This is a genomic window from Streptomyces tirandamycinicus, assembly GCF_003097515.1.
Taxonomy (GTDB): Bacteria; Actinomycetota; Actinomycetes; order Streptomycetales; family Streptomycetaceae; genus Streptomyces; species Streptomyces tirandamycinicus.
In genome coordinates this window covers 1145189-1258973 of sequence record NZ_CP029188.1, presented here as the reverse complement: position 1 = coordinate 1258973, position 113785 = coordinate 1145189, and the positions used below count along the sequence as shown (strand labels likewise).

The 113785-nt window shown below is 73.2% G+C and carries 102 protein-coding genes, 1 tRNA gene, 3 pseudogenes and 1 riboswitch (2 of these 107 cut by a window edge); of the genes and pseudogenes, 49 read left to right on the top strand and 57 right to left on the bottom strand.

Annotated features, from left to right (window positions below; genetic code table 11):
• On the bottom strand, window positions 1-413 hold the 5' portion of the coding sequence (locus tag DDW44_RS05515; RefSeq protein WP_108905710.1) for a GbsR/MarR family transcriptional regulator. The gene continues 94 nt to the left of window position 1, outside the view; the window shows 413 of its 507 coding nt (coding positions 1-413); it begins with the start codon at window positions 411-413; its stop codon lies beyond the left edge, outside the window.
• 119 nt (window positions 414-532) lie between these two features.
• On the opposite strand from DDW44_RS05515, the gene DDW44_RS05510 reads away from it, so the two are divergent.
• Together DDW44_RS05510 and DDW44_RS05505 are read left to right on the top strand one after the other, a co-directional pair.
• Window positions 533-1591 (top strand): ABC transporter ATP-binding protein, encoded by a 1059-nt coding sequence (locus DDW44_RS05510; protein ID WP_108905709.1) that lies wholly within the window; start codon window positions 533-535, stop codon window positions 1589-1591.
• Window positions 1588-3231, top strand: coding sequence for an ABC transporter permease (locus DDW44_RS05505; protein ID WP_108905708.1), 1644 nt, complete (start codon window positions 1588-1590; stop codon window positions 3229-3231). Before DDW44_RS05510 ends, DDW44_RS05505 begins: the two co-directional genes overlap by 4 nt.
• A 319-nt stretch (window positions 3232-3550) precedes the next feature.
• Here DDW44_RS05505 and DDW44_RS05500 read toward each other — a convergent pair whose 3' ends face one another.
• Window positions 3551-4759: a cytochrome P450 gene (locus tag DDW44_RS05500; protein WP_108905707.1), complete on the bottom strand. Its 1209-nt coding sequence runs from the start codon at window positions 4757-4759 to the stop codon at window positions 3551-3553.
• Between the two features lie 301 nt (window positions 4760-5060).
• Here DDW44_RS05500 and DDW44_RS05495 point away from each other — a divergent pair, with 301 nt between their 5' ends.
• Both DDW44_RS05495 and DDW44_RS05490 read left to right on the top strand, forming a co-directional pair.
• Window positions 5061-6326 (top strand): SLC13 family permease, encoded by a 1266-nt coding sequence (locus DDW44_RS05495; RefSeq protein WP_108908733.1) that lies wholly within the window; start codon window positions 5061-5063, stop codon window positions 6324-6326.
• A 5-nt stretch (window positions 6327-6331) separates the two neighbouring features.
• Window positions 6332-7075: a universal stress protein gene (locus DDW44_RS05490; protein ID WP_108905706.1), complete on the top strand. Its 744-nt coding sequence runs from the start codon at window positions 6332-6334 to the stop codon at window positions 7073-7075.
• 29 nt (window positions 7076-7104) lie between these two features.
• Here DDW44_RS05490 and DDW44_RS05485 read toward each other — a convergent pair whose 3' ends face one another.
• The 16 genes from DDW44_RS05485 to DDW44_RS05405 all read right to left on the bottom strand — a co-directional run bounded on the left by DDW44_RS05485 (window position 7105) and on the right by DDW44_RS05405 (window position 23991).
• Window positions 7105-7764 carry a response regulator gene (locus DDW44_RS05485; protein WP_017947872.1) on the bottom strand — a complete coding sequence of 220 codons (660 nt, stop codon included), beginning with the start codon at window positions 7762-7764 and terminating at the stop codon, window positions 7105-7107.
• Window positions 7761-9167, bottom strand: a complete 1407-nt coding sequence (locus DDW44_RS05480) for a sensor histidine kinase (RefSeq protein ID WP_108905705.1) — start codon at window positions 9165-9167, stop codon at window positions 7761-7763. The genes DDW44_RS05485 and DDW44_RS05480 overlap by 4 nt, the downstream gene beginning before the upstream one ends.
• 212 nt (window positions 9168-9379) lie before the next feature.
• Window positions 9380-10228 (bottom strand): NmrA family NAD(P)-binding protein, encoded by an 849-nt coding sequence (locus DDW44_RS05475; protein ID WP_108905704.1) that lies wholly within the window; start codon window positions 10226-10228, stop codon window positions 9380-9382.
• Between the two features lie 296 nt (window positions 10229-10524).
• Window positions 10525-11409, bottom strand: coding sequence for an alpha/beta hydrolase (locus tag DDW44_RS05470; protein ID WP_108905703.1), 885 nt, complete (start codon window positions 11407-11409; stop codon window positions 10525-10527).
• Window positions 11410-11486: 77 nt separating this feature from the next.
• The gene (kynU, locus tag DDW44_RS05465) at window positions 11487-12704 is read right to left on the bottom strand and encodes a kynureninase (RefSeq protein ID WP_108905702.1); all 1218 of its coding nucleotides are present in this window, start codon (window positions 12702-12704) and stop codon (window positions 11487-11489) included.
• The gene (gene kynA / locus DDW44_RS05460) at window positions 12697-13542 is read right to left on the bottom strand and encodes a tryptophan 2,3-dioxygenase (RefSeq protein WP_018891985.1); all 846 of its coding nucleotides are present in this window, start codon (window positions 13540-13542) and stop codon (window positions 12697-12699) included. The genes kynU and kynA overlap by 8 nt, the downstream gene beginning before the upstream one ends.
• Before the next feature lie 182 nt (window positions 13543-13724).
• Complete coding sequence (locus DDW44_RS05455; RefSeq protein ID WP_017947878.1) at window positions 13725-14138, bottom strand: DUF3151 domain-containing protein; 414 nt, start codon at window positions 14136-14138, stop codon at window positions 13725-13727.
• 138 nt (window positions 14139-14276) lie between these two features.
• Window positions 14277-15788, bottom strand: coding sequence for an MFS transporter (locus DDW44_RS05450; RefSeq protein ID WP_108905701.1), 1512 nt, complete (start codon window positions 15786-15788; stop codon window positions 14277-14279).
• A gap of 107 nt (window positions 15789-15895) precedes the next feature.
• Window positions 15896-17113 (bottom strand): MalY/PatB family protein, encoded by a 1218-nt coding sequence (locus DDW44_RS05445; RefSeq protein WP_279634797.1) that lies wholly within the window; start codon window positions 17111-17113, stop codon window positions 15896-15898.
• A 97-nt stretch (window positions 17114-17210) separates the two neighbouring features.
• Complete coding sequence (gene fbaA, locus DDW44_RS05435) at window positions 17211-18233, bottom strand: class II fructose-bisphosphate aldolase (RefSeq protein WP_017947881.1); 1023 nt, start codon at window positions 18231-18233, stop codon at window positions 17211-17213.
• Window positions 18234-18409: 176 nt separating this feature from the next.
• On the bottom strand, window positions 18410-18949 hold the full coding sequence (pyrE, locus tag DDW44_RS05430) for an orotate phosphoribosyltransferase (protein ID WP_017947882.1): 540 nt from the start codon (window positions 18947-18949) through the stop codon (window positions 18410-18412).
• Between the two features lie 151 nt (window positions 18950-19100).
• A complete protein-coding gene (locus DDW44_RS05425) occupies window positions 19101-19901 on the bottom strand; it encodes an aldose epimerase family protein (protein WP_018891988.1) in 801 nt (266 codons plus the stop codon).
• A gap of 66 nt (window positions 19902-19967) precedes the next feature.
• Window positions 19968-21080: an SRPBCC domain-containing protein gene (locus DDW44_RS05420; RefSeq protein WP_108905698.1), complete on the bottom strand. Its 1113-nt coding sequence runs from the start codon at window positions 21078-21080 to the stop codon at window positions 19968-19970.
• A 70-nt stretch (window positions 21081-21150) separates the two neighbouring features.
• Entirely contained in the window at window positions 21151-22683 is a 1533-nt protein-coding gene (locus DDW44_RS05415; RefSeq protein WP_208647938.1) for a polyamine aminopropyltransferase, read from the bottom strand.
• Window positions 22684-22763: 80 nt separating this feature from the next.
• A complete protein-coding gene (locus tag DDW44_RS05410) occupies window positions 22764-23282 on the bottom strand; it encodes a DUF2617 family protein (RefSeq protein ID WP_018891991.1) in 519 nt (172 codons plus the stop codon).
• A 487-nt stretch (window positions 23283-23769) separates the two neighbouring features.
• Entirely contained in the window at window positions 23770-23991 is a 222-nt protein-coding gene (locus DDW44_RS05405) for a hypothetical protein (RefSeq protein WP_108905696.1), read from the bottom strand.
• Between the two features lie 122 nt (window positions 23992-24113).
• Between DDW44_RS05405 and DDW44_RS05400 the strand changes: the two genes are divergently transcribed.
• Window positions 24114-25310: a pyridoxal phosphate-dependent aminotransferase gene (locus tag DDW44_RS05400; RefSeq protein ID WP_108905695.1), complete on the top strand. Its 1197-nt coding sequence runs from the start codon at window positions 24114-24116 to the stop codon at window positions 25308-25310.
• A 328-nt stretch (window positions 25311-25638) separates the two neighbouring features.
• Here the strand turns inward: DDW44_RS05400 and DDW44_RS05390 are convergent, their stop codons facing one another.
• The gene (locus DDW44_RS05390; RefSeq protein WP_108905694.1) at window positions 25639-25902 is read right to left on the bottom strand and encodes a type II toxin-antitoxin system RelE family toxin; all 264 of its coding nucleotides are present in this window, start codon (window positions 25900-25902) and stop codon (window positions 25639-25641) included.
• The gene (locus tag DDW44_RS05385) at window positions 25895-26164 is read right to left on the bottom strand and encodes a type II toxin-antitoxin system Phd/YefM family antitoxin (RefSeq protein ID WP_108905693.1); all 270 of its coding nucleotides are present in this window, start codon (window positions 26162-26164) and stop codon (window positions 25895-25897) included. Before DDW44_RS05385 ends, DDW44_RS05390 begins: the two co-directional genes overlap by 8 nt.
• A gap of 110 nt (window positions 26165-26274) precedes the next feature.
• On the opposite strand from DDW44_RS05385, the pseudogene DDW44_RS32590 reads away from it, so the two are divergent.
• Window positions 26275-26699 (top strand): annotated as a pseudogene (locus tag DDW44_RS32590) (aminotransferase class I/II-fold pyridoxal phosphate-dependent enzyme); the annotation flags it as partial.
• A gap of 294 nt (window positions 26700-26993) precedes the next feature.
• Here DDW44_RS32590 and DDW44_RS05375 read toward each other — a convergent pair.
• On the bottom strand, window positions 26994-27548 hold the full coding sequence (locus DDW44_RS05375) for a Uma2 family endonuclease (RefSeq protein ID WP_108905692.1): 555 nt from the start codon (window positions 27546-27548) through the stop codon (window positions 26994-26996).
• Between the two features lie 331 nt (window positions 27549-27879).
• On the opposite strand from DDW44_RS05375, the gene DDW44_RS05370 reads away from it, so the two are divergent.
• Window positions 27880-29007, top strand: coding sequence for a hypothetical protein (locus DDW44_RS05370; RefSeq protein WP_018891998.1), 1128 nt, complete (start codon window positions 27880-27882; stop codon window positions 29005-29007).
• A 76-nt stretch (window positions 29008-29083) separates the two neighbouring features.
• On the opposite strand, the gene DDW44_RS05365 is transcribed toward DDW44_RS05370, so the two are convergent.
• The gene (locus DDW44_RS05365; RefSeq protein WP_017947892.1) at window positions 29084-29629 is read right to left on the bottom strand and encodes a type III secretion system chaperone family protein; all 546 of its coding nucleotides are present in this window, start codon (window positions 29627-29629) and stop codon (window positions 29084-29086) included.
• Window positions 29630-29707: 78 nt separating this feature from the next.
• On the bottom strand, window positions 29708-32299 hold the full coding sequence (clpB, locus tag DDW44_RS05360) for an ATP-dependent chaperone ClpB (protein WP_108905691.1): 2592 nt from the start codon (window positions 32297-32299) through the stop codon (window positions 29708-29710).
• A 150-nt stretch (window positions 32300-32449) separates the two neighbouring features.
• On the opposite strand from clpB, the gene DDW44_RS31965 reads away from it, so the two are divergent.
• Window positions 32450-32863 (top strand): pyridoxamine 5'-phosphate oxidase family protein, encoded by a 414-nt coding sequence (locus DDW44_RS31965; RefSeq protein ID WP_166802864.1) that lies wholly within the window; start codon window positions 32450-32452, stop codon window positions 32861-32863.
• 115 nt (window positions 32864-32978) lie between these two features.
• On the opposite strand, the gene DDW44_RS05350 is transcribed toward DDW44_RS31965, so the two are convergent.
• Window positions 32979-33299, bottom strand: a complete 321-nt coding sequence (locus tag DDW44_RS05350; RefSeq protein ID WP_017947895.1) for a Rieske (2Fe-2S) protein — start codon at window positions 33297-33299, stop codon at window positions 32979-32981.
• 297 nt (window positions 33300-33596) lie between these two features.
• Between DDW44_RS05350 and DDW44_RS05345 the strand changes: the two genes are divergently transcribed.
• Window positions 33597-34583, top strand: a complete 987-nt coding sequence (locus DDW44_RS05345; RefSeq protein WP_411354572.1) for a helix-turn-helix transcriptional regulator — start codon at window positions 33597-33599, stop codon at window positions 34581-34583.
• A 304-nt stretch (window positions 34584-34887) separates the two neighbouring features.
• Here DDW44_RS05345 and DDW44_RS05340 read toward each other — a convergent pair whose 3' ends face one another.
• From DDW44_RS05340 to dnaK, 4 genes are read right to left on the bottom strand one after another with little or no spacing between them, the layout of a single operon-like run.
• Window positions 34888-35349 (bottom strand): heat shock protein transcriptional repressor HspR, encoded by a 462-nt coding sequence (locus tag DDW44_RS05340; protein WP_017947897.1) that lies wholly within the window; start codon window positions 35347-35349, stop codon window positions 34888-34890.
• Window positions 35350-35353: 4 nt separating this feature from the next.
• The gene (gene dnaJ, locus DDW44_RS05335) at window positions 35354-36535 is read right to left on the bottom strand and encodes a molecular chaperone DnaJ (RefSeq protein ID WP_108905690.1); all 1182 of its coding nucleotides are present in this window, start codon (window positions 36533-36535) and stop codon (window positions 35354-35356) included.
• A 33-nt stretch (window positions 36536-36568) separates the two neighbouring features.
• On the bottom strand, window positions 36569-37234 hold the full coding sequence (gene grpE, locus DDW44_RS05330) for a nucleotide exchange factor GrpE (RefSeq protein WP_017947899.1): 666 nt from the start codon (window positions 37232-37234) through the stop codon (window positions 36569-36571).
• Entirely contained in the window at window positions 37231-39084 is a 1854-nt protein-coding gene (gene dnaK, locus DDW44_RS05325) for a molecular chaperone DnaK (protein ID WP_017947900.1), read from the bottom strand. Before dnaK ends, grpE begins: the two co-directional genes overlap by 4 nt.
• A 284-nt stretch (window positions 39085-39368) precedes the next feature.
• Here dnaK and DDW44_RS05320 point away from each other — a divergent pair, with 284 nt between their 5' ends.
• The 3 genes from DDW44_RS05320 (at window position 39369) to DDW44_RS05310 (ending at window position 43751) form a co-directional block, all read left to right on the top strand.
• Window positions 39369-40052 carry a sugar transferase gene (locus DDW44_RS05320; RefSeq protein ID WP_108905689.1) on the top strand — a complete coding sequence of 228 codons (684 nt, stop codon included), beginning with the start codon at window positions 39369-39371 and terminating at the stop codon, window positions 40050-40052.
• Between the two features lie 83 nt (window positions 40053-40135).
• Window positions 40136-42439, top strand: a complete 2304-nt coding sequence (locus tag DDW44_RS05315) for a (Fe-S)-binding protein (RefSeq protein ID WP_108905688.1) — start codon at window positions 40136-40138, stop codon at window positions 42437-42439.
• 349 nt (window positions 42440-42788) lie between these two features.
• Window positions 42789-43751 carry a Yip1 family protein gene (locus DDW44_RS05310; protein WP_108905687.1) on the top strand — a complete coding sequence of 321 codons (963 nt, stop codon included), beginning with the start codon at window positions 42789-42791 and terminating at the stop codon, window positions 43749-43751.
• 145 nt (window positions 43752-43896) lie between these two features.
• Here DDW44_RS05310 and DDW44_RS05305 read toward each other — a convergent pair whose 3' ends face one another.
• The 4 genes and pseudogenes from DDW44_RS05305 to DDW44_RS05290 form a co-directional block, all read right to left on the bottom strand.
• Window positions 43897-44715 carry an SAM-dependent methyltransferase gene (locus DDW44_RS05305; RefSeq protein ID WP_108905686.1) on the bottom strand — a complete coding sequence of 273 codons (819 nt, stop codon included), beginning with the start codon at window positions 44713-44715 and terminating at the stop codon, window positions 43897-43899.
• Between the two features lie 225 nt (window positions 44716-44940).
• A pseudogene (locus DDW44_RS05300) lies at window positions 44941-45458 on the bottom strand (phosphoribosyltransferase).
• A gap of 13 nt (window positions 45459-45471) precedes the next feature.
• Window positions 45472-46047: a dCTP deaminase gene (gene dcd, locus DDW44_RS05295; RefSeq protein ID WP_017948066.1), complete on the bottom strand. Its 576-nt coding sequence runs from the start codon at window positions 46045-46047 to the stop codon at window positions 45472-45474.
• Window positions 46048-46310: 263 nt separating this feature from the next.
• Window positions 46311-46520, bottom strand: a complete 210-nt coding sequence (locus DDW44_RS05290; protein WP_018892005.1) for a hypothetical protein — start codon at window positions 46518-46520, stop codon at window positions 46311-46313.
• Between the two features lie 380 nt (window positions 46521-46900).
• Here DDW44_RS05290 and DDW44_RS05285 point away from each other — a divergent pair.
• The 4 genes from DDW44_RS05285 (at window position 46901) to DDW44_RS05265 (ending at window position 49752) form a co-directional block, all read left to right on the top strand.
• Window positions 46901-46974 (top strand) — tRNA-Gly (locus DDW44_RS05285).
• A 544-nt stretch (window positions 46975-47518) separates the two neighbouring features.
• Complete coding sequence (locus DDW44_RS05275; RefSeq protein WP_108905685.1) at window positions 47519-48031, top strand: hypothetical protein; 513 nt, start codon at window positions 47519-47521, stop codon at window positions 48029-48031.
• 230 nt (window positions 48032-48261) lie between these two features.
• Complete coding sequence (locus DDW44_RS05270; protein ID WP_108905684.1) at window positions 48262-48798, top strand: hypothetical protein; 537 nt, start codon at window positions 48262-48264, stop codon at window positions 48796-48798.
• A gap of 60 nt (window positions 48799-48858) precedes the next feature.
• Window positions 48859-49752 carry a fimbrial biogenesis chaperone gene (locus DDW44_RS05265; RefSeq protein ID WP_134407513.1) on the top strand — a complete coding sequence of 298 codons (894 nt, stop codon included), beginning with the start codon at window positions 48859-48861 and terminating at the stop codon, window positions 49750-49752.
• A gap of 118 nt (window positions 49753-49870) precedes the next feature.
• Here DDW44_RS05265 and DDW44_RS05260 read toward each other — a convergent pair whose 3' ends face one another.
• Window positions 49871-50203: a carboxymuconolactone decarboxylase family protein gene (locus DDW44_RS05260; RefSeq protein WP_108905682.1), complete on the bottom strand. Its 333-nt coding sequence runs from the start codon at window positions 50201-50203 to the stop codon at window positions 49871-49873.
• A gap of 628 nt (window positions 50204-50831) precedes the next feature.
• Here DDW44_RS05260 and DDW44_RS05255 point away from each other — a divergent pair.
• Complete coding sequence (locus DDW44_RS05255) at window positions 50832-51821, top strand: serine hydrolase (RefSeq protein ID WP_108905681.1); 990 nt, start codon at window positions 50832-50834, stop codon at window positions 51819-51821.
• 34 nt (window positions 51822-51855) lie between these two features.
• Here the strand turns inward: DDW44_RS05255 and DDW44_RS05250 are convergent, their stop codons facing one another.
• Window positions 51856-52761 (bottom strand): histidine phosphatase family protein, encoded by a 906-nt coding sequence (locus tag DDW44_RS05250; protein ID WP_244223964.1) that lies wholly within the window; start codon window positions 52759-52761, stop codon window positions 51856-51858.
• A 53-nt stretch (window positions 52762-52814) separates the two neighbouring features.
• Window positions 52815-53021, bottom strand: coding sequence for a hypothetical protein (locus DDW44_RS05245; protein WP_027734361.1), 207 nt, complete (start codon window positions 53019-53021; stop codon window positions 52815-52817).
• Window positions 53022-53845: 824 nt separating this feature from the next.
• Between DDW44_RS05245 and DDW44_RS05235 the strand changes: the two genes are divergently transcribed.
• Complete coding sequence (locus tag DDW44_RS05235; RefSeq protein WP_108905679.1) at window positions 53846-55486, top strand: alkaline phosphatase family protein; 1641 nt, start codon at window positions 53846-53848, stop codon at window positions 55484-55486.
• Between the two features lie 792 nt (window positions 55487-56278).
• Here the strand turns inward: DDW44_RS05235 and DDW44_RS05230 are convergent.
• On the bottom strand, window positions 56279-57070 hold the full coding sequence (locus tag DDW44_RS05230) for a CDP-alcohol phosphatidyltransferase family protein (RefSeq protein WP_108905678.1): 792 nt from the start codon (window positions 57068-57070) through the stop codon (window positions 56279-56281).
• Between the two features lie 115 nt (window positions 57071-57185).
• Here DDW44_RS05230 and DDW44_RS05225 point away from each other — a divergent pair, with 115 nt between their 5' ends.
• From DDW44_RS05225 to DDW44_RS05200, 5 genes and pseudogenes are all read left to right on the top strand, one after another.
• A complete protein-coding gene (locus tag DDW44_RS05225) occupies window positions 57186-58166 on the top strand; it encodes a zinc-dependent alcohol dehydrogenase (protein WP_108905677.1) in 981 nt (326 codons plus the stop codon).
• 364 nt (window positions 58167-58530) lie between these two features.
• Entirely contained in the window at window positions 58531-58929 is a 399-nt protein-coding gene (locus DDW44_RS05215; protein ID WP_017948077.1) for a 6-pyruvoyl trahydropterin synthase family protein, read from the top strand.
• Entirely contained in the window at window positions 58926-60119 is a 1194-nt protein-coding gene (locus DDW44_RS05210; RefSeq protein WP_108905675.1) for a glycosyltransferase family 4 protein, read from the top strand. Before DDW44_RS05215 ends, DDW44_RS05210 begins: the two co-directional genes overlap by 4 nt.
• Complete coding sequence (locus DDW44_RS05205; RefSeq protein WP_108905674.1) at window positions 60116-61063, top strand: methyltransferase domain-containing protein; 948 nt, start codon at window positions 60116-60118, stop codon at window positions 61061-61063. The genes DDW44_RS05210 and DDW44_RS05205 overlap by 4 nt, the downstream gene beginning before the upstream one ends.
• Window positions 61064-61575: 512 nt before the next feature.
• Window positions 61576-62490, top strand: a pseudogene (locus DDW44_RS05200) (lysylphosphatidylglycerol synthase transmembrane domain-containing protein); the annotation flags it as partial.
• On the opposite strand, the gene DDW44_RS32580 reads toward DDW44_RS05200, so the two are convergent.
• Both DDW44_RS32580 and DDW44_RS05190 read right to left on the bottom strand, forming a co-directional pair.
• A complete protein-coding gene (locus tag DDW44_RS32580) occupies window positions 62422-63339 on the bottom strand; it encodes a RibD family protein (RefSeq protein ID WP_108908731.1) in 918 nt (305 codons plus the stop codon). The pseudogene DDW44_RS05200 and the gene DDW44_RS32580 sit on opposite strands and share 69 nt — an antisense overlap.
• Window positions 63336-64175 carry a creatininase family protein gene (locus tag DDW44_RS05190; RefSeq protein WP_108905673.1) on the bottom strand — a complete coding sequence of 280 codons (840 nt, stop codon included), beginning with the start codon at window positions 64173-64175 and terminating at the stop codon, window positions 63336-63338. Before DDW44_RS05190 ends, DDW44_RS32580 begins: the two co-directional genes overlap by 4 nt.
• Before the next feature lie 137 nt (window positions 64176-64312).
• On the opposite strand from DDW44_RS05190, the gene ribA reads away from it, so the two are divergent.
• The 8 genes from ribA (at window position 64313) to DDW44_RS05150 (ending at window position 71292) form a co-directional block, all read left to right on the top strand.
• On the top strand, window positions 64313-64984 hold the full coding sequence (gene ribA, locus DDW44_RS05185) for a GTP cyclohydrolase II (RefSeq protein ID WP_026281807.1): 672 nt from the start codon (window positions 64313-64315) through the stop codon (window positions 64982-64984).
• A 207-nt stretch (window positions 64985-65191) separates the two neighbouring features.
• Entirely contained in the window at window positions 65192-65548 is a 357-nt protein-coding gene (locus DDW44_RS05180; RefSeq protein WP_027734371.1) for an ArsR/SmtB family transcription factor, read from the top strand.
• Entirely contained in the window at window positions 65545-65802 is a 258-nt protein-coding gene (locus tag DDW44_RS05175; protein WP_017948084.1) for a hypothetical protein, read from the top strand. The genes DDW44_RS05180 and DDW44_RS05175 overlap by 4 nt, the downstream gene beginning before the upstream one ends.
• 857 nt (window positions 65803-66659) lie before the next feature.
• Window positions 66660-67625, top strand: coding sequence for a PstS family phosphate ABC transporter substrate-binding protein (locus DDW44_RS05170; protein ID WP_017948085.1), 966 nt, complete (start codon window positions 66660-66662; stop codon window positions 67623-67625).
• Entirely contained in the window at window positions 67622-68572 is a 951-nt protein-coding gene (gene pstC / locus DDW44_RS05165; protein WP_017948086.1) for a phosphate ABC transporter permease subunit PstC, read from the top strand. Before DDW44_RS05170 ends, pstC begins: the two co-directional genes overlap by 4 nt.
• A complete protein-coding gene (pstA, locus tag DDW44_RS05160; RefSeq protein ID WP_017948087.1) occupies window positions 68569-69468 on the top strand; it encodes a phosphate ABC transporter permease PstA in 900 nt (299 codons plus the stop codon). Before pstC ends, pstA begins: the two co-directional genes overlap by 4 nt.
• Before the next feature lie 37 nt (window positions 69469-69505).
• Window positions 69506-70357, top strand: a complete 852-nt coding sequence (gene pstB, locus DDW44_RS05155) for a phosphate ABC transporter ATP-binding protein PstB (RefSeq protein ID WP_017948088.1) — start codon at window positions 69506-69508, stop codon at window positions 70355-70357.
• A 164-nt stretch (window positions 70358-70521) separates the two neighbouring features.
• Entirely contained in the window at window positions 70522-71292 is a 771-nt protein-coding gene (locus tag DDW44_RS05150) for a DUF72 domain-containing protein (protein ID WP_108905672.1), read from the top strand.
• 170 nt (window positions 71293-71462) lie between these two features.
• Here DDW44_RS05150 and DDW44_RS05145 read toward each other — a convergent pair whose 3' ends face one another.
• Window positions 71463-72785, bottom strand: coding sequence for a phytase (locus tag DDW44_RS05145; protein ID WP_108905671.1), 1323 nt, complete (start codon window positions 72783-72785; stop codon window positions 71463-71465).
• A gap of 333 nt (window positions 72786-73118) precedes the next feature.
• Here DDW44_RS05145 and DDW44_RS05140 point away from each other — a divergent pair, with 333 nt between their 5' ends.
• The 3 genes from DDW44_RS05140 (at window position 73119) to DDW44_RS05130 (ending at window position 75975) form a co-directional block, all read left to right on the top strand.
• On the top strand, window positions 73119-73670 hold the full coding sequence (locus DDW44_RS05140; RefSeq protein WP_108905670.1) for a DoxX family protein: 552 nt from the start codon (window positions 73119-73121) through the stop codon (window positions 73668-73670).
• 309 nt (window positions 73671-73979) lie between these two features.
• The gene (locus DDW44_RS05135) at window positions 73980-75140 is read left to right on the top strand and encodes a magnesium and cobalt transport protein CorA (protein WP_017948092.1); all 1161 of its coding nucleotides are present in this window, start codon (window positions 73980-73982) and stop codon (window positions 75138-75140) included.
• A 94-nt stretch (window positions 75141-75234) separates the two neighbouring features.
• Window positions 75235-75975 (top strand): PP2C family protein-serine/threonine phosphatase, encoded by a 741-nt coding sequence (locus DDW44_RS05130; RefSeq protein ID WP_108905669.1) that lies wholly within the window; start codon window positions 75235-75237, stop codon window positions 75973-75975.
• Between the two features lie 131 nt (window positions 75976-76106).
• Here DDW44_RS05130 and DDW44_RS32355 read toward each other — a convergent pair whose 3' ends face one another.
• Together DDW44_RS32355 and DDW44_RS05120 are read right to left on the bottom strand one after the other, a co-directional pair.
• On the bottom strand, window positions 76107-76613 hold the full coding sequence (locus DDW44_RS32355; RefSeq protein ID WP_208647937.1) for a hypothetical protein: 507 nt from the start codon (window positions 76611-76613) through the stop codon (window positions 76107-76109).
• 306 nt (window positions 76614-76919) lie between these two features.
• Window positions 76920-77333 (bottom strand): STAS domain-containing protein, encoded by a 414-nt coding sequence (locus DDW44_RS05120; protein WP_108905668.1) that lies wholly within the window; start codon window positions 77331-77333, stop codon window positions 76920-76922.
• Between the two features lie 381 nt (window positions 77334-77714).
• On the opposite strand from DDW44_RS05120, the gene DDW44_RS05115 reads away from it, so the two are divergent.
• The 4 genes from DDW44_RS05115 (at window position 77715) to DDW44_RS05100 (ending at window position 81598) form a co-directional block, all read left to right on the top strand.
• Window positions 77715-78056 (top strand): hypothetical protein, encoded by a 342-nt coding sequence (locus DDW44_RS05115; RefSeq protein WP_108905667.1) that lies wholly within the window; start codon window positions 77715-77717, stop codon window positions 78054-78056.
• A gap of 149 nt (window positions 78057-78205) precedes the next feature.
• Complete coding sequence (locus tag DDW44_RS05110; protein ID WP_108905666.1) at window positions 78206-78988, top strand: hypothetical protein; 783 nt, start codon at window positions 78206-78208, stop codon at window positions 78986-78988.
• Window positions 78989-79112: 124 nt separating this feature from the next.
• Window positions 79113-80234, top strand: a complete 1122-nt coding sequence (locus tag DDW44_RS05105) for a sulfite oxidase (RefSeq protein ID WP_018890797.1) — start codon at window positions 79113-79115, stop codon at window positions 80232-80234.
• Window positions 80235-80314: 80 nt separating this feature from the next.
• Window positions 80315-81598 (top strand): phosphoribosyltransferase family protein, encoded by a 1284-nt coding sequence (locus DDW44_RS05100; RefSeq protein WP_108905665.1) that lies wholly within the window; start codon window positions 80315-80317, stop codon window positions 81596-81598.
• A gap of 271 nt (window positions 81599-81869) precedes the next feature.
• Here the strand turns inward: DDW44_RS05100 and DDW44_RS05095 are convergent, their stop codons facing one another.
• The 6 genes from DDW44_RS05095 to DDW44_RS05070 form a co-directional block, all read right to left on the bottom strand.
• Entirely contained in the window at window positions 81870-83060 is a 1191-nt protein-coding gene (locus DDW44_RS05095) for a thiolase family protein (protein WP_017948100.1), read from the bottom strand.
• 569 nt (window positions 83061-83629) lie between these two features.
• On the bottom strand, window positions 83630-84175 hold the full coding sequence (locus tag DDW44_RS05090) for a vitamin K epoxide reductase family protein (protein WP_240800767.1): 546 nt from the start codon (window positions 84173-84175) through the stop codon (window positions 83630-83632).
• Between the two features lie 595 nt (window positions 84176-84770).
• Window positions 84771-85274, bottom strand: coding sequence for a DUF5949 family protein (locus DDW44_RS05085; RefSeq protein ID WP_026165319.1), 504 nt, complete (start codon window positions 85272-85274; stop codon window positions 84771-84773).
• 263 nt (window positions 85275-85537) lie between these two features.
• On the bottom strand, window positions 85538-85825 hold the full coding sequence (locus DDW44_RS05080) for a hypothetical protein (RefSeq protein WP_108905664.1): 288 nt from the start codon (window positions 85823-85825) through the stop codon (window positions 85538-85540).
• A 515-nt stretch (window positions 85826-86340) separates the two neighbouring features.
• A complete protein-coding gene (locus tag DDW44_RS05075; protein ID WP_108905663.1) occupies window positions 86341-86580 on the bottom strand; it encodes a chaplin in 240 nt (79 codons plus the stop codon).
• A gap of 166 nt (window positions 86581-86746) precedes the next feature.
• Window positions 86747-86986: a chaplin gene (locus tag DDW44_RS05070; RefSeq protein WP_017948105.1), complete on the bottom strand. Its 240-nt coding sequence runs from the start codon at window positions 86984-86986 to the stop codon at window positions 86747-86749.
• Between the two features lie 436 nt (window positions 86987-87422).
• Between DDW44_RS05070 and DDW44_RS05065 the strand changes: the two genes are divergently transcribed.
• Window positions 87423-88520 carry a glycosyltransferase family 4 protein gene (locus DDW44_RS05065; RefSeq protein WP_108908730.1) on the top strand — a complete coding sequence of 366 codons (1098 nt, stop codon included), beginning with the start codon at window positions 87423-87425 and terminating at the stop codon, window positions 88518-88520.
• 348 nt (window positions 88521-88868) lie between these two features.
• Here DDW44_RS05065 and DDW44_RS32350 read toward each other — a convergent pair whose 3' ends face one another.
• From DDW44_RS32350 to DDW44_RS05050, 3 genes are all read right to left on the bottom strand, one after another.
• The gene (locus tag DDW44_RS32350) at window positions 88869-89723 is read right to left on the bottom strand and encodes a chaplin (RefSeq protein ID WP_208647936.1); all 855 of its coding nucleotides are present in this window, start codon (window positions 89721-89723) and stop codon (window positions 88869-88871) included.
• Window positions 89724-89833: 110 nt separating this feature from the next.
• Window positions 89834-90067, bottom strand: a complete 234-nt coding sequence (locus DDW44_RS05055; protein ID WP_108905661.1) for a chaplin — start codon at window positions 90065-90067, stop codon at window positions 89834-89836.
• 181 nt (window positions 90068-90248) lie between these two features.
• A complete protein-coding gene (locus DDW44_RS05050) occupies window positions 90249-90659 on the bottom strand; it encodes a rodlin (protein ID WP_108908729.1) in 411 nt (136 codons plus the stop codon).
• A gap of 339 nt (window positions 90660-90998) precedes the next feature.
• Between DDW44_RS05050 and DDW44_RS05040 the strand changes: the two genes are divergently transcribed.
• Window positions 90999-91409: a rodlin gene (locus DDW44_RS05040; RefSeq protein ID WP_206307380.1), complete on the top strand. Its 411-nt coding sequence runs from the start codon at window positions 90999-91001 to the stop codon at window positions 91407-91409.
• A 621-nt stretch (window positions 91410-92030) separates the two neighbouring features.
• A complete protein-coding gene (locus DDW44_RS05030; RefSeq protein WP_108905658.1) occupies window positions 92031-92441 on the top strand; it encodes a rodlin in 411 nt (136 codons plus the stop codon).
• Between the two features lie 165 nt (window positions 92442-92606).
• Here DDW44_RS05030 and DDW44_RS05025 read toward each other — a convergent pair whose 3' ends face one another.
• The 3 genes from DDW44_RS05025 to cobN all read right to left on the bottom strand — a co-directional run bounded on the left by DDW44_RS05025 (window position 92607) and on the right by cobN (window position 98233).
• Window positions 92607-93770, bottom strand: coding sequence for a methyltransferase (locus DDW44_RS05025; protein ID WP_108905657.1), 1164 nt, complete (start codon window positions 93768-93770; stop codon window positions 92607-92609).
• Between the two features lie 12 nt (window positions 93771-93782).
• Complete coding sequence (locus tag DDW44_RS05020; protein WP_026281804.1) at window positions 93783-94367, bottom strand: DM13 domain-containing protein; 585 nt, start codon at window positions 94365-94367, stop codon at window positions 93783-93785.
• 257 nt (window positions 94368-94624) lie between these two features.
• Window positions 94625-98233 carry a cobaltochelatase subunit CobN gene (cobN, locus tag DDW44_RS05015; protein ID WP_108905656.1) on the bottom strand — a complete coding sequence of 1203 codons (3609 nt, stop codon included), beginning with the start codon at window positions 98231-98233 and terminating at the stop codon, window positions 94625-94627.
• A 55-nt stretch (window positions 98234-98288) separates the two neighbouring features.
• Window positions 98289-98367, bottom strand: a riboswitch (cobalamin riboswitch).
• A gap of 92 nt (window positions 98368-98459) precedes the next feature.
• Between cobN and DDW44_RS05010 the strand changes: the two genes are divergently transcribed.
• From DDW44_RS05010 to DDW44_RS04995, 4 genes are all read left to right on the top strand, one after another.
• The gene (locus tag DDW44_RS05010; RefSeq protein WP_244223963.1) at window positions 98460-99995 is read left to right on the top strand and encodes a hypothetical protein; all 1536 of its coding nucleotides are present in this window, start codon (window positions 98460-98462) and stop codon (window positions 99993-99995) included.
• On the top strand, window positions 99992-100633 hold the full coding sequence (locus tag DDW44_RS05005) for a precorrin-8X methylmutase (protein WP_108905655.1): 642 nt from the start codon (window positions 99992-99994) through the stop codon (window positions 100631-100633). The genes DDW44_RS05010 and DDW44_RS05005 overlap by 4 nt, the downstream gene beginning before the upstream one ends.
• The gene (locus DDW44_RS05000; protein WP_108905654.1) at window positions 100630-102183 is read left to right on the top strand and encodes a precorrin-2 C(20)-methyltransferase; all 1554 of its coding nucleotides are present in this window, start codon (window positions 100630-100632) and stop codon (window positions 102181-102183) included. Before DDW44_RS05005 ends, DDW44_RS05000 begins: the two co-directional genes overlap by 4 nt.
• A 324-nt stretch (window positions 102184-102507) precedes the next feature.
• A complete protein-coding gene (locus DDW44_RS04995) occupies window positions 102508-103251 on the top strand; it encodes a cobalt-precorrin-6A reductase (protein WP_027734396.1) in 744 nt (247 codons plus the stop codon).
• Window positions 103252-103323: 72 nt separating this feature from the next.
• On the opposite strand, the gene cobM is transcribed toward DDW44_RS04995, so the two are convergent.
• On the bottom strand, window positions 103324-104073 hold the full coding sequence (gene cobM / locus DDW44_RS04990) for a precorrin-4 C(11)-methyltransferase (RefSeq protein ID WP_018890778.1): 750 nt from the start codon (window positions 104071-104073) through the stop codon (window positions 103324-103326).
• Window positions 104070-105314 carry a precorrin-6y C5,15-methyltransferase (decarboxylating) subunit CbiE gene (gene cbiE, locus DDW44_RS04985; RefSeq protein WP_108905653.1) on the bottom strand — a complete coding sequence of 415 codons (1245 nt, stop codon included), beginning with the start codon at window positions 105312-105314 and terminating at the stop codon, window positions 104070-104072. The genes cobM and cbiE overlap by 4 nt, the downstream gene beginning before the upstream one ends.
• Window positions 105315-105489: 175 nt before the next feature.
• Here cbiE and DDW44_RS33640 point away from each other — a divergent pair, with 175 nt between their 5' ends.
• The 4 genes from DDW44_RS33640 to DDW44_RS04970 all read left to right on the top strand — a co-directional run bounded on the left by DDW44_RS33640 (window position 105490) and on the right by DDW44_RS04970 (window position 111845).
• Window positions 105490-105744, top strand: a complete 255-nt coding sequence (locus DDW44_RS33640; RefSeq protein WP_483027303.1) for a cation:proton antiporter regulatory subunit — start codon at window positions 105490-105492, stop codon at window positions 105742-105744.
• Between the two features lie 2 nt (window positions 105745-105746).
• Window positions 105747-106988 carry a cation:proton antiporter gene (locus tag DDW44_RS04980; protein WP_108905652.1) on the top strand — a complete coding sequence of 414 codons (1242 nt, stop codon included), beginning with the start codon at window positions 105747-105749 and terminating at the stop codon, window positions 106986-106988.
• Window positions 106989-107244: 256 nt separating this feature from the next.
• On the top strand, window positions 107245-107802 hold the full coding sequence (locus DDW44_RS04975) for a Uma2 family endonuclease (RefSeq protein ID WP_108905651.1): 558 nt from the start codon (window positions 107245-107247) through the stop codon (window positions 107800-107802).
• A 338-nt stretch (window positions 107803-108140) separates the two neighbouring features.
• Window positions 108141-111845 carry an AAA family ATPase gene (locus DDW44_RS04970; RefSeq protein WP_108905650.1) on the top strand — a complete coding sequence of 1235 codons (3705 nt, stop codon included), beginning with the start codon at window positions 108141-108143 and terminating at the stop codon, window positions 111843-111845.
• A gap of 247 nt (window positions 111846-112092) precedes the next feature.
• On the opposite strand, the gene DDW44_RS04965 is transcribed toward DDW44_RS04970, so the two are convergent.
• The gene (locus tag DDW44_RS04965) at window positions 112093-113169 is read right to left on the bottom strand and encodes a MerR family transcriptional regulator (RefSeq protein WP_018890773.1); all 1077 of its coding nucleotides are present in this window, start codon (window positions 113167-113169) and stop codon (window positions 112093-112095) included.
• A gap of 202 nt (window positions 113170-113371) precedes the next feature.
• Window positions 113372-113785: the 3' end of an ABC transporter permease gene (locus DDW44_RS04960; protein ID WP_017948125.1), read on the bottom strand. Its footprint extends 441 nt past the window's final position; only the last 414 of its 855 coding nucleotides appear in the window; its start codon lies beyond the right edge, outside the window — the gene reads right to left on this strand; it ends in the stop codon at window positions 113372-113374.

The window sequence follows — 113785 nt, the reverse complement described above, 5'->3', positions numbered from 1 at the left end:
TCCGCCAGCCGGCGACCCGCCGGGGTGTCGGCGCCGAGGCTCTCCACGCCCTCGCGCAGCGAGTCCGACCAGCGCTTCAGCAGCACGTCACGGCTGGTGAACGCCTCGTACCACTGGTTGCTGTGGATCCGGTAGCGCTCACGCCGCGAACCGGGCTCGCGCTCCCGCGACACCAGGTGCTGCTGCGAGAGATAGCGCACGGCGCCGGACACCGCCGCGGGGCTGACCTGCAACTGCTCACCGAGCTCGGCGGAGGTCATGGCGCCCGAGTCGGAGGACATCAGCGCGGCGAAGACCCGGGCGGGCATCCGCGTCATTCCGGCCTCGACGAGCTGGGCCGCGAAGCGCTCCACGAAAAGCGAGACGGCATCCGTGTCCCCGGGCTTCTCGGGCTTCTCGGGCTTCTCGGTCATCGGCGCTTCTCGGTCATCGGCGTCATCCTCGGATCATCTCCCCTGCTCAGCAACCCCGTTCCGAGTTTATACGCTTCCTTAACTTCACAAGTTTATGAACATAGCGTACGTTCTGAACCATGACGAAGGCCATCAGTGCCGCCGTACTGCACAAGTCGTTCGGTCGGGCACCCGCGCTGGACGGCCTCGACCTCGCGGTCGAGGCCGGCGAGGTCCACGGCTTCCTCGGGCCCAACGGCGCCGGGAAGTCCACCACCATCCGCATCCTGCTGGGACTGCTGCGCGCCGACTCCGGCGCCGCCCGGCTGCTGGGCATGGACCCGTGGCGGGACGCCGTCGAGCTGCACCGGCGGACCGCGTACGTCCCCGGTGACGTGACACTCTGGCGCAACCTCTCCGGTGGCGAGGTCATCGACCTCTACGGACGGCTGCGCGGCGGACTCGACCGGGCGCGCCGGAACCGGCTGACCGAGCGGTTCGAACTCGACCCCACCAAGAAGGGGCGCACGTACTCCAAGGGCAACCGGCAGAAGGTGGCCCTGGTCGCCGCGTTCGCCTCGGACGCCGACGTGCTGATCCTCGACGAGCCGACGAGCGGGCTCGACCCGCTGATGGAGGAGGTCTTCCGGAACTGCGTCGCCGAGGAGCGCGACCGCGGCCGGACGGTCCTGCTCTCCAGCCATGTGCTCAGCGAGGTGGAGGCGCTGTGCGACCGGGTCAGCATCATCCGCAGGGGCCGGACGGTGGAGAGTGGTTCGCTCGCCGACCTGCGCCATCTCACCCGCACCAGCGTGAGCGCCGATCTGGCGGGCGCACCCGACGGGCTAGCGCGGCTGCCCGGCGTCCACGACCTCGACATCCAGGGCCCGGCGGCCGCCTCCGAGGGCGCCGGGTGCCGGGTCCGGTTCCAGGTCGACACGGACAAGCTGGACGCGGCGCTGCGGTCGCTCACCGAGGCCGGTGTGCGGTCGCTGACCTGCACCCCGCCCACGCTGGAGGAGCTGTTCCTCCGGCACTACGAGGACCGCGTACCCGGGGGCGCGGGGCCCGGCGGAGCGGGCGACCGCGACGGACGCGACCGACGCGACGGCGACGGGCGGGACAGGCGCGACGGGCGCGACGGACACGACGGACACGACGGACACGACGGCCGTACCGAAGGGGCGATGACGCGATGACCGCCGTCGCCGGAACCCGTACGGCGTACGCGACGCGCGGCGCCCGCCGCCCGCTCGCCGGCACCGGCACCCTGCTCCGGCTGGCACTGCGCCGGGACCGGATCGTGCTGCCCGTCTGGATGCTGGTGATCACCGTCATGGTGGTCAGCGGCGCCGGCTCGCTGCAGACGCTGTACGACTCCCCGGAGGAGAGGACCCGGCTCGCCGCGTCGATGGCCGCCAACAGCTCGCTGCGCAGCCTCTACGGCCCGGTGTTCGGCGACAGCACCGGGGCGCTGGTCGCCTGGCGGTTCGGGACGTTCGCGGCCGTGCTGGCCGCGGTGATGAGCCTCGTCGTGGTGGTGCGGCACACCCGCGAGGAGGAGGAGACGGGCCGTCAGGAAATGCTCTCCTCCGCGATGGTGGGCCGACGCGCCCCTCTGACGGCCGCCCTGCTGACCGCCGGACTCGCCAACGCGACGGTCGCCCTGCTGATCACGGCGGGGCTGTCCGGTCTGGGACCGGCCGGAGCGCTCGCCCTCGGCCTCGCGGTCGGCGGCACCGGCATGCTGTTCGCCACCGCGGCGGCGGTCGTCGCCCAGCTCACCGAGAGCGCCCGGCTCGCCAAGGGAGCGACGGCGGCCGTGCTCGGCCTCGCGTTCGTCCTGCGGGCCGCCGGCGACGCGGGCACGGCCGGCGACCCGGCCCGGGGCGGCCTCGGCGGCGAATCCTCCCTGCTGACCTGGCTGTCCCCGGTGGGCTGGGCCGAGTACGTCCGGGCCTACGCGGGCGAACGCTGGTGGGTGCTGCTGCTGACCCTCGGCGCGGCGTGCGCGCTGGGCGCCGCCGCGTACGCCCTGGCCGGGCGCCGGGACATCGGCAGGGGCTTCCTGGCCGCCCGGCAGGGCCCCGCCGAGGGCCGCATCGCGACCGCGGCGGGGCTCGCGTGGCGGCTCCAGCGGGCCACCCTGTCCGGCTGGGCGGCCGGCTTCCTGCTGGCCGGGACCGTCTTCGGGGGCATGGCCGACGGGGCGGCGGACCTGGTCGGCGACAACGAGCGGGCCAGGGAGGTCTTCGAGCGGATGGGCGGGCAGACGGCGCTCACCGACGCCTTCCTCGCCGCCATGATCGGCATGTTCGGGCTGGTCGCCGCCCTGTACGCGGTGGGATCCGTGCTGCGCATGCACGGCGAGGAGACCTCCCAGCGCGCCGAGCCGGTCCTCGCGAACGCGGTCGGCAGGATCTCCTGGGCCGCCGGGCATCTGGCCGTCGCCTTCGGCGGTGCCGTACTGATCATGCTGCTCGCCGGGGCGGGACTGGCACTCGGCCACGGCGGGGACCTGCCCGCGCTCACGGGCGCCGCGCTGGTCCAGGTCCCCGCCGTGTGGACGATCGCGGGCGTGGCGCTGCTGCTGTACGGCACGGCCCCCGCGGTCGCGACGGCCGGCTGGGCCGTGGCGGGGCTGTGCCTCGCACTCGGGTGGGTCGGCCCGGCGCTCGACGTGCCCCGGGCCGTCCTGGACCTCTCCCCGTTCGGCCATCTGCCGAAGGTGCCCGGACCGCCGATGGACTGGCCGCCGGTGCTGGTCCTCATGGCGCTGGCGGTGGCCCTGACGGCCGCGGGCCTGGCGGCCTTCCGCCGCCGGGACCTGCGGATCTGACGGACCGCGGATCCGACGGACTCCGCGTCCGACGGGCTCCGCGTCCGACGGGCCCCGGATCCGACGCGCTGCGGATCGACGGCCTCCGCATCCGACGCGCTGCGGATCCGGCGGACCGGTCCGACAGCCGCGGGCCGGAAGCCCCGCTGCCCGGAGAACGAGCGCCTGGGCCGCCGCTCTGCGGTGGCTGCACCGCCCCTGGCTCGCAGCGGTGGCCGCCGTCGCCGGGCTCGCCCTCGGTGTCTGGGTGCTGACCGGCTGGTGGGTCCCGTACGAGCGACCGGAGTTCGTCCACTGAGACCGCCCGCGCGGGCCCGCCTCACAGCTCCACGCGCAGCTCCCGCAGCCCCCTGATCACATAGCCCGGCTTCCACTCCGGCTCCGCCGCGAGCCGCATCGTCGGCGCCTGCCGCAGCAGTTCTCCGAAGGATGCGGCCAGTTCGACCCTGGCGAGCGGGGCGCCCAGGCAGTAGTGCACACCGGCACCGAAGGTGATGTGCGGGTTGTCGGCACGGCCGAGGTCGAGTTCGCCGGGGCGCTCGAAGCGGGCCGGGTCGCGGTTGGCCGAGCCGAAGAGCAGCGCCAGCTCCGAGCCGCGCGGGACGACCGTGCCGCCGATCTCGATGTCGTCGAGCACCCAGCGCTCGAACATCTGCAGCGGGGTGTCGTACCGCATCAGCTCCTCCACCGCCGTGGACAGCAGCGAGTGGTCGGCCCGCAGCCTCGCCAGCTCCGCCGGATGGCGGAACAGCGTCCACCAGCCGTTCGCGGTGGTGTTCACGGTCGCCTCGTGTCCCGCGTTCAGCAGCAGCACACAGGTGGACACCATCTCCTGCTCGCTGAGCGTCTCCCCCTCGTCGTGCGCGGAGATCAGCGCCGACACCAGGTCCCCGCCCGGCCGGGCCCGGCGCTCGGCGATCAACTCGCGCAGATACGCGGAGAACTCCACCGAGGCCCGGACCGCCCTGGCCGCGGTCTCCTCGGACGGGTTCAGCTCGAACATCCCGCAGATGTCCGCCGACCAGGGCCGCAGCGACCCGCGGTCGGACTCCGGTATCCCGAGCATCTCCGCGATGACCGCGACCGGCAGCGGCTCGGCGACCTCGGCGAGCAGATCCCCGCCGCCGTTCTTCACCAGAGCGCGCACCAGCCCGGCGGCCAGCCGGCGCACGGTCGGCTCCAGGGCCTGCACGGTCCGCGGAGTGAACGCCTTGGTCACCAGCCGCCGGATCCGCGTGTGGTCCGGCGCCTCGAGGTCGAGCAGCCCGTTGTCGTTCAGCGTGTGGAAGGGCTCGTGCCCCGGCGGCGGGGGTGTCCGGCCGAACTCCTCGTGGGTGAACCGGTGCAGATACGTACGGCCGAGACGGCGGTCCCGCAGCAGGGCGGACACATCGGCGTAATGCGGCACGAGCCACTGCCGCGTGGGCTCGAACCAGTGCACCCGTCCCCGCTCGCGGAGTTCCGCGTACGCGGGATACGGGTCCGCGGTGAAGGCGGGTGACCAGGGAGCGAACACGGGAGCATCCATACGCGGACGCTAGCCGTCCGCGGCGCGGCGCGGGAGGGGCCGCGTTGGTTCGACGAGAGACGTCACCGTGCGTACCGTACCGACCACAACGGGCCACCATCCCGCCGTACGACCACGCCCACCACCCCTCCATCCCGGCGGCAACGGGCCGCCATCACCCCTCCATCCCGGAGGGAACAGGCCGCCACCACCCCGCCGTGACCACCACGGCCACCAACCCCGCCGTACGGCCACGGCCACCACCCCCACCGTCCAGGAGGCACCGGGCCTCACCCGCACACCCGTCCCGGAGGCACCGATCCTGTCCACCCCCCTCGCCGAGGCACTGTCCGTCCTCCTGCTGCTCCTGGTGCTCTTCTGCGCGGTCGTCAGGCCCTTCGGCGTGCCGGAGGCCACCGTGGCCGTACCCGCGGCCGCGGTGCTGATCGCCACCGGCGCGATCTCCGCGGAACACGCGGCCGAGGAGGCCGCCCGGCTCGGCCCGGTGATCGGCTTCCTGGCCGCGGTACTGGTACTGGCCCGGCTCTGCGACGACGAGGGGCTGTTCCGCGCCTGCGGTGCCTGGATGGCACGGCGGTCGGCGGGACGGCCCAAACGGCTGCTTGCGTCCGTCTTCGGGCTCGCCTCGGTGATCACCGCGGTGCTCAGCCTGGACGCCACGATCGTGCTGCTCACCCCGGTCGTCTTCGCGACCGCCGCCCGCATGGGTGTCCGGCCGAAGCCCCACGTCTACGCCTGCACCCATCTGTCGAACACCGCCTCGCTGCTGCTGCCCGTGTCCAACCTGACGAACCTGCTGGCGTTCTCGGCCAGCGGTCTGAGCTTCACCCGGTTCGCCGGCCTGATGGCCCTGCCGTGGCTGGTGGCGATCGCCGTCGAGTACGTCGTCCTCCGCCGGTTCTTCGCCGCGGACCTGAGCACCGGCACCGGAGCCGACACGTCCGGCGGAACCGTCGCGCTGCCGGTGTTCGCGCTCGCCACCGTGGGCTGCACACTGGCCGGATTCGTCGCCGCCTCCGCGCTGGGCCTGGAGCCCGCCTGGGCGGCCGCCGCGGGAGCCCTCGTCCTCGGCGTCCACGCGGCCGTCCGCCGGCGCACCACCGTGCGCGGCATCGTCGGCGCCGCCTCCCTGCCGTTCCTGGCGTTCGTCCTCGGGCTCGGCATCGTGGTCCGGGCGGTCGTCGACAACGGGCTCGCCGATCTCCTCGGACAGGTGGTGCCGTCCGGCACCTCCCTGCCCGCACTGCTGGCGCTCGCGGGCCTGGCCGCGCTGCTCGCCAACCTGATCAACAATCTGCCCGCGGTGCTGGTGCTGCTCCCCCTGGCCGTGCCCGCGGGGCCCGGAGCGGTGCTGGCCGTCCTGCTGGGCGTGAACATCGGCCCCAACCTGACCTACGCGGGCTCGCTGGCCACGCTGCTGTGGCGCCGGATCGTGCACCAGCACGAACACGAGGTGGACCTCGCGGAGTTCACCCGACTCGGTCTGCTCACCGTGCCGGCCGCCCTCGTGCTGTCCGTCATGGCACTGTGGGCGTCACTGCTCGTGCTCCAAGGCCCGGGAGGCTGATTCCCATGCCCGTGATCGTCTGGATCGCCGAGGGCACCTGGCCCGCGTGTGTCGACGCCGCGCGCGCCCGTACGGCCGAGGACGAGGACGTCACCCTGCTGCACGTCGGCGAACCGGTGTCGGCGGGCATCGCCCGCGGGGCGTTCGCCGGCCTGCTGGGGCGGGGGCGCCGGGAGGACGATCCGGGGGACCGGGTGGAGGGCCTCGGCGCCGACTCGGCCGCACGGCTGCTCGCCCTGGCGGCCGAGCGCTTCGGCCGGCCGTGCACGCGACGCGAGCGCTCGGGCCGGGCGGAGCGGGAGGTCGTCGCCGCGGCCGAGAACGCCGATCTGCTCGTCCTCGCCAGGGACGGGGACCGGGGGCACCTGGGGCCGCGCAGTCTGGGCCCGGCCGCGCGGTTCGTCGTGGACCACGCCCCCTGCCCCGTACTGCTGGTATGGCCGGAGCCGGCGCCGGACCTGGCAAGCCTGCCGCCGGAACCGCCACCGCACGAGCCCGCACCGCCGCCGCACGAGCCCGCACCACCGCGGCAAGAGCCGGGACCGCCGCCCCCGCCGGGGACACCACCGCGGCCACCGAAACCACCACCCCGCCCTCAGGAACCGCCGCCGCACGAGCCCGCACCGCAGCCCCCGCCGGACGCGCCACCGCCCCCGCCGGACGCACCGCCACGCCCGCCGGACGCTCCACCGCCCCCGCCGGAGGCACCACCGCGGCCGCCGGAACCACCGCCGCACACGCCCCGCTGAACGACGCGTTCGTCCCGGCGCGGACGTGCTCAGCCCGGCGTGACCAGCCGCGCCTCGTAGGCGAACACCGCCGCCTGCGTCCGGTCCCGCAACCCCAGTTTCACCAGGATCCGGCTGACATGGGTCTTGATCGTGGACTCGGCGACGACGAGCTGAGCGGCGATCTCCGCGTTCGACAGACCCTGCGCGATCAGGACCAGGACCTCCGTCTCGCGTTCGGTCAGATCACCGATCCGGGTCAGGGCGGGCGTCCTGGGCGCCGCCGAGATCCGGGAGAACTCCGTGATCAGCCTGCGGGTAACGGTGGGCGCCAGCAGCGCCTCGCCGGCCGCCACGACCCGCACCCCGTCCGCGAGCCGGCGGGCGGAGGCGTCCTTCAGCAGGAAGCCCGAGGCACCGGCGCGCAGCGCCTGGTACACGTACTCGTCCAGGTCGAAGGTCGTCAGCACCAGCACCTTCGCCTCGCCGTCGGCGGCGACGATCTCGCGGGTGGCCTCGATGCCGTTGAGCTCGGGCATGCGGATGTCCATGAGGACCACGTCGGGGCGCAGCGCGTCGACCTGTGCGACCGCCTCGCGGCCGTTGACCGCCTCGCCGATCACCTCGATGCCGGGCATGGCGTTCAGCAGGACCGAGAAGCCCTCGCGGACCATGGCCTGGTCGTCCGCGATGAGGACGCGGATGGTCATACGGTCTCGTCCTTCGCCACGGGGAGGAACACGGCGACCTCGTAGCCGCCGTCCTCCGTCGGACCGGTCGTCATCTCCCCGTTCAGCATGGAGACGCGCTCCCGCATGCCCGTGAGGCCGTGACCGGATCCGTCGGACAGGGGCGAGCGGAGCCCTCGCTCCCCGGTGGCGGCCGGGTGGTGGGCCGGCTTCCGCAGTCCGCGGGCGGGGCCGTTGACGATGCGGACGCCGAGTCCGCCGAGGACGTACGCCACCTCGACCTTCGCGGACGCGCCCGGCGCATGGCGCAGCGCGTTGCTCAGGGCCTCCTGGGTGATGCGGTACGCCGAGAGCTCGACGCCCGGGGGGAGCTGCCGGACCGCTCCGGTGATCGCGAGACCGACCTCCAGGCCGGCGTCCCGGACGTTCCCGAGCAGCCCGTCGAGATCGGCGAGGGTCGGCTGGGGAGCGTCGGGGGCCTCGTAGTCCTCCGCCCGTACGACACCGAGCACACGGCGCAGTTCGGTGAGGGCGGCCACGGCGTTCTCCCGGATGGTCGCGAACGCCTGCGCCAGCTCGGGCGGCGGGTCCTGCACCCGGTAGGGCGCGGCCTCCGCCTGGATGGCGACCACCGACATGTGGTGGGCGACCACGTCGTGCAGCTCGCGGGCGATCGTGGTGCGCTCCTCCAGCAGGGTGCGCCGGTCGCGCTCGACGGCCGTGACGCTCTGCTGGGCGGCGACCTCGCGTTCCGCGTCCCGGCGCACCTGCGCCAGCGCCACGACGAGCAGGGCGACGGCGGAGACGAACAGCAGCGCGGTGGTGTCGCCGGGGTACCCGCCACCGAGGACGGCGGCCGCGAACAGACCGTACGCCCCCGTCAGCAGCCACATCCAGAAGGCGGTCCGCGGCCGGGTCCGCGCCGCGACGACGGTGAGGACCGTGAGGTGGGCGGCGACGGTGGCCGGCGCCCACGGCCCCCCGCCCCCGAAACCGCCGAGGACCGCGAGGAACGGCGCGGAGGCGAGCGAGGCCCAGAAGGCCAGCACCGGACGGACCAGTGTCATCAGCACCGTGACCGCGGGCGCCGCCGCGAAGACGAGGGTGACGGGGCCGAGGGCCCCGGAGTACACGGAGGCGCCGATGAGCAGCACCAGCAGGGCGCCGCCCGCGACGACCGCGTGCGGGGTCCAGACCGCGTACCTGCGGACGGCCGCGGGCAGCCGCCGGATCACCGGTCCGTCGTACGCCATCGGGGCCAGCGGCCGGTACGCGAAGGCGTCGTGGAAGAGGTCCCGGCGCAGACCCGCGAGCGCGCCCATGGCCAGGCGGAACTCGGGACTTCGGCTGTCGGCTCCGGGGCGCGGTATGCGCTGCGTGGTCGGGGCGGTCGGGGTGGTGGGCGTGTCGGTCACGTCGGCCAAGGTACGGCCTGGCACGGACGCGGTCGTCACCTGTGATGCGGATCCCTCCGCGTCCGTCCCAGGTACTACCCGGGTCCTCCCGGGGCGGGTACGGCCCCGGGAGCGGGTACCTCCCGGGGCCGGCCTGGTCCTCCCGGGTCGGCCCTGCTCCTCCCGGGTGCTCCTCCCGGGTCCGCCCGGGTCCGCCCAGGTGGTCCCTGGCCCCTCCCGGTTCAGGCCCGGAACGCCGCCGCGTGCTCGGCGGCCCATGCGGCGAACGTCCGCGCCGGGCGGCCGGTGACCCGCCGCACGGTGTCGACGACGGTCCGGCCTTCGGGCGGGGTGTTCCCGTACACGTCGAGCAGGAAGTCGATCAGGTCCTGCGCCAGACCGGCGGCCCGCCACCGGGCGGCCGCCTCGTCCGGGGTGAGCTCCGTGAGGACGATGTCCCTGCCCCGGGCCTGCACGAGCGCGTCCACCTTGTCCCGCAGGCTCAGCACCTCGGGCCCCGTGATCAGGTACGTCTGCCCGCCGTGGCCGTCCTCGGTGAGGGCGACCGCGCCGACCGCGCCGATGTCGGCCTCGTGGACCATGGCGCTGAGCCGGTCCGTGAACGGCTCGCCGACCTGGTCCTCGGTGCGGATCGCCTCGGCCCACTCCAGTGCGTTCGCCATGAACTCCACCGGCATCAGCACCGTCCAGGCGAGGCCGCTCTTCCGCACGGCGTCCTCGAGCGGGGTGTCACCGCCGCCGTTCAGCACGGTGATCCGCCGCACCCCGGCCTCACGGGCGAGTGCCACGATCTCCGGCCCGGTCTCCAGCGGGGCCATGTACTCCCCGCCGAAGGTGATGAGGTGCAGTCCGGTGACGCCCTCCAGCGCCGGGGCCAGGCCGGCCGGATCCGTGAGGTCGCCGCGGACCGCCTCGGCGCCCGCGGGCAGCGACGCCCGGGCCCGGCCGGGGTCACGGGTCAGGGCACGGACCGTGTGCCCGCGATCCAGCAACTCGGCGACGACATGGCGCCCGACCGTGCCCGTGGCGCCGGTGACGAGGATCTTCTGGGGGTGCGTGGGGTTCGTCATGGGCACACCGTAGGAGGGCTTGCGGACACCTTCTGTCCGCATCTCTGGCCCCATCTCTGGCCGCATCTCTAGCCGCATCTCTGTCGGCATCTCTGGCCGCATCTCTTCCGTGTAGGGCACCCGCCGGCGGCCCCCACCGTGCACGGCACCCGACAGCCGTTCCCCGGGTCCAGCCCCGCCGCCCTCGGGCCTCCGTTCCGGCCCTCCGGTCCCGCCCTCGGGTCCCGCCCTCCACCCCGGCACGCCGCTCCGGCCCACCTGAACGGCCACCTGCACGGCCACCTGAACGGAGCCCGTCACCAGGCGAGTTGGGCGATCTCCTCCGCCACCACCGCGCAGGCGTCCGCCGACGGATCGATCAGCGGGAAGTGACCGACGTCCCCGAGCAGGGTGAGCCCGACGGTCTCGCCCGCCTTCGCGGCCGCGTCGACGAAGGACTCGGCGACGGCCTGCGGCACCACGGTGTCCTCGCGCCCCTGGACGACGGCCGTGGCGATCCCGGTGGGCAGCAGCGCGGCCGGGTCCGCGCATCCCATGCGCGCCTCGGACTCCGCCCGCCCGCCGAGGAACTGGTGCACCGCGCCGCCGCACACGTCCAGCTCGGCCGCCCGGCCCAGGTCGGCGATCGGCGCCAGCGCGACGACACCCCGCAACTCCGGGGCGGCCGGGAGCCGCCAGGGCGAGCCCACCGGCAGTACGTGCCGGGCGGCCGCCCACAGGGCGAGGTGCCCGCCCGCGGAATGGCCGGTGAGGACCGTGCGCCGCGGGTCCGCCTGCGGCAGCGCGACGCGGGCCAGTCCGGCCAGCGCGTCCATCGCGGCGGCGATGTCGTCGAACGTCTCCGGCCAGCGCCCGGCGACCGGCCCGCCGCCGCCCTCCTCGCCGCGCGGCTGGGGCAGCGACGCGCCCCTGCGGTACTCGACGTTCGCCACGGCGAAGCCGCGCCGCGCCAGGAAGTCCGCGAACGGGGTGATGTGCCGCCGGTCGTACGGCGCCCGCCACGCCCCTCCGTGCAGCACCACCACGAGCGGCGCCGTGTCCCGGCCGTCCCGCGGCGCGTAGAAGTCGACGACCTGGTCCGAGTGTTCGCCGTAGGCCGCCGAGGCGTCCGGGGCGACGGCCGGATGCGACAGGGCCGAAGCCTCCTCGGCGGCGTCACGAGCGGCGGCGGGGTCCGGCATGCTGCTCCAACCTTTCGGTGAGGGGGCCGAGTCGGCCTGGCCAGCCGGGACGGTACCAGGCCGCCGGCCCCCGGTGATCAGCCGCTCGGTGGGGAGTTCACTCCGGCCAGCACGTCGGCGAGGACCCGTGCCGCGCGCTCGGTGTCCGCGAAGCCGACGTACAGCGGGGTGAAGCCGAACCGCAGCACGTCCGGGCGGCGCAGGTCGCCGACCACACCGCGGGCGATCAGCGCCTCCATGACCGCCGGTGCGTCGGGGCAGGCCAGCGCCACCTGGCTGCCCCGCTCGGCGTGCGCGGCCGGGGTGAGCGAGACGACTCTGCCGCGCGGCACATACGCCTCCACGCACTCGAGGAAGAAGTCGGTGAGGGCGAGGCTCTTGGCCCGTACCGCCTCCACCGTGACCCCGTCCCACACGTCGAGTGCCGCCTCCAGCGCCAGCATGGAGAGGATGTCGGGCGTGCCGACCCGGCCGCGCACCGCGCCCTCGGCCGGCCGGTAGCCGCGGGTCATCCCGAACGGGTCGGCGTGCGAGTTCCAGCCGGGCAGCGGCGAGTCGAAGCGGCCCTGGTGGCGCTCGGCGACGTACAGGTACGCGGGCGAACCGGGACCGCCGTTGAGGTACTTGTACGTGCAGCCGACCGCGAGGTCCACCCCGTGCTCGTCGAGGCCCACGGGCAGCGCGCCCGCGCTGTGGCAGAGGTCCCAGACGGCGAGAGCGCCCTGCGCGTGCAGCGCCGCGGTGATCCCCGGCAGGTCGTGCAGGCGGCCGGTGCGGTAGTCGACGTGGTTGACGAGTGCCGCGGCGGTGCGCGGGCCCACCGCGTCGGACACGTCGGCGGGGTCGACGACGACCGTCCGGTGGCCGGTCAGCCGGGCCGCCGACTCGGCGATGTACCCGTCGGTGGGGAAGGTCGTGGCGTCGACGAGGATCTCGTCCCGGTCGGCCGGCGCCATCCGCACCGCCGCGACCACGGCCTTGAAGACGTTCACGCTGGTGGAGTCGCCGACGACGACCTGCCCGGGGGCGGCGCCGACGAGTGGGGCTATCCGCTCGCCGATCCGCTCCGGCGCCGTCCACCAGCCGCTCTCGTCCCAGGAGCGGATGCGCAGTTCGCCCCACTGCCTGCCGACGACGTCGGCCATCCGGTCCTGGACGTGGCGCGGCAGGGCGCCGAGCGAGTTCCCGTCCAGGTAGACCGTGCTGTCGTCGAGCGCGAACAGCTCCCGCCGCTTGGCCAGTTCGTCCGCCGCGTCCCGTTCCGCGGCCCGTTCCCTCAGGCGCGTCTCAGACATGGCTGCGCGCCGTCCACAGCTCGGGGAAGACGTTCTTGGCCGCCCGCTTCTCCAGCCAGGCGACGCCCGCGGAGCCGCCGGTGCCGGCCTTGGCGCCCATGGCGCGCCGGGTGGCGACGAGGTGGTCGTTGCGCCAGCGCCACACCAGTTCGCCGACGTCGGTCAGCGCCTCGCCGAGGCGGACGAGCTCGGCGTCCTGGTCCTCGTTCGCGTAGACCTCCGCCCACACCCGCTCGACCTCGGGCGACGGCTCGTAGCGCTGCGACAGGTCGCGGTCGAGGACGGACGGGGGAACGGGCAGCCCGCGGCGGGCGAGCAGACGGAGCACCTCGTCGTAGAGGCTCGGCTCGTGGAGGGCCTTCTCCAGCTCGGCGTGGACGCGCGGGGCGCCGCGGTGCGGCACCAGCATGGACGCGGACTTCTCACCGAGCAGGAACTCCATCCGCCGGTACATCGCGGACTGGAAGCCGGAGCCCTCGCCGAGGGCGGCGCGGTACGCGTTGAACTGCACGGGGGTGAGCTGCGAGAGCGGCCGCCAGGAGGCGTTCAGCGCGTCCAGCTCCCGCACGGAGCGCTTCAGCGCGTCCATCGCGACGGGCACCTCGTCACGGCGCAGGGCCCGGGAGGCGGTCTCCCACTCGTGGACGATGACGGTGAACCACAGCTCCATCACCTGGGTGGTCACCAGGAACACCATCTCCCCGGGATCGTCGGAGAGGGGGTGCTGGAGGTGGGTGAGGACGTCTGCCTGGACGTAGTCCTCGTACGGGGTCGTGCCCGCGAAGTCGAGGTTCGGGGTGACCGAACCCGCTCCGGAGGCATCGGGAAATTGCGACATTCGCCGTCTCCTGACACATGTGTCCGGGTAGCGGTCCGCTCCTTCCGTTGCTGGTCTCGGAGCCCCGGTCCCCTCGCGCATCATAAGCACGGGCCCCACCGGTGACGCGAGGGGGCGGGCGCCCGCCGGGGCACCCGCCCGCTCCCACCGCGTCCGGACCGGCGGGGACGCTCGCGTCGCCGTCAGCCGAGGGTGTCGGCCGCCGTCTCGGACGAGTCGCGCAGGAACGCGCTGCAGCGGTCGTACTCGTCCTGCTCGCCGATCGCCTGCGCGGCGCGGGCGAGAGCGTGCAGGGCACGCAGGAAGCCGCGATTGGGCTCGTGCTCCCACGGCACCGGGCCGTGGCCCTTCCAGCCACTGCGGCGCAGCGCGTCGAGTCCCCGGTGGTACCCCGTACGCGCGTACGCGTACGACTCGACGACCCGTCCGGCCTCGAAGGCGTCGTCGGCGAGCTGGGCCCAGGCGAGCGAGGAGGTCGGGTACTTCGCGGCGACATCGGCGGGAGCCGTGCCGCTCGCGAGCAGCTCCCGCGGCTCGGGGTCGTCGGGCAGATGGGTGGGGGGTGGTCCCCCCAGCAGATTCTCGTGGATGGCCATGGCTTCAGTGTCACAGGTCGCCCGCCCTTCCGCCGAGCCGGTGCCGGTGATCGCGGGGGTGACCGCGCCGGCCCCGCCGAGCCGTGCCGGATGCCGGATCGGTTCGCGGGGGCGGGGCGGGCGGCGGGTTTCCCCGCCTCAGCCGGAGGGCCCGTCCGAGGGCTCCCCCGGCGCCTCCGGCGTCCCCGGCCGGCCCGGTTCCCGTCCACGCCGCGGTTCCCGTCCACGCCGCGGTTCCAGCGGCGGCGCGCCGACGCCGCAGTGCACCTTGCAGGTGGCGGGGCAGTGCCAGTCCGCCGGCCGCCGCACCATCGCCCAGGCCAGCACCGCGCCCACCACCAGGATCAGCGCGCACAGGGGCATCGCCCGGGCGAAGGCCGCCGCGAACCGATCCGGCATCCGGTACGCCTCCGGCCCCATCCCGGCCAGCATCGGCAGCGCGGCCACCGCGAGCAGCCCCGCCGCGCGGGCCGCCGCGTTGTTGACGCCGCTGGCGATCCCGGCCCGCGCCGTGTCCACGGACGCCAGCACGGTCGCGGTCAGCGGGGCCACCAGGGTCACCATGCCCAGGCCCAGCACCAGCAGCGCGGGCAGCACATCGGCGGGGTACGAGGCGTCTGCGCCGACCCGGAGCATCAGCAGCATCCCGGCCGCGCTCAGCAGCGGCCCCACCGTGAGCGGGATGCGCGGGCCGATCCGCTCGCCCAGCTGCCCGGACCTCGCGGACAGCAGCAGCATCAGCACGGTGGTGGGCAGCAGGGCGGTGCCCGCGGCGAGAGCCGAGTAGCCCGAGACGACCTGGAGTTGCAGCGCGGTGAGGAAGAAGAACCCGCTGAACCCCGCGTACACGCACACCGTCACCAGATTGACCGCGGTGAACAGCCGGGACCGGAAGATCGACACCGGCAGCATGGCGTTCTTCCGGCGGCGCTCCAGCCGGATGAACGCGGCACCCGTCAGGACGCCCACGACGCCGCTCCACCACGAGCCGTCGATCAGCGCGTACGTCACCAGTGCGAGGCTCAGTGCCCCCAGCACCGCGCCCAGCACGTCGAACCGGCCGTGCGCCGCGGGGTCGCGCGACTCGGGCACATGGCGCAGCGCGACGGGCACGCAGAGCGCGGCCAGCGGCACGTTCAGCAGGAAGATCCACCGCCAGCCCGGGCCGTCCACCAGCCACCCGCCGAGGAACGGTCCGGCCGCCGCGCCGACCCCGCCGAACCCGGACCACAGCCCCACGGCCCTGGCCCGGTCGTCCCGGTGGAAACTCGCCTGGATCAGCGCGAGCGACCCCGGGGTGAGCAGTGCCCCGCCGATGCCCTGCAGCGCGCGGGCGGCGATCAGGACATGGGCGTTCGGCGCCAGTCCGCAGGCCAGCGACGCGACCGCGAACCACAGCACACCGACGACGAACACCCGCCGGCGCCCGTACCGGTCCCCCAGCGCCCCGCCCAGCAGGATCAGCCCGGCGAGGGTCACCATGTACGCGTTGACCGTCCACTGCAGCTCGGCGAGGTCGGCGTCGAGGTCCTCACCGATGTGGGGGAGGGCGACGTTGACGACGGTGGAGTCGAGCAGCGCCATGCTGGACCCGAGAACGGTCGTCAGGACGATCCAGCGCCCGGTGACCGACGCGAGCCTGATGTCCATGGGGCGAATCATCCCGCCCCACGGTGCCCGTGGCGACCCGGGCGGGTCACGGTCACCGCCCGCCCGGGCCATGCCGCCCGGGCCTGCCCCGGACGGGCGGGGAATCTTCAGGACAGCCTGGTCAGGGCCCGCACCAGCGCGTCGGCGCCCGCCTCGGCCTTGGAACGAGGGCAGCCCAGATTGAGGCGCACGAAGCCCTCCGCCCCGTACACCGTGCCCGGCATGATCGCGACGCGTTCCCGCTCGACCAGCTCCCGCTGCAGCGCCTCGTCGTCCACCCGCAGCGCCCGGAGGTCGATCCACGCCAGATACCCGGCCTGCGGCGGCTCCCAGCCGAGGTCCGGGAAGGCCGACCGCAGCCGCTCCTCCAGCATCGCCAGATTCCCCGCCACATAGGCGCGGGCGGCGTCCAGCCAGCCGGCGCCGTGCCGGTAGGCGGCGACATGGGCCGTCAGCGACAGCACGGCCGGGGAGCCGAGCCCCTCACCCGTCTCCATCCGCCGGATGAACGCCGCACGCTCCCCGGGATCGCCGATGATGCCGTACGAACCGTTCAGGGCGGGGAAGTTGAACGCCTTCGACGCCGAGGCGACCACGGCCCACCGGCCCCCGTCGTCCGCGAAGCCCGTCCACGGCAGATGCCGGTGCCCGTCGTGCACGAAGTCCGCATGGATCTCGTCCGAGATCACGGCGACCCCGTGCTCCCCCGCCAGCCGGGCGAACCCCTTCAGCTCGTCCTCGGTCCACACCCGTCCGGTGGGGTTGTGGGGCGAACAGAGGATCAGCACCTTCGCGTCGGGCCGGGCGAGCTCCCGCTCCAGACCCTCCTCGTCGCCCACCGCGACGGGCCGGAGCCGCCGTCCGAGCCCGGTCACCGTTCTGCGGAAGCCGTCGTATGTGGGGGCGTGGACGACGACCCCTTCCCCGGGCCGCGTCCACATCCGCAGCAGCTGCGACAGCTGGCTGAGCACCGAAGGCCCGTACACGATCCGCTCCGGATCGAGCCCGGTGCCGTGCCGCCGGGCGAACCAGTCGCATATCGCCTCGCGGAACGGGCCGAGCCGCCAGTCGGTGTAGCCGAACACCCCGTGTGCCAGGCGCTCGCGCAGCGCGTCCAGCACCGGCGGCGGTGAGGCGAAGTCCATGTCGGAGATGGTGAAGGGCAGCAGTCCCGCGGCGCCGAACCGGTCGGCGACGCCGTCCCACTGCACGCTGGCGGTACCACGCCGGTCGAGTGGGGTGTCGAAGTCGTACGGGGTCCGGTGCTTCCGGTGCGGCTGGTGCGGCTGGTGCGGCTGGTGCGACTGGTGCGGCTGGTGCTTCAACGGCCGATCCTTCCGGACAGGACGAAGGCCCGGCACCGTTCGCCGGTGCCGGGCCTCACGTCGGACTGCATCTCGTCCCGCTTACTTCATCTGCCGCCTACTTCATCTTGTTGCCGGCGGCGCGCAGCACCTGGCAGGCCTCGAGGACACGCTTGGACATGCCGGCCTCGGCGGCCTTGCCCCAGGTGCGCGGGTCGTAGGTCTTCTTGGAACCGACCTCGCCGTCGACCTTCAGCACACCGTCGTAGTTCTTGAACATGTGGTCCGCGACGGGGCGGGTGAAGGCGTACTGGGTGTCGGTGTCGAGGTTCATCTTGACGACGCCGTTCTCCAGCGCGACCGCGATCTCCTCGGCCGTGGAGCCGGAGCCGCCGTGGAACACGAAGTCGAACGGCTCGGACGTGCCGTACTTGGCCGCGACGCCCTCCTGGAGCTCCTTGAGCAGCTCCGGGCGGAGCACGACGTTGCCCGGCTTGTAGACGCCGTGGACGTTGCCGAAGGACGCGGCGAGCAGGTAGCGGCCCTTGTCGCCCAGGCCCAGCGCCTCGGCGGTGCGGATGGCGTCCTCGACGGTGGTGTACAGCTCGTCGTTGATCTCGTGCGTGACGCCGTCCTCCTCGCCGCCGGTCGGGGTGATCTCGACCTCGAGGATGATCTTGGCGGCGACCGCGCGGGCCAGCAGCTCCTGCGCGACGGCCAGGTTGTCGGCGAGGGTCTCGGCGGAGCCGTCCCACATGTGCGACTGGAAGAGCGGGTTCTTGCCCTGGGCGACCCGCTGCTCGGAGACGGCCAGCAGCGGGCGGACGTAGCCGTCCAGCTTGTCCTTCGGGCAGTGGTCGGTGTGCAGGGCGATGTTGACCGGGTACTTGTCGGCCACGATGTGCGCGAACTCGGCGAGGGCGACGGCGCCGGTCACCATGTCCTTGTTGTACTGGCCACCCAGGTACTCCGCACCACCGGTGGAGATCTGGACGATGCCGTCGCTCTCGGCCTCCGCGAAGCCGCGCAGCGCAGCGTGCAGGGTCTGGGACGAGGTGACGTTGATGGCCGGGTAGGCGAACTTGCCTGCCTTCGCCCGGTCGAGCATCTCGTTGTAGACCTCGGGGGTTGCGATGGGCATCTGTCCGCTCCTTGTGATGTGCGGTTTGCGTTGCTTGGCACCCTGACCTGGGGGCGACGTCATCGTCGCACCTATCTTTCCAGACGCCCATGGCGGCTCGGAGAGCAAGGGGCGGGACGTTTCACGTGAAACGCCCACCCCTTGCGGAAAGCGCAGGTCAGATCCGGCCGTCCGAATCAGTCGAGACCGAGGTCCGACAGTTCGAATCCGGTCAGATAGGGCAGCCCCGCCTCGGCGATCGCCCCGGCGGCGCCGCGGTCCACGATCGTGGCCACGGCGACGACCTCCCCGCCGGCCTCGCGGACGGCCTCGACGGCGGTGAGGGGGGAACCGCCGGTCGTGGAGGTGTCCTCGACCACCAGGCAGCGGCGGCCCTTGACGTCCGCGCCCTCGATACGCCGCTGCATTCCGTGCGTCTTCTGGGCCTTCCGTACGACGAAGGCGTCCAGACGCCCGCCGCGGGCGGCGGAGGCATGCAGCATCGCGGACGCGACGGGGTCGGCTCCCAGCGTCAGGCCGCCGACGCAGTCGAAGTCCAGGTCCCGGGTCAGATCCAGCATGACCTGGCCGACCATCGGCGCCGCCTCGCCGTCCAGCGTGATCCGGCGAAGGTCGATGTAGTAGTCGGCCTCACGCCCCGAGGAGAGGGTCACCCTGCCGTGCACCACGGCCTTGTCCTTGATCTGCTGGAGCAGCTCAGCACGTACGTCAGTCATGGTCACGAGCTTAGGGCGTGTGGCGAGAGTCCCGCCCGGCCGGGAACGTCCGCGCGGACTGCCCCGTGGCCATTCGGGCCCGGGAGGTGCCCCCGACCGGCTGCGCCGGCCAGGTCCCTACACCGGTCATTTCCCTACGCCGGCCACGTCCCTACACCGGACGTCGCCATGACCAGGTCGTCGAGATCTCGAGCGGGTCGATGGGCGTGACCAGGCGAGGATGCGTGTTGAGACCGTTCGGCGGGCCGGATTGCGGCTCGACGCAGACCGCCTCCTCCTGCTCGTCGTAGACGACCACCCACTCGGTGCGGCTCTTCACCGTCAGCTCCAGGTGCTCCGGCCAGGTGAGGGTGACGTCGACGCCGTCCTCCATGCCGAAGCAGTCGTCCCAGGGGCCGGGCGTCGGCCCGATCCGCCGGCCGGTGGGCAGGTAATCGGGCCCGCGCTCCTCCTGCCAGTCGGGGATGAAGTCGAGCCGGGCGCCCTTGCCGTCGGGAAAGGCATGGCGCAGGAACCACGGGTGCCAGCCCGCCTGGGCGGGAAAGGAGTCGCCGTACGTCTCGACGCCCAGCTGGAGCGTCAGCGAGTCCTCGGTCAGCTCGAACGTCTGGGTGACGAGCCCGGTGTACGGCCAGGGTTCGCCGAGTTCGTAGGTGAAGACGGCCTCGGTGGGACCGGTGCGGGCGGTGCGCCACGCGGTGTCCCGGCCGGTGCCGTGGATGGCGTGCGGCGGGTCGTTGACCGGCAGCCGGTGCTCCACCCCGCCGTTGCGGAAGCGGGCGTTCCCGGTGCGGCCGCACCAGGGAACCATCGGGAAGCAGCCATATCGCTCGCCCTGTCGCAGCAGCTCGGTACCCGCGACGCGCAAGCTGCTGATCCGGCAGCCGTTGCCCGGAGTGACCGTCAACTCGGCGTCGCCGGCGGTGAGCCGGACGTTCTCTTCGCTACTCACACCCCGACCCTACTGTCGGCCGGCCCGGTGTGCCCTGCTCGTCTAGGCCGCTTGAGGGGCCGTCGGCTACCTGCGACGGCGCAATGCCCGTCCCACCACCACGGCGGAGGCGATGGCGAGCGCGGCGGCGGGGGCGACCCAGCGCAGGGTGCTACCGGCCGAGGCGGGCTGGGGCGCGGGTACGGGGGCGTACCGGCCGCGCGGCGGCGCGTGGTCGACCTCCTCCGCACTGCGGCCGATCATCGTCCGGCGGGCGTGGGCCGCTTCAGCGGGCGGTTCGTCGTCCTCGCCGAGCACCTCGTCCGCCAACGGGTCCAGTGACGACGGAGGCACGTCCGCCTCGAACAGGGACGCGCTCTGGTCCTCTTCGCCGTCCGGCCCGTCCTCGGGTGTGCCGCCCACACCGGCCGAGGGCGCCGAGGGGCCGGAACTCGATGCGGGGGGCTCGTCCCCGGCCGGGGCCTCCGGCCGTCCGGGGGAACCGCCGGAACGCCCGGAACCGCCGGAACCGCCCGGAGCAACGCCGTCGTCAGCGCTCTCGGCGGTCGAACCCTCGGCGGTCGACCCCTCGGCAGATGCTCCCCCTGCGGTCGCGCCCTCGTCCCCGCCCCCTGCGGTGGCGCCCTCGTCCCCGCCCTCGCCCGTGGCGCCCTCGGTGGATACCCCGTCGGTGGCTGCCCTCTCGGCGGTCGCGTCCGCCCCGCCTCCCTCAGCCTCCGCACCGGCGCCGGCGGCCGCCTCGCGCTCCTCGTCCTGCGCCGCGGTGGCCAGGGACGCGGCGAACCGGTCGAGCAGTCGGGTGGCGGACTGCTCGGCGGCGTCGGGAGCCGCCTCGGCGAGGCGGCCGTCCGCATGGGCCGATCCGGTGAAGGAGAGCGTGGTACCGCCCTCGGTCTCGGTGAGCAGGACGGTCAGCGCCACTTTGGCCGAGCCGTGGCCCCGGGCCTCCGTGCCCTCCCCCTCGGCCGTGAAGCCGCCGTCCCGTTCGGTGATGCGGAGCGCGCCCCGGTAGGTGATCGTGTGACCGCCCACCCGGACCTTCAGCCGGCCCGCGAGCGGGCCCGCCGACGCGTCGGCGTCCCGCTGGAGCCCCGGGACGCACCGGGCGACCCGCGCGGGGTCGGCCAGAGTCCGCCGAAGCCTGTCTGCCGGTACCGGAACGAACACCTCATGCTCCATGGAAGCCGAGCCTACTCAGCCTCGGCCCGGCGGGAGACCTTCTGCGCGGAACCCGCACGCCTCACGGCGCTCACTCGGCGTACCGCGGGCGCAGCAGCGTCGACGGCGGCACCCCCCGCGGCCGCTGCTCCTCGACGCCGAGCACCCCGGGTCCCGGGTCCGGCGGGGTGCCCATGGCGGCGGGGACCGCGAGGACGAAGCCGCGGTCGGGGCGGCCCGGAGCGCGGTAGGGCCGGGTGGCGAACCCGGCCGCCCGGATGGTGGACTCGACCGTCCAGTAGGCGTGCGGGCGCGTCCCGACCGGTCCGGCGTGCACGACGAGCCGTCCGCCGTCCGCGAGGACCCCGGCGGCGAGCCCGTAGAACTCCTGCGAGTACAGCTTGGCGCTCGGCGTGACGCCCGGGTCGGGCAGGTCCGCGACGACCACGTCGTACCCGTGGCGGGGTGCGGACGTGCCCCGCAGCCAGCGGAACGCGTCCGCGTACACGACCCTCAGCCGCGGATCCCGGTACACATGCCCGTTCAGCGCGGCCAGTGCGGGATCCGTGCGCGCCAGCCGCACCATCCCCGGGTCGAGTTCGACCACCGTGACCGAGCGCACCCCCGGGTGGCGGAGCACCTCGCGCGCCGCCAGCCCGTCGCCGCCGCCGAGGACCAGCACGTGCGCGTGCGGGCCCTGGCGCAGCGCGGGACGCACCAGGGCCCGGTGGTGCCGGTCCTCGTCCCCTCCGCTCATCTGCAGCCGGCCGTCCAGGAACAGATCGACCGGCCCGTCCTCCGCACCGGTCAGGACGACCTCCTGCACCCCGGTGTGCACGGCCACCCGCACCGGTTCGCCGTACACCGCACGCCGCGCCGCCGCCTCGAAGTCGCCGACCAGCGCCGTCGCGGTGGTCAGCACCGCCAGGACCGTCAGATTCGCCCCGAGCAGCCACCACCGCGACCGCGGCGACAGGTCCCGCCGGAACAGCCACAGCACCAGAGCCCCGCCCGCCACGGCGTTCACCGCGCCCGTGAGCAGGGCACCGGTCAGCTGGCCGAGCCAGGGCAGCAGCAGGAAGGGGAAGGCCAGACCGCCGACGAGCGCACCCACGTAGTCCGCGGCGAAGAGGTCCGCGACCGTCCCCGCGGCGTCCTCCTCGCCCCGCCCGCCGCGCCGGGACGCCCGCTGGATCAGGCTCATCAGCAGCGGGATCTCGGCGCCGATCAGCACCCCGATCGCGAGCGAGAAGGCCACCAGGGCGTACCGCGCCTCACCGAGCCAGGCGAACGCCGCGTACAGCACCAGGGCCGAGCAGCCGCCGATCAGCGCGAGCGCCGCCTCCACCAGTCCGAAGCCGACGGCGGCATGGCAGCGCAGCCGCTTGGCGAGCAGCGAGCCGATGCCCATCGCGAAGACCATGACGGAGAGCACGACGGACGCCTGGGTGACGGAGTCACCGATCAGATAGGAGGCGAGGGCGACCAGTTCGAGCTCGTACACCAGGCCGCAGGCGGCGCAGACGAAGACCACCAGGAGGACGAGGAACCGGCCCGCGTCCGGCCGGACGGGCGGCGGCCGCACCCCGCCCCGCACCGGTGCTGACACAGGCTGGTCGATCATGCCGTAACGCTACGTCACATCAACGTCCCGAAGCGTCACCCACACGGGTGCAACTGCCCCGAAATGCCGTGGCCGTGGGCTCAGCGCTGGACGGGCAGCCGTGCGCCGACATGGGTGCGGGTGACGACCAACTGGCCCTCCTGGGGGTACGCGTGCCAGGTCCGCCAGCGCATCTGGCCGTCGACCTGCTGGGCGACCATCGCCGTGAAGGCGTGCGGCGAACCGGGGAACGTGCCGGCCAGCCCGTGCGGATGGTCCGCCACCAGCGCCAGCAGCTCCTGCGCCCGCCCCGCGAACGACCGCTCGGACAGCGTCTCCACCCGCGCGGCGAACTCGTACTCCCAGTCCCCGAGCCGCCGGGCCACGCCCAGCGGCAGCGGGGTGCTGCGGCCGGGCATGCACGCCACCGTCTCGGAGCAGGTGCCGCGCTCCCCTTCGAGCAGCACCTGGTGGGAGGCGCCCAGAAGTCTCAACTGCAGCTTGGCACCCGGCAGTTCCAGATCGAGCTCGGCGAGCGCGGGCAGCGGCTCCCGCCCCAGCGCCCAGGCCAGATCGGCCGCGCGGGTGTCGGTGTAGGAGGTCTTCAGGGTCGTGAGCATGGGTCGGCTCCGCAATACACGCGTGACGGGTGGACCGGGGCGCCCCGGGGGCAGCACAGGGAGGGTGGGGGATCTGCCGACTCGGGTCCACAGACGGTCCGAGGGCTGGATGTTCTCAACAGCGAGGGAATCATGAAGTGCGCGGCGTCCACAGCGCTTTTACCCAACTTGACGTGCATTACATCCCCTGGGGGGCCTTACGGTTCAACTGTTCAACGGAAACCCACCAGGGAAGTGCACAACTGCGGCGGATTAGTGCATCGGCCGTCAACAGGAAGGCGCCCGGCGGAAGTTCGATCCGCCCGGGCGCCCCCGGTCCCGGCGGCCCGGCGGCCCGTGTCAGCCGCCCCCGCCGTCGCGCATGCGCCGGTCAGCCGCCGCCGTCGCGCATACGCCCGTCACCGGCCACCGCCGTCAGGCACGCCCGTCGGCTGCCGACACCGGCGTCGCGCACCCACCCGTCAGCTGCCGCCACCGCACCCGCCCGTCAGCTGCCGCCACCGCAGCCGCCACCGCACGACGACCCTCCTCCGCCGCAGGACGAACTCCCACCACAGGAGACCCCCGCGCCGGAGGAGGAACCGCTGTGTCCGCCCGCCCACCAGCTGCCGCCGCGGCGGCGCCGGCGGCGCAAGCGCCCGCCTCCGGCCACGGCCAGCACGAGCCCGACGGCCACGATCGCCCCTATGCCGATCACGATCTCGATCATTGACCCCACCTGCTTTCGTCCCCCGAAGCGAGGCTGCTTCCGGCTGCCTGGGAGATGCCCGGGGCCCTCCCGGCCCAAAGCGGACTTGAGCTAGTCCAGAGGTTGCGCGCAGGATGGCCGGCATGACAGCTCCAGGACGCACACCGGGCCCCCGGCCGCTGCTCAACCGCCGCCTCGCCGAGTTCGGAACGACGATCTTCGCCGAGATGTCCGCGCTGGCCGTGCGCACCGGCTCCATCAACCTCGGCCAGGGCTTCCCGGACACGGACGGCCCCGAGGAGGTGCGGGAGGCGGCGGTGCGGGCGCTGCGGGACGGCCGCGGCAACCAGTACCCGCCCGGCCCGGGCGTGCCCGAGCTGCGCACCGCGATCGCCGCCCATCAGCGCGACCGCTACGGCCTCGGGTACGACCCCGACACCGAGGTGCTGGTCACGGCCGGTGCCACCGAGGCCATCGCGGCATCGCTGCTCGCCCTCGTCGAGCCCGGCGACGAGGTCGTCGCCCTGGAGCCGTACTACGACTCGTACGCCGCCTGCATCGCCATGGCGGGCGGCACCCGCGTACCCGTCACGCTCCGGCCCCGGGAGGGCGCCTACGTCCTGGACCTGGACGAACTCCGCGACGCCGTCACCGACCGCACCCGCGTCATCCTGCTGAACACCCCGCACAACCCGACCGGCATGGTCCTCGGCCGCGAGGAGCTGGCGGCCGTCGCGGAGCTGGCCGCCGAGCGCGATCTGCTGGTCGTCACCGACGAGGTGTACGAGCACCTGGTCTTCGACGGCGAGCACACGCCGATCGCGACCCTCCCCGGGATGCGCGAGCGCACCGTGACCATCGGCTCGGCCGGCAAGACGTTCTCGTTCACCGGCTGGAAGGTCGGCTGGGTCACGAGTACCGCAGAACTCGTCACCGCCGTACGCTCCGCGAAGCAGTACCTGACGTACGTGGCCTCCGGCCCCTTCCAGTACGCGGTCGCGGAGGCCCTGCGCCTGCCGGACAGCTACTTCGAGGAGTTCCGCGCCGATATGCGGGGCAAGAGGGAGCTGCTCGCGGACGGTCTGGAGCAAGCGGGCTTCAAGGTGTTCCGGCCGGCAGGCACCTACTTCGTCACCACCGACATCCGCCCCCTCGGTGAGAGCGACGGCTTCGCCTTCTGCCGCGCCCTCCCCGAGCGGGCGGGTGTCGTCGCCATCCCGAACGCGGTCTTCTACGACCACAAGGAGACGGGGGCACCCTACGTCCGGTTCGCGTTCTGCAAGCGCGTCGACGTACTGGCCGACGCGACGAAACGGCTCTACAAGGCATTCGCGCGCTGACCACCGCCGGTGGCTACTACTCGGTGTCCTTCGGGTGCCCCGGAAAGGCATACACCAGGATCACAGTCGAGGTGTCCGGGCTGACCAAGTAGCGGACCCAGCCGCCGCTGGTGATCTCGTACTCCCATTGCTCCAGCTCGGAGCCCTTCCATTCCCTGGTGGCGTGCCTGCCGCGAAGCTGATGCCGGCGGTTCCAGTCGGCCCGCGACACCGGGTCGGTGCGAAGGCAGCGATGCGCGTTCGGCGTTGATGCGCTCGGTTGCCCGCCACGAGACGATCGCTCGGTGGTGCCTTTGACGGGGTGGCGACCAGCAGGAAAACGGAGTGCTCAGGTGTCGTAGACGGTGGAGCGATGCCCGACGTGGACGACCCATACCACCAGCTCGCCGTTGTCGATCGTGTAGAGCACGCGATAGTCGCCCACCCGTAGGCGGCGCCGGTCGGGCTGGGAGACGAGCGCCGTGGTGTCGAACCCCATCGGGTCGCTCTCCAGCTCAGTCAGCTTGGCCAGAATACGGAGGGCCACGCCTCGCGGGATCTTGCGGAGTTCGGCCTGAGCCTCGGGTCGGAAGACGGTGCGGTACTCACTCACTGCGCGCCAGCGTCTCCCTCATGATGTCCTCGATCGGGATGCCGGGTGTCGGGCTGGTCATGCGCTCGTCGATGATCCGGTTGATCTCGCGCTCTTCCCACTCCTGGTACTTGCGCAGCACCTCGATGGACACCACGGCGGCGACCTGCTTGCCGCGCCGGGTGATGACGGTAGGCACGTCGTCCCGGTCGGCCCGCTCCACGACCTCGGCCAGGTGTGCCCGGACATCACGAATGGACTCTATGGGCATGGGTTGCGTCATGCGCCCAAGGGTACCGAGTGTCCCATGTGTACACAACCCGTCACTGTCGCTCGGGGGTGTAGCCCTATGGGCCCGCATGCGAATGAGTGCGTGAAAGAGCGGTGACCCGGGTGACCGCCGCAGCGCCGCTGGTCGCGGCCGTCCGCTCGGCCAAGCAGTTCCTCACCTACGTCTCGTCGGGCCCGTTCCAGTACGCGGTCGCCGAGGCGCCGGCCCTGCCGCACGCGTACTTCGACCGGCTCCGCGAGGACCTGAGAGCCGAGCGCGACCTGCTGAGCTCGGGACCTCGCGGCCGCCGGCTTCGAGGTCTACCGGCCCGCCGGAACGTACTTCGTCACCACCGACATCCGCCCGCTCGGAGAGCCGGACGGCTTCGCCTTCTGCCGCGCCCGGAACGCTGCGGCGTCGTGGCCATCCCAACGCCGTCTTCTACGACCACCGGGAGGCAGGGGCACCCTTCGTGCGGTTCGCCTTCTGCAAGCGGACCGACGTCCTGGAGGAGGCCGTCTCCCGACTCAAGGGGCTGGACACCTGAGCCGAAGACGTACCGGCGATTGTTCCGGCCACAGGGCCTGGTTGCTCCGAGCCGCCGAGCACCCGCACTCGACTGCCGCCTGGTCGGCCGCGTCACCTGTCCGCAGCACTCCTCGCCGTGCCGCGCTGCCGTCGCACCGCGGCGGCGACTCGGCCGAGGACGAGCGGCCCGCCGGCTCAGGCCAGTACGTGGGCGGTCACCCACGCCGACCACGGCGAGTCGCGCCCGACCCGGAACGACCACCTTCGACGACGGGGGCGGTGCCAAGGGCACCGCCGCACCGGGAGTCCCTCGTCAACGGGCGTCCGCCTCGGGCTCCGGACGCGGAAGCTCGTCGAGGTCGAGGGTGAAGGTGCGGCCGTCGGCCAGCGGGATGGGGAGCTTGCCCGTGCCGTACTTGTGGGTGTGCGCCGCGATGTAACCGGTGCCGGTCGGCTGAGTGTGGAGGACGACTTCCTGGGCGTAGGGGTCCACCACCAGGTAGATCGGGATGCCGTAGCGGCCGTACTTCGCGGTGCAGTCGTCGTAGTCCTTGCGTGCGGAGGAGGTCGAAACGACCTCGGAGATCAGCAGGACGTCCTCGAAGCCGTAGCGCCTGCCCTCCCGGCGGGCGTCCTCGCGGAGGATCGCCAGATCGGGGGCGGAGTTCTCGTCTGCGGGGAAGTCGATGTAGACGTCGGAGACGGTCTTCGCATGGCGTCCGAGGGACACGATCGTGTCGTACTGCATCGACTTGATCGTGCTGGAGTGCTCGAAGCTCCGCGGAGTCATGATCAGCTTTCCGTCGGCTCCGAACAGGACCGTGTATCCCTTGGGGAACTCGGTGTGCACGAGCGCGTCGACGCTCATGGGCGGCTCCTTCCCAGGTGTGGTCAGAATACGGCGGACAGCGCCCTGCCACCGAGCCCGGCGGTGCGGCTGCGAGCCCGGTCCGGACGGCCGGCTTCGTCACGCCGACACGCCGTCACGTCGTCACGCCGTCACGCCGTCACGCCGTCACGCCGTCAACGCCGACACGCGCGCCCCGGTGCGCCCGCGGGTCGATCCACCCGGGCGGCTGCCCAGCGGTCGCGCACCGCGCGCGCACCGCCGAAGGTCGGGGTGACGGCACACGCGCGCACGGAGGTGCCCCCTGTTCGCCGAGACCTTCGACAAGGCCGCGTCCGCCGACGGCCGGGCCGTGTCCCGCCCGCGTGCGGCGCTTCACCGGGCGGCGCCCGCCCTGGGGCTGTTCGCGGCCGCACGGCTGACCGGCATGGCCGTGGTGGCCCTGTGGGCCTGGCACATCGGCCGCTCGCCACGGGCACTGCTCGCCACCTCGTGGGACTCCAAGTGGTACGTCGGCATCGCCACGCAGGGCTACGGGCGCACGGTGTACTGGCCGGACGGGGCCGTCCAGTCCGATCTCGCGTTCTTCCCGCTCTACCCGGGGCTGATCCGCTCCGTCATGTCCGTACTGCCGGTCACGGGCGGCACCGCGGGGCTCGCGCTGTCGTGGGCCGCCGCGGGCGCGGCGGCGTGGGGCATCTACGCGGTCGTCGAGCGGCTCCACGGCCGCAGGCTCGCGACGCTCGTCGTTCTGCTGTGGGGGCTGCTGCCGCACGCGGTCGTCCTGTCCATGGCCTACACCGAGCCGCTGCTGACGGCGTTCGCGGCCTGGTCGCTGTACGCGCTGGTGTCCGGACGCTGGCTGTGGGCTGGAGCGCTGGCCGCCCTCGCCGGGCTGACCCGGCCCAACGGGATCGCGGTCGCCGCGGCCGTCTGCGCGGTGGCCGGCTGCGAGCTGTGGAGACGGAGGGGCACCAAGGGCGGCCGGGCGCCCGTCTGGGCCGCCGCGGCGCTGGCGCCCGCCGGCTGGCTGGGCTACGTGCTGTGGGTCGGGGTGCGCAAGGGCGACGTGCCGGGCGGCTACTTCGCCGTGCAGAGCGGCTGGACCTCGCGGTTCGACCTGGGCCTCGGGTCACTGAAGGTGATCCGGGGCATGGTGACCGCCCCGACGTTCTTCGGGTTCCCCATGGCCCTGCTGATCGCCGGGGCCGGGGTGCTGCTCTTCGCCCTCTTCCTGCTGGACCGGCCGCCCCTCGCGCTGCTGGTCTACACCGGGGTGCTGGTGCTCATCACGGTCGGCGGCTCGGGCTTCTTCGAGTCCAAGCCTCGTTTCCTGCTGCCGGCGTTCCCGCTGCTGCTGCCGCTGGCGGCCGCGCTGGCGAAAGCCCGGCCAGCGGCGGCGGTCACGGTGATCGCCGCCCTGGCCGGGCTGTCGTTGTGCTACGGGACGTACCTGACCGTCGCCCCGACGGCGCTGTGAGCCCCTGCGGGGCACTCCGCGCCGCGGCACCCCAGGCGCCTCGGGCGTGTCAGGTGCCTCAGACGCTTCGGGAGCCTCAGGCGTCGGCGTCGGGCTTCTCGTCGGCCGGTTCCCCGGCCGGGGCGAGGCCGAGCTGCTCCACCAGCCACTTGTCGAACTCGATGGCCGCGCGCACCCAGCTGACCGTCGACGAGACGAAGTGCTCCAGGCTGACGCCGGTGCCGATCAGCATCTGCGCCTCGCCGATGAGGCGGACGGTCGTGGGCTGCCCCTCCTCCTCGTGGGTGTGCGTGTAGACCTTCGGCCACAGGGTGCGGCGGTTCCAGTCGTCGACGGCGTCGAGGACGCGGGCCTTGTCCTCCAGCTCGTGGGGACGGTCGTAGAACGTCCGCACCGAGAAGACCTGCTGCTCGTCCTCGCCGCGGAACATGAAGTACGTGCGGAACTCCTCCCACGGCGCCGCGAGGTCACCCTCGTCGTCGACGACGTACTTCAGCTCCATCTGGTCGAGGAGCTGCTTGACCAGGTCCTGGTCGGGGACGACCGGGCCCGCCGGTCCTGACGCAGCCTGGGGCTGGGGCTGTCCCCCGAAGTTCGGAATCGAGGACGGGTCGATGCTCACCGGGTGTTTCCCTTCGTACGGATGCGGCCATCCTCCCCCATCCCGGGCGGGGGCCCGCAACCCCCACCCGGGCGTGGCTCACCGCGCCGGTCCCACCACCAGGCCGCCGTCGGCCCGGTCGACCCGGACCGTGTCGCCGTCCTTCACCTCACCGGCGAGGATCTCCTTGGCGAGCCGGTCCCCGATCGCCGTCTGGACCAGCCGGCGCAGCGGCCGGGCCCCGTAGGCGGGGTCGTTGCCCTCGTCGGCCAGCCACTGGAGGGCCTGCGGGGTGACGTCCAGGGTGAGCCGGCGCTCGGCGAGCCGCTCGGCGAGCCGGGCGATCTGGAGCCCGGCGATGCGCTCCAGTTCCTCCTTGTCCAGGGCCGAGAAGACGACGAGATCGTCCAGCCGGTTGAGGAACTCCGGCTTGAACGAGGCCCGCACCACCTCCAGGACCTGCTGCTTCTTCTCCTCGGCACTGGTCAGCGGCTCCACCAGGTACTGGCTGCCGAGGTTGGAGGTCAGGATCAGGATGGTGTTGCGGAAGTCCACCGTCCGGCCCTGCCCGTCGGTCAGCCGCCCGTCGTCGAGGACCTGGAGCAGGATGTCGAAGACCTCGGGGTGGGCCTTCTCCACCTCGTCGAGCAGCACCACGCTGTACGGGCGGCGGCGGACCGCCTCGGTGAGCTGGCCGCCCTCCTCGTAACCGACGTACCCGGGCGGCGCCCCGACGAGCCGCGCCACGCTGTGCTTCTCGCCGTACTCGGACATGTCGATGCGGACCATCGCCCGCTCGTCGTCGAAGAGGAAGTCCGCCAGGGCCTTCGCGAGTTCGGTCTTGCCGACACCGGTCGGGCCGAGGAAGAGGAACGAGCCCGTGGGCCGGTCGGGATCGGCGACTCCGGCGCGCGAGCGGCGCACGGCGTCGGACACGGCCGCCACGGCCTCGGTCTGGCCGATCAGCCGCCTGCCCAGTTCCTCCTCCATCCGCAGGAGCTTCCGGGTCTCCCCCTCCAGCAGCCGCCCGGCCGGGATGCCGGTCCAGGAGGCGACGACGTCGGCGATGTCGTCCGGGCCGACCTCCTCCTTGACCATGGTGTCCTTGGCGGCCTCCTGCCGGGCCTCGGCCTCGCTGGCGGCCTCCAGCTCCCGCTCCAGCGTCGGGATCTCCCCGTACAGCAGCTTGGACGCGGTGTCGAAGTCGCCGTCGCGCTGGGCCCGCTCGGCCTGGCCGCGGAGTTCGTCGAGCTTCTCCTTGAGCTCGCCCACGCGGTTGAGGGACTGCTTCTCCTTCTCCCAGCGCGCGGTGAGCCCGCGCAGCTCCTCCTCCCTGTCCGCGAGGTCCCGGCGCAGCTTCTCCAGCCGCTGGACGCTCGCCTCGTCGGTCTCCTTGGACAGCGCGAGCTCCTCCATGCGCAGCCGGTCGACGGAGCGCTGCAGCTCGTCGATCTCGACCGGGGAGGAGTCGATCTCCATGCGCAGCCGGGAGGCGGACTCGTCGACGAGGTCGATGGCCTTGTCGGGCAGGAAGCGGGAGGTGATGTACCGGTCGGAGAGCGTCGCGGCGGCCACCAGGGCGCTGTCCGCGATCTGCACCTTGTGGTGCGCCTCGTAGCGTCCCTTGAGGCCGCGGAGGATGGCGATGGTGTCCTCGACGGTGGGCTCGGCGACCAGCACCTGCTGGAAGCGGCGCTCCAGCGCCGGGTCCTTCTCGATCCGCTCGCGGTACTCGTCGAGGGTCGTGGCCCCGACCATACGCAGCTCACCCCGGGCGAGCATGGGCTTCAGCATGTTGCCCGCGTCCATGGCGGAGTCGCCGCCGGCGCCCGCTCCCACGACGGTGTGCAGCTCGTCGATGAAGGTGATGATCCGGCCCTCGCTCTCCTTGATCTCGGAGAGGACGGTCTTGAGGCGCTCCTCGAACTCGCCCCGGTACTTGGCCCCGGCGACCATGGCGCCGAGGTCGAGGGCGACCAGCCGCTTGTCGCGGAGGGACTCCGGGACGTCGCCCTTCACGATGCGCTGGGCGAGGCCCTCCACGACGGCGGTCTTGCCGACGCCGGGCTCGCCGATCAGCACGGGGTTGTTCTTGGTGCGGCGGGACAGCACCTGGACGACGCGGCGGATCTCCTGGTCGCGGCCGATGACCGGGTCGAGCCGGCCCTCCCTGGCCGCGGCCGTGAGGTCGGTGCCGAACTTCTCCAGGGCCTTGTACCGGCCCTCGGGGTCGGGCGTGGTCACCCGGCGCCCTCCTCGTGCCTTCTCGAACGCCTCCTGCAGCTTCTTCGCCGTGGCGCCCTCCTGGGACAGCACCTCGGCGGCCCGCCCACCCTTGGCGGCGACGCCGATGAGGAGGTGCTCGGTGGAGAGGTACTCGTCCCCGAGCTCCCTGGCACGCCGTTCGGCGTCGGCGATCACGGCGAGCAGCTCGCGGTTGGGCTGCGGCGGCGCCACGGTCGAGCCCGTCACGCTGGGCAGGTCGGCGAGGACCCGCTCCGCGCCGGACCGCACGGCGGCCTGGTCGGCGTCGGCGGCCGCCAGCAGATCGGTGATGTTCTCGTTGTCCTGGCCCGCGAGCAGCGCCAGCAGCAGATGCGCGGGGGTCAGGTCGGCGTGCCCCTCGGACACGGCCCGGGTGGTCGCTGCGCTCAGCGCGTCCCGGCTCCTGTTGGTCAGCTCGGCGTCCACGTGCGGCTTCTCCTCCTCGCGTCGGCTCTCCCCATGGCTATGACTCTTCCAAGGTACACAAAGTTGAGCCTATTCCGCTCAAGTACGGCCCGCGGAAGTCCGTCCTCCCCGGATTCGTCGACGCGTACTCCCCCGGGTAGGTTCCGGGACATGGCCATCGACCCCAGGCACCCGCACGAGTCCTTCCTCGGCTTCTGGCGCGAGTACCACCTGTGCACACTCACCACGCCCCGGCCCGACGGCACACCGCACGTCGTGGCGGTGGGCGTCACATACGACCCGGAGGGCGGCGGGACGGGCATCGCCCGGGTGATCACCAACAAGCGCAGCCGCAAGGTCGCCAACGTCCTGGCCGCGGGGCCCGAGGGCGCCGCGGTCGCGGTCTGCCAGGTGGACAAGGGGCGGTGGGCGACGCTCGAGGGGCGCGCCACGGTCCGCACGGACCCGGAGGTCGTCGCCGACGCGGTCGCCCGCTACGCGGAGCGCTACGGCCGCACGCCGTCGCCGAATCCGGACCGGGTGGTCATCGAGATCGCGCTGACCCGCGCGATGGGCCGCGCCTGAGGGGGCCGCGCCCGGTGCCCGGGCGCAGCACAGCGGCGCCATCGTGTTTCAGGTCCACGATGGCGCCGCTGTGTGGGGGAAGCACCTGAGCGATCTTGAACGACGGGGGAACCGCTCAGGCACTGCGGGGGGTGGCGGTGGTGGTCTCCGGTTCGACCAGCTGGTGGTCGCGCTGGTCGAGATTGACGAAGATCATGCCGTACCGGATGGCACAGCGGACGGGGCGTGGGGCCCCACGGGGCCGGCGAAGGCACCGGTAGGCGCGGACGTCCTCGTCGTCCTCGCGGGCGACGACGATCGGTTCCCCGAAGAGAGTGACCATCAGCGAGTCGCCACGGTGGGGGATTGCCGTGACGAGATCGATGAAGTGCCACCCGGATCGGTATGCGGTCGCCATCTCCCGCCGGAAGACGCGATCATCCGGGGGCATGCTCATACGTCCGCGTCCGCCGGCGCGCTCTCCCAAGTGGGTTCGCCCGGGGCCGAGGCCACCGTCGCGGTCACCGTCGTGGGCGCCGACTCCCACGTCGGCTCACCGCTCGCCGCGAGACCTCCGAGAGCAGCCGCAACGGCTATAGCGCACAGTGCACGAACCATCCTGGTCATGGCCGATCTCCACCTCTTTAATCACTACCTCCTCCCCCGCGATTAAGACGATGGCCCACTCCGAACGCCTTCACCAGCGAGGCCAGGCATCATGTTCCTGTAATTCAGGACCCTGAGGGGGGTGCAAATGCAGGCGAAACAGGGCAATGGGGGAGATAAGCACAGTCACGACGAGCTGTGCGAGGCCGGGAAAAAGCTGTATGCGTCCGCTCTGCGCAGTGGCCGCATAGCGCGGTCGGAGGTGACCGACGCACCGTGCCTCATGGACCTGGGCATGCTGCGCCCCGACCCCGACGACACGGAGTGGCTCCGTCCGGTGCCACCGTCCATCGCCCTGCACCAGTTGATGCATCCCATCGAGCGGGAGATCCAGGAGCGGAGACGGCTCACCATCTCACTCGCGGAGTCGTTCGAGCCGTTCATGGCGCTGAACGCACACGATCCCTCCACGACCGACGCCATCACCGTGCTCGAGGGGCTGAACCTGATCAACGCGACGCTGGACCGTGTCATCGCCGAGTGCCAGGAGGAGCTGCTGACGGTGCAGCCCGGCAGCGGCCGCCGGCCCGCGACCCTCCAGGAGGGGCTGCGGCGCGTCTCGATGCTCGTGGACCGGGGCGTCTCGATGCGCACGCTGTACCAGCACACGGCACGCCACCACCCGGCCACCATGGCCTACGTGGAACGGGTGGCCCCCTACGGCTCGGAGGTCCGCACCCTCGAGGAGATCATCGACCGGCTCATCGTGGTCGACCGCAAGGTGGCCTTCATCCCGGCGCGCAGCGACCGCAGGGTCGCCCTGGAGCTGCGCCACGAGGGTCTGGTGCAGTATCTCGTCGGGGTCTTCGAGCAGTTCTGGCTCCACGGCGTCCCCTGGGACGACCAGATCGTCTCCTACGCCCCCGAACTGGACGGCATCAGCGGAGTCCAGCGCTCCATCGCCAAACTGCTCGTCGAGGGACACGTGGACGAGGCGATAGCCCGGCGCCTCGGGATGAACGTCCGCACCTGCCGGGCCCATATCGCCAAGCTGGCCTCCGCCCTCGGCAGCGGCTCACGCGCCCAGCTCGGCTACCTCATCGCCCGCTCCGGGATCCTGGAGCACGATCACTGACCAGGGGCCGGTCCCGCGGGCACGCCACAAGTCAGCCGCGGGTGTGCCGCGGGTGTGCCCCCGCCGTCCGCCGACGGGCACCGCCTGAAACCGGCGAGCCCTGATGAACCTGATGAACCTGATGAACCCCGACAAGCACCGGCGAGCACCGGCGAGCACCGCCGAACCCTGACGAGCACCGACGGCCACTCACGAACCCCGGCAGGCACCGGCAGGCACCGGCGGACCGCGGCGAGGGGGCCGGGAGGTGCGCACCTCCCGGCCCCCTCGCCGCGGTCCGTCGTGCCGTCGGCCCGGCGGGAGCTCAGCCGTCCCGCTTCGGCCGCCACACCACCAACGCGCCCGTCTGCTGCACGTCCTGGTAGGGCACCAGGTCGCGCCGGTACGACGCGTGCACCTGGGCCTCGCGCTGCTGCATCGCCAGTGCGGCGCCCTCGACCGCCGCGGACAGCTCCGCGACCTTCGCCTGCAGGGCCGCCACCTGGTTCTCCAGCTCGATGATGCGCTTGATGCCGGCCAGGTTGATGCCCTCGTCCTGGGACAGGGACTGGACCTGGCGGAGCAGTTCGATGTCCCGGGCCGAGTAGCGCCGGCCGCGCCCCGCCGTGCGGTCCGGGGAGACCAGGCCGAGGCGGTCGTACTGCCGGAGGGTCTGCGGGTGCAGTCCGGAGAGCTGGGCCGCCACCGAGATGACGTACACCGGGGTCTCCTCGGTCAGCTCGTAGGCCCTGCCACCGAATCCGGGCTGTCGACGTCGGCCGTCCATCGCGTCATGCTCCCTTCGCAGCCTGGAACAGTTCTGCCCGCGGGTCGTGGCCCTCAGTCGCCTTGCGGTACGCCTCCAGTGCCTCGCGGGCCTCGTCGCCGAGTTCCACGGGCACCGCGACCTCCACGGTGACGAGCAGATCGCCCCGGGTGCCGTCCTTGCGCACGGCGCCCTTGCCGCGGGCCCGCATCGTACGCCCGTTCGGCGTGCCCGCGGGCAGTTTCAGGGTGACCGGAGGCCCGCCGAGCGTGGGCACCCGCACCTCGCCGCCGAGCGCGGCCTCCGCGAAGGAGACCGGCACCGTGACGGTGAGATTGTCGCCCTTGCGCCCGAAGACCGGGTGCTCACCGACGTGGACCACCACGTACAGATCGCCGGCCGGGCCGCCGCGCTCGCCCGGTGCGCCCTTGCCGCGCAGCCGGATCCGCTGCCCGTCGCTCACCCCGGCGGGGATGCGGACCTGCATGGTCCGGGACGACTTGGCGCGGCCGCTGCCGTGGCAGACCTCGCAGGGGTTCTCGGCGATCAGCCCGCGGCCCTTGCAGTCCACGCACGGGTCGGTCAGCGAGAAGGACCCGCTGCCGCCGCGCGAGACCTGGCCGGTGCCGACGCAGGTCGGGCACACCCGGGGCGTGCCGTTCTTGTCGCCGGTGCCCGAACAGGCCTTGCAGGGCTGCTGGCTGGACATCCGCAGCGGGACCGTGGCCCCGTCCACCGCCTCGGTGAAGCTGAGCGTCACCTCGGACTCGACGTCCTGGCCGCGGCGCGGCTGGGTGCGGGCGCCGGCGCCGGCGCCGCGGTTGAACAGGCCGCCGAAGACGTCCCCGAGTCCGCCGCCGAAGCCGCCGGCACCGCCGGCACCGCCCGGGGCCTGGGCGCCCCCGAAGAGGTCGCCCAGGTCGAAGTTGAACGTTCCTCCGGCTCCGGGACCGGCCCGGAACCCACCGTTGCCGAAGAGCGCCCGCGCCTCGTCGTACTCCTTGCGCCGCTTGGGGTCGCCGAGTACGTCGTTGGCCTCGGAGATCTCCTTGAAGCGCTCCTCGGCCTTCGCGTCGCCCTTGTTGGCGTCCGGGTGGTTCTCGCGCGCGAGCTTCCGGTACGCCTTCTTGATCTCCGCGTCGGTGGCGTCCTTGGGGACGCCGAGAACCTTGTAGTAGTCCTTCTCGACGAAGTCCTTCGTGCTCATCGACGTCCCTCCTTCCGGTACCCGCCGTCCGCGTCAGCCCTCGTCCGGGCCACCGCTCTCCTCGTCCGTCGCCGGCTCCGCCGCCTGCTCCTTGGGCTGGGCCCCCGGCTGCGGCTCGGCCACCGCGACCCGCGCGGGCCGGATGGTCCGCTCCCCGATCCGGTAGCCCGGCTGCAGGATCGCCACGCAGGTCGTCTCGGTGACGTCCGGCGCGTAGCTGTGCATCAGGGCCTCGTGGACCGTCGGGTCGAAGGGCTCGCCCTCCTTGCCGAACTGCTGCAGCCCCATCTTGGCGGCGACGGTCTCCAGCGATTCGGCCACCGACTTGAAGCCGCCGACCAGTTCGCCGTGCTCACGGGCCCGGCCGATGTCGTCGAGGACGGGCAGGAGCTCGGTCAGGAGCTGCGCGACCGCGATCTCCTTGACCGTGATCCGGTCCCGCTCCACCCGGCGACGGTAGTTCTGGTACTCGGCCTGCAGCCGCTGCAGGTCCATCGTGCGCTCGTTCAGCGCGGTCCGGACCTGGTCGAGCTGGGCGGTCAGGCCCGCGTCGGCGGCCGTGCGGGCCGTCTGTGCTGCGTCCCCGGCCTGGGCCGCCCCCTCCTCCGCGGAGGGGGCGGCGGCCTGCGCCGCGTCATCGGGAGTGGCGCCGGAGGGGACGTCGGGCTTCTCCTCGAAACCCGGGGTCTCCTCCGTCATCGGGCAGCGCCACCCTTCTGGTCCTTCTCGTCGTCGACGATCTCGGCGTCGACGACGTCGTCGTCGGCCTTCGCCTGGGAGGCCCCGGCGTCCCCGCCGCCCGCGGCCTGCTGGGCCTGGGCGTCGGCGTACATGGCCTGGCCGAGCTTCTGGGAGACGGCCGCGACCTTCTCGGTGGCGGTGCGGATCTCCGTGGTGTCCTCGCCCTTCAGCTTCTCCTTGAGCTCGGTCACCGCCGTCTCGACCTCGGTCTTGACGTCACCGGGGACCTTGTCCTCGTTGTCCTTGAGGAACTTCTCGGTCTGGTAGACGAGCTGCTCGGCCTGGTTCCGGGTCTCGGCGGCCTCGCGGCGGCGGTGGTCCTCCTCCGCGTACTGCTCGGCCTCCTGGCGCATCCGGTCGACCTCGTCCTTCGGCAGCGAGGAGCCGCCGGTGACGGTCATCTTCTGCTCCTTGCCCGTGCCCAGGTCCTTGGCGGTCACGTGCATGATGCCGTTGGCGTCGATGTCGAAGGAGACCTCGATCTGCGGGACGCCGCGCGGGGCCGGCGGCAGGCCGGTCAGCTCGAACATGCCCAGCTTCTTGTTGTACGCCGCGATCTCGCGCTCGCCCTGGTACACCTGGATCTGCACGGACGGCTGGTTGTCCTCGGCCGTGGTGAAGATCTCGGAGCGCTTCGTCGGGATCGTGGTGTTGCGCTCGATGAGCTTGGTCATGATGCCGCCCTTGGTCTCGATGCCGAGGGACAGCGGGGTCACGTCGAGCAGCAGGACGTCCTTGACCTCGCCCTTGAGGACACCGGCCTGGAGGGTGGCGCCGATCGCCACGACCTCGTCGGGGTTCACGCCCTTGTTGGCCTCCTTGCCGCCGGTCAGCTCCTTGACGAGCTCGGCGACGGCCGGCATACGGGTCGAGCCGCCGACCAGGACCACGTGGTCGATCTCGGAGAGCTGGATGCCCGCGTCCTTGATCACGTTGTGGAACGGGGTCTTGCAGCGCTCCAGCAGGTCCGCGGTCAGCTGCTGGAACTGGGCGCGCGTGAGCTTCTCGTCCAGGTGCAGCGGGCCCTCGGCGGACGCCGTGATGTAGGGCAGGTTGATCGTCGTCTCGGTGGAGGACGACAGCTCGATCTTCGCCTTCTCCGCGGCCTCGCGGAGACGCTGGAGAGCCATCTTGTCCTTGGACAGGTCGACGCCGTGGCCGCCCGCGAACTGCTTCACCAGGTAGTCGACGACGCGCTGGTCCCAGTCGTCGCCGCCGAGGTGGTTGTCGCCGTTGGTGGCCTTGACCTCGACGACGCCGTCACCGATCTCCAGCAGCGAGACGTCGAAGGTGCCGCCGCCGAGGTCGAAGACGAGGATCGTCTGGTCGTCCTTGTCGAGGCCGTACGCCAGCGCGGCGGCGGTCGGCTCGTTGACGATGCGCAGGACGTTCAGACCCGCGATCTCACCGGCCTCCTTGGTGGCCTGGCGCTCGGAGTCGTTGAAGTAGGCGGGGACGGTGATGACGGCGTCCGTGACCTTCTCGCCCAGGTACGACTCGGCGTCCCGCTTCAGCTTCTGCAGGATGAACGCGGAGATCTGCTGCGGGTTGAAGTTCTTCCCGTCCAGCTCGATCGACCAGTCGGTGCCCATGTGACGCTTCACCGAGCGGATCGTCCGGTCCACGTTGGTCACTGCCTGACGCTTCGCGACCTCGCCGACGAGCACCTCACCGTTCTTGGCGAAGGCGACGACGGACGGCGTGGTCCTGGCGCCCTCGGCGTTGGTGATGACGGTGGGCTCACCGCCCTCCAGAACGCTGACGACGGAGTTAGTCGTGCCCAGGTCGATGCCGACCGCACGTGCCATTTCGATTCCTCCAGAGGACTTGAGTGGAACTGGCTCAAGGATGCCTCACCCGCCCCAGGGCGTCAACAGAGCTGAGTCGAGCCGACTCAACTATGGTGCGTCCGCCTTCCTACTGCCCGCCCGGCGCGGCCTGCATGCACCCCCGCACCCACCGTGCCATCGTTCTGCAAAGCACGCGAAAGGTTCATAGACGCGTCCGAGTGGACAGAAACCCTCCGGTATCGACCGAGAAGCGACAGAACGGCCAGGTGAGTGCCTTGCGCCCCGTGCAACCGGCACGACCGGTGGGACCGGCGAGATCGCGGCCCTCGTGGCGCTCGTGGCCGTCGCGGTCCTCGTGGCCGTCGCGGTCCTCGTGGCCGTCGCGGCCGGCGGCGGGATCGAGGGGGCCGGCGGGGCCGGCGGTATCCAGGCCGTCGGCGGCGTCGGCGGCGTCGGCGAGAACCCCGGACCCCAAGCGCCTCCTCGACCTGACCCTCGGCACGCTGCTGCTGGCCCTCGCCGCACCGCTGCTGACCGCCGCGGCCTGCGCCCTCGCCCTGCGGCGCCCGCCCGGCGGGATCGTCGCGCGGGAGCTGAGGACGGGGCTGCACGGGTACCCCTTCACCGTCCGCTCGCTGCGCACCCGCCGCTGGCGACTGGACCTGCTCTCCCGGCTGCCCCATGTCGTCTCGGGCACGATGTCCCTGGTCGGCCCGGCGGCCCTGGCCCCGGAGGACCCCCGCGCCGCAGCCCCCTGGCGGCAGAGCGTCCGGCCGGGTCTCACCGGCCCCGCCCAGCTGCGCAGGCGTTCCACCCTCCCCTGGGACGAACCGGAGCTTCTCGACCAGCACTATGTGGAGCACCATTGGATCGGGCTGGATCTGGCCGTCCTCGCGCGCACGCTCCCGGCCCTGCTCCCGCCCCGCACTCAGGGTCACCTGAGCGACGCAGATCACCGCCCACCTGGCTACAGTGCGACGGAATAACTGGGTACGCTCGGCACGGACTGCATAAGTTACCGCTTAGTAAGTGCCGATTCCCCACCCGCGCAGGCCCGAGGAGCCCTCCCATGCAACTCGCCGCGATCATCGTGTCGCTGGTCCTGACCGTGGTCGGCGTTGCGCTCATCGCCCGAGCCGTCGCGCAGATCTACCGGTTCGTCACGCTCGGCCAGCCCGTGCCCGCCGGCAGCCGTACCGACAACCCCAAGGCCCGCTCGGTCACCCTGGTCAAGGAGTTCCTCGGCCACACCCGGATGAACCGCTGGGGGATCGTGGGCTTCGCCCACTGGTTCGTCGCGATCGGCTTCCTGACGCTGCCGCCGACGCTCGCCCAGGCCTACGGCCAGCTGTTCGTGGCCGACTGGACGCTGCCGGTGCTGGGCGGCTTCCTGCCGTTCGAGATGTACATCGAGTTCATCGGCCTGATGACCGTCGTCGGCATCCTCGTGCTGATCGCGATCCGGCTGCTCAACCTGCCCTCCCGCGCGGGCCGCAAGTCGCGCTTCGCCGGCTCCAAGGCCTGGCAGGCGTACTTCGTCGAGTACGTCATCCTCACCATCGGCCTCGCGATCCTCGTCCTGCGCGGACTGGAGGGCGCGATCCACCACGTGGACCACTACGAGGCCGCGTACTTCGTCTCGTACCCGCTGGTCCTGGCCTTCGACGGGCTGAGCGTCCCGACGCTGCAGACGCTGATCTACCTCTTCGCCATGATCAAGATCGGCACGTCGCTGATCTGGATGATCACGGTGTCGCTGAACACCAACATGGGTGTGGCCTGGCACCGCTTCCTCGGCTTCCCGAACATCTGGTTCAAGCGCAACGCCACCGGCGAGACCGCGCTGGGCGCCCTGCAGCCGATGACCTCGGGCGGCGAGCCGATCGACTTCGAGGACCCGGGCGAGGACGACGTCTTCGGCGTCTCCCAGGTCGAGCAGTTCTCCTGGAAGGGCATCCTCGACTTCTCCACCTGCACCGAGTGCGGCCGCTGCCAGTCGCAGTGCCCCGCCTGGAACACCGGCAAGCCGCTCTCCCCGAAGCTGCTGATCATGTCGCTGCGCGACCACGCGCACGCCAAGGCCCCGTACCTGCTGGCCGGCGGCGGCAAGACCATGGAGGGCGAGGAGAAGGCCTCCGAGGAGCAGCTGAAGGACGTCCCGGCCGCCGCGCTGGCCGAGGCCGAGCGCCCGCTGATCGGCACCGCCGACGAGAACGGCGTCATCGACCCGGACGTGCTGTGGTCCTGCACCACCTGCGGTGCGTGCGTGGAGCAGTGCCCGGTCGACATCGAGCACATCGACCACATCGTCGACATGCGCCGCTACCAGGTGATGATCGAGTCCTCGTTCCCGTCCGAGGCGGGCACGATGCTCAAGAACCTGGAGAAGAAGGGCAACCCCTGGGGCCTGGCCAAGAAGCAGCGCGTCGAGTGGACCAAGGAGGTCGACTTCGAGGTCCCGATCGTCGGCAAGGACGTCGAGGACCTCACCGAGGTCGACTACCTCTACTGGGTCGGCTGCGCCGGCGCCCTGGAGGACCGGGCCAAGAAGACCACCAAGGCCTTCGCGGAGCTGCTGCACATGGCGGGCGTCAAGTTCGCGATCATGGGCGGGGACGAGAAGTGCACCGGCGACTCCGCCCGCCGCCTCGGCAACGAGCCCCTGTTCCAGCAGCTCGGCCAGGAGAACGTGGCCATGCTGAACATGGCCTTCGGCGAGTCCCTGGACGAGGACGGTGAGGCGGACGAGTCCACGCGGAAGCCGAAGGCCTCGAAGAAGATCGTCGCCACCTGCCCGCACTGCTTCAACACCATCGCCAACGAGTACCCGCAGCTCGGCGGCGAGTTCGAGGTCATCCACCACACCCAGCTGCTCCAGCACCTCATCGACGAGGGCAGGCTGGTCCCGGTGACCCCGGTCGAGGGCCTGATCACCTACCACGACCCCTGCTACCTGGGCCGGCACAACAAGGTCTACACGCCCCCGCGCGAGATCATGGACAAGGTGCCCGGCCTGCGCCAGCAGGAGATGCACCGCCACAAGGAACGCGGCTTCTGCTGCGGCGCCGGCGGCGCCCGGATGTGGATGGAGGAGCGGATCGGCAAGCGCATCAACACCGAGCGCGTCGACGAGGCCCTGTCCCTCAACCCGGACATCGTCTCCACCGCCTGCCCGTTCTGCCTGGTCATGCTCTCCGACTCGGTCAACGGCAAGAAGGGCGAGGGCAAGGCCAAGGAGTCCCTCCAGGTCGTCGACGTGGCCCAGCTGCTGCTGGACTCGGTGAAGACCCCGGTGGAGCCGGACGACGGCGGTGACGCGGACGACTCGGCACCGGCGGACTCGCCGGACCCGGAACCGCAACCCGTGAAGTAGCCGTCTGCACGGGTGAGCCGGGAAGCGGCCGGATCTGCCTCGGGGGCAGGACCGGCCGCTTCTGCCGTTCCCGGCGGGCTGCCGTTCCCGTCAGGCTGCCGTTCCCGGCGTCAGCCGTTCGCGGCGTCAGTCGTTCCCGCGCCCCCGGCGGCCGTGAGGGCTCACCGCCGGAGCGGTCCCGGGCCGCGGGGCCGCCTCGCCCCCCGGCCGGGGAGGTGCAGAACCGCGGAGAGCCCCGGGCACTCGAAGCCCCGGGCACCCTTAGGGGATGTCACAGCTCGGCCGCAAAGGTCCCCCGGTTACCCGGCCCCGGACACCGGACACAGCCGGACCGGGTACGTTCGAATGCGTGGCTGGATTCAGGATCGGACGCGGCCGGGACAACAACCGCACCCCGCAACAACAACCGCAGCAGGCGCCCCCTCCGCCGTACGGACAGCCGTACGGCCCCGGAGGCGGCCAGGCGTCGCCCTCGTACCCCCCGCAGCAGCAGTGGCCCCGCAACACGGGCGGTGGCCAGGGCGGACACGGCGGGCAGGGCTACGGGCACGGACACGGGCACGGACACGGACGCCAGGCGCAGCACGGCGAGCCCGAGTACTTCGGTGACCCGTACCAGCAGGGCCGGCAGCCGGGCGGTCACCACGGCGGCGGGCACGGAGCCGACCCGTACGCCGACAACCCCGGGCACACCCGGGCCTTCAGCATCGGCGAGGACCCCTACGGCGACGGCTCCACGTACCACGCCGGCGCCGCACCCGTCCCGTCCGGCCCGCGCCTGCACTGGAAGCAACTGCTCAGCGGCATCGTGCTGCGCCCCGGCCCGACCTTCCTCCAGATGCGGGACCACCCGGTCTGGGGCCCGGCGCTGAGCGTCACGTTCCTCTACGGCCTGCTCGCGATCTTCGGATTCGACCAGACGCGCGAGGAGGCGATCGGCGCGCCGTTCGCGACCGTCCTCACGTCCGTCGTCGTCACCGGCGTCGGCTTCGTCCTCGGCGGTCTGGTCCTCGGCGCGGTCACCCACACCCTGGCCCGGCAACTCGGCGGCGACGGGGCGTGGCAGCCGACGGTGGGCCTGTCCATGCTGATCATGTCCCTCACGGACGCGCCGAGACTGCTCGTCGCCCTCTTCCTGGGCGGCGAGAACTCCCTGGTGCAGATGGTCGGCTGGGTCACCTGGCTGGCGGCGGCGGCGCTGTTCACGTCCATGGTGAGCAAGTCGCACGACCTGCCGTGGCCGAAGGCGCTCGGAGCCTCGGCGCTGCAGCTGATCGCGCTGCTCGCGATCATCAAGCTGGGCACGATCTGACCGGCCCTCCGGCTGCGGACGCCGGACCGCAGGACGCGGCCACCGGTCCGCAGGATGCTCACGGCCCCCGCCGCGCACGGCGGGGGCCGCAGTACCGTCCGGATCGCCGGGACCTCGCGAACGGTCCCGGGCACGGCCGGGAGGGTCAGGGCTTGCGCCCCACCCCGCCGTAGGCGTCCACGTCCGCCGGCTCGCCCTGTGCGCCGTCGGCGTCCGGACGCCACCGGGTGACCTGGACGATGCCGGGGTCCACCAGGTCCAGGCCCTCGAAGAACCCGGCGATCCCCTCGACGGCGCGTACGTGGTACGGGACGGCACCGCTGGCGTTGTACGCCTCCGACGCGGCGATCATGCCCGCGCTCGTGGCGGTGCTGTCGCTGACCACCAGGAAGCTGCCGGACGGCAGACCGGCCATCAGCCGTGAGACGATCCCGCGCGCCCGGTCGTAGTCCGACACATGGCCGAGGGTGTTGAGGATCACCAGGGCGACGGGCTCGGTGAGGTCCAGGGACTTGGCGGCCGCCTCCAGGACGGCGTCCGGCTCGTACATGTCGGCGTCGACGTAGGCCGTCGCACCCTCGGGGGTGCTGGTGAGCAGGGCGCGGGCGTGGGTGAGGACCAGCGGGTCGTTGTCGACGTAGACGATCCGCGCGTCAGGGGCCACCCGCTGGGCCACCTCGTGGGTGTTGTCGGCGGTCGGCAGACCGGTACCGACGTCGAGGAACTGCCGGACGCCCTGCTCCCCCGCGAGATGGCGCACCGCGCGTCCGAGGAAGTGGCGGCTGGTGCGCGCCACGTCGACGAGCCCGGGGAAGATCTCCTTGATCTGCTCCCCGATCTCGCGGTCGATCTCGTAGTGGTCCTTGCCGCCGACGAAGTAGTTCCAGAACCGTGCGGAGTGCGGCTTGCTCGTGTCGATCCGCGCCCGGATCTCGGCACTGGCCGCTTGTGCGTCATCGGACACGGGGGCGCCCTCTCTGCGTGGGTCGGCTGACTGGCCACCAGGGTAGACGACGGCACGGTGGGCGCGGCCCCGCGGCCGGACACCAACTCGGGCTTCCCGTAACGGACTTCGCCGATCTACGGTGGCGCGCGCACGGCGGGGTGCCGGGCGGTACCCCCGTGCCCCGCGCGCCGGGCCCCGTGCGCGCTGCGGCCGGGCGCCGTGTGCCCGCGTCCTCCCGGAGGGCTACGGAGTGCCCGCCGGGGGCGTGCGGTGGCCCTTCGGCCCGCGCACCGGAGGCAGGGCGCTCCACGGGAAGTCGATCCAGTCGTCCGTGCGCTTCCACACGTACTCGCACTTCACCAGCGACTGCGACTTCTCGTAGACGACGGCGGACCGCTGGACCGCACCTCGGCCACATGGTCCACGCAGAAGTCGTGGACGAGCTTCAGGGTCTTGCCGGTGTCCGCGACGTCGTCGGCGATCAGGACCTTCTTGTCGGAGAAGTCGATGACGTTCGGGACCGGCGCGAGCATCACCGGCATCTCGAGGGTCGTGCCGACGCCGGTGTAGAACTCCACGTTGACGAGGTGGATGTTCTTGCAGTCCAGCGCGTACGCCAGCCCGCCCGCGACGAAGACACCGCCGCGCGCGATGGACAGGACGACGTCGGGCTCGAAACCGTCGTCGGCGATCGTCTGCGCGAGCTCGCGGATCGCGACGCCGAACGTCTCGTAGCTGAGGTTCTCGCGTATCTCACTCATCGCGCACCGGCCCTCACACCTGCGTGCGGTGGAAGTTCATGAACGACCGCGAGGCCGTGGGCCCCCGCTGCCCCTGGTAGCGGGATCCGTACTTCTCGGAACCGTACGAGTGCTCCGCCGGCGAGCTCAGCCGGAACATGCACAGCTGCCCGATCTTCATACCCGGCCACAGCTTGATGGGCAGGGTGGCGAGGTTCGACAGCTCCAGCGTGACGTGTCCGGAGAACCCGGGGTCGATGAAACCGGCCGTGGAGTGGGTGACCAGGCCGAGCCGGCCGAGGGAGCTCTTGCCCTCCAGGCGGGAGGCGATGTCGTCGGGCAGCGTGATGACCTCGTACGTCGACGCCAGCACGAACTCGCCGGGATGCAGGATGAACGCCTCGTCGCCCTCCGGCTCGACCAGCCGCGTCAGGTCCGCCTGCTCGACGGCGGGGTCGATATGGGGGTAGCGGTGGTTCTCGAACACCCGGAAGAAGCGGTCGAGACGCACGTCGATGCTCGAGGGCTGCACCATCGAATCGTCGAACGGGGCGATGCGCACCCGTCCCGCGTCGATCTCGGCCCGGATGTCCTTGTCTGAGAGAAGCACGCCCCGAGGATACGCAGAGCGCGCGGGCCCGCCCCAATCGGGCGGATCCCACGCGCCCCGCCCCTCGCGCCGCTCTCTGCCTCTACGCGCTCGGCTTCTCTGCTTCCCTGCTTCTCTGCTTCCCCGCTTCCCCGCTTCCCCGCTTCTCTACTCTCTGCGGTGCGCGCCCCGGCCTCCCCCACGGCCGCGGAGGGATCGCCACGCCCACCCCGGCCGGGCACGGCCCTGCGCCGGGCACCCGCACGGAACCCGGCGCTCGCCCGTCAGCTCTTCTGCAGCGCCACGGGGACGGCCTGCCGCAGCCGCGCGCACCGGGGACAGCGGATGAGCCGTCCGGGCCCGATCCGTCCGGCACCGAGCTGCTGCATCGGGAACGACGAGGTGGTGAAGACGTGCCCCTCGGCACAGCGGACGACGGTGCGAGCGAGTGAACCGCCCTGATCCCTCGAGTCCTTGGAGTCCATCGGCTGCATCAAGTCCCTTCCCCAACAAGCATGGACGAGACCGCCACATTAGGGGATCAACAGGACAGCACTCCACGTGGCACTCCGCTGCAAATGTACGCCCCGCCTCTCCATGCCGCAGCCACTCCGGGCACTCCACGAACACCCCGCGACCCACTACCACGGACGCCCGCTCCGGCTTCCGCGCGGCCGGGCTTCGCCGGGCCGCCGTCGAGGCGCCGCGGGCCGTACCCATTCGCGACGCCGGCCTGACGGACCGGTGCCGGAAGCCCTGCGACGACCCCGGCCGGACTGCCGGACATGCACGAAGGACCCCCGGCGCGATACACCGGGGGCCCTCTATGAGGTACAGTGTGCAACGCTGCGGCATTGATCAACGAAGCCGCTACGCGGGTGTAGTTTAATGGTAGAACATGAGCTTCCCAAGCTCAGAGCGCGGGTTCGATTCCCGTCACCCGCTCCAGACAGAAGCCCCAGGCCACCGGCCCGGGGCTTTGTTGTCGTCTGGACCTGTCCAAGCGTCCCGTGCCACCGCACTAGAAGGCTGATCACGGCCCTTCTGGCGGGCGGCCCGCGCGAGCTTGTCGAGGCCGCCCGCGACCTCCGGCTGACGCTCAGGATCAGAGTGCTGGTAGATCAGCACGGCTCGCGGCCGACATCGAGGACCCGACTCCTGACCGTCGACAGGGACGACGTCCGCGAGGAATCTCTGAAGCACTCGGTGTCCGTCGCGGTGCCGCGGTCCGCGACGATGGCCGACTCCTCGCGATCCGCCGGGCCGAAGTAGGCGGAATGACGGCGAGTCGGCTTCTGGCTCTCCGGCGCCGCGTTTTCCACCCGACGCCGCACCAGAAGGTGCACCAGCAGAGGCCTCGGCAGACGCGGCGCCGTCGTGTCCTTCTGGCACCGGAGGCGTTGACCTCTGCGTCGTCGTCGCCGACCGGCCGGGACGGCCGGGAGCGTGAGGGTAGGAGGCTGCGCTGAGTCCCCTGAGTTGGCCTGACGCGGTGGAGAAGGCACTCGGTGTGGTGCTCACCACCGGAGGACTGATGGTGGTGGTGTCCGGCGGGGCCGCGACCGCAGAGTCGTCACACGCACCACATACCGGAACATCGGCGGCGTTGCGGCAGCAACCGATCACCATGTCCGATCTCACCCCCGGCTTCACTCTCGCCGGGTCGCCCAACCAGGTGGTGTTCCGCGAGGGAGCCGTGACCCTGACGGTGCGCACACCCGATCCGGACGGTTACAGCGTCAGCGTGCGTGCCGACAGCGCCGCCATGAGGCCCGCCCGCGGTGGCAACCCGGACCGGATCCCGGTGGACCGACTCGCCGTGAGGAAGACGGGAACGGCGACGTTTCAGCCGCTGAGCAGCAGCTCCGCCGTCACCGTCCACGCTCAGGACACACGTTCCGCTCCGCGGGGCGACAACCTCAGCACCGACTACCGCGTGAGCATCCCGTTCGTGCGGTCCGACACCTACCGCGTCATCCTGACGTACACGGCCACCACGCGGTGACGCCGCGATCGGCACGGCCTCCCGGGTGACGGGTCACCGAGTGACCCCGCGAATGGGCGCGGTCCGTCAGCCTCAACACCCAGGGGGAACAGAGTCCACCGAAGGCACCGCCCACGGCTCCAGGTGGGTGAAACGCGCGGGACCCGACCGCTCCTTCGCCGGCCACCCAGTGCTGAAATGTCTTAATCACGGTAGAAGACGACGGTGAGGCCGAAACAGGTGGTTGAGCGATGACGCAGCGGTGGATCCGCCTCAGTGCCAGGCCCCTGGTTGGAGCCGTCCTCCTCGCCGCCAGCGGCCTGGTCGCCGCCGCGGCCGGCAACCGGACCGCACACGCGGACGAGGCGAGCGACACCGTGCAGGCGAACGTGAGTGTCGCCTCCGCGATCTCGCTGACCGTACACACCGATGCGTTCACCCTCAGCGGTCCGCCCAACACCACGGTCACCGAACTCAACGCCATCTCCTTCTCGGTCACCACGAACAACGCCGGCGGCTACACGGTCGGCGGGCGCTCCACGGAGGCCGCTCTGCAGCCGCAGGATCCGGCGAACCCCGACGTGATCCCGATCTCCAGGCTCGAGTTCCGTCCGAGCGGCGAGACACTGTGGGTACCCATGACGACGACCCACCAGGTCACCCGGAACGTGGACGGCCCCTCGGCCCCCGGGGGAGACGACTTCTCCACCGACTTCCGCGTGCACATCCCGAACGTGCGCTCGGACTCGTACCGCACCACCCTCGTCTACACCGCCGCCACCAAGTAGATGGTCTCACTGGTCGCCCTCAGGCGAGGGACGCGTCGATCCCGGCGCCTTGTGGCCGGCGTGCTGGCCATCGCCCTGATTCCCCTGCCGGCCGCCGCCTCCGAGCCCAGCCGGGCCGCGCCACGGGCCGACGAGCCCATCTCCCTCACCGTGTGGCCGGCTCGCACCGTGCTTCCCTCCACCGCCCGGCGCCATCACCGCATCGTCCACGTGGTGAACGGCACTTCGTCCCCCCAGCGCATCGACACGGAGCGAGCCGAGTTCGATCAAACCACCGACGGGCGGATCGACTTCCACCCGCCGGGACCCGTCTCGGCGGCCTCCTGGATCGCCGTCAGTCCGTCGTCGTTCCGTCTGGGGCCCCGGGAAACCAAGGAGGTCCGGGTCGATGTCACGGTCCCCGAGCGGCCGGAACCGGGCGAGCGGTACGTCGGGGTCCTGTTCAAGACGCAGCCGCAGCCCGCACCGGGGAACGTCCAGGTGGCCGGTGCGCTGGCCAGCCAGTTCCTGATCAACGTACCCGGCAGAGCCACCCACAGGATCGTCGCGAAGGGGATCCGGGCACCGCGCGTCGCATTCTGGGGGCCCGTCCGGCTGACCCTCCCCATCCGCAACGCCGGTAATGTGCATCGCAGTTACACCGGGTCCCAGCGCATCGTCGCCGAGGTGGGCAACGACCGACTGGCCTTCCCCGAGTTCACAGTCCTGGGCAACTCCCGGCGGACCGTGACGGCCCAGTGGCCCGACCCTCCGCTGTTCTGCTTCTGCACGGCATCGGTGACTCTGGCGACAGGCAACGGAACGTCGGTCACGAGGACTGCTCGGATCGTCGTCATTCCGCTGCCGCAGATGATCGGCCTGCTCGCCGCGGCCCTCGGCCTGTTCCTGCTCACCCGCAAAGGAGTGCGCTATCAGCGCGCTCTCCTGGCAGCCGCCCGCCAGGGAAGGCGCTGAGAGGAGACGCTTGCGCGCCGCCCCGGAGCGACAGCGGCGGAAGCCCACATCACTTCTGGTCCGCCTTCATAGGGGGAAGGCCGGGCGCGACCGGGGAGCGGGAGCCCGGGCTGTGCCTCTACGCCTCGGCCTGGGCCGCGGCGGCGGCCTCGGCGACGGCGATCTCGATGCTGAGCGCCTTGGCGATGTTCCCGGCGGCCGTCATGACGCGTGCCGTGCCCACGATGGGAGCGATGGCGACCAGTACGTCCTGCAGTTGCTCGGCGGTCATACCGGCCTGAAGAGCGGGGTCGATATGGGCGACGTAGGAGATCGGTGGAGCGTCCGACGCGGCGAGCGCGGCGATGCGGGTGAGCATGAACATGTCCGGCGTCAGTCCGCACCGCTCGATCGAGTCGACCGTCATCGCGGCGAGGGTGTCCAGTACCGGGGTCTCGGATGCAGTGGCCATGGCGGGTCGTCTCCTGACGGTGTCGTGGCGAGGATCGAATCGGCCGGTCACAAGCGCGGCCGGACTCCGCGTGCTTCGTACGCAGCCCCTGCTCGACCGTAAATCGGTTTCCCGCGGACCGCTCGTCGGGGGAGCGGCCGGGGGCAGGCCGGGGGCAGACCGGGGAATCCTCCGGGTGGACGTGGGGCGGAGACTGGCGCGGGACGGACGCCCGGGGCGGGTCGCGGGAGAGGCCGCGCTCGGCGCCAGCCGGTGCGCCCGGCGCCCCACGGGGGCTCCGGCGGCCTGCACCCGTGTCGGGGGGCCCGCGCCCCGCAGCCATGCCCACGTGGCCAGCGGCGGCGCACCGGGGCGCAGCGTCCTGCGATGGGGGCCGAGCGCCCGGCGTCCCACCGGGGCGCCGGTCTGTGGCCGGGTTCCGTTTCGTCCCCTGTTCGGGCGCCCGGGGAAGGCGTCGTACACCAATTGGCCGGTCCGGCGGGCATGGCTCGGTACTCGCTTGTAGCGTCAGCCCACAAACGGCGATCCATGGGATGTTCCGACCGGTACCGGACGGCTCCCCGAGAGTGCCGGGCGACGGTGGCGGCGCCGTGTCCACCACCGCGGACGGGCGCGGAGAGGAGGAGCGTTGGCACGCGGCAAGGTCACATCGCTGGCCGTGTTCGGGGTTGTTGTCCTCGCGGTCGCCCTCAACCCCGTGATCCCGCTCGTCCCGAAGGGCGGCTCCCCGCACGCTCCCAGGGCGGAGCACGCGGCACAGCGGTTCAAGGGCCGGATCGTCGAATGCACCTCCGGCAGGCCCGGACTGGCGGACACACTGGTCCGGCACATGGTGAAGTCGCTCGACAAGAGGTCGAGTCGGGTCTCGATCGCGCTCTACGACCGTACGTCCCGCACCTCGTGCACCTACCGCGCCGATGTGCACTACGACTCAGCCAGCACCGTCAAGCCCATCGTCCTCGGCGCCTTGCTCCTGGCCAGGGGCACCGACCTGTCCGGGAAGGAGCGGTCCCTGGCCAGGGAGATGATCGTGAACTCGGACAACGACGCGACCTACGCCCTGTGGGACCTGCTCGGGAAGGAAAGGATCCAGGACTTCCTGGACGAGGCGGGGCTGGAGGACACGAACCTGAACGCCGCCGGCTTCATGGGGCTGACGCAGATCACCGCACGCGAGCAGGTGAAGCTGCTTCAACTGCTCACGGGGGCCGACGGGTCCGTGCTCGGCTCCGCGGAACGCGCCTACATCCTGCGTCTGATGCGCGAGGTGGAGGACGACCAGCGCTGGGGGACGCCGGCGGGCGCTCCGTCCGACGCCGTCGTCCAGGTCAAGAACGGATGGCTGCAGCGGTCCGAGAAAGGGGTCAGGAACTCCTGGGACCGCGGGGACTGGAAGGTCCACAGCATGAGCGCGATCACCGGGCGTTCCTACGACTACGGGCTCGTGGTGATGACCGAGAACAACAGGGTGCCCGAGGGTGCCTCACCCGAAGTGGGATACGGCTACGGCATGGAGACGATCGAGCAGGTGGCCCGGGCTGTTCACCGCGATCTGTACCCGGCGGAGGCGGCCGGGGTCCACCGGGCGTCGCGGCCGGTGGTGAGCGGCGCCCGATAGGCACGGGCCGGGGAAGCGGCCGGCGGCCGCGGCTTCAGGACCGACCGGGCACGGGCCGGTGTCTGGCGGGCGGCAGCCTCCGCGGCCGGGTGGGTCCCGCGGCCGCGGCGACGTGGCGGTGCGGCCGCGGGACCCACCCGGCCGCGCCCACGTCGGTCCGGTCGGCACCCGGACGCGTACTGGTGACGATCCTGCGCCGTGCGGCACGGGCGGCACTCCTCGCCTCCGTCGCCCGTGCGGCCCCGACGTGCCGGACGACGGCGGGGACGTCCGCCACTCCGGAGACAGCCCAGGCACCCGGGCCGGGAGGGCAGTGGACGGGAACGCGGTCGGGGAACCGTTCGGGGACACGGCCGGTGACACGGTCGGGGCGGACGGCCCGGCTGCCGTCGCGCACCGGGGACGAGATCGTGCACAGTGCGGGGGCGTCGAGGTGCCAGAAGGCCCGGGCCGGTGCCGAGAGGACGTGCACGAGCAGGGCCCGTACGACCGTCTCCTCGGCGATCACCAGGGCGCGGCCGGTGTCCGCGGGGAGGCCGTCCAGCCAGTCGGCGGTACGTCGGCACAGCCTGCGTACGGACTCACCGCCGTGCGGCGTGGCGTCCGGGTCCCGGAGCCAGACCGAGTAGCCGTCGGGATCGGCGGCCGCGACCTCCTCGACGGTACGGCCGCGCCAGGCGCCGTAGTCGATGTCGCGCAGCAGGGGCTCGACCTCGGGTTCCAGGCCGAGGGCGGCGGCGACGGTCGCGCACCGCGCCGACGGCGCCCGCAGGGAGGGCAGGTACGGAGGCAGGGACGCCCTGGCGGCGCCCGCGTCCCGCAGGACGCGCTCACTCGGGAGCCCGTCGCCGAGCACCGTGTTCCGCATGCCCCGGATGCCGTCCCCGGCGGTCTCGCGGCCCCCCGCGGCCGCGCAGAGGAACGTCAGGCGGACCGTCATGACGACCGACCTCCTTCCGGGTCCGGCGGACCGCGCCGGACCCCTGCCGCCGGTCAGCTGACCAGCGGGTGCGGGTGGCCGGGCGCGGCAGGTACGCGAACGGCCGGGACGTGGCCCGCGCGGGCCGAGGACGTGCCGTGGACCACGCGGGGGCGGACGAGGACCATCCCGAGGAACCGGTCCGCCGGCGGCACGTGCGTACGGGAGCCGTCCACCGCGGCTGCGGCGGGCGGCACGGCCTGCTGTGCGTCGGGCCTCATGTGCTCCAGCGTCGGCCACGGCCGCCGGGGCGGACCATCCGGCAGATGTCCGGACCACCCCCGCCGACTGGCCGGTGGGAGGCGGCGCAGGGGCGGCGTGGACGCGGTGGGGCGAAGGCGGCGCAGGGGCGCCGTGGACGCGGCCGAGGGTTGCTCCGGACCCGGCCATCGCGATGCGATGTCGCCCGCAGGCAGCCCGGCGCTTGAACTGATCACGTCGACGGGCCGTACAGGTAGTCGCGGGCATGGCGGCCTCTGTCGTCATGCCGATCAACGGCCCCGCGCGGAAGGACCTTCGGGTGGCGCTCTGGACACGTTCTGGCCGGCTGCCGGCCCAGGCCGCGGCTCCGGCCGCGGAGACCCCGACGGACGGTGACACGAGCGGTGGTACGAGCAGTGGCACGGACGCCGTCGACCGGCTCGCGCCCGACGGGTCCCGGGAAGGCCCCCGGGAGGACCGCCCGGGCGGCGGCGCTGGGGCGGAGAAGACCGGGCACCGGTCGAGCACCGTTCACGACGTAGGTCAGGAGGAGGGTCAGGAGCCAGGGCAGGAACAAGGGCAGGAGCCAGGACTGGGGGAAAGCCGGCAGGAAGGGCGGGGGGAGGGTCAAGACCAGGGCCGGCGCACCGTTCGGGACGCAGACCGGGACGCAGACCGGGACGCAGACCGGGGCACCGCTCGGGACGCCGCGAGTGAGGGCGGCGCGCACGGCACCCGGGCCGACGGCGCCCTGGACGCGTGCGCCCGCCCCGACGGTGAAGACGGCCGTGCCGCGGCCTCCGAACCCGGCACTCGGCGGGGCCGGCATCCGGCCCTGGCGTGCGTGCTCCGCCATGGCGCCACCGCCCTGGCCGCCGTGGTCGTCCTCGCCGCGCTGCTTCTGCCGACCAAGCTCGGGCATCTCACGGCACCCGTGTTCCTGCGCATCCCGGTGGAGGCGATCTGCGGCGTCGCCGTACTGCTGCTCCTGGGGCCGGGCGGGCCCGGCCGGGTGAGGGGCGCCGTGCCGGCGCTCGCGGGTGCGGGTCTGGGCCTGCTGGTCGTGCTCAAGCTGCTCGACCTGGGGTTCGACTCCGTCTACAAGCGGCCCTTCGACCTCGTGCTCGACTGGATCCTGCTGGACTACGGCCAGTCGTTCCTCCAGGACTCCATCGGCCCGGCGGGCGCGATGGGCGTCGTGGCCGGAGCCCTCGTCCTCGTCGTCCTGCTGATCGCTCTCATGACCTGGGCGTCCGTTCGGCTGAACCGCGTCCTGGCACGTCACAGCGCCGCGGCCGTGGGAGCCACGCTCGTGGTCGGGACCGTGTGGGTCGTGTGTGCCGCGCTGGGTGTGCGGAACACGGCCGTGCCCGTCGCCGCCGGCAGTTCGGCCGAGTTCCTCCAGGACCGGGTGCAGCAGGTGCGCGCCGGGCTGCGGGACAAGGAGGAGTTCGCCCGGGAGGCCGCCGACGACGACTACGCCGACCTGCCGGCCGACCGGCTGCTCACCGGACTGCGCGGCAAGGACGTGATCTTCGCCTTCATCGAGAGCTACGGGCGCAGCGCGATCCAGGACCCGGAGATCGCGCCGCAGGTCTCCGCGCTGCTCGCGGACGCCGACCGCCGGCTGCGCGACGGCGGCTGGTCCTCCCGAAGCGGGTTCCTCACCTCCCCGACGTACGGCGGCGGGAGCTGGCTGGCGCACTCCACCTTCAACTCGGGCCTGTGGATCAAGAACCAGCAGCGGTACCGCACCCTCACCTCCGGCGACCGGATGACGCTCACCGGTGCCTTCCGGAAGACGGGGGCCTGGCGCACGGTCGGCATCATGCCCGGCGTCACCCGGTCCTGGCCGGAGGGGAAGTTCTACGGCCTCGACCACGTCTACGACTCACGCAGCATGGGCTACAAGGGGCCGAAGTTCAGCTGGACTCCGGTACCGGACCAGTACAGCCTGTCCGCGTTCGAGCGCCTGGAGCACGGGAAGCCGGGACGCGGGCCGATGATGGCGAAGATCGTCCTCGCGTCGAGCCACAACCCGTGGGCGCCGATTCCGAGGACGCTCGGCTGGGACGAGATCGGCGACGGGTCCGTCTACGACTCGGTGGAGAAGGAGGGCGAGGACCCCGAGGAGGTGTGGAAGGACCCGTCGCGGGTCCGCACGGAGTACCGGCGTTCCATCGAGTACTCGCTGACGACCCTCATCTCGTACGTGGAGAGGTACGGCGACGAGGACACCGTGCTCGTGTTCCTCGGCGACCACCAGCCGGTGTCCACGGTCACGGAGGACAGACTCGGCCGGGACGTGCCCGTCACGATCCTCGCCCGCGATCCGGCCGTGCTGGACCGGATCTCCGGCTGGGGCTGGCACCCGGGCCTGAAGCCCGGTCCGGACGCCCCGGTCTGGCCCATGGACGCCTTCCGCGACCGGTTCCTGTTGGCGTACGGGGATCGGCCGGGGGCGGCGTCGGCGACGGGGGGCTGAGGACGCGCCGGTGCGGGCCCGGAAGCCCGCCAGGGCCCGGCGCCTCGCCGCGCGGAGGCCGGTCGAACCGGTCAGACCCGGCGCCTCACCGCGCGGAAGCCCGCTCGGGCCGGGTGACTCACAGCGCGGAAGCGCGCTCGGGCCCGGCGCCTCACTGCGTGGAAGTACGTGAATGCGTGACCCCGCCCCGGATGTCCACCGGGGCCGGACTACCCGTCCCCGGCCCGGAGGCCCCCGCCCCCCGCCCGCCGATGCGGTGGGCACCGAGCCGACCCGGGGCGGTCACGTCCGGTGACCCGTGGCCGGCACGGGCGCCCGTCCCGTCCGGACACCCACACCCCATACCGCCGACGCCGTGGGTCACTCGGCGCAGGCGCCCTCCGTACCAGCGGGAACGCGGGCGGCCCGGTCCGTGCGGCCGGTCGTCACCCGGCGTGCCTGGCGGGCGGTACGCCGGACGGCCGACGCGCGCGCGACCCGCGACCCCCCCCCACGGCGCGCACAGGCGCGCCCGTGCCGGGCGCCGAGCACACGTCCACGCCACAGGTGCACGCCACACGTCACACCACACACGCGCGCCGGGCGCACCCGCGGAGGGTGCCCGGGGTCAACCGGCGTCAATCGCCCCGGCGGGGAAGGCACCCCGGCCGTTCCCGGACGCCGTCGGTCCACGGCATCCGGCCCCGGAGACCGTCGGTCCACGGCATCCGGCCCCGGCCGGGGTCCCCGCCACACCGGCCGGGGCCCGGTGGCCGGCCCCCCGCGCCCGCCACCCCTCACCCGGCCGGCGGGTCAGACCCGCTCGTCCGCCCGCCCCCGTACCACCGCCGAGCGGTGCCGGAAAGTACCCGTGGCCGGGGCGCCGCCGCGGGCCCCGACGTACCACAGGCCCCTGATGTCGCGGCCGAAGGACCAGACCAGGGCCGCCAGTGCGGCGAGGACGAGCAGCCGGGCGGCGACGGGCGGCAGAAGGCCGGTGGCGGCGGCGAGCAGCACCACGCCCTGGAGCGCGGCCACGGTCTTGCGGGCGGTACTCGGCGGCAGCGGGCCGTTCAGCCACGGCAGGGTCCGCGCCGCGGCGACGAACACGTACCGCATCGCGCCGATCGCCAGCACCCAGGGACCCTGGGAGAGGGCCACATGGACGCTGAGCACCAGGATGAGGAACGCGTCGGCCTCCATGTCGAAGCGCGCGCCGAGCGCGGACTCCGTCCCGGTGCGCCGGGCGACCTGGCCGTCGACGGCGTCGAGGACCAGCGCCACCGCGGTCAGCGCGACCAGCGCGGTGGTCCGGGGCCCGCTGGCGAACGACTCCGCCACCAGCGCGGTCACCCCGCCGACGAGGGTCGTCCTGAGCAGCGTGACCGTGTTCGCGGGCCCGAACGGCCTCGGCGGCCACGACCGGTGCAGAGCCCGCGTCAGCAGCGTCCACACCCCGACCGTGAACACCGCGCCCGCCAGCCATCCGGCGGCGCCCAGTCCGGTCGCCGCGTCCAGCAGGACCAGCAGGACGGCCAGCCCGCCCGCACCCGCCGCCGTCTCCGGACGCAGCAGCCGAGCCTCGTAGGTGCCGATCAGGGCCACCGCGGTACCACCCTCCGGATGTGTGACAGAGTCGACGAGTGCCGCGTACGGTGTGCGCGGTCTCATGATTTTCAGAACGTAAACCGTCGCGGGAGTGTTCAGCGGGAGGTCGCGGATGGAGCGCGTCGCACGCGCCTTCTGGCTCAATTCCCCAGGTCAGGGCGAGATTCGGAATGTTCGGCTGGCGGAGCCCGACGAGGGCGACGTGGTCGTGCGCAGCCTCTGCTCCGGAGTGAGCCGCGGCACGGAGAGCCTCGTCTTCCGCGGCGGGGTGCCGGAGAGCCAGTACACGGCGATGCGGGCGCCGTTCCAGGAGGGCGAGTTCCCCGGCCCGGTCAAGTACGGCTATCTCAGCGTCGGTGTCGTCGAGGAGGGACCGGCGGACCTCCTCGGCCGGACGGTGTTCTGCCTCCATCCGCACCAGAGCCGTTACGTCGTTCCGGCGAGCGCGGTCACCCCGGTGCCGGACACGGTGCCCGCCGGACGGGCGGTGCTGGCGGGGACGGTGGAGACCGCGGTCAACGCCCTGTGGGACGCCGCTCCCCTGCTGGGCGACCGGATCGCGGTCGTCGGCGCCGGAATGGTCGGCGGCTCGGTCGCCGCCCTGCTCGCCCGGTATCCGGGCGTGCGGGTGCAGTTGGTCGACGCGGACCCGGCACGGGCCGCGCTGGCCGAGGCGCTCGGCGTCGATTTCGCGCTCCCGGAGAACGCCCTCGGCGGCTGCGACCTCGCCGTCCACGCCAGCGCGACCGAGGCCGGCCTGACCCGCTCGCTGGAACTGCTCGCGCCGGAGGGCACGGTGCTGGAGCTGAGTTGGTACGGCGACCGCCGGATCAGTGTGCCGCTGGGCGAGGCCTTCCACTCCGGGCGGCTGGTCCTGCGCGGCAGCCAGGTGGGGCGGGTGGCGGAGGCCCGTCGTTCGCGCCGCAGCTACGCCGACCGGCTCGCGCTCTCCCTCGAACTGCTCGCCGACCCCGTGTTCGACGCGCTGATCACCGGCGAGTGCGCCTTCGAGGAACTGCCGTCGGTGATGTCCCGGATCGCCGCGGGTGAACTCCCGGGCCTGTGCCACCGGGTGCTGTACGACGCCTCGTAGGCCCGGGCCGCGTCGCCACGTCTCCGTCCCGCCACGTCGCCGCGCCACCGTCCCGCCACATCGCCGCGCCACCGTCCCGCCACATCGCCGCGCCACCGTCCCGCCACGTGGCCGTGCCACCGCCCCCCGACCACGCCCGGACCGCACCCCAACCGAGCCCGCATCCCGTCCAGACCGCACCCCAACCGAGCCCGCATCCGACCCGGACCGCACCCCAACCGAGCCCGCATCCCGCCCGGACCACACCCCAACCGAGCCCGGATCGGAACGACCTGCGCCTTTGAACGCGCAGTACTCTCCGGCCGTACTGATGGACACGGCCGCCCGCCGGCGGCCGAGCCGTACGACCGGGAGGTCACCGCCCTTGTTCAGCGTCACCGTCCGTGAGCACCTGATGATCGCTCACAGCTTCCAGGGCGAGGTCTTCGGGCCCGCACAGCGTCTGCACGGAGCGACGTACCTCGTGGACGCCTCCTTCCGCCGCGCCGAGCTGGACGCCGACAACCTCGTCGTCGACATCGGTCTCGCCACCGCCGAACTGGGCGGCGTGGTGGGCGAGTTCAACTACCGCAATCTGGACGAGCTGCCCGAGTTCGCCGGGACCAACACGTCCACGGAGTTCCTGGCCAAGGTCATCGCCGACCGGCTCGCGGACCGGGTGCACGCGGGGGCGCTCGGCGAGGGCGCGCGCGGGCTGTCCGGCATCTCGGTCACGCTGCACGAGTCGCACATCGCGTGGGCGAGTTACGAGCGGGATCTGTGAGAGCGGACGCCGTGGGTCTGCGTCCCCAGCACGTCACCGCCGCCGAAGAACCCCAGCGCACCGTCCGGTTCGTCATGCCGGGGGGCGTGGACGACCCGGCCGCGCCGAGCGGCGGCAACGTCTACGACCGGCGGATGTGCCGCGAACTCCCCAGGATCGGCTGGCAGGTCGACGAGCACGCCGTCCCCGGCAGGTGGCCGCGGCCCGGCGCCGGGCCGCGGGCCGAACTGGCCCGGGTGCTGCGCGAGTCGCCCGACGGCAGCCTGGTCCTCCTCGACGGGCTCGTCGCCTGCGGGGTCCCCGACGTCGTCCTCCCCGAGGCCGGACGGCTGCGGCTGGCGGTACTGGTGCATCTGCCGCTGGGCGACGAGACGGGTCTCGCCCCGGACGTGGCCGCCGAGCTGGACGCCGCGGAACGCACGACGCTGCGCTCCGCGGCGGCGGTCGTGGCGCCCGGCGCGTGGGCGGCGCGTCGGCTCGTGGAGCACCACGGGCTCGACCCACACCGGGTCCACACCGCCGCCCCCGGCGCGGACGTCGCGCCGCTGGCTCCCGGGACCGCGACCGGCGCACCCGCCCTCCCGGGGCCGGATGCCGGTCGGGACGGCGGTGCTCCGCGGCTGCTCTGCGTGGCCTCCGTGACACCGCGCAAGGGGCAGCACCTCCTGGTCGAGGCGCTGGCGTCGGTCGCCGGACTGCCGTGGACGTGCGAACTCGTCGGCGGGACCGGCCACGACCCCGCCTATGTCACCCGGCTCCGGGAGCTGATCGCCGGGCACGGCCTGGGCGACCGGGTGCACCTCACCGGCCCCCGGTCGGGGCCCGAACTGAACGCGAGCTACGCGGCCGCGGACCTCCTCGTGCTCGCCTCGCGCACGGAGACGTACGGGATGGTCGCCACCGAGGCCCTCGCGCGCGGGGTCCCCGTGCTGGCGACGGCCGCCGGCGGGCTTCCGGAAGCCGTGGGGCAGGCACCCGACGGCAGTGTGCCCGGCACGCTCGTGCCGCCGGGGGACCCGGCGGCATTCGCCGCGGCGCTGCGCCGCTGGCTCACCGAGCCCGGCGAGCGGCACCGCTCCAAGACGGCCGCGCGACGGCGGCGTACCGCACTGGCCGGCTGGGAGACGACCTCCCGGAACCTGGCCAGGGCACTGGAACAGCTCCGGCAGAATCCCCTGGAGGCCGTGTGAGTACGACCGATGTCGCGCGATTCGCGCCGGAGTGGCTGGCGCTGCGGGAGGCCGCCGACGCCGCGGCCCGCGCACCCGAACTGCTGGAGCCGCTGCGGCTCCACCTGCCCGGCACGGCTCCGGCGGACCGGCACGGGCCGGCCGCCCCGCTGGTGATCCGGGACCTCGGCTGCGGCACCGGTTCGATGGGCCGCTGGCTGGCGCCCCGGCTCGACGGCCGCCAGCACTGGATCCTGCACGACCACGACCCCCGGCTGCTCGAACTGGCCTCCGCCCGGCTGCCCCGTACGGCCGCGGACGGCAGCCCCGTCACCGTCGCGACGGAACGCGGGGACGTCTCCCGGCTGACGGCGGAACGACTCCGGGGCACCTCGCTGGTGACGGCGTCCGCGCTGCTGGACCTGCTCACCCGGGAGGAACTGGACGGACTGGTCGCGGCCTGCGCCGGGGCCGGCTGCCCGGCGCTGCTGGCGCTGTCGGTGGTGGGGCGGGTGGACCTCGCCCCGTCCGACCCGATGGACGACGAGATCACCGACGCCTTCAACGCGCATCAGCGCCGCGAGGAGCACGGCCGCCGGCTGCTCGGGCCGGACGCGGTCGCGGCGGCCTCCGTCGCCTTCGCCCGCCGGGGCATGACCGTGCGGGTGCAGACCAGCCCGTGGCGCCTGGGCGCCTGGACGGGGACGCCCACCGGGGCCGCCGCGGACCCGGGAACCCCGGGCGGTGACGGCGATGCGCCGGCCGGGCGGTTGTCGCGGCGGCTGACGGCGGAGTGGCTGCGGGGCTGGGTCGGCGCGGCGCGCGAGCAGCGGCCCGACCTCGCCACCCGGTCCGGCGCCTATCTGCGGCGCCGGCTGGAGGCGTGCGAGGCGGGGGAGTTGCGTGTGGTGGTGCACCACAGCGATGTACTGGCGCTGCCCCGGCGAGACGGCGGCACCCCGTGAACGGGCGCCACCCCGTGAACGGGCGCCACCCCGTGAACGGGCGCAACTCCGTGAACGGGCGCAACTCCGTGGACGGCCTCCAGCCCGTGAAGGGGCGTCACCCGCGGTTCGGGCAGCACCCGGCGACATGGCGTCGACACCTCGGGTTCGGACGGCACCTCGCGAACGTGTGGCGCCCGGCGCTCGGGCAGTACGGCCCGACCGGGGGGTATCCCCTGACCACGGGGCATCCCCTGACCGGGGGACACCATCCGACCGGAGGACAACGCCCGGCCGGAGGGGCATCGCCTGGCCGGGGAACACCGTCCGACCGGAGGGCACCGCGTGACCGGGGGCACCGCCGGAGCGGGCTCCCGGCGATCGGGTTCCCGGCGATCGGGTTCCCGGCGATCGGGTTCCCGGCGATCGGGTTCCCGGCGATCGGGTTCCCGGCGATCGGGTTCCCGGCGATCGGGCGCGTCCTGGCGGCCGCGCGGCGCCCCGCGGCCGGGGCGGCCCGGAGGCGTCTCGGCATGCTCGCCGGGGCGGCGCTGGTCGCGGCGACGCTGTGGTGGCAGGGCACCGGAGCGTTCGTCGACGGCATACGCGGCATCGACGCGCCCACGCTGCTGGCCGCTCTGGGCATCGGGCTGTTCACCACGGTGCTGAGCGCATGGCGCTGGTGCCTGGTGGCGCGGGCGCTGGACATCCGGCTCGCGCTCGCCCCGGCCGTCGCCGACTACTACCGCTCCCTGTTCCTGAACGCCGCACTGCCCGGCGGGGTGGCCGGAGATGTGCACCGGGCCGTGCGGCACGGGCGGAGTGCCGGCGCGGTGGGCCGCGGGGTGCGCGCGGTCGTCCTCGAACGGGTGGCGGGGCAGGCGGTCCTGGTGGCCGTCGGTGCCGTTCTGCTGGTGGCGCACCCGTCCGCGCCGGCGGCCCGGGCCGCCGGCGCCCTCCGGGACGTCGTCGTGACGCCCGGCGCGGCCGCGGTTCTCGCGGGCGCCGCGGCCCTGGTGACCGTGGTCGCCGTGCGGCGCCGCGGCAGGCCCGCCGCCTCGCGGTGGGGCCGCGCGGTCCGCGGCACCCTGGCCGAGGTACGGGTGGCGTACCTCGGCCGGCGCCACGGCCCCGGGGTGCTGGTCTCGTCCGTCGCGGTGCTGGCGGGGCATCTCGGGATGTTCCTCCTCGCCGCCCGGGCCGCCGGATCGACGGCCGCCGCGGCCGAGTTGCTGCCGCTGATGGTCCTGGCGCTGCTCGCGATGGCGCTGCCGCTGAACGTGGGCGGCTGGGGACCCCGGGAGGGCGTCACGGCCTGGGCTTTCGGAGCCGCGGGCCTGGGCAGTGCCCAGGGGCTGAGCACTGCCGTGGCCTACGGGCTACTGGCCTTCGCCGCCGCCCTTCCCGGTGCCGCCGTGCTCGCCGTCCAGTGGCTCGCCGGACCGCGCCGCACGCAGGTCGAGTTCGAAGAGGGTGTCCTCGCCGAGGAAGGCGCGGCGCACGGGCGGCCTGAGCGCGTCCCGCATCACGTCGGGTCCGGGGAACGCGAGACCCGGCACCCCGTCGCCGATCAGCACCGGCGCCACGGTGACGTACAGCCGGTCCAGGGCGCCCTCGTGCAGGAAGCGGGACACCGTCACCCCGCCGCCCTCGACGAGCACCCGGCCGAGTCCCCGGCGCGCGAGCTCGTGCACCAGCCGGCGGGGGGCGAACGCGGCGGTGTCGGGCAGGACCAGTACGTCCACGCCGGCGGCGGCCGAACCGTCCGCGAGGTCCCGCCCGGGCCCGCTGCCCGCGCCGACCACCCACAGGGTGGGGGCCGCGCCGTCGGTGAACAGCCCCCGTGTCGGCGGGACCCGGCCGTGCGGGTCGAGGACCACCCGCACCGGGTGCGGGCCGGGGCAGGCCCGGACCGTCAGCCGCGGGTCGTCGGCGACGGCGGTCCCGGCGCCGACGACCACCGCGTCGGAGAGCGCCCGAAGCCGGTGCAGGTGTTCGCGGTCCTCGGGGCCGGTGACGTAGTCGGCATCGCCCTTGCGGGTCGCGATGAACCCGTCGAGGCTCTGGCCGAGTTGGGCGAAGGTGAAGCGGGGGCCGGCCAGGCAGAGCGGCAGATAGCGCTCGGCGAGGAGGTCCGCCCCGGCGGAGGCACCGTCCCTCCACCGGTAGCGCCCGTGCCCGTCGCGGCGCAGTCCGGCGGCCTCGGCCTGCGCCCCGGTCCGTATGGCCAGCAGTCGCTCCCAGGCGCCCCGCGCGTCGAGCGCGCCGGCCGGCCGGCCGGTGGGAAGGCCGTTCATCGGGCCCCCTCCCCGGCCGGGCCGGCGGAACGTTCCGGCACCAGCAACGAGAAGTACCCGCCGAAGGAGCCGGTGAGAGAGGCGAGCAATTCCTTACCCTTCTCGGCCGACGCCAGGGAAGGCCGGCCGACCACACCGGTGTCCGTGTAGGGGCGCAGACCGACGGTGAGCAAATGCTCCCGGTCGTCGGCGAGGAAATCGGAGGTCATATGACCGGGGCGTACGAGTTCGGGACAGTCGTGCAGAAGAATAGAGGTCTCCACTTCACCCGCGTGCATATCACTGTGCGACGGTGTCTCCACGCCGGCGCGTTCGCGCGCGGCACCCCAGTCGGCCGATCCCGGGAAAAGCGCCATACGGGTACCGGTACCGAGGGATTCCTGAACCACGTTGCGCAGCACATAGTTTCCGCCGTGCCCGTTGACCAGTACGAGATTCCGGACGCCGGAACGGCGGAGCGATTCGGCGATGTCCCGCACCACGGCACAGAGCGTCGTGGCGGAAATGCTGACGGTCCCCGGCCAGGCGGAGTGCTCGTGCGAACAGGAGAACGTCAGCGGCGGCAACCGGTGGACCGGGTACGCGGCGGCGACCTCCCGGGCGATCGCGCACGCGATCAACGTGTCGGTGGCCAGGGGGAGATACGGGCCGTGCTGCTCGAAGCTGCCGATCGGCAGGATCGCGACGTCCGCCCGCCGCACACCCGCGTCGCCGGTCGTGTCCCACGGCAGCGGTCCCGGCTCCGGCGGCCTCGGCCCTGGTTCCGGCGGCCCTTCCTGCAGAAGCCCTTCCTGCAGCAGCCCTTCCTGCAGCGGCCTTTCCTGCGGGTCGGTCATGTTCCCGCCCCTTTCCTTCCGTGCACTTTCCGCGTTCCATGAGATGCCGCCGATCTGAACCGGTCTCAAAAACCATTCAGTCGAGATCTCCACACCGAAGACAACTCCCGCCAGAGGCTACCCGATAGGATCCGGCCATGACAGACAGCGATGGCACTCTCCGCATGAACGCTCGCGTCAAGAACACCGAGCGCATGGCAACAGTCCAACTGTCCACCACTTATGGTGTTTTCCGCGCCATCGGCTACCTGGATCGCATTCGCGGTGACGAGCAAATCGCGCTGGCATACGGCGACATCACGGGAGAGGACGTACTCGCCCGGCTGCATTCGGAGTGCCTGACCGGCGACGCGTTCGGATCGCGCCACTGCGAGTGCGGCGACCAGCTGTCCGCGGCGCTGCGCGCGATCGTCAGCGAGGGCCGCGGCGTTCTCGTGTACCTCCAGGGCCACGAGGGACGAGGTATCGGCCTGCTCGCCAAACTTCAGGCGATGCAGCTCCAGGCGGAGGGAATGGACACCGTCGAGGCGAATCTCGCGCTCGGCCTCCCCGTCGACTCCCGCGACTACGGAGTCGCGGCGGACATGCTGCACGATCTCGGCGTCAGGTCGGTACGGCTGATGTCGAACAACCCGCTCAAGCGGGAGGCGCTGCTGCGGCACGGCATCGAGGTGAGCGAGCAGGTCCCGCTGCTGACGCAGCCCCGCGAGGAGAACATCGTCTATCTGCGGGCCAAGCGGGAGCGCATGGGCCATCTGCTCCCCCACCTCGACCGCCCCCTGCTGGACCGCACGGCGGACCAGTCCTGACCGGGGACCGCCCGGCGGGCCGCGTCCCGTACCCCGAAAGGCCCCTGGAATCCGCCGGAGCGTCGGATTCCAGGGGCCTTCCCGTCGCCCCGACCCCGAGGCGTCCCTGAGATCTCCCCCGTTCACCCCTGAGACGTGTCAGTTCCCTTTGACAGGCGCACCCGAGGGTGTCAGCTTTGACTGACAGGTAGCCGCGAAGGGAGCGTGATGACCGGAGGCACGGCCCCGCACCCGACCGGGGACGAGTTGCTGCGGATCCTCGCGGCCCTCGGCAATCCGCACCGGCTGCGGATCGTCGCGGCTCTCGTCGAGGGCGGCCGCGACTACGTCAGCAGTCTCGCCAGGGAGCTGGGCATCGGACGGCCTCTGCTGCACATGCACCTGCAGCGACTGGAGGCCGCCGGGCTCGTCATCGGCTCACTCGAGCACGCGGCGGACGGAAAGGCCGTGAAGTACTTCGAGGTCACCCCGTTCGCCGTCGCACTGACCCCGGAAGCGGTCGTACGAGCGGCCGCGACGATCACCCAGGAGGAGAAGGAGACCGTGAAGGAGACGGCGAAATGAACTCAACGGACTGGGCCGGAGCGATCGGCGCCGCCGGCGTCTTCCTCTTCCTGGTGGTCGCCGTGCGGCAGGTCGCCGCGACCTGGCGGGCCAGGATGCTCGCGACCCGGGAGGACCAGTACAAGCGGCTGGCGGCCAAGTACGCCGAGTTGCTGGAGGACAACGTCGAGCTGCACCGGCGCACGCTGGAGGAACTGACGGTGGCCCGCGCCTCGATCGCCTCGATGGAGAAGATGATGCGCTCCGTCGAGTAGCGCGGCCCGGCCGGCACGGCGCCGTCGGGGCGAGCGGCACCGCACGGACGCCACCGAGAGGGAAGGCGCCGCACGGACGGACGGGCGTCGCCGCACCGACGGACGGGCGTCGCCGCAAGGACGCCACGGGGACGGACGCCGCACGGACGGTGCCACCGGGAGCGACGGCCTCCGGCCGTACCCGGGCAGCACCCATCCGCGGAGCCACGGCACCTCGTGGCTCCGCGGCAGGACGGCGAACCCACGGCGTCCCACCGGACCCTTCCCCGGCCGCACGCCCCCTGCTCCGCCCCGGCCCGTACGGCCCGGCGCCCGCCGCCTCTTCCGGGGAGCCCGTTGCCGGACGGACCGGCCCGGACGATCCGACCCCGACCCCGGCCCGCACGGCCCCGCCCCGGCCCACCCCGACAAGCGAACGAGCGAACGCAGGGAGCGCCCGCGCGCCGCACCGGCTTCCGGTCGGCCCCGGACCGCGCCGCCGGTGCACCACGGCACCCCCGCCGGATCCCGCCGGTCTCCGTTCCGGACCCCGCCGGTCTCCGTTCCGGGCCCCACCGGCCACCGGCCGCCCGCCGCCCCCTGCGGCCCCGGGCCGGCCCGTGCGGCCACCCTCGCCGACAGCCGTCTCCCGTCCTCCGCGATCACCTCCGCGTTCGCCCTCCCGCACCGGGCGGGAACCCCCGCCGCCCTCCCTCCCGCACCGGACGGGATCACCCCTCGCCCGCCGTCGGCCTCGTCAGTCGCGTGAACCTCTGTTCGTTCGTAACCTTATGGGGTACTTTGTCGCTTCTGGCGGCCGTTGGACGGGCTCCGGCACGGACGACCGGCGAGTGCGCAGACGAGGATCGAGAGCTGACGTGAACATCCCCCGTTCCCCGCGCCGGGCCGCGGCACGCGCGCTCCTGGCCGCCGCCGTCGTGGTGGCCGCGGGCGCGTGCGGCGGCGCCGACGCCGGTTCCGGCGACGGGGTCTCCGGCACGATCAAGGTGGACGGCTCCAGCACGGTGGCCCCGCTGTCCACGGCGGCCGCCCAGCTCTTCCAGCAGCACAACCCCGGCGTACGGATCACGGTCGGCACATCCGGCACCGGCGGCGGCTTCGAGAAGTTCTGCAACGGCGAGACCGACATCGCCGACGCCTCACGGCAGATCACCGCCGAGGAGCAGGCCCACTGCGCGGAGAAGGGCGTGACGTACGAGGAGTTGCGGATCGCCAACGACGGCCTGGCCGTCGTCGTGAGCAAGGACAACGACTTCGCCGACTGCCTCACCGTCGAGCAGCTGCGCAGGATCTGGGAGCCCGGCTCCCGGATCGACAACTGGAACCAGGTCGACCCGGCCTTCCCGGACGTCGAACTGGAGCTGTTCGGTCCCGGCACCGACTCCGGCACCTTCGACTACTTCACCCAGGCCGTCAACGGCAAGGAGGGCCGGTCCCGCACCGACTACTCCCCGAGCGAGGACGACAACGTCACCGTGCAGGGCGTCTCCGGCTCGAAGGGCGGCATGGGCTACTTCGGCCTGTCGTACTACGAGGAGAACCGGGACAAGCTGCGGCTCCTCGAGATCGACGGCGGGAACGGCTGCGTCGCGCCGACGCAGACCACCGTCCAGAACGGCACCTACCGGCCCCTGTCGCGGCCCCTCCTCATCTATCCGAGCGCCGCCGCTCTCGACCGGAGGGAGGTCGAGGAGTTCGTCGAGTACTACGTCGACAACAACGCCGACATCGCCAGGGCCGCCCAGTTCGTCCCGCTCAGCCCCGGCCAGGAGGCCGAACTGCGGCAGGACCTGACGAGACTGCGCCAGGAGCACACGGCATGACCCCGCGGACACGGCGTCGACGGGCCGCTCCCGGCAGCCCCGGCTTCCTGAGGCGCTCGCAGTCGCGCTGGGGCGAGCGGGCGGTCAGGGTCCTGCTGGTGGCCGCCGCGCTCGTCTCGGTACTGACCACCGTCGGTATCGTCGTCGCGCTGATCCCGCCGGTGGTGGACTTCTTCGGCAAGGTGGACTTCGGGAAGTTCATCACCGGCACCGACTGGTCCCCGCTGTTCGAACCGCCGCAGTTCGGCGTCCTGCCGCTGGTGACGGCCACGCTGGTGGTCACGGTCATCGCACTGCTCGTGGCCGTCCCGCTCGGCCTCGGCGCGGCCGTGTACCTCAGCGAGTACGCAAGTCACCGGGTCCGCGGCATCTTCAAGCCCGTACTGGAGGTCCTCGCCGGCATCCCGACCGTCGTCTACGGCTTCTTCGCACTCCGGGCCATCACCCCGCTCCTCCAGCGGTACTGGCCGGGCGGCGACCCACCCCAGGTCTTCAACGCCCTCTCGGCCGGCTTCGTCATGGGCATCATGATCATCCCGACGATCGCGTCGCTGGCCGAGGACTCCATGGCCGCCGTGCCCCGCTCGCTGCGCGACGGCGCCTACGCCCTGGGCTCCTCGCGCATGCAGGTCTCCACCAGGGTCGTGTTCCCGGCGGCCCTCTCCGGCATCGTCGCCGCCGTCGTCCTCGGGGTCTCCCGCGCCATCGGGGAGACGATGATCGTGGCCATCGCGGCCGGCGGCCGCCCGAACCTCACCTTCAACCCGCTCGAGGGCATGCAGACGATGACCGCGTTCATCGCCGCGGCCGGCATCGGCGACCTGCCCACCGGCTCCACGGGCTACCAGACGATCTTCGCCGTGGGCCTGCTGCTCTTCGCCATCACCCTGGTGATGAACCTGATCAGCATCCGCCTGGTGCGCCGCTACCGCGAGGTGTACGAATGATCCCCACCGCGGTCACCGCCGACCCGCCCGAGGCCCCCCGCCTCAAGGGGCGGCGCACACCGCTGCGCGAGCAGTTCTTCCGGCTCAGCCTGTGGGCCTCGCTCGCCATCGGGGTGCTCTTCCTGGTGGGCCTGCTCACCTACGTGGTGGTCGAGGGCTGGCCCCGGCTGAACTCGAAGCTGTGGACCAACTTCCCGGACATCATCGACCCGTCGAACGCCGGCGCCCAGTCGGCGATCACGGGCACGATCTGGGTCATCTCCTTCACCGCCCTGTACTGCCTGCCGACCGGGGTGCTCACCGCGATCTACCTGGAGGAGTACGCCGACCGCGACCGGTGGTGGAACCGGGCGGTCGAGATCAACATCCAGAACCTGGCGGCCGTCCCCTCCATCGTCTACGGAATCCTCGGCCTGGGCGTGATCTCCCGCGGACTGGGCTTCGGCCAGACCGTGCTCACCGCGTCCCTCACGCTGTCCCTGCTGGTACTGCCCATCGTGATCATCTCCTCCAGGGAGGCGATCCGGGCAGTGCCCCAGTCCATCCGCCAGGCCTCCCTCTCGCTGGGCGCCACCCGGTGGCAGACCATCTGGCGCCAGGTGCTGCCCGCCGCCGTGCCCGGCATGGCGACCGGCTCGATCCTCGCGCTGTCCCGCGCGATCGGGGAGGCCGCGCCGCTGCTGCTGCTCGGCGGACTGACCTTCATCACGTTCAACCCGACCGGTGTGCAGAGCCAGTTCACGGTGCTGCCGATCCAGATCTTCAACTGGATCAGCCAGTCCCGCGCCGAGTTCACCGCGCTCGCGTCCGCCGCGATCGTCGTCCTGCTGGTGATCCTGCTGGTGATGAACTCGCTGGCGATCTGGCTGCGCAACCACTTCACCCACCGCTGGTGACCGCCGTGCCACCGAAGACCCCGTACGAGGAAGCGCCATGAACCCCCCTCCCGGCCACGGACCCGGCGGCACCCCTCCGCCCCGGCCCGCCCACCTCGCAGCCCCGCCGCCGTCCGAGACGGTCTTCGAGGTGGGCGGCCTGTCCGTGTTCTACGGCGACCACGAGGCCGTGCGCGACGTCAACATGAACATCGGGGCCCGCCAGATCACGGCGATGATCGGCCCCTCGGGCTGCGGCAAGTCCACCGTTCTGCGCTGCTTCAACCGGATGAACGACCTGCTGCCGGACGCCCGCGTGGTCGGCAAGGTCCGTTACCACAACGAGGACCTCTACAGCCGGGACGTCGACCCCATCGAGGTACGCCGCCGCATCGGCATGGTCTTCCAGAAGCCCAACCCGTTCCCCAAGTCCATCTACGACAACATCGCCTACGGCCCCCGGGTCGGCGGCTTCAAAGGGAACCTGGACGACCTCGTCGAGGAGACCCTGACCCACGCGGCACTGTGGGACGAGGTCAAGGACAAGCTCAAGACCTCGGCACTGGCGCTCTCGGGCGGGCAGCAGCAGCGGCTGTGCATCGCCCGGACCATCGCCGTCGAACCGGAGGTGATCCTGATGGACGAGCCGTGCTCCTCCCTGGACCCGATCGCCACGGCGAAGATCGAGGACCTCATGGAGCGCCTGGCCCAGCAGTTCACCATCGTCGTCGTCACCCACAACATGCAGCAGGCGGCGCGGGTGTCGGAGCGGACCGCGTTCTTCAGCTCGGAGATCGACCGGGACGGGGTGCGCCACGGCCGGCTGATCGAGCTCGACGAGACGGGCACGCTCTTCAGCAATCCGTCCGACCAGCGCACGGAGGACTACATCTCCGGCCGCTTCGGCTGACCTCCGGCACCGAGGTGAGGCTGCTCACCGCGAACGAGCTGACAATGTTCGTCATCTGTCAGACGTCATCCGTCATCCGTCATCTGCCAGGCGTCATCCGTCATCCGTCATCCGTCATCCGTACAGACGGTACGTCCGGCCGCGCGCGGGGCACGGATCCCTGCATGCCCCTGCTCGTCGGAACCTCGGGATGGCAGTACAAGGACTGGCGCGGCGTCCTCTACCCGGCCCGGGTGCCGCAGCGGCTGTGGCTGGAGGAGTACGCCCGCCGGTTCGCCACGGTGGAGAACAACAACGCCTTCTACCGCCTCCCCGCCGAGGACGTCTTCGCCTCCTGGCGCGAGCGCACACCGGAGGACTTCGTCATGACGGTCAAGGCGAGCCGCTATCTGACGCACCTGAAGCGGCTGCACGATCCCGAGGAGCCGGTGGGCCGGCTGATGGACCGGGCCGAAGGGCTCGGCGGCCGGCTCGGTCCCGTACTGCTGCAGCTCCCGCCGAACTTCCGTGAGGACACCGCGGCGCTGGAGGCGTGCCTCCGCTGCTTCCCCCGCCGCGTCCGGGTCGCCGTCGAGCTGCGCCACCCCTCGTGGTGGGACGCGGAGCGGGACCTCCGGGCGGTGCTGGAGCGGCACCGGAGCGCGCTGTGCTGGGCGGACCGGGGGTCCCGCCCCGTCGCTCCGCTGTGGCGCACGGCGGACTGGGGCTATCTGCGCCTCCACGGCGGTCTCGCCCAGCCGCCACCGCGCTACGGCCGCCAGGCGCTGGCGGCGTGGGTCCGGCGGGTGTCCGGCTGCTGGGGCGACGCGGACGACGTGTACGTGTACTTCAACAACGACACCGCGGGGGCGGCCGTCGTGGACGCCGCGCGGTTCGCCCGGTCCGCGGCCGCCGCGGGCCGGAGCGTGACCCGTACACCGAACATCACGGGCTGACGGTCCCGGCCTCCGGGCGGCCCCGGCACCGGGGCCGCCCGGCCCCGGGCCGGACCCGTGGGTGCCCCGGCCTCGGGCCGGACCCGTGGGCGCCCCCGGCGGTCCTGCCGGGCCCGTGGGTGCCCCGGCGGTCCTGCCGGGGCACCCTCCCCGTGCGTGAGGCCGCTGGGTCAGAGGCCGGCGCGCTTCTTGACGGCGCCGAGGTCCACGAACGTGAAGCCGGTGGCCTCCCGGTCGCCGTCGCCGGGTGTGTCGTGCCCGTCCTGCACGACGAGCAGGCCCTTCGGGTACTTCGGGCCGAGCGGTGCGTCGAGCACGGCCGCGCCGTCGCTCTCCTCGGCGCCGTCGAGGGCGGACGAGGCGGCGGTGACGCGGAAGCCTCCCTCGTACTCGTTGCGCTCGTCCACCTCGCGGTCGTACAGGGCGAAGGTGTCGTCGCCCTGGCTCGACGCCAGGATGTAGCCGTCGCCGTCGGGCTCGGTGAGCAGGGTCAGCCCTTCGACGTCGGCGGACAGGTGGGTGCCGCCGAAGCCGGGGTCCGCGCCCGCGACGCACTCCTCGGTCTTCTCGTCGTAGGCGGCGGGGACCCCGTACTCCCGGACCTTGTCGACGAGCCGGGGTGTGCCGGTGAGGTCGGCCCGGACGCGCCAGATCCCGACGTCCTCCTGTCCGGCGTAGAGCATCCCGTTCGCCGGGTCGACGACCATGCCCTCCACCTGGGGCGCGTCCCCGGGCTCACCGCACGGCGTCCATGTGGTGCCGTCGGGCAGGCGGAAGGAGGACGGCAGCGCGAGGGTGCGCACGGTGCGGTAGGTGACGGTGCCCGCCGCGGTCGGCCGCAGCTCCACCAGCGCGATCTCGGTGCTCGCGCGCCGGCTGACCAGGGCGTAGGAGCGGCCGCTTCCCCGGTCGGTCCAGGTGGCGAGACCGTAGGCGGTGCGCTGCTCGTTGATCTCGTCCTGGTCGCGGGAGAAGATCGGCGGTGCGGCGGGGTCGGTGATGTCGGTGAGGGGGCCGCCGGGGCGTCCGCGGTCGATGCGGTGGATGCGGAGGCGGTCGTGCCCGCGGTCGCTGGTGACCGCGAGGTCGGCGCGGCCGGACGGCAGTCGCAGCCCGTGTACGAGGTCCACGTTGTTGAACCGGCCGGGTGCGTCGCCGGGGCCGGCGGGCCCGGGTGCCGCGATCGACTGCAGCGGCCGGGCGTCGAGGTCGTACACCCGCAGTCCGCCCTCCTTGGCCGTCGCGATCACCAGGCTGCGGCCGGGGTCGGCGGTGTTGCGCCAGATCGCGGGGTCGTCGGCATCGGCGTTGCCGCCCGCCTCGTCGTCGTACAGCGTGGGCGTCTCGGCGGTGGGGGTGACGGCCGGCAGGGCGGGTGCGGTGGGCTCGGCCGGCGACGCGGGAGGGTGGGCGGCGGCCGGGAGGGCTGCGGCGGCCACGAGGACCACGCCCAGGACGGCGGCGGCCGGCCGGTGGGGAAGGGGTCTGCTCACAGGGCACTCCTCCATGTCGGGAACATGACGACTTCCCGTTGAGGGTGGAAGCGGAGGATGACGGCCCGGCGTCCGGCGCGCGGTGCTCGCGTGTGCACGCCGTGAACTTGGCCGACCTCCGCCGGGGAGGGCAGTATCGAGGGTGAGGCGCGAAATCCACCGGTATGTACCCGACGACCGCTTTCGGCCTGACCGTGCCGACGGCCCGCCCCGGACATCCGCTCCGGCGGCCCGGGCTCCCGCTCCGGGGGCTCGGGCAGCCGCTCCGGCTACCCGGGCATCCGTTCCGGCGGCCCGGGGACCTGCGGCATCGGCGCAGGAGGTGACACCACCATGAAACTCCCGACCGGGCGTGTCCGGCATTCCGAGGGTCCCGACGGGGGCACGGCGCCCGTCGCGGTGGGCGCGGCCGACGCGGGCGTGCTGCTGCTGCGGCTGGCCGTAGGCCTGGTCCTGGCAGGGCACGGGGCGCAGAAGCTGTTCGGCTGGTTCGACGGCCCGGGTCTGGACGCGGCGGGCAGGGGATTCTCCCAGCTCGGCTGGGATCCCGGGGTCGTCTTCGCCGCTCTGGCCGGGGTCGCCGAGTTGCTGGGCGGCCTGGGCCTCGCCGTCGGCCTGCTGACCCCGCTCTCCGCGGCTGCCTGCGTCGGGGTCATGGTCGACGCCATGGCGGTCGCCCCCGTGATCGACCTGTGGTCCGCCGCCGGCACCGCCTTCGTCTATCCGATGGTCCTCGCCGTCGGCGCGCTCACCGTCGCCGCGGTGGGACCGCTCCGGCTGTCGCTCGACGCACGCTTCCCGTGGCGGGACGGCGGCTGGGTCCCGGCGGGGGTCGCCCTGGTCCTGGGTCTCGTCGGGGCGTTCGTCGTCCTGGCACTGAGGTAGCCGCGGGCGCCCGGCGGGTACCCCCGGCCGCACCGCGGCCGTCACACCGCCAGCCGCACCGCGGCCGTCGCACCCCCGGCCGGATCGCCTCGATCATGCCCCGGCCCACCGCGAGCATCGCGCCCGACCGCACCGCGACGTCCCCGCCTTCACCGCACCGCCTCGATCACTTCCCCGGCCGGATCGCACATCGATGGCGCCCCGGCCGCACCGCAGTGATCGCGGCCGCGGCGCCCGCGAAATAGGCTGTTCGTGCCGTATCGCGGAGGGATGCGGCGATCGAGCGATCACGCCAGGCGAGGTGCAGCGATGTCCGACAGGCGTCCGCGCGCGACACGGGCGGGCAGGTGGCCGCTGAGGGCCGGGCCCGCCCGGCAGGCCGACCCCGCTCCCGAGCAGTCGATGGATCCGCGGGCGGAGCACGAGTCGCCGGAGCCGGCCCCGCTGGAGCGCAGCCTCGTGGACGCCGCTCTCTACCGCGACGGTCGCCGGATGGAGACGCCCGCCTCGCTGGCGGAGATCTACCACCGGCTTCCCGGGGAACCGGGCACGATGGCGTGGATCGGGCTGTTCCGGCCCTCCCCCGCCCAGCTGTGGGAGGCGGCGGAGCAGTTCGGGCTGCACGAACTGGCCGTCGAGGACGCCATCGTCGCCCATCAGCGTCCCAAGCTGGAGCGGTACGGGAAGACGCTGTTCGTCGTGCTGCGCCCGGCCCGGTACCTGGACGAGGCCGAGGAGGTGGACTTCGGCGAGATCCATGTCTTCGTCGGCCCGGAGTTCGTGCTCACCGTGCGGCACAGCCAGGCCCCGGACCTGGCGGTCGTCCGCAGCCGGCTGGAGGCCGACCCGGACCTGCTGGCCCTCGGTCCCGAGGCGGTGCTGTACGCCATCCTGGACGCGGTCGTCGACGGCTACGCCCCGGTGATCGCGGGCCTGCTGCACGACATCGACGAGATCGAGACCGAGGTCTTCCGCGGCGACCCGAGGGTCTCCCGGCGGATCTACGAGCTGTCCCGCGAGGTCGTGGACTTCCAGCGGGCCACCCGGCCGCTGCTCACGATCATGAACGGGCTGCAGGCCGGCTTCCAGAAGTACCGCACGGACGAGGAGCTCCAGCGCTACCTGCGGGACGTCGCCGACCACGCCACCACCGTGGCCGAGCGGGTCAACGGTTTCCGCCAGGCGCTCGGCGACATCCTCACCGTCAACGCGACCCTGGTCTCGCAGGCGCAGAACGAGGAGATGAAGATGCTCGCCGAGGCCGGCCACGCCCAGAACAACGAGATCAAGAAGATCTCCAGCTGGGCGGCCATCCTCTTCGCGCCCACCCTCATCGGCACCGTCTACGGCATGAACTTCGACCACATGGCGGAGCTCGACTGGCGCTTCGGCTACCCGTTCGCCCTGGCGCTGATGGCGCTGGTGTGCATCGGCCTGTACCTCGTCTTCAAGCGCCGGAACTGGCTGTAGTGCCGTCGCGGGGCGCCCGCAGGCCCCCGTGGCGGCGTCCGCGTCACAATGGGTGCAAGGACATGCCGTCCACAGCGGTGAGGCGGGACCACCGATGGCCTACATAGCCGTGACCGCGCTGAGCGACGCCGGGCTGGTCCGCGAGCACAACGAGGACAGCCTGGTCGCGGGGCCCTGGACGCTGTGCGGCACCGTGACGGAGAACCCGCAGACGCTGCTCTTCCCGCTGGGCACCCCGCTCGTCGCCGCGGTCGCCGACGGACTGGGCGGGCAGCCCGCGGGCGAGGTGGCCAGCGCGCTCGTCGTGCGGCAGCTCGCCGCGCTGGGCCCCGGGCTGGACGGCGAGGACGCCATCGGCGAGGCGCTGAGCATGTGCAACCGCATGGTGTACTCGGCCGCCGACGGCAACCCGGATCTGCTCACGATGGGCACGACGGTCGCCGGTGTCGTGGTCCTGCCCGGGTCGGTGACGGTGTTCAACGTCGGCGACAGCAAGGTGTACGAGGCGGCCGAGGACGGACTGCGGCAGCTGAGCGTGGACGACAGCCCGCCGCCCCGGCCCGGCCGGCGGGTCACGACGGCGGTCACCCAGACCCTCGGCGGCGGCCCGTCCTACACCCCCGTCACCCCGCATGTCACGACCACCTCGCTGTCCCCGGGCGGCCGCTGCCTGGTGTGCACCGACGGGCTGACGGACCCGGTGCCGGACGAGGAACTCCACGGCCTGCTGCGGGTCCACGAGGACGGCAGGGCCGCCTACGAGCTGTGGAAGGCCGCCATCGAGGCGGGCGGGCCGGACAACATCACGCTGGCGCTGGTGCGCATCGGCGAGTGACCGCCGGCGGCGTACGGGCGCGGCCGTGCCGGGGAACGGGAACGGTGCCCCGGAGCGGAGGCTCCGGGGCACCGTTCCACGGGCGCGGTCGAGGCGGACATCCGGTGCCTCACCACTCCCTCGCGCGGGGACTACTCCACGTCGTGGCACACCACGTAGGCGGTGATCGTGCCGTCCAGGACGACGATCTCCGCGGTCGCCCTCCAGCCGGTGGCGGGACCCGCGCCGGCGAACACCGGCGCGCTGTCCTCGACGTCGATGGAGGCGACGTCGCTGGTGTCGAAGCCGCCGCCGAGGGCGACGTCGTTGCCGAGGCACAGGGCGGTGGAGGTGACGCTGTCGCCGATTTCTCCCGTCTCGGTCGGTCCGGACACGACGTAGGTGTCGAGCTCACCCTCGGGGCCCTGCGGTCCCGGAGGGCCCTGCGGACCCTGCGGCCCCTGGGGGCCCTGGGGGCCGCGCTCACCACGGCGGTCGTCATCGCCGTCGTAGCTCATCACCAGGGCGCTCTGCCCGGCCACGGGCAGCGTGTCGGCCGCGGCAGCGGTGCTGGGGACGACGCTGAGCAGGGCGGCGACGGCGCCGGCCGAAACCAGCATGGCGGTCTTCGTGCGGGAACTGCGGACTGTACGGCTCACCAGAGAACCTTCCTCGCGGAACTTGGAATGACCGAACCACCGGCGTGCACACACTGGGCGGTGCGCTTCGTCCGCCCGCGTGTCACGTCGCGCGTGGCCACGGGCTGAAGTTGTCACTCTTCGCGATCAAAGGATTACGTATCGCGCCGTGTCGGCGAGGCAATCACCCGAGCGGCTGCGAATCCCTGTGGCCCCGTCATCAATTCGGACCTGCCGCATTCTTCGCCCCACCCCGCCCGGTGCGCCGGAGGACCATGGCGTCGAGGACCTCACGCGTTCGGCCTACCGCTGCACCGAAGTCCGCCTTCAGCCCTCCATCAGGTTCAGTGCGTGCTTGACCGAGAGGGCGCAGAGGAAGAGCCGCCGGGAGATCTCGGCGGCGATCAGGTCGTGCACCGGTCCGGAGGGGTGGACGAGCACGATGTTCCGGTCGTGGCGTTTCCAGGAGAGGAAGAGCTCGAGCAACTCGTGGTCGCACTTGGTGATTTCGGCGCAGTCGATGACGAGTCGCGAGTACCCGGACTTCACGGCGACGGTCAGCATCAGCCGCAGGGGATAGAGGTTCTCCCGGTCGACCACTCCTCTGAGCGCGATGACCAGAGTGCGGTCGATGGTCCGGCAGTACGAGATGGCCGGCGGGTCGTTCCACCGCCCGGGACCGCCGCAGGGGCCGGGGTCGCGGCTGTCCGAATGCACCGCGACCGACTCTGCGACGCCCATGCGTTGATCCCCTTCGCGGTGTGCCGCCCGAATGCCGCTCTACAACTACCGCAAAAGTACCGGGAACTGCACCCGGGCTACGATCCATACGGGTGACGGCGGCCGGTTCCTTTCGGCCGCGACGGAGATCTGTTTTCCGTATTAACCGCGACCGTCAGTTTCCGTCACCGCCAGAGCCACCGCCAGAGCCACCGCGGCGTCAACGTCGGCGGAACGTTCGGACCGCGCCCGGCGACGTGTCCATCGGCGCGGGACATCGTTTTGCCGTCGATGAATTCTTCCAACGCTTCAGCGGCTCCCGGGCCTTCGGGTCCAGCGGCCACTCCGGTCCCCCATGCGGGGGTCCTGGCGTGGGCGCGCCGTCCCGGTCCCGAGCGGTCCGTGCCGCGCCACCGCGGTCCGGGCGAGTTCTCCCCGACACCGCTGTACGGGCAACTGGTGTCCGAGTGGCGGGCGCGCGGCGCGATGCTGCCGGGCGCCCGCGATCCGCAGTGGGACCGGCTCGCCTCCCTCCACGCGTTCGAGGAGGACACCCGGCGGACGCTCCGGATGCTCCGGCTCGAACGGGACCCCGTGCCGCCGCTGCCCGACGCCGGCGCCCGGGTGCCCGCCGGGGACGCCGGGCGCCATCCGGCCGTGCCGGGTGGCGCCGCCCACCTCCCGGGACCCCGCTGGACCGCACCCGGGACTTCCCGTCCCGGGGGCCACGACCGGGAATCGTGAAAACTTGAGCCATTGGAGCTCATCGTGTGAATTCTGGGGCAACTGCGAGTCCCGGACCCGGGCGCAGCGTTTGTGCGTATGTGGAACCGCGTGAGTTGTGGGAAAGAAATACAGTCCTTGCGAATGCCTTCTGCACCAGCGACGACCGTGTGCGGCTGGCGCAGAGCGCACTCGACGAGGCCCAGGCCGATCGGACGAGGATGCTGGCCGCATTCGCGGTGGTCGTCGGCGACGACGGCACCGTCGCCGGCATGATGGGCCTGCCGGAACGCGAGGTCAGGGTTGCCCGCAGGACCGTCGGCCGGGAGGGTGCGCGCACCGTCGCGGCGAATCTGCTGACACGAATGTCGGATCAATCCTCCGATATGGGCGGGGAGCCCGCGCAGACGGCCTCGGAGAACCCGGCGTCTTTTCCCCGGGCGGAGCCGGACGCGGTACCGGTCCCGGCTCCGCCCGTGTCCCCCTACACCACCGCGCAACCGCTCCATCCGACCGGCTCCTATTCGATTCCGGCGGTCGAGGAACAGACCTGGCCCGAACCGGTCCAGCCCGTTCCGTCCGCCCAGCCCGCCGGTCCCGTCTGGTCTCCTTCGATGGATTCCGTTCTGGTGTGGAGCTGGCACTCCGGGCTGGATCTCCAGGTCGTCGCGAACGAGCTCGGTCTGGAACTGCGCACGGTTCTGCAGCGCGTACAGACCCTCGCCGCGGAGGGCCAGCTCGTCAAAGCCGACCAGGTCGCGCCGCGGGACTACATGAACGGCTCACGGGACCATTCGGTCTCGTCGAGGGAGTACGCGACCGGTTCGCGGGACTACGCGACCGGTTCGCGGGAGTATTCGGGCCGGCACCGGAGGCACGAGGAACCGATGGAGTTCTCCGACACCGGATCGTTCGGTCTGGGCGGGCTGTTCTCCAGCGCCTCCTGGTCCTGAGCGCCTACCGCCGGCCGCGGCTGCCGCCGCCGCCCGGAGGCAGCCGACCGCAGCCGCCGTCGCCGGCGCGCGGGAGCCTGTCACAGGTGCTGCCGCCGGCCGGCGGCAGGCGCACGATGGAGGCATGGACCGGGACCTCACGGCCGTCAGCGTTCCCGGGCGCCTCGCCGGACCCGGCGAGGGGATCAGCCTCGAGGAGCTGGCCCTCGCCGCCCGCAACCACGGAATGCCGCTGGAGGCACTCCGGTACGCGCTGACGCCCCCCGGGCTGCACTACGTCCTCGTCCACTACGACATCCCCGCCGCCGAGGCCGCCGACTGGCGGGTCTCCGTGGGCGGGCTGGTGCGGACGCCCCTGCGGCTGGACCTGGCGGACCTCAGAGCGTTCCCGCCCGTCACGCTCCGCGTCACGATGGAGTGCGCCGGGAACGGGCGGGCCCGGCTCACGCCCCGTCCGGTGAGCCAGCCGTGGCTGGTGGAGGCGGTGGGCACCGCGGAGTGGACCGGCGTCCCGCTGCGCGTGCTGCTGCGGGAGGCCGGAGTGGGGCCCGGAGCCGTCGAGGCGGTGTTCACCGGCGCCGACCACGGGGTCGAGCGCGGGGTCGAGCAGGACTACCGCCGCAGCCTGCCGCTGGGCGTGGCCCTGGGCGGCGACCCGGAGGTGCTGGTCGCCTACGCGATGAACGGCGGGCCGCTGCCGCCGCAGCACGGCCACCCGGTGCGGCTGGTCGTGCCCGGCTGGTACGGGATGGCCCACGTGAAGTGGCTGTGCGACATCAGCCTGACCGGCACCCCCTTCACCGGGTTCCAGCAGGCGGTCGCGTACCGCTACCGCCGGTCGGCGGACGACCCCGGCGAGCCGGTCACCCGCATCGAGCCCCGCGCCCTGATGATCCCGCCGGGTTTCCCCGACTTCATGTCCCGCACCCGGGTGCTGCGCCCGGGCCGGACCGGGCTGGAGGGCCGCGCCTGGTCCGGTCACGCCCCGGTCGCGCGGGTGGAGGTCAGCACCGACGACGGGCGGACCTGGCACGACGCGGCGCTCGACGCGCCCGAGGGCGACGCCTGGGCCTGGCGCCACTGGCACACGGCCTGGACGGCCACCCCCGGCAGCCACGTCCTCGCCGCGCGGGCCACCGACGCCGAAGGCCGCACCCAGCCCCTCGACCAGCCGTGGAACCGGGGCGGATTCGGGAACAACCTGGTCCAGCGGATCCCCGTCGTGTGCCTGCCCGACGGGGCGTGACCCGGGCCCCGGCCCCGACTTGCGGAGGAAGCCCCCATGGGGTTGGTTCGAAGGAGAACCCCTGTTGGGGGTGAGCCACCGTGCTGTTCACCGACCGTGTCGACGCGGGGCAGCGCCTCGCCGGAGCCCTGGGGCATCTGCGGGGAGCCGATCCCGTGGTACTCGGGCTGCCGCGAGGCGGGGTGCCGGTGGCCTACCAGGTGGCGCGGGCACTGGGCGCGCCGCTGGACGTGATCGTCGTACGCAAGCTGGGCGTGCCGTACCACCGGGAGCTGGGGTTCGGCGCCATCGGCGAGGGCGGGGTACGGGTCATCAGCGACGACATCGTCCGCCGGGGCCATGTCTCGGAGAAGGACGTCGCCTCGGTGGAGCGCGCGGAGGCCGCCGAACTCACCAGGCAGGCACAGCGGTTCAGTGCCGACCGGCCGCGCGTCGGCATCGAGGGGCGGACCGTGGTCGTCGTGGACGACGGGATCGCCACCGGCGCCACGGCCGCCGCGGCCTGCGAGGTCGTCCGGGCGCAGGGTGCGGCCAGGGTGGTGCTCGCCGTCCCCGTCGCGCCGCCGGACGCGGTCTCCTGGCTGCGGACCCTGGCGGACGAGGTGGTGTGCCTGTCGACGCCGCGGGCGTTCTCCGCGGTCGGGGAGTGGTACCGGGACTTCTCGCAGACCCCGGACGAGGAGGTCGTCGCGCTGCTCGCCCAGTCGGCCGCCGACCCGCCGGAAGCCGTCAAGTCCGAGGACGTCGAGGTGGAGGCGGGCGGAGTGCGGCTCGCCGGGGAACTCGCCCTGCCGGAGGGCACGGCCGCCGTGGTGATGTTCGCCCACGGCTCCGGGAGCAGCCGGCACAGCCCGCGGAACCGGTCGGTGGCGACGGCCCTGAACGCGGCCGGTCTGGGCACCCTGCTGTTCGATCTGCTCACCGGGCCGGAGGCCGCCGACCGCCGGAACGTATTCGACATCGAGGTCCTGGCGGACCGGCTCGCGGGGGCCACCCGCTGGCTGCGGACCCGAACCGCCGGGCCCCTCGGCTACTTCGGGGCGTCCACCGGCGCCGCGGCGGCGCTCTGGGCGGCGTCGAGCGCCGGCCCGGAGGTCGGTGCCGTCGTCTCGCGCGGCGGCCGGCCCGATCTGGCCGGGTCCCGGCTGCCCGGAGTGCGCGCCCCGACACTGCTGATCGTCGGGGGCCGTGACACGACGGTCCTCGACCTCAACCGCCAGGCGGAGTCGGCGTTGCGCTGCGAGTGCCGGCTGGTCGTCGTCCCGGGGGCGACGCACCTCTTCGAGGAGCCGGGAGCCCTGGAGGAGGTCTCCGCTCTGGCCCGCGACTGGTTCACGCTGCACCTGGTGTCGCGGAGGCCGTAGGGGCCGCGGTCGCCCGGGCCGTCCCGGCGGGGCGGTCCCGGCGGGGGCGGTCCGGGGCGGTGCGGGTACCGGCCACCGTCGATCCGCCCGGCCCGGTCCGCGCCGGACACGCTTCGGGTCGCGTCCCCGGTGCCGGGCACGCCCTGGGGGCGTGCGCCCGCGCCGGGCACTCACTGGTTCGCGCCCATGCCCCGTACACGCCCCGGTCCGGCGACCACGCGCGCCGGACACCCCGGTCCGGCGCCGCGTCGCCGCACAGTGCGCCTCCCCTTCACCTCTCCAGAACCAGCGCCAGCCCCTGCCCGACGCCGATGCACAGCGTCGCCAGGCCCGTGCCCGCGCCCGCGGCCGCGAGCTGGTGGGCGACGGCTCCGGTGATCCGGGCCCCGGAGGCACCGAGCGGGTGGCCGATGGCGATGGCTCCGCCCCGCGGGTTGACGCGGGCCGGGTCGAGGTCCGGCCACTGGCGCAGACAGGCCAGCGCCTGCGCGGCGAACGCCTCGTTGAGTTCCACCGTGTGCAGCTCGCCGAACTCACGGCCGGCCTTCTTCAGCGCCCGCCGGGCGGCCTCGACCGGGCCCGCGCCGAAGTACTGCGGCTCGATGCCGGTGACGGCCGAGGCTCCGATACGGGCGAGCGGCTCCCGGCCGGTGGCGCGCAGGCCGTCCTCGTCCACGAGCAGCAGCGCGGCGGCACCGTCGCTGAGCGGCGAGGAGTTGCCCGCGGTCACGGTGCCGTCCTTGCGGAAGACCGGCTTCAGCGCGGCCAGGGCCTCGGTGGAGGTGGTGTCGCGGACGCACTCGTCCCGGGTCGGCTCCACTCCGTCGACGGGGACCACCTCGCCGTCGTACAGCCCGCCGGCCCAGGCGCGGGCGGCGTTGCGGTGGCTGGCGAGGGCGAACGCGTCCTGCTCGTCTCGGCCGATGCCGTACCGGTCGGCCAGCAGCTCGGCGCCCTCGCCGAGGCCCACCGTCCATTCCTGCGGCATCCGCGGATTGACCATCCGCCAGCCCAGGGTGGTCGAGTGCAACTGCTGGTGGGCGGCGGGAAAGCCGCGCTCGGGCTTCTGCAGCACCCACGGCGCCCGGCTCATCGACTCGACGCCGCCCGCGACGGCGACGGAGGCGTCGCCGACGGCGATGGCACGGGCGGCCTGGACGACGGCCTCCATGCCGGAGCCGCAGAGCCGGTTCACCGTGGTGCCGGGCACGGTGACCGGCAGCCCCGCGAGCAGCACGGCCATCCGCGCCACGTCCCGGTTGTCCTCGCCTGCGCCGTTGGCGTCGCCGAAGAAGACGTCGTCGATCCGCGCAGGGTCGAGCGCGGGCGTACGGGAGACGAGGGCGCCGAGCACTCCGGCGGCCAGGTCGTCGGGCCGTACCCCGGCGAGGGCGCCGCCGTACTTGCCGACGGGCGTGCGGACGGCGTCCACGACGTAGACGTCACGGAGGCGGTCGGTCATGACGGCTCAGCTCCTGTCTGTCTTCTCTCCTACCCCGTCGTGCGCTCGTTCCCCGTCGTGAGCGGCCACGCGGCGGTCCCGGCGACGGGCGAACCCGGCGGCCGTGCTGCCCGGCGACCCGGGGCCGGGCGGCGCCCGGGTCGCCGCCCCGTCCGGCCCGTGAGGGGGCGTGCGGGCGGGATCCGGAGGGCCGGTCCCCGGCGGTACGGGGCAGGGAGGACGGCGACGCCGCGGGGGACGCGGACCGGGTCCGTCGCGCCGCACACCCGCAGAGCCGCGCACCCGCCCGCCCGTCTCCTTCCCGGGGGAGGCCCGGTCGGCGTGGTCCTCCTGCCCGCGTCGACCGCACGCGATCCGTTCACCGGACGAACCGGAGCTCGTCCACGACTGGGCGCGAGTCTGCGTGCACCCGGCACGCATGTCAACGCCGCGGGAACTGTCCCGGGCGCCGCCAGCGCCCCGGCGGGGCGGGGCGGGTCACGTCGGTCTCGTGCGCGGGCCGGGCCCCGTTCCGCGGCCACTGCCCAGCCGGTCCCCGCCGATCACGGGGACCGGCGCCGGGGAGGGACTCAGCTGATCCAGAAGTCCCACCATCGAGTGAGCACGAGCATGCCGATGATCCCGGTCCACGCGATCGGCGGCAGCCAGCCGAACTCCCGCAGGCCGTCCCGCAGACGGGCCGGCGCCGGGAGCATCCGGTGCTCGACGGTGTGCCGGGTCACCCGGCAGAACAGGACGATCGTGGCGACCCACGCGAGACAGCACCACAGGCAGAGGGCGCCGATCCGGTACAGCGACTGGAACTGCAGCCAGCCGCAGAAGGCGACGCCGAAGAGGGCTCCCCCGTTGAGCGCGAGCCAGAACCAGCGCCGGTACCGGGCCCCCGCCAGCAACCCGGCGCCGACCGCGGCCACCACGGCGTACGAGACGAGCCCGAGCAGCGGGTTCGGGAAGCCGAAGACGGCCGCCTGCTCGCTCTTCATGATGCTGCCGCACGACACCACGGGGTTGAGGCTGCACCCCGGCGTGAAGCCCGGATCCTCCAGCAGCCGGAACTTGTCGAGCGTGATCACCCAGGAGGCGAGCAGTCCCGCCGCGCCCGTGAGCACGAGCATCAGGGCGAAGCCGCGGCTCGCGCCCACCTCGGCCGCCGGAGCGGCGTGCGACGCCGTCACCGGGCGCGGGACGCGCGTCTTGGCTCGTGTCCCCATGTCTCTCCTGACTCCTCTCCGGCGGTAGGCCGGCTCCATCGGGTTCCGTACGGCGCCGGCCGGCTCCGGTCGGTGCCTTCCGGTGCCGGCCCCGACTGATGCCGACCGGCCCCGACTGATGCCGACTGATGCCGGCCGGCTCCGCACGGTGCCGACCGGCGGATTCCCCGGCCCTCCGTCACCTGGGCCGATGCGCACACGCAGTAATCGCCGCCCCGCTCGGCACGACGGATCGTCAGATCCGGACTAACGTCGCGAGTGTCCCCAACCCCCTGTAAAAGGAGGCCACCGTGAAGCTGACGCTTCCTCACCCGGCGGCGGCCGCCGCCGTGGGCACCGGAATACGACGCAGGCTCGCCGGGACTGCCCGGGCGGACGCGCACCACGCGCCCTCCCGCCCGGCGAGCGCTTTCCGGCAGCTCTGACCAGCAAGGCGTGAACCAGGCCCGGCCGGCGGTCGTACCGCCGTCAGCCGGGCCTCTCGCTGCCCGGAGTGCCCTCAGCCGCGGAGCTGACGGACCGGCAGCAGGCAGTGCGCCGCCGTCGACAGCACCGCCTCGTCGCCGACGAACTCCCGCAGCAGGTCCTCGGTGACCGGGACCCCGGGCGCGGCGTCCGGCCAGGGCCGCGTGGCGAAGATGAAGTACACCTGGCCCCGCTCCCGGACCGCGGCCAGCCACTCCGGGGGCACCGTGCACTGCGCGGTGAGATGAGGCATCGTCAGGACGGCCTGGCCCGCCTCCACCAGCAGGGTGACGGGGAACCCGGTGGACTCCGCGGCGTCCACGTACTCCGTCCCGACCGGCAGGCCCACGGCGTCCAGCAGCTCCCGCGCTGCTGTCTCGGCCCCTTCCGGTCCGCCCTCGCCGTCCCCGAGCGCATAGGCCAGCAGGAAGGGCATGTCGCGCTCGTCGTCGGGGTGCTCGCCGCTCCAGGCGATGACGACGAGGGTGCCCAGTCGGGCGGGGCGGATGGCGCGTACCGCGCTGGGGGTGGAGGTCACGTCCGGGACCATAGCGACTCAACGGGACCATCCGGGCGCCCTTGTCACACGCGCGGGGGAGCCTGGCAGCGGATTAGCCCGAAGGGGTCGCGCTCGCTCAGGCGTGCGCCGGGCCCGCCCCGCGCCCGGTGGCCTTGCGGGCGGCCGGTGGGGCCGGGACAGCCCGTACTGCCGGGGACAGCGAGTGCGGCCAGGGCGGTCGGACGTCCCGCAGGCCCGGCGGAATCCACCGCCGGGCCTGCGGGAACGTGCGGGTACGCCGCTCAGGCGCCCAGCGGGAGGCCGCCGAGGAGTTGCTGCGGGGCAGCCGTCTTGTTCTTGTTCAGCTCGTCGGTCGTGTGCTGGACCGTGTGCAGCAGCGAGCCGTCCTGCTCCGTGTCCAGCGTCCTGTTCGCGAGGGGCTCCATGGCACCCGTGGTCTCGCTCGCGACGGTGCCCAGCCCGCCGTTCAGGCTGGTCGGAGCGAGCTCGGACGCGGCGAAAGCCGGGGCCGAGGCGCCCGCGGCGACCAGCGAACCCGCGACGACGGCGGCGACCTTCATGGGCTTCATCAGTGAATCTCTCCTTCGGCGACGCGTGTCGCGTGCACAAGTGACGGAATCCTCAAAGACCTTGCGGATGCCCGGCGTGCCCGCTCGTGCTGTGCGGCACGCCCTGTCCTGCTGTTCTGCGCTGCTACGTGTTCTGTAACGATCCGTCACCCGGCCGGAAACTCGGAAAGCCGGGGATTCCTGCCGCCCCACCCGAATGAAGCTCCCGTTCGGATTCCCCTGTCGGGTCGCTCTCGGAGGTCCGGGGGACACCCCGCGGGCGGCTCGGCACGGACCCGAAACGGACCCCCGAGGAGATTCGGCGCACCGGGCCGGCAGGGGCGCGGCACGAAAGCGCGGTACGCGGGAGCGGCGCGAAAGGGCCGCGCGAAAGGCCGTACAGACGCCGGAGGCCGGACGCGGGCCGGACGAGGACGGTGCGAAGGCCGTACGAACGGGCACGGCGTGCAGCCGCACGAAAGGGCCGTCCTCCCTGCCGCGGCGGGAAGGACGGCCCGAGACGCCCGTGCGGGCGATCAGTCGTTGACGCAGGCGTTGCCGAAGGACGGGTTCAGCAGACCGACGACGTCGACGGTGTTGCCGCAGGCGTTGACCGGAATGTGGGCCGGCGCCTGGACCACGTTGCCGGAGAGCACGCCCGGCGAGCTCGCCGCTGCGGCCTCCGCGCCGCTGTCGGCGGCGGCGATGCCGGTGGAGCCCGCAACAGCGGCGGCGGCGAGGGTGGACAGGACGAATGCCTTCGCGGTACGCGACATGGAGAAGCACTCCTTGGTCAAGATGTTCGGTGGCCGTGCGTGACTGCCCGGTCCGATGGTTCAACGGCAGCGAGGTCTGCCGGGTTGTGCGGCCGAAGGAGTGACAACCGGTCGGCGCACGGGGTGCGGGCGTCCGGCGGCGTGCGCCGCCGGACGTCCGGGCAGGTCAGTCGTTGGCGCAGACGTTGCCGAAGGCCGGGTTCAGCAGACCGACGACGTCGACGGTGTTGCCGCAGGCGCTTGCCGGGATGTGGATCGGCGCCTGGGCCACGTTGCCGGACGCGACGCCGGGCGAGCCGTCGGCGGCACCGGCAGCTCCGCTGTCCGCGACGGCCGCGCCCGCTCCGCCCATGATCAGGGCGACGCCCGTGCCCGCAAACACCGCCGACTTCGCGATTCGCTTCATCATTTTTTCCTTCCGGGGGGTTACCGATGCGGCGCAAGCAACAACGAGGGCACCCGAAGTCCGGACACGGAGCAAAGCCAAAAGGATTAATCCTTACCCCGGCCCCCCGGCCCGGACACGGAAAGTGCGGTCCGGTACCGGAATGAAATGAGGCTAGAGTCACCTCTCGCACCGGCTCCGCAAAGAGCGCACGAAGCTGCCCCCCACCGGCCCGCTCATGTGAATAGCCTTGGATATGAATCGGAATCGACGATCCGCGCAGCATGCTGAGTTCCGGCAGCAGCCGGTTCACCTTCCGATGCCCCGCGCACCGGAATTCCCACCCGCCGTTGCGGCCGGAGGAGTCCCCGACCCGGGACGCGGCCCCGCCGCGCACCCGTCGTCCGGGACCGGCCGCGCGGCCGTACTCCACGTCGTCCAGCAGACCGACGGCGGAATGGCCCGGGTCGTCCTGGACCTGGTGGCCCATCAGGTCCGCGAAGGGACCCCGGTGGCGGTGGCGTGCCCCGGCGGCGGCATGCTCGCGGAGGCCGTACGCACGCTCGGCGCCGGGGTCCACCGGTGGCGGGCGGCGAAGACGGCCGGACCGCTGCTGGCCTGGGAGGTGGGCCGGCTCGCCAGGATCGTGGCGGCCGCGGGCCCGCGACTGGTGCACGCGCACGGGCCCAAGGCCGGGCTGGCCGCCCGGCTCGCCCTGCGCGGCCGCCTCCCCACCGTCGTCCAGCCGCACGTCTGGTCCTTCGAAGCGGCCGGCGGGCTCCTCGCCGGCCCGGCCCGCCGCTGGGAGCGGTACGGGGCTCGCTGGGCGGCCCGGGTCGTCTGCGTCAGCGAGACGGAGCGGCTCAAGGGCGTGGCGGCCGGCATCGAGGCGCGGTGGGCCGTCGTCCCCAACGGTGTGGACACCGAGCGGTTCCGGCCCCCGGCCGAGGAGGCTCGACGGGACCTCCCCCCGCTGGTCGCCGACCTGCCCGGGTCCGCACCGCTCGTGGTGTGCGTGGGACGGCTCTGCCGGCAGAAGGGGCAGGACGTGCTGCTCGCGGCGTGGGAGCAGGTCCTGCGCAGGGTGCCGAACGCCCGCCTCGTGCTGGTCGGGGACGGACCGGGGGCCGACGCCCTGCGTGCGACCGCTCCGGCGTCCGTCCGGTTCGCGGGCGACCAGCCGGATTCCGCGCCCTGGTACCGGGCCGCCGATCTGGTCGTCGTCCCGTCCCGCTGGGAGAGCATGGCCCTGACACCACTGGAGGCGATGGCCTGCGGCCGGCCGGTCGTGGTCACGGATGCCGCGGGGACGCGGGAGAGTCTGCCCCCGGGGCACGCCCTGTTCTGCACCGCGCCGGTGCAGGATCCGCACGCCCTGGCCACGGCCGTGGGAGACCTCCTGCTCAACGGGCCGCTGCGCGGGACCCTCGGCCGTCAGGGCCGCCAGCACGTCCTCGCCGCCCACGACGTACGGCACAGCGCGTCCGCGATCGCGGACGTCTACCGCGAGGTGTCGGCCGCCCATGCCGCCGTCGGCGGCCCGCCGGCACGCTGACGACCGTCCCCTGGACGCGGCCTCGTCGACGAGGCCGCGTCCAGGGGACGCACGCACGGCCGGGGCACACCCGGCGTGCGTCCGCACGTCCGGGGAGCACCGGGCACCGCGTCGTTCGGGCACGGCCCGGGGAGGTCCCGGCCGGGGCCCGTCCGCGATCGGGGACGTCCGCGACCGGGGAACGACCGCGACCGGGGGACGTCCCGCCCCGGAGGGGTCTGCGCCCCGGAGGGGTCTGCGGCCGGAAAGGCCTTGGGCCGGAGAGGGCGTCGGCCGGTAACGTCCCCGGCCGGGAGAGTCCGATGAGGGGACTCTCCCGGCCGGGTGTCACACGGGAAGCGCGGTCACTCAGCGACGCGCGGCAGCCGTCCCGCGGCGGTACAGCAGGGCGCCGCCGGCCAGCAGGCCGACCGCGGCGGCACCGGCCGCCAGCGTGCCGGCGTTGCCGCCGGTCTGGGCCAGCTGGTCCGTGGTCGAGGAGTCGACGACCCGGTCGTCGACCGGGGTGTCCACCACCGGGACCAGGACCTCCGGAGCCTCGGGCACCTCGGGCACCTCGGGCACCTCGGGGATCTCGGGGGTGGCCGGGGTCTCGGGCACCTCCGGCACCTCCGGCGTCTCGGGGACCTCCGGTGTCTCGGGGACCTCCGGTGTCTCGGGGACCTCCGGCGTCTGCGGGATCTCGGGGATCTCAGGAGTCACCGGGATCTCGGGCGTCACCGGGACCTCGGGCGTCACCGGGACCTCGGGCGTCTCCGGCGTCAGCGGCGTCTGGCCCGTGCCGTTGGCGCAGGCGTTCCCGCCGGCCGGGTTGAGCGCGCCGATGACGTCGATGGTGTTCCCGCAGGCGTTGACCGGGACGTCCACCGGAACCTGGACGTTGTTGCCGGAGGCGACGCCCGGGGAGCCGACCGCGGAGCCCTCCGCGGACGCGCCCCCGGATCCGGCCGCGCCGTCGCCGGAGGCGTTGGCGCAGGCGTTGCCGAACGCCGGGTTGAGCACCCCGACGACGTTCAGCGAGTTGCCGCAGACGTTGACCGGCACGTGCACGGGCGCCTGGACGTTGTTGCCGGACAGCACGCCGGGCGAGTTCGCGGCCTCGGCGTCGGCCTGGGAGTCGGCGCTGGCGTAGACACTGGTCAAGGACAGAATGCCGGTGGCCGCAGCGGCCGTCAGGATTCCCTTGCTGATGACCTGTCGCATGTTGTTGTTTTTCCCGCTTTCGCTTCGCGAGCCGATCCGGAGCGGTGCCGCAGGGCACGCCCCGGACCGGCGGAAAACGACCCTTCAGGACTGTATGCGAGGACTGAATGTCAGTCGTTCACACAGAGGTTGCCGAACGCAGGGTTCAGCACGGCAATGAGATTGACGGAATTTCCGCAGGCATTCATCGGAACATGCACGGGAATCTGGATGACGTTCCCGGAAAGCACCCCCGGCGAGCCGGACGCGATACCGGTCGCACCGGAGTCCGCGAACGCCGGCGAGGCCATTCCCATGGCCATCACCAGTCCCGCCAGCACCGTCGTGGTCTTTCTGAACTTCATATCGGATGTCCTTCTGATCGACGGTCCGAGGAGTGCCGTGGAGTGCCGCGCAAACGCACGGGCAATTCCGCGACGCCCTGCCAACGAGCCGCACCGACCGAGGAAACCCTTCTGGTGCCCGGGAGTCCGGGCAATTCACCCGGATGCCCGCCGGCCCCGGGAACGGGGCCGGAGTGGCGGATCAGCCGTTGCCCTCGCCGTTGCCCGAGAGCAGCGGGATGTCGCTGAGGATGTGCGACAGCGCCTCGTCGCCCTTGGCCTGGGTCGAGTTCTCGGCGCACTGCTGGGCCTGCGGGCTCGACAGCACGTTGAGGTCCTGGACACCGACCGGCACGAGACCGACGAGCGAACCGGCGTTGGCCTTGGCCGGCAGGCCGACGCAGGGCTTGTTCAGCGAGCCCTGCACGAGGGCGAGCTGCGGGCTCTGGGCGCCGTAGGTGGCCGAGTTGCCGAACACCTGCGAGGCACCGACGCCGCTCGCGGACGTCGTACCGGTGTCGTCGCCGATGGCCAGGGCCTGGGGGGCGGCGGCGGCCGAGGCACCGATTACGGAGGCCGTGACCGCAGCCGCAGCCATAACCTTCTTGATCATCACTTGCTTGCCTTTCTGCAGGAACACTCCAGCTCGTCTGCGCACCGACTCAAACTGACCGGCCGGCGTTTGGTTTCGGCACGTCACCCGAACAGCCCTCGGCTCGCGACCGTGGCGACACGCCCGGGAAGGCCGTCGGCGGGCGGCTGAAGCGCCCGGCCCGGGGTGCCACGCGGGCCGCCGGCGGCACCGTCCTTTGGAGTGAAGCGGAAGAACCAACTCCGCTGCTCCGAGTTGGTCAGGAGGCTCCGGGGGACGGGCACTTCGGTCCCCGCGTAAGAGACCCCGGGCCCCGGAGCCCCAGACCCCAGAACCACGCACCCCAGGAAAGGGACTCTCGTGCTCAAGAAGGCTATGGCGGCCGTCGCCGTCACCGCGTCCGTCGTCGGCGTCTCGGCCGCGGCGGCGCCGCAGGCCCTGGCCGTCGGCAACGACACGGGCACCACGTCGGCCAGCGGCGTCGGCGCTTCGCAGGTCTTCGGCAACTCCGCCACGCACGGCAACATGAGCCCGCAGATGGCGCTCGTCCAGGGCTCGCTGAACAAGCCCTGCGTCGGTCTGCCCGCCAAGCTGAACGCGGGGTCGCTCGTCGGTCTCGTGCCGGTCGGCGTCCAGGACCTCAACGTGCTGTCGAGCCCGCAGAACCAGCAGTGCACCGAGAACTCGACGCAGGCCAAGGGCGACGAGGCGCTGTCGCACATCCTCAGCGACATCCCGGTGCTCTCGGCCAACGGTCAGGGCAACGGCTGACCGTTCCCACCACCCGGCCGGGCCGGGCCCGCCGCGGCGCTCCGCGGGGGCCCGGCCCGTTCGTTTCGGCGCCCCGGGACCGGCCCCGCGCAGGCGCCCGCAGGCCGCGTGCGGCCCGCCCGCGGGAGCGCCGGGGCCCCGGGACCGGCTCACCAGCGCGGCCAGGACCAGGAGACGAGGTCCGACCACTCGCGGTCCCGGACACCGGGGACGGTCCTCCCCTGGGCGTACCAACTGGCCATGAGGGAGGCGTAGATGGGCTCCACCGACCGGTCCGCGACCGGCCGGGCCGCCGGCCCGCCCCGGGCCGCCGGCTCCCGAACGCCATCCGGTTCCCTACGGCTCGCCGGAATCAGCCCCTGCCGTTCCCAACGGCCCTTGTGCTCCGCCATGCCCCCAATATCCCGTACCGCCCGGGCGCGCCGGTGCGAAAGAACCGAACGTCCCGAACAGCGCCCTCCGCGCTCGGCTGATCGGGCTACAGGCCGCAACCGGGGCGCGGGGGCCGGGGTTGATCACTGCGCCACTCACCGCCACCCGCACCGTGGCTCATCGTCACTCACCGGTGGAGTGCGCATCCCGACGCCCCGTACACCGCGAACCTTCCCGAAGGGAACCACCATGAAGAAGCTGTGGGCAGCAGCCGCCGTGACCGCGTCCGTGGCCGGAGTCTCGCTGACCGCCGCCCCGCAGGCGCTGGCGATCGGCGACGACACGGGCACCACGTCGCTGAGCGGCAACGACGCCATGCAGACCTACGGCAACTCGGCCACCTACGGCGCCCAGAGCCCGCAGCTCAGCGCCGTTCAGGGTTCGCTGAACAAGCTGTGCGTGGGGCTGCCGGCCAAGGCCAACGCCGCCTCGCTCGTCGGGCTCCCCGTCCCGGTGGCCCTGCAGGACGTCAACGTGCTGGCGAACCCGCAGGACCAGCAGTGCGCCGAGAACTCGACCCAGGCCAAGGGCGACGAGCCGCTGTCCCACGTCCTGGAGGACGTCCCGGTGCTCTCCGGCAACGGCGTCAACAACCACTGATCCACACGTGGGCCACCGGCCCGAGCGACTGCTCCACACCGCTGTTCCCGTCCGCAGCACGGCTCGGGATCCGGGGCCCGGCCCGGCGGACCGCCTCGCGCGGACCGGCCCGGCCGGGCCCCCGCGCGTCCGCCCCTCGGGCCCCCGGGCCGCGGCGCCCGTTCGTCAGCCGCGCTTGACGGCGCGCAGGACCACGAACTTCGGGTTGCTCGCGACGGTTTCGCAGCCGCCGAAGATCCGGCGCAGCTTGACGTGGTAGCCGAGGTGCCGGTTGCCGATCACCCACAGTTCGCCGCCGGGGCGCAGGGCGCCGCGGGCGCCGGTGAACATGCGCCACGCGGTGCCGTCGGTCAGCGCGCGGTGGGTGTGGAAGGGCGGGTTGTTCAGGACGAGGTCGACGGACTCGCGCTCCGTACCGGACAGGGCGTCGCCGACCACGAAGGCGGCCCTGGCCGACGGGCCGGCGTTGGCCCGGAAGGTCGCCTCGGCCGAGGCGACGGCCTGGTACGACTCGTCCGTGAAGACCACCTCGGCCTCCGGGTTGGCGACCGCCATCGCCGTACCCACCACCCCGTTGCCGCAGCCCAGGTCCACGACGCGGAGGGGGCCCCGGCGGCCGGGGAGGTGCTCCAGGAGGAAGCGGGTGCCGATGTCCAGGCGGTCGGCGCAGAAGATGCCCGCGTGGTTGGTCACCGGGCGCCCCGACATCGCGCCGATGCCGTCCGGCAGCGTGTAGGTGCGGGGCCAGGTCTCCTCCGCGGCGGCGGCCGTCGGTCCGGTGCGGTCCGGATCGGGGGTGCAGTGGATGAGCCGGGCCTTCTTCACCGCCAGTGAGGTGCGGGTGGGGCCGACGATCCGCTCGAAGAGCCTCAGCGTGGAGGTGTGGATCTCCGTCACCATGCCGGTGCCGACGACGAGCGTGTCGCGGGTCAGCCGGGGGGCGAGCCGCTGGAGCTGGTCCTCCAGCAGGGCGAGGCTCTTGGGGACGCGGACCAGCAGGACGTCGATCCGGTCCGGCGGGGTGTCCCGGGTCGACAGCAGCCGTACGCCCTCGGTCTCGGCGGCGGTGCGGTTGCGGGCGAGGTTGGCGCGGGTCGCCCGCTGGGTGAGGTAGGAGTCGCTGATCTGTACGGGCCGGTGCGCCGCGAGCGCGGTGGCCAGCGCTCCCCAGCGGTCCCCGACGACGGCCACGGTGCCGGCGAGCGTCTCGCCCTCCAGATGGCGCAGCAGGTACTCGTCCGAGGCGTCCCAGGCACGGAGCCGGTCACGGGGGTCCTCGGGGAAGCGGGTCAGCCCGAGGTCGCCCCATGACGTGGTGAAGATGTTCATCGTGCTCTCAGGCTACGCGGCCGCCTTCCGGAGCTCGGCGGCACCGAAGGAGACGTCGAACCGGTCGCACCAGATGCTGACGCTGGTCAGCCGGTTCAGATCGGCGTCGGCGGGCAGCGCGTAGTTCTGGTCGCCCTTGTTGCCCTTCAGCTTGCCGAGGCTGACGTACTCCCCGTCGTCGAAGACGTGCCAGCCGTCCCTGCCCTCCTTCACCGGCGCGTCGGTGAGCCAGACACGCAGGTCGGGGCCGCTGCTGGTGTCCAGGTCCTCGATCCGCAGGGTGCGGGAGCCGTCCGCGAGCCGGAGGATCTTCACACTGCCGGTCGTGGCGTGCTCATGGCTGATGAAGGTTCCCGTGGCCAGCACCTCCGGCCCGGCGGGCGCGGCCGGGGAGGCCGGGGCCTCCGATCCGTCCGGTGAGGCCGGGGCGGCCGGGGAAGCCGGGGCGGCCGGGGAGGCCGCGGGCAGCTCCTCCCGCACGGTCTCGTCCACCCAGAGCTTCCAGGGCTGGAACCAGTACAGCCCGGCGACGGCCACGATCGCGACCACCACCAGACCGACGATCACCACGGGTCTGCGTACGAGCGATGTCCTCATGACTCCATTTAAGTCGCGTGGGACGGCATTGTGATCGTTCCGGGTGGTGACGGAAGTCTTACGCCCGCCGTCCGCTGCCGCACCGGGGCATGCGCCTCCGCTTCCGCCCCGGGCAGGCACCTCTCGCTCCCGGGCGCCTCCGCTCCCGGCCGCCTCCGCTGCCGGCCCCGGCGGGCGCCCGGCCCTCGCAGGTCCGGTCCGGGCACCACCGGGCTCTCCCGCCCCCCGCGCGGGAGTGCCGCCGACCGGGCCGGGCGTCAGCCGTCGCCCTCCAGGTCGCCCTCCGTCTCGAGGAAGACCTGGCGCAGGGCGTCGACGACCGCCGGGTCGGGCTTCTCCCACATGCCCCGGGACTCCGCCTCCAGCAGCCGCTCGGCGATGCCGTGGAGGGCCCACGGGTTGGCCTGCTGGAGGAACGCGCGGTTCTCGGGGTCCAGGACGTACGCCTCGGCGAGCTTGTCGTACATCCAGTCGGCGACCACACCGGTCGTGGCGTCGTAGCCGAACAGGTAGTCCACGGTGGCGGCGAGTTCGAACGCCCCCTTGTAGCCGTGGCGGCGCATCGCCTCGATCCACCGGGGGTTGACGACGCGGGCGCGGAAGACGCGGGAGGTCTCCTCGACCAGGGTGCGGGTGCGGACCGTCTCCGGGCGGGTGGAGTCGCCGATGTACGCCTCGGGCGCGCTGCCGCGCAGCGCGCGCACGGTGGCGACCATGCCGCCGTGGTACTGGAAGTAGTCGTCGGAGTCGGCGATGTCGTGCTCGCGGGTGTCGGTGTTCTTCGCCGCGACCGCGATCCGCCGGTACGCCGTCTCCATCTCCTCCCGCGCCGCCCGCCCCTCCAGGCCCCGGCCGTACGCGTAGCCGCCCCACACCGTGTAGACCTCGGCGAGGTCGGCGTCGGTGCGCCAGTCGCGGGAGTCGATGAGCTGGAGCAGCCCGGCGCCGTACGTGCCGGGGCGGGAGCCGAAGATCCGGGTGGTGGCCCGCCGTTCGTCGCCGTGCTCGGCGAGGTCGGCCTGGGCGTGGGCCCGTACGAAGTTGGCGTCGGCGGGCTCGTCGAGCCCGGCGGTCAGCCGGACCGCGTCGTCGAGGAGGCCGATGACGTGCGGGAACGCGTCGCGGAAGAAGCCGGAGATGCGCAGGGTGACATCGACGCGGGGGCGGCCGAGTTCGGCGAGCGGGATCGGTTCGATGCCGTTGACGCGGCGGGAGGCCTCGTCCCAGACGGGGCGGACGCCGAGCAGCGCCAGGGCCTCGGCGACGTCGTCACCGGCGGTGCGCATCGCGCTCGTGCCCCAGAGGGACAGCCCGACGGACGTCGGCCAGTTGCCGTTGTCGGTGCGGTAGCGCTCCAGGAGGGAGTCGGCGAGCGCCTGGCCGGTCTCCCAGGCGAGGCGGGAGGGCACGGCCTTGGGGTCGACCGAGTAGAAGTTGCGGCCCGTCGGCAGCACGTTGACCAGGCCGCGGAGCGGCGAGCCGGACGGTCCGGCCGGGACGAAGCCGCCGTTCAGCGCGTGGACGGCGTGGTCGAGTTCGTCGGTGGTGGCGGCGAGGCGCGGGACGACCTCCCGGGCGGCGAAGTCCAGGATGTCGGCGACCGCCTGCCCGTGGCCGTCGGCCACCGGGGCGACGGCGGCCGGGTCCCAGCCCGCCTCCTCCATCGCCTCGACCAGCGCGCGGGCCCGGGCCTCGGCCTCGTCGGCGCCGGTGCGGGTCGCGGCGGACTCGTCGAGGCCGAGCGCCTCGCGCAGTCCGGGCAGCGCGGTCGTGCCGCCCCAGATCTGCCGGGCGCGCAGGATCGACAGGACGAGGTTGACCCGCTCCGGGCCGGTGGGCGCGCCGCCGAGGACGTGCAGCCCGTCGCGGATCTGGGCGTCCTTGACCTCGCAGAGCCAGCCGTCGACGTGCAGCAGGAAGTCGTCGAAGCCGTCGTCGGCGGGGCGTTCCGCCATGCCGAGGTCGTGGTCGAGCTTCGCCGCCTGGATCAGGGTCCAGATCTGGGCGCGGATCGCCGGCAGCTTCGCCGGGTCCATGGAGGAGATCTGCGCGTACTCGTCGAGGAGCTGCTCCAGGCGGGCGATGTCGCCGTAGGAGTCGGCGCGCGCCATCGGCGGCACGAGGTGGTCGACGAGGGTGGCGTGCACTCGGCGCTTGGCCTGGGTGCCCTCGCCGGGGTCGTTGACCAGGAACGGGTAGACCAGCGGCAGGTCGCCGAGCGCGGCGTCGGGCGCGCAGGCCGCGGACAGCCCCGCGTTCTTGCCGGGCAGCCACTCAAGGTTGCCGTGCTTGCCGAGGTGGACCATGGCGTCCGCGCCGAAGCCTCCCTCGTCGTGCGGGGTGGCGATCCAGCGGTAGGCGGCGAGGTAGTGGTGCGAGGGGGGCAGATCGGGGTCGTGGTAGATCGCGATCGGGTTCTCGCCGAAGCCGCGCGGCGGCTGGATGACGATGAGCAGGTTGCCGCGGCGCAGGGCGGCCAGGACGATGTCGCCCTCCGGGTTGCGGGAGCGGTCCAGGAACATCTCGCCGGGCGCCGGGCCCCAGTGCTCCTCGACCGCCTCGCGCAGTTCGGCGGGGAGGGCCGCGAACCAGCGCCGGTAGTCGGCGGCCGGGATGCGGACCGGGTTGCGGGCGAGCTGCTCCTCGGTGAGCCAGTCCTGGTCGTGGCCGCCGGCCTCGATGAGCGCGCGGATCAGTTCGTCCCCGTCGCCGGACGCCAGGCCGGGGACCTCCTCGGTGCCGAAGTCGTAGCCCTCGGCCCGCAGGCGGCGCAGCAGGGCCACGGCGGAGGCGGGGGTGTCGAGGCCGACGGCGTTGCCGATGCGGGAGTGCTTCGTCGGGTACGCGGACAGCACCAGGGCGAGCCGCTTCCGCGTGTTGGGGATGTGGCGCAGCCGGGCGTGGCGCACGGCGATGCCGGCGACGCGGGTGGCGCGCTCGGGGTCGGCGACGTACGCGGGGAGGCCGTCCTCGTCGATCTCCTTGAACGAGAACGGGACCGTGATCAGGCGGCCGTCGAACTCGGGGACCGCGACCTGGCTGGCGGCGTCCAGCGGGGAGAGGCCCTCGTCGCTGTCCTCCCAGGCGCTGCGCGACCCGGTCAGGCACAGCGCCTGCAGGACGGGCACGTCGAGCGAGGCGAGGGCGCCCGCGTCCCAGGCCTCGTCGTCGCCGCCCGCCTGGGCCCCGGCCGGGGTGGTGCCGCCCGCGGCGAGGACGGTGGTGACGACGGCGTCGGCGCCGCGGAGCCGTTCCAGCAGTTCCGGTTCCGGGGTGCGCAGCGAGGCGACGTACAGCGGCAGCGCCCGGCCGCCCGCGTCCTCGACGGCGTCGCACAGGGCCCCGACGAACGCGGTGTTGCCGCTCATGTGGTGCGCGCGGTAGTAGAGCACGGCGACCAGGGGGCCGGTGCCGTCCCGCGGGGTGCGCTCCAGCTCGCCCCAGGTGGGGGCGGGAGCGGGCGGCACGAAGCCGTGGCCGGTGAGCAGGACGGTGTCGGACAGGAACCGGGCGAGCTGCTCCAGGTTGCCCGGTCCGCCGTGGGCGAGGTAGGCGTGGGCCTCCGCCGCGATGCCGATGGGGACGGTGGACGCCTCCATCAGCTGGGCGTCCGGAGCCTGTTCGCCGGTGAGGACGACCACCGGGCGGTCCTGGGCGAGGAGCGCGTCGAGGCCCTCCTGCCAGGCGCGGAGGCCGCCCAGCAGGCGCACCACGACCAGATCGGTGCCGTCGAGCAGCCCGGGCAGCCGGTCGAGCGGCAGCCGGGAGGGGTTGGCGAAGCGGTACCGCACCGGCCCTTCGGCGGCCCGGGCGCTGAGCAGGTCCGTGTCGGAGGTCGACAGCAGGAGGATCGTCGCGTACGTCATCGCGTGCGCAGGCCTTCCTCGGGGTTTCCGCGCCCCGGGTGGTCGTGGTCGGCGGGAGTTCCTGACTCGCCGGGGCCCCGTCGGGGTCCGGCTCACAGTGGCGGGACCGCGCCGGATTCTCACCGGGCTTCCTCCCTTGGGCCCTGGGACCCTGTGCCGTCTCGCATAGTAGAGGCCGCCGCCCCGGCGGGGGGCCCCGGGGACGGTCCTGGGTATGCTCGCCGCCATGCCGCCCCCACCGACAGCACCCCCGGACCAGGGCGAAAGCCATATACGGGACCGGGGTGACGCCTGCCCGGGTGCGCTGCGGCTGCACCCGGCGGCCGACGGCGGGCTGGCCCGGCTCCGGCTTCCCGCAGGCTTGCTGACGGGACGTCAGCTGTGGGCGCTGTCGGTCGCGGCGGAACGGCTGGGCGACGGTTCGCTGAGCATCACCTCCCGGGGGAACGTGGAGCTGCGGGGCCTGGCGGACGGCTGCGGGCCGGCGCTGGCGGAACTGCTCCGTGAGGCCGGGCTGCTGCCCTCCGACACCCATGAGCGGGTGCGCAACATCGTGGCCTCGCCGCTGGCCGGACTCGACGGGTACGGGGGGCGCGGGGGGCGCGGTGGGAGCGACGAGCATGGTGGACACGACGGCGGACATTGTGGGCGCGGCGGCGTGGACGTCCGGTCGTGGGCCCGGGAACTGGACGCGCTGCTGTGCGCGAGCGAGCGGGCCGCGGAGCTCTCGGGACGGTTCCTGTTCGCCCTGGACGACGGCCGGTGCGACGTCGCCGGGCTCGGCGCGGATGTGACGCTGGTGGCGCTGCTCGCCGGCGACACCGGGCGGCGGGACGGACCGGCAGACGGGTCGGAAGACGGGCCGGAGGACGGACCGGGAGACGGACCGGAGAACGGGTCGGAAGACGGGCCGGAGGACGGCCGGGTGGAGCTGCGAATCGGCCGCCACACCTTCCGGGTGCGTACCGCCGACGCCGCGCGGGCGGCGCTGGCCGCCGCCGAGGCGTTCCTCGCCGCGGCCGCCGAGGCGGGCACCGGCGCCTGGCGGGTACGGGAGCTGCCGGAGGGACAGGACATCGCCGTGGGCGCGGAGCTGGAACGGGCGGGGGTGGCGGCGACGCCGTGTCCCGGTACGTCCGGAACGCGGCGCTCCGCCCCGGAGCCGGGATCGGAACCCGCGGTGGACGGTCCCACCGGGCCGGGCGCCGGGCCGCTTCCCGGGATCGTGGAGGGACCGGGCGGCTGGGCCGTGTCCGTCCTCGCGCCGCTCGGGCGGCTCACCGTCGCACAGGCGCGGGAGCTGCTGCCGGCCCCGGCGGACGAGGTGCGGCTGACCCCGTGGCGCGGGGCCGTCGTGCCCGGCTTCGCCGACCGCGGCGCGGCGCGGGCGCGGCTCGACGCACTGCGGCGGGCGGGCTTCGTCACCGGCACCGGCTCGCCCTGGTACGGGGTGGGCGCGTGCACCGGCCGGCCCGGCTGCGCCCGCTCCCTGGCCGACGTCAGAGCCGACGTACGGGCATGCCTGCAGGGCGGTGCAGCGGCCGGAGTCCCGGCCGGCGCCGCGCCCGGCCCCGGCGGGCTGCCCGTGTACTGGTCCGGCTGCGAGCGGCGCTGCGGCCGTCCGCAGGGGGACCACGTGGACGTCGTGGCCACCGGGGACGGCACCTACCGCGTGACCGCGCGCGGCACGTCCGTCCCCGTACCGTCCAGCGCCGAACTCGGCGACACCATCGCCACAGCCCGGATCCGTGCGACGAAATGAGCGACCAGACCGTGTTCGACTACGAGAAGGACGGAGCGGAGATCTACCGCCGGTCCTTTGCCACGATCCGCGCCGAGGCCGAACTCGACGCGCTGCCCGCCGACGTCGGCCGGGTCGCGGTGCGGATGATCCACGCCTGCGGCATGGTCGACCTCGTCCGCGACCTGGCGTACTCGCCCGGCGTCGCGGCCCGCGCCCGGGAGGCGCTGCGTGCCGGGGCGCCGATCCTGTGCGACGCGCAGATGGTCGCCAGCGGCGTCACCCGCAAGCGGCTGCCCGCCGGCAACGAGGTGGTGTGCACGCTGTCCGAGCCGTCCGTGCCGGAGCTGGCCGCGGCGCTCGGCACGACGCGCAGCGCCGCCGCGCTCGAACTGTGGCGGGACCGCCTCGACGGCGCGGTGGTCGCCGTCGGCAACGCCCCCACGGCGCTCTTCAGACTGCTGGAGATGATCGACGAGGGCGCGCCCCGCCCGGCTGCGGTGATCGGCGTACCGGTGGGCTTCATCGGAGCCGCCGAGTCCAAGGACGCCCTCGCCGCACACGGCGGCGGTCTGGAGTACCTGGTGGTGCGGGGCCGGCGCGGCGGCAGCGCGATGGCCGCGGCCGCGATCAACGCGATGGCGAGTGATGCGGAGTGAGCGCACGGCAGGCCGGCAGGCTGTACGGCGTCGGACTCGGCCCGGGCGACCCGTCGCTGATGACGCTCCGGGCGGCCCAGGTCGTCGCGGAGGCCGACGTCGTGGCGTACCACTGCGCCCGGCACGGCCGCTCCATCGCCCGCTCCATCGTCGCGGCGCATCTGCGCCCCGACCACATCGAGGAGCGCCTGATGTACCCGGTGACGGTGGAGACCACCGACCACCCGGGCGGCTACCGGGGGGCGCTCGACGACTTCTACGAGGAGGCCGCGGCCAGGCTCGCGGCGCATCTCGACGCGGGGCGGACGGTGGCCGTGCTCGCCGAGGGCGACCCGCTCTTCTACGGCTCCTACCAGCACATGCACAAGCGGCTGGCCCACCGCTACCGGACCGAGGTGATCCCCGGCGTGACCTCGGTGAGCGCCGCGGCCGCGCGGCTCGGGGAGCCGCTGTGCGAGGCCGAGGAGACACTGACCGTCATCCCCGGCACGCTGCCCGAGGAGGAGCTGGCGGCCCGCCTCACCGCCGCCGACTCGGCGGTGGTGATGAAGCTCGGACGGACCTTCCCCGACGTGCGGCGGGCGCTGGAGCGGGCGGGCCGGCTGGAGGACGCCCGCTACGTGGAGCGGGCCACGATGTCCGGCGAGCGCACGGGGCGGCTGGCGGACGTGGACCCGGAGTCGGTGCCGTACTTCTCGGTGGCGGTGCTGCCGAGCCGTATCGACGAGGTGCGGCCCGAGGCGCGGCCCCGGGGCGAGGTCGTCGTCGTCGGCACCGGACCGGCCGGGCCGCTGTGGCTGACGCCCGAGACACGAGGCGCCCTCGCCGCGGCGGACGACCTGGTCGGCTACACGACCTATCTGGACCGGGTACCGGCGCGGGCCGGGCAGCGCCGCCACGGCTCGGACAACAAGGTGGAGTCCGAGCGGGCGGAGTTCGCCCTCGACCTCGCCCGGCGGGGCCGGCGGGTGGCGGTGGTGTCGGGCGGCGACCCCGGGATCTTCGCCATGGCCACGGCCGTACTGGAGGTCGCGGCGCGGGAACCGTACACGGACGTGCCGGTACGCGTGCTGCCCGGCCTCACCGCCGCGAACGCGGCCGCGGCCCGCGCCGGTGCGCCGCTGGGGCACGACTACGCCGCCATCTCCCTCTCCGACCGGCTGAAGCCCTGGGAGGTCATCGCGGAGCGGCTGACGGCGGCGGCCCGTGCCGACCTCGTCCTGGCCCTCTACAACCCCGGTTCGCGCAGCCGGACCTGGCAGGTCGCCAAGGCCCGCGAGCTGCTCCTCGGCCATCGCGCCCCGGACACCCCGGTCGTCGTCGCACGCGACGTCGGCGGCCCGGAGGAGAGCGTGCGGATCGTGCGCCTCGGCGAACTCGACCCGGCGGTGGTGGACATGAGGACGCTGCTGCTGGTCGGCTCGTCGCAGACCCGGACGGTACGCCGCGGTTCGGGCGAGGAGGTCGTCTGGACGCCGCGCACGTACCCGGCGGGCGAAGCGACGGGCGAAACGGCGGGCGAGCCGGCGGGCGAGCCGGCCCCGGAGTGAGCCCCCGCCTTCCGGGGGCCGGCGGGCGGGGTGCAGGTGGTGGGTGCGGTTCGCGGGTGCACGCGGTCCCACGGCCCGGTGGCCACGGCCATGCGCGCGGGCCGGTGGACCGGCCGAGCCGGCCGATACGGGTGATACGGGTGATACGGGTGATACGGGTGATACGGGTGATGGAACGGTCCGGCCGATACGGCCGTTCCTGCTCGCGCCCTGCCGGTGCTGCCGGTCCGGCCGGTCATGCCCGTCCGGCCGGGCCCGGAGACCGGTGTGCTTGAGTGGGGCGCCGCGCCCGCCGGTGGGCGCCGGTTCACTCGTGGAGGTCCCGTGCACGTCCTGGTTCTCGGCGGTACGACGGAGGCCCGCGCCCTCGCCGAGTCGCTGCACGGGCGCGGGGAGCGGGTGACCACGTCGCTCGCCGGACGGGTCGCGGCGCCGAGACTGCCCGGGGGCGAGGTGCGGATCGGCGGCTTCGGCGGTACGGAGGGCCTCGCCGCCTGGCTGCGCGAGCACCGGGTGGACGTCCTCGTCGACGCCACCCATCCGTTCGCCGGGACGATCAGCTTCCACGCGGCGCACGCCGCGGACCTGGCCCGTGTCCCCCTGCTCGCGCTGCGTCGGCCCGGCTGGGTGCCGGTGGCGGGCGACGACTGGCACCCGGTCGACTCCCTGGCGCAGGCGGCCGAGGCGCTGCCCGCGCTGGGCCGCCGGGTCTTCCTCACCACGGGCCGCATGGGCCTGTCGTCCTTCGCTCACCTCGACGACCTCTGGTTCCTGGTCCGCTCCGTCGACCCGCCGCAGCCGCCGCACCCTCCGCGGATGAGGGTGCTGCTCGATCGCGGCCCCTTCACCCTCGACGGCGAGCGGAGCCTTCTCGCCGGCCACGCCGTCGACGTACTGGTGACCAAGGACAGCGGGGGCGCCGCGACCTCGCCCAAGCTCACCGCGGCCCGCGAGGCGGGCCTGCCGGTCGTCGTCGTCCGCCGCCCGCCCGTACCCGAGGGCGTCCCGACGGCGTCCACGGCCCAGGAGGCACTGGCCTGGGTGACGGGGCCGGCATCCGGGCGGTAGGGCCGGGCCGAGAGCGGCGCTGCCGCACGCCCCGCCGACAGCCCGAGCGCGGCGCTGCCACACGCCCCGCCGTCAGCAGACGTGCCGGTCCCGCGCCGGGTCGTACAGGTGACTGTCGCGGAACTGCGAGGCCGCCAGGGTGCGGCCCACCAGGATGACCGCCGTCCTCACGACACCCGCCTCCTTCGTCAGCCCGGCGATCTCGTCGAGCGTGCCCCGGAGCACCAGTTCGTCCGGGCGGCTGGCCATGGCCACCACCGCGGCGGGGCAGTCGGGACCGTAGTGCGGCAGCAGTTCGGCGACCACGCGGTCGACGTGGCGGGCGGCGAGGTGCAGGACGAGCAGGGCGCCGCTGCGGCCGAGGGTGGCCAGGTCCTCGCCCTCGGGCATGGGGGTGGCCTGCCGGGCGATTCGGGTCAGGATGACGGTCTGACCGACCGTCGGTACGGTCAGCTCCCGCTTCAGTGCCGCCGCCGCGGCGGCGAACGCCGGAACGCCCGGGACGACCTCGTAGGGGATCCCCGCCGCGTCGAGCCGCCGCATCTGCTCCGCCACCGCGCTGAAGACGGACGGGTCGCCGGAGTGCAGCCGGGCCACGTCGTGGCCTTCCTCGTGGGCGCGGACGAACTCCGCGGTGATCGCGTCCAGATCGAGGTTCGCGGTGTCCACGAGACGCGCGTCCGGCGGGCATTCGGCGAGGAGGTCGGCGGGGACGAGAGAGCCCGCGTAGAGGCAGACCCGGCACGACGCGAGAGTCCGCGCGCCGCGCACGGTGATCAGATCGGCGGCACCGGGGCCCGCGCCGATGAAGTACACGGTCATGAAGGTCCTCCTGCGGGGGGTTTGGTGACGGACCACTGCGTGACGGGCATCGCCTGCCGCCAGCCGGTGAAGCCGCCCACCGGCACGGCGTGCGCCACCGAGAGCCGCACCAGCTCCCCGCCGTGCCGCCGGTAGCGCTCCGCGAGCAGCGCCTCCGACTCCAGCGTCACGGTGTTGGCGACGAGCCGCCCGCCCTCGGGCAGCGCGTCCCAACAGGCTTCGAGCAGTCCGGGCGCGGTGAGCCCGCCGCCGATGAACACCGCGTCCGGCACGGGCAGTCCGGCCAGTCCGCCCGGCGCCGCCGCGGTGACGACCCGCAGTCCGGGCACGCCGAGCGACTCCGCGTTGCGCTCGATGCGCCGTGCCCGCTCCGCGTGCCGCTCGACCGCGACCGCCCGGCACGACCGGTGCGTACGCATCCACTCGATGGCGATGGAACCGGAGCCGGAACCGACGTCCCACAGCAGTTCGCCGGGGGCCGGCGCGAGCGCGGCGAGCGTCGCCGCACGCACATGGCGCTTGGTCAGCTGCCCGTCGTTCTCGTACGCCTCGTCGGGCAGCCCCGGGCCGGCGCCGAGCCGCAGCGCGCCGGGAGCGCGGACGCAGCCGACGGCGACGATGTTGAGCGGGTCCCCCGGCGGCTGGTTCCAGGTCTCCGCGGTGCCGGAGACCTGCCGCTCCCCCCGGGAGCCGAGCTGCTCCAGCACCCGTATCCGGCTGGGACCGAAGCCCCTGGCGGTCAGCAGCTCCGCCACCTCCGCGGGGGTCGCGGCGCCGGCGCTCAGCACCAGCAGCCGGCGACCGTGGTGGAGCGCCGCGCCGAGCCCGGCGGCCGGCCTGCCTACCAGCGTCACCACCTCGGTCTCCTCCACCGGCCAGCCGAGGCGGGCGCAGGCGTACGAGACGGACGAGGGGTGCGGCAGCACGTGCACCGCCCCGGCTCCGGCGATCTCGGTGAGGGTGCGGCCGATGCCGTAGAACATGGGGTCCCCGCTCGCGAGGACCACCAGCCGGCGGCCGGCGTGCTCGGCGAGCAGCGCGGGCACGGCGGGACGCAGCGGAGACGGCCACGGCACGCGCTCGCCCGCGCATTCGGCCGCGGGCAGCAGTGCGAGCTGGCGTGGGCCGCCGACGAGCACCTCGGCGGTGCGCAGCGCGGTACGGGAGGTCTCGGGCAGTCCGTCCCAGCCGTCGGCGCCGATCCCGACGACGGAGACGGCGGGGCGGGGGTCGGGATTCACGGACCGGACTCTACTGATGAGCGGGTGAACGCCTGGTCGCGGGGGTCGCGGCGCGGGTCGGGGCGCGGTCACCGGCGGGCAGGCCGCCCAAGATCACGTGATACTGAGGGGAGGAAGCAGCCCCTGGCTCCGCCGCGCCCGCCCCCTCGCCCGTCTCGGCCCCCGGGAGGCAGCCATGGCCACCCGACGCACCCCTCTGCCGGGCGCCGGTACGCGGTACGACCTCACCCCGGGCAGCAGTACGGCTGCACCCCGGAGAGGCCACTGCGGCTCGCCGGCCGTCCATCCGGACGGCCGTCGGTCACCGGGCTTCCGGCGCGCGGACGGCCCCGCCGAGTGCGCGGCGTCCACGGCGCTCAGGCATGAGGGTGCCGGCGGGATCGCCACGGTTCACGGGCAAGACCCCGGCCCCGGCCGGCCCGGAGGCTGACCGTGCACGACACGACCATGCTCCTCATCGAGCTCGGCGGCATCATCCTCATCCTGGGGCTGATCGGCCGGTTCGCCGGACGCTTCGGGCTGTCCCCGATCCCGCTCTATCTGCTGACCGGACTCGCCTTCGGCGACGGCGGGCTGCTGCCGCTCAGCGCCAGCGAGGGCTTCATCGCCGTCGGCGCCGACATCGGCGTGATCCTGCTGCTTCTGCTGCTCGGTCTCGAGTACAGCGCGTCCGAACTGGTCACGAGCCTGCGCACCCAGTACCCGTCGGGCATCGTGGACTTCCTGCTCAACGCCCCGCCGGGCGCCGCGGCGGCGCTGCTGCTCGGCTGGGGGCCGGTGGGGGCCGTGGCCCTCGCCGGCGTCACCTGGATCTCCTCGTCGGGCGTGATCGCGAAGATCCTCACCGACCTGGGCCGGCTGGGCAACCGCGAGACGCCGGCGATCCTCGGCGTCCTGGTCATCGAGGACCTGTCGATGGCCGTGTACCTGCCGCTGCTGACCGCGCTGATCGCGGGCCTCGGCCTGGCCGGCGGCAGCATCACCCTGCTGATCGCCGTCGGTACGGTCTCCCTCGTCCTCCTCCTCGCGATCCGCCACGGCAGGCATCTCAGCCGGGCGGTCTCCTCCGACGACCCGGAGATGCTGCTGCTGGTCGTGCTGGGCCTCACCCTGCTGGTCGCGGGTGTGGCGGAGGAGCTGCAGGTGTCGGCGGCGGTGGGCGCGTTCCTGGTGGGCATCGCGCTGTCGGGCGAGGTCGCGGAGGGAGCGAGACGGCTGCTCAGCCCGCTGCGGGACCTCTTCGCCGCGGTGTTCTTCGTCTTCTTCGGGCTGTCGACCGATCCGGCGGCCATCCCGCCGGTGCTGCTTCCGGCGCTGCTGCTGGCCGCGGTCACCGTGCTGACCAAGATCGCGACCGGCTGGTACGCGGCCCGCCGCGCGGGCATCGGCCCCCGCGGCCGTCTCCGCGCGGGCGGCACCCTGGTCGCCCGCGGCGAGTTCTCCATCGTCATCGCCGGGCTGACGGCCGCCGCCGAACCGCGCGTCGTGCCGCTGGCCACCGCGTACGTGCTGATCCTGGTGGTCCTGGGGCCGCTCACCGCCCGCTGGACCGAGCCGGTGGGCCACGCGACGGGGTCCTGGCTCCGGCGCGGCCCGCGCCCGTCCCCGCCGGGGGCGGCGATGCGGGCGGCGTCCGCGAGGGACGGGGCGGTGGCACCGGCGGCGGGCGGCTGATCGCGGCCGGGAGCACCGCGCGAGTGGTCCGGTATCCGGAACACCGCTCATCCGAACACCACTCTTCCCGAACACCGCTCATCCGAACACCACTCTTCCCGAACATCGCTCATCCCGAACACCGCCCGTCCCGAACACCGGATCGAGCAGCGTCCGCCGCCGGGTGATCAGGGTGGGCGAAAGTGCCTCCGCACGGCCCGGCTGTGGGAACGTGGTCCCGTCCCGCCATCCCGCACCTGCGAAGGGAGCAAGCGGTATGGGTGCCGTACCCGCCGACTACTCGCAGGGCGTCGATCCCGAGCGCGCCCTGAAGTACGCCGTCCAGAACGTCAGGGGCGACCGCGCCCAGATCATCGAGGGGATCATCGAGCAGATGTCACCCGCGTGGGACCACGAGGCCGCAGCCGAGACGATCCGCGACCAGATCAAGCCGCGGGCCGGGGAACTCGACTGCATGACCGGATCGGGAAACCTCGACCTGCCCGGGTCACCGAACTGGTACGTCCCCGACCTCGCGGTCGTCCCCGTCGCGGCGGCCAAGGGCGGCGGCGCCCTGCTGCCCGACCAGACCCTGCTCGTCGTCGAGGTCACTTCTGAGTCGAACGCCGAGACCGACCGCGTGGTGAAGCGCCGCAGGTACGCGGAGTACGGCGCTCCGCTCTATCTGCTGGTCGACCGCACGGAGCGCAGCGTGACGCTGTTCGCGGAACCGGGTCGGCTGGGCTACACCCGTGTGGACGGGCCGCATCCGTTCGGTACCCGCCTGCACCTGCCCGCGCCGTTCGACCTGGACCTCCGGACCGACGACCTCTGACCCGCACGGCAGACCGGTTGCGGCCACCGCGTCGCCGGCGCCTTCGATCGGCCGGCCACGGCGCGGGCGGCCACACCGCCCTGTCTCGCCGACCAGGCGATCCCCGCGGCGGCGGGGCACGGCAGGAGGCGAAGACGCGTGCCCATCGGGCCCGGCGCGGCGGCGGGGGCCGATCATCCGCCCGCCGGCATCGGGAAGCCACCGCGCGAGCCGTCGCTCCGGGACGTGGCCCGGCCGCGCCGGAAGGCTCCGGACCCGGCGCACGCAGGCCGCCCTCCAAGACCCCCGGAGGAAAATGCCGAGGCCGAATGTCAGTGCGGCCTCCTATCGTTTGCACCATGACTCCGGCACTCATCGGGCGCGAGCATCCCGTAGGTGTCCTGCGGGCCGAGATCGGCCGGGCGACGGACAGCCACGGGGGCCTGGTGCTGGTCACGGGTGAGGCGGGCATCGGCAAGACCACCCTCGTGACCCAGGCCGCCCAGGAGGCCCGGCGGCGCGGTGCGCTGGTGCTCGGCGGATCGTGCTGGGACTCCGGCAGCGCGCCCGGGTACTGGCCGTGGGTCCAGGTGGTCCGGGCGCTGCGGCGGTCGGTCGGTGCGGAGGAGTGGGCGCGGGCCGAGGAGGCGGCGGGCGGACGTCTGGCCGTGCTCCTCGGGGAGCCGGGCGGGACGGGCACCGGCGACGGCGAGGCCGGTGCCGCGGCCGGAGGACCGGAGGAGCGGTTCCCGGCCGACGGGGACAAGGAGCCTTTCGCGGTGTACGACGCCGTGACGACCGCGCTGGTCACCGTCTCGCAGAGCCGGCCCGTGGTGGTCGTGCTCGACGATCTGCACTGGTCGGACCCGGCGTCACTGAAGCTGCTCGAGTTCGCGGCGCAGCACGCCTGGTTCGAGCGGCTGCTGCTGCTGGGCACCTACCGGGACGTCGAGGTGGAGACCCCCGGTCATCCGCTGCGGCAGCTGGTCCTGCCGCTCGCCTCGCGGGCGACGACACTCACCCTCACCGGCCTGGAGCGGGACGAGGTGGGGGCGTTGATGGCCGTCACCGCCGGCCGCGAACCGGACCCCGCACTGGTCGCCGAGGTGCACCGGCGCACCGGCGGCAATCCGTTCTTCGTGGAGCAGACCGCCCGTCTCTGGCACAGCGGCAGCCCCGTGACCGCGGTCGCCCCCGGGGTGCGGGAGGCCGTGCGGCGGCGGCTCGGCCTGCTGCCGGGGCCCGTCGGCGAACTGCTGACCACGGCCGCGGTGCTGGGGCGCGAGTTCCACCGCCAGGGTCTGGCCCTGGTGGCCGGTCAGCCGGTCCCGCACGTGGACCGGCTGCTGGACCGGGCGGTGTCGGCCCGGCTGGTCACGGCCCGCGAGTCGGGACGGTTCACGTTCGCCCACGATCTGGTGCGGGAAACGCTGTACGACGCGCTGGACGAGCCGGACGCACGCGCTCGCCACGGCGCGGTCGTCCGCGCCCTGGACGGCACGGCCGGACTGCCCGAGCAGGCGCGGATCCTGCCCGGCGACCTCGCGGGTCACGCCTACCTCGCGGGCGGCGAACTGCCGCCCGTGCGCCGCGTCGAACTCCTGGTGGAGGCGGCCCGCGACGCCGCCGGCCGGCTGGCCTCGGAGGAGGCGGTGGGCCACTACCGCCGGGCCCTGCAGATCGCGGAGTCGGCGGCGGACCGCGCGGCGACCGATGTGCCGGCCCTGGCCGGAGGCGCCGACCGGCACGGCGGCCGGGCGGACGGACCGGCTCCCGCGGCGGCCCGCCGGGCGGTCCGGGAGGAGCACGGCGGGCCGGCGGGGACGTGGGTCACGGCACCGTGCGGTACGGGCCCGCCCGGCACGGCCCCCGTACCGCCGACGACGCTGCGGCCGCTGCCGCACCGTACCGGCCGCGCGGGGGAGCCGGGGGCGGACGACGGGCAGCACACCGACCGCGCGGATCCGCCGGAGGCACACGGCTGCGAAGCGGCGCGGGCGCTGCGGCGGCGGGCCGCGCTGGTGGCCTTGGAGCTCGGCGGCGAACTGCACCACAGCGGCGCGGAAACCGAGGCCTGGGCGGTGTTCGACCGGGCGGCGGCGTTCGCCGCCGCCCTGGACGAGGGCGAGTTGCTCGCCCGGGTCGCCATCACGCTGTACTCGCGCAGCGCCCTGGCGGACAGCCCCACCCGCGCCCGGTGCACGGCGCTGCTGCGCGATGCGTACCGCGCTCTGACGGGCGGCGGGACCGACGCCGGGCGGCCGGACCCGGACCGGCTGCCGCCCGAGCTGATCGCCCAGGAACTCGCGAGGCTGTCGACGACGCTCGCCCGGCGCGGCGAGGACGACGACGCCCTCGCCTTCTCCCTCTGGGCCCGGCACGACTCGATCTGGGGGCTCGGCACATCGGAGGAGCGTCTGGCCCTCACGGACGAGATGGCCACGGTGGCGCGCCGGACGGGGAACCGGGACATGGAGTTCCACGCCACCTCGATGCGCTGGGTCACGCTGCTCGAACTCGACGACCCCCGCTACCTGGACCAGTTCCGCACGGCCCGGGCCCTCGCCGAGCGGATGGGGGTGCGCCGCACGGACCTCGGCGTCGCCGTGGACCACTGCCTGGTCGCCTCGCTGGGCGGCCGCTTCGACGAGGCGGAGGCGCATCTCACGCAGGTCACCGACCTGGGCCGGGAGCACTCCCCGTTCGCCTTCGTGGCGCTGCACATCGTGTGGGGTCTGCGGCTGCTCCAATGCCGGTTCACGCGGGCGGAGGAGGTCCTGGGTCAGCTGGGCGCGGCCGGGCACCCGTATCCGGCGCTGCTGGAGGGCATCACGGCCGCGGAGCGCGGCGACCGGGCCCGTGCGCTCCGGTCGGCTGCCGAACTGGAGGAACTGCCGGATCCGTTCCCCCGGGTCTTCGAACCGCTGCGGATCCGGCTGCGGGCGCAGGCGGCGGTCCTGTCGGGCGACCAGGCTCGCATCGCGTCGGCGCGCAGCGCCCTGGAGCCGTACCGGGGTCAGTGGCTGGTGTCGCTGTACGGCTGCGACATCAGCGGTCCCGTCGATCTGTGGCTGGGCCTGCTCGACACCGCGGCGGGCCGCTGGGACGAGGCCGTCGGGGAACTCGACTCGGCGGTCGCGTCGGCGGACCGGCTCAGCGCCCGCCCCTGGGCGCTGCGCGCGAGGTCCGCCCTGGCCCGGGCCTTGCGCGCCCGTGCCTCGGCGTCCGACCGGTCCCGGGCGGACGAGCTCGACGCCCGGGTGGCGGAGGAATCGGAGTCCCTCGGCATGGGAGCGCCCGCCGCGGCTCCGGAAGGCGGGCCGGCGAGGGGCCGGCCGGAGCACCCGGAGCCGGGCGACGGTACGGCCGGGGCCCCGTCGGCCGGGCGTCTCACCGGGCAGGCACCGCCCCGGCCACCCGCCCCGTGGAACCGACCCGACGGATCACAGCCGCCGTCGCGGTCCCGGACGAACCGGCCGGCTCAGGAGCCGCAGCCCGCCCCACCGGAGCAGTCCGCGCAGGGCGTGTTCCGGCGCGAGGGCGCCGTATGGCTGCTGGCCTACGACGGCCGCACGGTCCACCTCCCCGACGCCAAGGGCCTACGTGACCTCGCCACCCTGCTCGCCGCCCCGGGCACCGGTGTCCCGGCCGTGCGGCTGCTCGCCGCGGAATCCGGCGAAGCGGCCGTGGCCGCGCGGAGCTTCGGCGGCGATCCGGTGCTGGACGAGGAGGCCAGGGCCCGGTACCGCAGACGGCTGGAGCAACTCGACGACGCGATAGACCGTGCGACGGCCTCGGGGGACGACGACGTCGCCGCCGCATACGACCGTGAACGCGCGGCCCTCCTCGACGAGCTCCGCCGCGCCGCCGGGCTGGGCGGCCGCACCCGCCGTCTCGGCGACGAGGCCGAGCGTGCCCGCAAGGCGGTCACGGCGCGCATCCGCGACACCCTTCGCAAGCTGGTCCCTCTGCACCCCGAGTTGGCCGCCCATCTGCGCGCGTCCGTCTCCACGGGATCCGCGTGCGCGTACCGGCCCGAGCAGCCGGTGCGCTGGCTGCTCTGACCGATGAGGCCGTGGTGACACCGCCGAAGGGCCCGACCCGGCTCTGACCGGCCACGGCATCGCCCGGCCGCTCTGATCCGGCTCTGTGGACCACGGCGTCGCCCGGCCACTCGTCCGGCAGCCGGTTCCGGCCGGTCGCCCATGGGCCAGGCCGGGACCTTGCGGTAAGCCGCGGGCCCGGACGGAGCCGAATGCCGGGGGAGAACGGCGACTGAGCCCGTCGGTACGTCAGCCACGCGGTCTCGGCTCACAGCTCCACCACGTCGGCCACCACGCAACCCACGTTGTCCGGTCCACCTGCCTCGTTGGCGAGGGCGATCAGTTCCCGAGCCGCGTCTTCCGGATCGGCGACGGTGGCCGCCACCCGGCGCAGTTCCGCCTCCGGCACCACCGTGAACAGCCCGTCGGAGCAGAGCAGATAGCGGTCCCCGGCCTCGGCGTCATGGAGCCGCAGATCGGGTTCCGCGGGGGAGCCCGCCCCGTCGAGGGACTTGAGCAGCATGGCCCGCTGGGGGTGGGAGTGCGCCTCTTCCTCGGTGAGGCTGCCGTCGTCGACCATCGCCTGGACTACCGTGTGGTCATGGGTGATGCGGAAGATCCTTCCGCCGCGCAGCAGGTAAGCGCGGGTGTCGCCGATGTGGACCAGACCGAGCCGTGAGCCGGTCCACAGCAGTGCCGTGAGGGTGGTGCCGGATTCCGGGAGGGCGCCGACCGCACGGTGGGCCAGCCGCACCGCGTCGGCCAGCAGATTGAGCAGTTCTCCGGATTCGGTGGTCACGCTCTCCAGCGGGCGCAGGGCGTCGATCGCCGCTCCGCCCGCCTGCTCGCCTCCGCCACCGTAACCGTCGGCGACGGCGAGCAGTCGCGGGCCCGCGTACACGGAGTCCTGGTTGGTGTCGCGGACGAGGCCGCGATCCGAAAGGGCGGCGTAACGCAGTCCCAGGGGTGCGCCGAGTCGTCGCATCGGACGGTCCTTTCCCGCTGCCGCGTCGGACAGCCGGTCGATGAGGAAGTCCGCGAGGTCGCGCCGGGCAGCCGTCTCGGCCTCCACCTGCGCCCAGAAGGCACGGATGTCCCGGGCCGCCGCGTCCGGGTCCGCCGCGAAGAGCGCGCAGACGGAACGGATACGGGCAAGTGGCATACCGATGCGGCGTAGCCAGGCCACCAGCCGGGCGTGCTCCAGCTGTACGGGGTCGTAGTAGCGGTAGCCGGTGAACGGATCGACCCGGACCGGGCACAGCAGGCCCTGCTCGTCGTAGCGTCGCAGCGTCTTGGCCGAGAGCCGCGCGGCACGCGCGAACGCCCCTATGGTCAGCAGCCCCATGCCCGCTCCCCCGCTTCCTCCTCATACCGGGCGCCGTGCCCGGCACGGCCGATGCTGGGGCTTCCCCCGCGGGGAAGGTCAACAGCCGGCCGTCACCGGACGTAGAAGGGCGAGGGCACGACTCAGCGGCTCAGCGGCTCAACGGCTCAACGGCTCAGCGGCCCAACGACTCAGCGGCTCAACGGCTCAACGGCTCAACGGCTCAACGACGGTTGTACAGGCGCATGGTGATGGCGCCGAAGCCGATCACGAACAGCGCCGCCCAGCCCAGGGTCCAGGCGATGTCGGCCGCCGGCCAGTTGCCGGCCATCAGCTCCCGTACCGCCGTCGCCAGATGGGTGACCGGGCTGTTGTTGACGAAGGCCTGCAGCCAGCCCGGCATCGTCTTCGGCTCGACGAACACATTGCTCAGGAAGGTGAGCGGGAAGATCACCATCATGCTGACGCCCATGACGGACTTCTCCGTGCGCAGCAGCAGCCCGAACATCGTCCAGACCCAGGAGAAGGCGAAGGAGAAGACGAGCAGCAGGGCCACCCCGAGCAGGACGCCCATCGGCCCGCCCTCCGGCCGATAGCCGATGATCATGCCCACCGTCAGCATCACGGCGGACGCGAT

Excerpts from the sequence above, each read along its gene's own strand:
- DDW44_RS05080 (WP_108905664.1), bottom strand. The coding sequence starts at position 85,825 with ATGAAGCCCATGAAGGTCGCCGCCGTCGTCGCGGGTTCGCTGGTCGCC.
- DDW44_RS05010 (WP_244223963.1), top strand. The coding sequence starts at position 98,460 with ATGCCGCCCCCACCGACAGCACCCCCGGACCAGGGCGAAAGCCATATA.
- DDW44_RS05180 (WP_027734371.1), top strand. The coding sequence starts at position 65,192 with ATGACCGGAGGCACGGCCCCGCACCCGACCGGGGACGAGTTGCTGCGG.
- DDW44_RS05250 (WP_244223964.1), bottom strand. The coding sequence starts at position 52,761 with ATGACGGTCCGCCTGACGTTCCTCTGCGCGGCCGCGGGGGGCCGCGAG.
- ribA (WP_026281807.1), top strand. The coding sequence starts at position 64,313 with ATGACAGACAGCGATGGCACTCTCCGCATGAACGCTCGCGTCAAGAAC.
- DDW44_RS05450 (WP_108905701.1), bottom strand. The coding sequence starts at position 15,788 with ATGGACATCAGGCTCGCGTCGGTCACCGGGCGCTGGATCGTCCTGACG.
- DDW44_RS05055 (WP_108905661.1), bottom strand. The coding sequence starts at position 90,067 with ATGAAGTTCAGAAAGACCACGACGGTGCTGGCGGGACTGGTGATGGCC.
- DDW44_RS05005 (WP_108905655.1), top strand. The coding sequence starts at position 99,992 with ATGAGCGACCAGACCGTGTTCGACTACGAGAAGGACGGAGCGGAGATC.
- DDW44_RS04965 (WP_018890773.1), bottom strand. The coding sequence starts at position 113,169 with ATGGGGCTGCTGACCATAGGGGCGTTCGCGCGTGCCGCGCGGCTCTCG.
- DDW44_RS05505 (WP_108905708.1), top strand. The coding sequence starts at position 1,588 with ATGACCGCCGTCGCCGGAACCCGTACGGCGTACGCGACGCGCGGCGCC.
- DDW44_RS05030 (WP_108905658.1), top strand. The coding sequence starts at position 92,031 with ATGAAGAAGCTGTGGGCAGCAGCCGCCGTGACCGCGTCCGTGGCCGGA.
- DDW44_RS05410 (WP_018891991.1), bottom strand. The coding sequence starts at position 23,282 with ATGCTCACGACCCTGAAGACCTCCTACACCGACACCCGCGCGGCCGAT.
- DDW44_RS04975 (WP_108905651.1), top strand. The coding sequence starts at position 107,245 with ATGGGTGCCGTACCCGCCGACTACTCGCAGGGCGTCGATCCCGAGCGC.
- DDW44_RS05070 (WP_017948105.1), bottom strand. The coding sequence starts at position 86,986 with ATGAAGCGAATCGCGAAGTCGGCGGTGTTTGCGGGCACGGGCGTCGCC.
- DDW44_RS05135 (WP_017948092.1), top strand. The coding sequence starts at position 73,980 with ATGTCCGACAGGCGTCCGCGCGCGACACGGGCGGGCAGGTGGCCGCTG.
- DDW44_RS05500 (WP_108905707.1), bottom strand. The coding sequence starts at position 4,759 with ATGGATGCTCCCGTGTTCGCTCCCTGGTCACCCGCCTTCACCGCGGAC.
- DDW44_RS05225 (WP_108905677.1), top strand. The coding sequence starts at position 57,186 with ATGGAGCGCGTCGCACGCGCCTTCTGGCTCAATTCCCCAGGTCAGGGC.
- DDW44_RS05400 (WP_108905695.1), top strand. The coding sequence starts at position 24,114 with ATGACAGCTCCAGGACGCACACCGGGCCCCCGGCCGCTGCTCAACCGC.
- DDW44_RS05485 (WP_017947872.1), bottom strand. The coding sequence starts at position 7,764 with ATGACCATCCGCGTCCTCATCGCGGACGACCAGGCCATGGTCCGCGAG.
- DDW44_RS05510 (WP_108905709.1), top strand. The coding sequence starts at position 533 with ATGACGAAGGCCATCAGTGCCGCCGTACTGCACAAGTCGTTCGGTCGG.
- DDW44_RS05455 (WP_017947878.1), bottom strand. The coding sequence starts at position 14,138 with ATGGCCATCCACGAGAATCTGCTGGGGGGACCACCCCCCACCCATCTG.
- DDW44_RS05065 (WP_108908730.1), top strand. The coding sequence starts at position 87,423 with ATGGCCCGGGTCGTCCTGGACCTGGTGGCCCATCAGGTCCGCGAAGGG.
- DDW44_RS05405 (WP_108905696.1), bottom strand. The coding sequence starts at position 23,991 with ATGATCGAGATCGTGATCGGCATAGGGGCGATCGTGGCCGTCGGGCTC.
- DDW44_RS05490 (WP_108905706.1), top strand. The coding sequence starts at position 6,332 with ATGCCCGTGATCGTCTGGATCGCCGAGGGCACCTGGCCCGCGTGTGTC.
- DDW44_RS05470 (WP_108905703.1), bottom strand. The coding sequence starts at position 11,409 with ATGCCGGACCCCGCCGCCGCTCGTGACGCCGCCGAGGAGGCTTCGGCC.
- DDW44_RS05420 (WP_108905698.1), bottom strand. The coding sequence starts at position 21,080 with ATGGAGCATGAGGTGTTCGTTCCGGTACCGGCAGACAGGCTTCGGCGG.
- DDW44_RS05095 (WP_017948100.1), bottom strand. The coding sequence starts at position 83,060 with ATGACCGACCGCCTCCGTGACGTCTACGTCGTGGACGCCGTCCGCACG.
- DDW44_RS05105 (WP_018890797.1), top strand. The coding sequence starts at position 79,113 with ATGGACCGGGACCTCACGGCCGTCAGCGTTCCCGGGCGCCTCGCCGGA.
- DDW44_RS32580 (WP_108908731.1), bottom strand. The coding sequence starts at position 63,339 with ATGAACGGCCTTCCCACCGGCCGGCCGGCCGGCGCGCTCGACGCGCGG.
- DDW44_RS05175 (WP_017948084.1), top strand. The coding sequence starts at position 65,545 with ATGAACTCAACGGACTGGGCCGGAGCGATCGGCGCCGCCGGCGTCTTC.
- DDW44_RS05140 (WP_108905670.1), top strand. The coding sequence starts at position 73,119 with ATGAAACTCCCGACCGGGCGTGTCCGGCATTCCGAGGGTCCCGACGGG.
- DDW44_RS04970 (WP_108905650.1), top strand. The coding sequence starts at position 108,141 with ATGACTCCGGCACTCATCGGGCGCGAGCATCCCGTAGGTGTCCTGCGG.
- cobM (WP_018890778.1), bottom strand. The coding sequence starts at position 104,073 with ATGACCGTGTACTTCATCGGCGCGGGCCCCGGTGCCGCCGATCTGATC.
- DDW44_RS31965 (WP_166802864.1), top strand. The coding sequence starts at position 32,450 with ATGGCCATCGACCCCAGGCACCCGCACGAGTCCTTCCTCGGCTTCTGG.
- DDW44_RS32350 (WP_208647936.1), bottom strand. The coding sequence starts at position 89,723 with ATGCGACAGGTCATCAGCAAGGGAATCCTGACGGCCGCTGCGGCCACC.
- dnaJ (WP_108905690.1), bottom strand. The coding sequence starts at position 36,535 with ATGAGCACGAAGGACTTCGTCGAGAAGGACTACTACAAGGTTCTCGGC.
- DDW44_RS05050 (WP_108908729.1), bottom strand. The coding sequence starts at position 90,659 with ATGATCAAGAAGGTTATGGCTGCGGCTGCGGTCACGGCCTCCGTAATC.
- DDW44_RS05130 (WP_108905669.1), top strand. The coding sequence starts at position 75,235 with ATGGCCTACATAGCCGTGACCGCGCTGAGCGACGCCGGGCTGGTCCGC.
- DDW44_RS05020 (WP_026281804.1), bottom strand. The coding sequence starts at position 94,367 with ATGAGGACATCGCTCGTACGCAGACCCGTGGTGATCGTCGGTCTGGTG.
- DDW44_RS05350 (WP_017947895.1), bottom strand. The coding sequence starts at position 33,299 with ATGAGCATGCCCCCGGATGATCGCGTCTTCCGGCGGGAGATGGCGACC.
- kynA (WP_018891985.1), bottom strand. The coding sequence starts at position 13,542 with ATGTCGCAATTTCCCGATGCCTCCGGAGCGGGTTCGGTCACCCCGAAC.
- pyrE (WP_017947882.1), bottom strand. The coding sequence starts at position 18,949 with ATGACTGACGTACGTGCTGAGCTGCTCCAGCAGATCAAGGACAAGGCC.
- DDW44_RS05385 (WP_108905693.1), bottom strand. The coding sequence starts at position 26,164 with ATGACGCAACCCATGCCCATAGAGTCCATTCGTGATGTCCGGGCACAC.
- DDW44_RS05245 (WP_027734361.1), bottom strand. The coding sequence starts at position 53,021 with ATGAGGCCCGACGCACAGCAGGCCGTGCCGCCCGCCGCAGCCGCGGTG.
- DDW44_RS05315 (WP_108905688.1), top strand. The coding sequence starts at position 40,136 with ATGCAACTCGCCGCGATCATCGTGTCGCTGGTCCTGACCGTGGTCGGC.
- DDW44_RS05260 (WP_108905682.1), bottom strand. The coding sequence starts at position 50,203 with ATGGCCACTGCATCCGAGACCCCGGTACTGGACACCCTCGCCGCGATG.
- DDW44_RS05270 (WP_108905684.1), top strand. The coding sequence starts at position 48,262 with ATGACGCAGCGGTGGATCCGCCTCAGTGCCAGGCCCCTGGTTGGAGCC.
- dnaK (WP_017947900.1), bottom strand. The coding sequence starts at position 39,084 with ATGGCACGTGCGGTCGGCATCGACCTGGGCACGACTAACTCCGTCGTC.
- grpE (WP_017947899.1), bottom strand. The coding sequence starts at position 37,234 with ATGACGGAGGAGACCCCGGGTTTCGAGGAGAAGCCCGACGTCCCCTCC.
- DDW44_RS33640 (WP_483027303.1), top strand. The coding sequence starts at position 105,490 with ATGGCCACCCGACGCACCCCTCTGCCGGGCGCCGGTACGCGGTACGAC.
- DDW44_RS05475 (WP_108905704.1), bottom strand. The coding sequence starts at position 10,228 with ATGACGAACCCCACGCACCCCCAGAAGATCCTCGTCACCGGCGCCACG.
- DDW44_RS05075 (WP_108905663.1), bottom strand. The coding sequence starts at position 86,580 with ATGTCGCGTACCGCGAAGGCATTCGTCCTGTCCACCCTCGCCGCCGCC.
- DDW44_RS05415 (WP_208647938.1), bottom strand. The coding sequence starts at position 22,683 with ATGATCGACCAGCCTGTGTCAGCACCGGTGCGGGGCGGGGTGCGGCCG.
- DDW44_RS05120 (WP_108905668.1), bottom strand. The coding sequence starts at position 77,333 with ATGGGCGTCGCAGAGTCGGTCGCGGTGCATTCGGACAGCCGCGACCCC.
- DDW44_RS05340 (WP_017947897.1), bottom strand. The coding sequence starts at position 35,349 with ATGGACGGCCGACGTCGACAGCCCGGATTCGGTGGCAGGGCCTACGAG.
- DDW44_RS05290 (WP_018892005.1), bottom strand. The coding sequence starts at position 46,520 with ATGCAGCCGATGGACTCCAAGGACTCGAGGGATCAGGGCGGTTCACTC.
- DDW44_RS05025 (WP_108905657.1), bottom strand. The coding sequence starts at position 93,770 with ATGAACATCTTCACCACGTCATGGGGCGACCTCGGGCTGACCCGCTTC.
- kynU (WP_108905702.1), bottom strand. The coding sequence starts at position 12,704 with ATGTCTGAGACGCGCCTGAGGGAACGGGCCGCGGAACGGGACGCGGCG.
- DDW44_RS05375 (WP_108905692.1), bottom strand. The coding sequence starts at position 27,548 with ATGAGCGTCGACGCGCTCGTGCACACCGAGTTCCCCAAGGGATACACG.
- fbaA (WP_017947881.1), bottom strand. The coding sequence starts at position 18,233 with ATGCCCATCGCAACCCCCGAGGTCTACAACGAGATGCTCGACCGGGCG.
- pstA (WP_017948087.1), top strand. The coding sequence starts at position 68,569 with ATGATCCCCACCGCGGTCACCGCCGACCCGCCCGAGGCCCCCCGCCTC.
- pstB (WP_017948088.1), top strand. The coding sequence starts at position 69,506 with ATGAACCCCCCTCCCGGCCACGGACCCGGCGGCACCCCTCCGCCCCGG.
- DDW44_RS05345 (WP_411354572.1), top strand. The coding sequence starts at position 33,597 with ATGCAGGCGAAACAGGGCAATGGGGGAGATAAGCACAGTCACGACGAG.
- DDW44_RS05190 (WP_108905673.1), bottom strand. The coding sequence starts at position 64,175 with ATGACCGACCCGCAGGAAAGGCCGCTGCAGGAAGGGCTGCTGCAGGAA.
- pstC (WP_017948086.1), top strand. The coding sequence starts at position 67,622 with ATGACCCCGCGGACACGGCGTCGACGGGCCGCTCCCGGCAGCCCCGGC.
- DDW44_RS05150 (WP_108905672.1), top strand. The coding sequence starts at position 70,522 with ATGCCCCTGCTCGTCGGAACCTCGGGATGGCAGTACAAGGACTGGCGC.
- cobN (WP_108905656.1), bottom strand. The coding sequence starts at position 98,233 with ATGACGTACGCGACGATCCTCCTGCTGTCGACCTCCGACACGGACCTG.
- DDW44_RS05090 (WP_240800767.1), bottom strand. The coding sequence starts at position 84,175 with ATGCTCGTGCTCACGGGCGCGGCGGGACTGCTCGCCTCCTGGGTGATC.